Genomic DNA, 115,343 nt, shown 5'->3' with positions numbered 1-115,343 from the left:
GCAATGGTGGCGGTGCGGAGCCGAAATTTTGGATATTTCTTGATGAAATCAGTATACCCGCTAAGTAGATTGGCTATATTAGTACGTCGCGAAGACCTGTCCCCATGTCCTCCATACAAAAAAAGCAGGAATTTGCGTCAAACAGTTTGACTGTTTACATGCACTCCTGCTCCTTATTCATTCTTCAGTTTGTTCAGCCATATCACTTGGCTTTTCAAAGGTTAATGGACCCATTTTTTGAGAACGAATTTCGCGAACAACTAGCTCTGCTGTCTTATCGTAATCGACCAATCCCCCACCAGCTAAGCATCCTCTAAATTTTCCAATTACATCAAATACCTCCACTGTTTCGCTTGGAATCATTTCAAGGTTATAACGTTCCTTTAAACGTGCAGGATATTCTTTTTCCAAAAAACGGATACCGTATAGAGATATTTCATGTAGATTTAATAAGGTGTCTTTAATGGCTCCTGTCAATGCAAGTTTCATGCCGACTTCTTGATCCTCAAATTTTGGCCATAATATACCTGGTGTATCTAATAACTCAAGCTCTTTACCAACCTTAATCCATTGCTGTGCCTTTGTTACACCTGGTGTATTACCAGTTTTGGCAATGTTTTTCTTCGCTAATCGATTAATAAGCGTCGACTTACCGGCATTTGGAATACCGACTATCATGGCACGAATCGCTCTTGGTTTGATTCCTTTTGCTTTCATACGGTCAAATTTATCTTTCAGCAGCTCTTTTGATGCCGCGGTAATTTGCCCAAGACCTTGTCCTTCTTGAGAATTAATGGCAATGGCCTTTTTTCCTTGTGACTGATAATATGCGAGCCATTCCTTCGTTCTGACGGGGTCTGCCATATCAGCTTTATTTAATAAAATAACTCTTGGCTTGTGCTGAATAATCTCATCTATCATTGGATTTCGCGATGATAGAGGAATTCTTGCATCTACCAATTCATAAATAATATCAACTAGCTTTAGTTTTTCCGTTACTTCTCTTCTCGCTTTGGCCATATGGCCCGGGAACCACTGTATCGTCAATGGAGTTCACCTTCCTAACTATTCAACCAATCTAAATCTGTTAATTGGCCAATATACTAATTTTGTTTTGCCTACCATCTTATCAAATGATACATATCCAATATACCGGCTATCTTTACTTGCGCGTCTATTATCACCCATAACAAAGAGATGCCCCTTAGGTACTGTGTCACTATTGGTAATATCCATTAAGGTAAATGATTCTGTTAATGGACCGCCATCTGTCAGCTGTTTCTTATATTCATCTAAATACGGCTCAGGATAAGCTTTGCCATTAACATATAAGGTATCATCGTTATATTCTACTTTATCTCCCGGAAGACCGATTATCCGCTTTATGTAGTCTTTTCCTTCCGGAGCATGGAAAACAATAATATCAAAGCGATCTGGATCACTTATTTTGTAATTGAATTTATCGACAATCATTCGATCTTGTGTATCCAGAGTAGGGGCCATGGAATATCCATCTACAACAATCGGTGCAAATAGGAAATAACGAATGACTACCACAACAAGAACGGCAATCACAATCGCCTTTACCCATTCCAAAATCTCATTCTTTTTCTTTGCCACAATAATCCTCCTTGTAGTGAAGCTCTCTCACATTTTACTGGAATAAAGGGGATAAGGAACACGATTAGGTATCTTATATGAGGTCTTTCTCACTTCGGGTACAAAAAAGGAGCCTGATAAACAAGCTCCTAATTTAACCCGCATTAACGGTCGTTTCCCCCTCCCCAAGCTTAAAGAAGCAAGGTGAGGATAAACTGTCCGTAAAAGCCCAAATGGTTCAACTGACCATCAGTGGGTCTAATCCCCACCGACGACAGTCTTACCTTATATACATTTTCTGTTTAGTTCAATCCTGTTAACACGCAAAATCAATGAGATTATGCTGATTAGCGGCGCATCTCTTTAATACGTGCTTTTTTACCACGAAGCTCGCGTAGGTAGTAAAGTTTAGCACGACGGACTTTACCGAAACGAACTACTTCTAATTTAGCAACTTTTGGTGAGTGTAAAGGAAATGCACGCTCAACACCAACACCGTACGAAATTTTACGTACTGTGAAAGTTTCGCTGATTCCGCCACCGCGGCGCTTAATTACAACACCTTCAAATAATTGGATACGTTCGCGAGTTCCCTCAACGATTTTTACGTGTACACGTACAGTATCACCAGGGCGGAACGCTGGAAGATCCGTGCGAAGTTGTTCTTTAGTAATTTCTTGAATAAGTTGTTGCATGTTTATCTACTCCTCCCGGATGCTCTTGCCAACATTAGCGTTGCAGCGGAACATCGTTATAAGACTGAACATTATTGCTCAAGTCACGATGAATATCATATCATAATAAAGAAAAAATTACAAGAGTCGTCATTTTTCTTTTTGAATTTCTGCTAATAATTTTTTCTCTATATCATTTAATGAGTAATTTTCTAACAAATCAGGACGGCGATTCCACGTTCTTCGCAGTGTTTCCTTTGTTCGCCACTCATCAATTTTCTTGTGATTTCCGGAAATAAGCTCATCCGGTACTTTCATACCTCTAAAATCTGAGGGTCTTGTATAATGCGGATGCTCTAGCAAGCCCGTGGAAAAAGAATCATGGACTTGTGAATCTTCATTTCCAAGCACACCTGGCAATAGCCTAACAACACTGTCAATAACGACCATAGCTCCCAACTCACCGCCAGTTAGTACATAGTCGCCAATTGAAATTTCATCCGTTACGACATGTTCTCTAATTCGTTCGTCGTATCCTTCGTAATGCCCACAAATGAAAATGAGATGATCTTCTTTCGCCAATTCTTCTGCCTTCCTTTGATGATAGCGTTCTCCTTGTGGGCATAGAAGAATGACTTTTGGTTTGGTCTCAGAATGAGCGCTTAAAGCGTCAACCGCATCAAAGATTGGCTGCGGCTTCAAAACCATGCCAGCACCACCGCCATATGGATAATCGTCAACCGTCGAATGCTTATTGTCGGCATAATCACGAAAGTTTGTCACTTGAAAGGTTACGGCGTCTTTCTCACTAGCTTTTTTCAGTATCGAAGAACCAAAAACACCTTCGAACATTTCTGGAAACAAAGAAAGGACATCAATTTTCATCAATCAAGCAGTCCTTCCATAGGAGTAATGATGATCTTTTTATTAGCTATATCCACTTCTTTTACAATTTGTTTGATATAAGGGATTAAGACGTCCTTACCTTTTTTACCTTTCACAACCCAAACATCATTAGCGCCAGGCGTAAGAATTTCATGAATTTGGCCAATTTCTTCACCTGCATCAGTAAAAATTACAGACCCAATAATTTCATGAAAATAAAATTCATTTTCGTCTAGCTGACCAAGCTGTGTTTCTGGAACTTTTAATATCCCGTCTCTTAAAGACTCCGCCATGTTCACATTGTAATATCCTTCAAAGGTCAATAAATCAAAATTCTTATGTTTACGATGGCTTTCAATCGTAAGCACAATCGGTTTATCATTGCCTTTGAACAGATGTAAAACGTTTTTTAGCTTGTAACGCTCCTCTGCAAAGTCCGTTTTGGATATGACCCGGACTTCTCCTTTGATTCCATGTGTATTTACAATTTTCCCTACATTAAACCATTTTTCCATACTATCACCTCTAACGGATTTCAGAGACAACTCCATCCTTTATCACAATCGTTTTTGTGTGTATGATTTCATCCCAGTTGTCGCCTATTTCTACACTCACAATACCTTGGATTTCACGTTCTTTTAATTCGCTACCAATTGGTAATATTTCCAATTGTTCAATTTGAAATTCTATTAGCTTAATTTTATCTTGCCGTTGATTGACTTCTTTTTCGAAGTGGGTTCGAAGGCTCGCTGGTTGGAAATTTCTCGTCTTCTCTAACTTCTTCAATTCAAAGCGCAGTTGTTCCGATTCTTTTTGAAGTTGAAGACGTTTTGATTTGTACTTTTCAAGGAGTTGATTCTTGCTGGTCTCTGTTAATACTTGATTAACCATGACTGATTTTATAATATTCATTCCAGCGCCTCCTACATGTTTGTATTTCTTTCATGCTAAACTCTTATAGAGGTTGCTCAAAAAGGCCGGTAAAAAGAACTGTCGAATTGCATCAAAGCTCTGTCTCTTCGATCCTCACGTATTACTATATACGCTCCGGTTCTCGAGACTATAGTTCCTCGAACTTCTCGGCTCTTTTTATCCTCCTTTTTGACCAAGCACTTATAATGTGATATGTCTAAGTCTTTTTAGCACTTGCGTTTTTGTTCTATATGTAAGATTAAACAGCTTTTAATACACATGCTTTATTATACCCAATATGTAACGATGATTTCATTTATTTGGATTTACGGTGAGTATATTTCTAGAGAAGAACTATTTTTTTATTACAAAAAAAGGAGGGGTATTAACCCTCCCTTATTCGGAAATCTCCAAATAGATTTTCTTATGCTGTGAGGATCCTGCTGCATATACTACAGACCGAATCGCCTTAGCTACACGCCCTTGTTTTCCGATGATCTTCCCCATATCCTCCTTATGAACAGAGAGGGTATAAAGGATTCGGTCATCTTCTTCCCGAGACATTACTTGAATATCATCTGGGTAATCGACAAGAGCTGAAACAATTGTTTCAATTAAGTCTTTCATCTAGGAGAATTACTTACCTAGTTTTGCATTGTGGAATTTCTCCATAATGCCTTGGTTTGAGAATAAGTTACGTACTGTATCAGATGGTTTTGCACCGTCTTGTAACCATTTAAGAGCAAGCTCTTCGTTAATTTGAATTTGTGCAGGTTGAGTTACTGGATTGTATGTCCCAACAACTTCAATATAACGTCCATCACGTGGTGAACGAGCATCTGCAACTACGATACGATAGAAAGGAGTTTTTTTAGCTCCCATACGTTTTAAGCGAATTTTTACTGCCATTTTAAATAAGCACCTCCGAATAGTTTCACACAAGATAATATATTATCAAATGTCTAGCATGTTTGTAAAGGTTTTTTTCTTAACAGACGTGTGTAATCTGTTAAAAACTTTACATGAACGGGAGTTTAAATCCCTTTTTCTTGCCTTTAGGCATGTTTGTAAACTGTTTCATCATCTTCTTCATATCTTCAAACTGCTTAAGTAAGCGATTTACTTCTTGAATCGACCGTCCGCTTCCTTTGGCAATTCGTTTTTTCCGACCTGAATTGATGACTTCTGGATGTTCTTTTTCTTGAAGTGTCATCGAACGAATTATTGCTTCGACATGACCAATTTGTTTTTCATCAATCGAAAGATTATCCATCCCTTTGATTTTGTTTGCTCCAGGAAGCATTTTTAATAAATCGTCAAGTGGACCCATTTTTCTGACTTGGCCAAGTTGCTCAAGGAAATCATCGAACGTAAAAGATGCTGTTCTCATTTTTTTCTCAAGTTCTTTAGCTTTATCCTCATCGACGTTCATCTGTGCTTTCTCGATTAAAGTTAGTACATCTCCCATACCGAGAATCCTCGAAGCCATTCGTTCTGGATGGAATGCCTCTAGTGCATCCATTTTTTCACCCATCCCGACAAATTTAATCGGAGTGTTTGTAACCGAACGAATAGATAAAGCTGCTCCGCCTCGTGTATCACCATCTAACTTAGTCAATACGACACCAGTCAAACCGAGCTGTTCATTGAAGCTTTGGGCAACATTGACAGCATCCTGACCAGTCATCGCATCGACAACTAGAAAAATCTCATCTGGCTTCGTCAAATCTTTAATGTCTTTCAACTCATCCATTAAGTTTTCATCAATATGAAGTCGTCCAGCTGTATCAATCAGCACATAATCATGATGATCTTCCTTTGCCTTTTCAATCGACTGTTTTGCTATTTCGACAGGGCTGACCTGATCACCGAGGGAAAAAACAGGCATATTAATTTGTTTACCAAGCGTTTCCAATTGTTTGATTGCAGCTGGACGGTAAATATCAGCTGCAACGAGCATAGGTTGGCGGTTGTATTTCTTTCGTAAAAGATTGGCAAGCTTTCCAGTTGTTGTTGTTTTCCCCGCGCCTTGTAAACCAACCATCATAATGACAGTTGGCGGACGGGTAGACACGGCAATCTTACTTTGCTCGCCGCCCATCAGCTCAGTTAATTCTTCTTTAACGACTTTTATGACCTGCTGACCAGGAGTTAAGCTTTTGAGAACTTCCTGGCCTACCGCTCTCTCACTCACACGTTTGACAAAATCTTTGACAACCTTAAAGTTAACATCGGCTTCAAGAAGCGCTAATCTAACCTCGCGCATCATTTCCTTTACGTCCGCCTCGTTAACCTTTCCTTTGCCGCGAATCTTTTGCATGGTGCCTTGCAGTCGGTCGGCTAATCCTTCAAATGCCATACATACCGCCTCCTAATCTAATTTCTCAAGCTCGGAAATCACTGTTTTAAGGGTTTCATGAGATAGTGAGCCTTCATCCACCATCTTTTTCACCTTGGAAATCCATTCATTACGCTCTTGAAATTTTTGGAATAGCAATAACTTTGCTTCATATTCCTCTAGCATTGCTTCAGTTCGTTTTATATTGTCATAGACTGCCTGCCTGCTTACCTTATATTCTTCAGCAATCTCGCCTAGAGAGTAGTCATCCAGATAATAGAGGGACATATAGCTCTGTTGTTTTTCAGTTAACAATGTTTGGTAGAAATCATACAGATAATTAATCCGCATTGTCTTCTCGAGCATAAGTGTAACCCCCCGACTGTTAAGTGAATACCCTTTACAAGTTTAAAGTTTACCTGCTTATCGTTCAGATGTCAAGCTGAAACCTTTACAGATTCCTATTTAAAATCCTCACATGTTTTACACACTTTTATATCTAATCTGCCAGATTACCTAAGTAACGTTCTAGGCTTCTTGTTCGATTATATCAGCGAAAAGTCCATACACATATTTTTCAGCGTCGAATTCTTGTAAATCATCCAGCTTTTCTCCAAGGCCGACGAATTTAACGGGAATTTTCAGTTCATTGCGAATAGCTAGAACGATACCGCCTTTTGCAGTCCCGTCAAGCTTGGTTAATACAATTCCAGAAACATTTGTAGCTTCTTTAAATGTTTTCGCTTGAATTAATGCATTTTGTCCTGTCGTAGCATCTAAAGCAAGCAGCACTTCATGTGGCGCTCCTGGTATTTCTCTTTCAATTACGCGCTTTACCTTTTCTAATTCTTTCATCAGGTTTACCTTGTTTTGTAGTCGTCCTGCTGTATCACATATTAATATATCAGCTTTTCTAGCCTTTGCGGATTGAATAGCGTCATACATCACAGCTGCAGGATCAGATCCTTCGCCTTGCTTTATGACTTCAACACCTACACGCTCACCCCATACTTCCAGCTGTTCAATCGCCCCAGCACGGAATGTATCTCCTGCAGCAAGCAAGACAGATTTACCTTCAGTTTTAAATTTATGAGCAAGCTTGCCAATTGTTGTTGTTTTCCCTACACCATTCACACCAACAAATAAAATAACAGTAAGTGCATCCTTTTGCATATTTAATGCAGATGAGCTTTCATCATCGCTGTTATAGATTTCAACTAGCTTCTCAGAAATGACCGCTTGTACTTCCTTAGTATCCGAAATATTGCGGCGCTTCACTTCCATTTTGAGTTCGTCAATTAGTTCCATAACCGTTTCAAAACCTACATCTGCGCCAATGAGAATTTCTTCTAATTCTTCAAAAAACTCTTCATCCACTTTTCTATAACGAGCAACAAGATCATTTACTTTTCCAGCAAATGAATCTCTCGTTTTCGTTAAGCCTTCTTTAAATTTTTCTGAAACTGAGTCGGTTTGTGTTGTGAACTTCTCTTTAAGCTTTTTAAAAAAACTCATCTAATCACTTCCTCCATTTACATAAAATACTAAGACTTCACTAATTCTTTCATTACTTCCATTCGAACAGATACTAGCCTGGAAACTCCTGATTCCTGCATCGTAATTCCATATAGAACATCTGAACTTTCCATCGTCCCTTTTCGATGGGTGATCACAATAAATTGTGTCTCTTCACTAAACTTTTTTAAGAATTGGCTAAATCGGAGAACATTTGCCTCATCAAGGGCAGCTTCGACTTCATCAAGAATACAAAAAGGTACTGGACGAACTTTTAAAATTGAAAACAAAAGGGCAATTGCAGTCAATGCTCTTTCACCGCCAGAAAGTAATGCAAGGTTTTGCAGTTTTTTCCCAGTTGGTTGCGCGATAATCTCTACACCCGATTGTAGAAGATCATTAGGATCCGTCAACCTGAGCTCAGCCCTTCCACCGCCAAACAGCGCTTTAAATACTGCATCGAATTGACCTTGAATTGCATGAAAAGTTTCGGCAAATCGCCGCTTCATTTCATCATCCATTTCATCAATCACTTGAAAAAGAGTATTTTTAGCAGTATGTAGGTCATCCTTCTGCTCTAGGAGGAAATGATATCGCTCTGCAACCCTATCGTATTCCTCGATTGCTCCAAGATTGACCGTTCCAATCTCGTCCACAGCAAGCTTAATTAATTTAACCTTTTTTCTCGCTTCATCTGCTTCAATCGTTAATGGATACTGCTCCTTCGCTCCTTCGTAGGAAAGTGAATATTCTTCGCGTAAATGATTGAGTCGATTCTCAAGTTCAACGTCTAATCTGTTAAGTCGAACTTCTTCATCCTTTACTGCCTCTGCAAGTCCTTTATGAACTCGCTTCAGTTCCTTACTTTCACATTCATAATCTTCTAGTTGTGATTGTAAATCAACTCTTTCTTTACGTTTCTGTGCAATGAGATTGATTGTTTCATTTTTATCAAAAAGTTTATTTTGGGCGGCTGTTTCTAGTATTTCCTCACCGCTTGAACTATCTGTCATCTCATTCGATAAAAGAGACAAATCTTCTTTAAAATCAGCTACCTTACGTGTTTCTTCCATAAGAACATTTTTAATACGTGTATATTTTTCAGATTGATTTTGGAGCTGCTCACGCTTTGAAGCAAGCTGCACCTTTACCTCATTCGTTTCTTCAATCAGCGTTTCTTTTGACATTTGCTGAGACTGTTTTTGCTTACTTAATGATGCAATTTCTTCATCCAGTTTATTAATTTCAACCTGACATCGATTTAACAATTCATTTACTTCTTGAAGCCGAGCTGATTTCTGACTATCTTCATCTAAGATAGTTTGCTTGTCCAGGTCATATAAATGCAATCGTTCATTAATATTTCGTTCCTGCAATTCAATTTCACGGATTTCACTTTTGCATAACTGTTCTTTTAAACGGAGCGTTTCCCCAACTTTACGAATTTCTTCAATCTTTTCTTCTTTTACTGAAATATCTCGCTTAAGCTGTTTAACTTGCTGTTCAAGCAAAGCTGTCTTTTCTTCCATTGCCAAAAGTTTTCCATTTAATTCATCAAGCTCATTCTTTCTTGATAAAAGGGATGATTGCTTTTGCTTCACAGCTCCTCCCGTCATCGAACCACCTGGATTGACAATATCACCTTCCAGTGTGACGAAACGGTATTTATAAGAGGTAAGCTTCGCTAGCTCATTTGCACCTTTAAGTTCACTTGTAATGATGACGGTGCCGAGTAAGTTAGTAACAATATTCGAGTACCTATTATTGAATTGAATAAGACTTTCAGCCGTCCCAATAAATGAAGGGTGGTTGCTCAATAACTGAAGCTGTGAAGGAGAGAGCTCGCGCGATTTTATAACAGTTAAAGGCAGAAAGGTCGCTCTGCCGTATCCATTTCGCTTCAGATAGCTGATTGCTTGTCTTGCATGATTTTCTGTTTCCGTCACGATATACTGCATGGAAGCTCCAAGTGCCGTTTCTATAGCTTGCTGATATTCTTTAGGCACTTTAATTAACTCAGCAACTGCCCCTTCCACTCCTTGCAGCGTATCACTCTTCGCTTTTAATACTTCTTTGACACCTTGGAAAAATCCAGCATAATCATCCTGCATTTCTTCTAGCACATCTCTACGGGACTTGGATTGCTGAAGGAATTGGTAGGCCTGATATAAAAGCTTTTCTTGTTTTTGATAGGTTGCTTTAATAGCATCAAGCTTTTTTTGTTCTTCTCGAAAAGAAAAAACATGCTGTTCAATTTGCTTTGTCACTTCATTGAACCCTTCGAGACTGATTACTTTCTTCTTTTCAACCTCTACACGTTCACTGAGATATTTACCGTTTTCCTGGTCAAGACGAGCATTCCTTGTCTTCTGCTGATTAAGCTGTTGCTGTAGATGCTGTGTTTCATTTCTAGCAGCAGCTTGCTTATTTAGCCATTCGATGTAGTCGCTCTTCAAGGTTTCAATTGTTTCCTCGAGGTTTGCGCTAAACAGTCCAAAACTTTTTTGGTTCTCATTAAGATCTTTCTGAAGCCGTTTTACATCACTCTCTAAAATCGCTAATACCTTACCTTCACGATCCTTTTCATCTTTTAGAGAGAGAATTTTTTTCTCACCATCTACAATGGATTTCTCAAGTTGATGCTTGTTTTGCGAGGCATTTTTTTTACGTTCTTTTAAAACTTCTTTACGGCCTTCAATTTTTTCAAGCTCCTCACTTGCATGTAGCAATACAGCCTGAAGGTCATTAACTGACTCATCCAATGCATAAATATGATCACGAGTGTTTTTTACATCTGCTTCTTTTTTCTGAAGCGATATTGATAATTCCATTTCCTGATCACTGTGTCGCTTTAACTCTTGAGATAGCTTATTCCATTTTTCATGAAGCGTTTCAATTTCATGAACCGTTAAAGCGACTTCAATTTGTTTGAGATCTGCTTTTTTTTCTAAAAATTCTTTTGCTAGGGAAGATTGAATCTTTAATGGTTCGACCTGCCCTTCCAACTCAGAAAGAATATCCTGAACTCGAGTTAAATTTTCCTGTGTTTCAAATAGCTTATGTTCTGCCTTTTTCTTTCTGGATTTATACTTTAATACACCAGCAGCTTCTTCAAAGATAACTCTTCTTTCTTCCGCTTTACTGCTCAGTATCTCTTCCACTTTCCCTTGGCTAATGATAGAGAATGCTTCCTTACCGAGACCTGAATCCATAAATAAATCAATGATATCCTTGAGTCGACAAGATTGATTATTTATCAAAAAGTCACTGTCACCTGAACGATACACTCTTCTAGTAACACTGACTTCATGAAAGTCAATCGGAAGAGTATTGTTTTCGTTATCTAAGGTTAATGTTACTTCAGCGAAATTAAGCGCCTTTCTTGAGTCACTCCCAGAAAAAATAACATCCTCCATTTTCGCGCCTCTTAGTGATTTTGCTGACTGTTCACCCAATACCCAACGAACAGCGTCAATAATATTACTTTTTCCGCTACCATTTGGACCGACAATCGCAGTAACTCCGGGTACAAATTCTACGGAAACCCTTTCTGCAAAGGATTTAAATCCCACAACGTCCAATCGTTTGAGGAACATACTTTCTCCCCCTCTTTTCAACTCTACTTGTTGAATCATTCATGTTGTCTATTTCTTCATTTCTCTAAGAGTTGATAGTGCAATCTGGGCGGCACGTTGTTCAGCTTCTTTTTTTGACTTACCGCTACCAATCCCGAGCTCTTCATTGTTTAAGGACACTTTTGAAACAAACTCCCGGTTATGCGCAGGTCCTTTTTCATGCATAATTTGATACTCAAGTATTCCAACTCCATCTCGCTGTACGAGTTCCTGTAATTGGCTCTTATAATCCATCACATGAGAAAAAGCACCCTCATTAATTTTAGGAAACACTACTTTTTCCAAAAACTGAACGACTCTTTCCAGTCCTTGGTCCAAATAAAGAGCTCCGATAAATGCTTCGAACACATCGGCAAGTAATGCAGGGCGTTGTCTTCCACCTGTCATTTCTTCCCCTTTTCCAAGCAAAATCAATTTACCGAATGATATATCATTGGCAAACGAAACAAGAGAAGGCTCACAAACGATAGCAGCTCTTAATTTCGTAAGTTCACCTTCACTCATCATCGGATATTTATTGAATAAGTATTTAGATACTGTCAGTTCCAATACTGCGTCTCCTAAAAATTCAAGCCTTTCATTATCTTCATAGGGCTTCCGGCGATGCTCATTCACATAAGATGAATGGGTAAAAGCTTGCTTTAACAATTTTTCATCATTAAAAAGAAAGCCTGTGCTTTCCTGAAATTGTTTAAACATCATATCTTTCATTGCTGGTTTTCGTTTACTTCCATTGTTTCTCATCTAAAAAAACCCTCCACTAACAACTCAATAATCCTAGCTAAACTAAAAACCCAGGGAGCCCACATATCGATGACAAACATAAGACGCACAAGCTGATAGGAAGTGCTTCTCCCAATCGAAATGATTGACTTATGACCACGCAGCGATTCGCCCACGATTGGACACCAAATGAATTCAGTAGTGCAAATAAACTTGGCAAAGACAGCCAAGCTTATTCTGTATTATATCATAAGAAAAACGCATACGCCCATTCAATTGGGCATATCTCAACCAAAATTAAAGGATGTTTTTTCTTACTAGGGGGTTATTCAACAAGCCCAGCAAAATAGCAGACGAATTTCTACGCTGCTCTTCCTTTTTGATTCTTAACTTTCAAATGCATATACTTCATGAACTTCTTTGCCCTTCTTATCCCTTAAACACGCACTTTAAGCGAAAGCCCTATTCGTATCTGGATTCAGTTTTCTTTTGAGCATATAGAAAAAAGACCAGACTCCCCATTCATCATGAAGCTTCAAAATGAATGGTTTAATGGAATCTGGTCCTTGACTGACTACCTAAAGTAGTCTCTCCGAGATTAATTCATTACATCGTGCTCTTTATGTAATTCACAGCATCTCCTACTGTTGAAAGTTTTTCTGCATCATCGTCTGAAATCTCCATGCCGAATTCGTCTTCGAGTTCCATGACTAGTTCTACTACATCAAGGGAATCTGCACCAAGATCATCTTTGAATGAAGCTTCTAATTTAACTTCAGCTTCTTCAACATTTAATCGGTCTACTACGATTTTCGTTACGCGTTCTAATACGTCTGCCACTGCATTCACCTCCCCTCAAGCCATTATAGTATTTTTTTTCAAAAGCGCAAGAATTTTTATCAAAAAATTCGATAGCTTTTTATTATCTTAAAAATGAAAAGCGGTCTTTACATGACCATACCACCATCAACATGGAGTGTTTGTCCAGTCATATAAGCACTAGCTTCTGATGCTAGAAAAGTTACAACTCCAGCAACATCTTTTGGATCACCGAAGCGGGATAACGGAATTTGTGAAAGCATAGCACTTTGTATTTCATCTGTAAGCGTTTCAGTCATATCCGAAGTGATGAATCCAGGCGCTACAGCATTCACTGTAATTCCTCTTGAAGCAAGCTCTTTCGCTACCGTTTTCGTTAATCCAATCACGCCCGCTTTAGCAGCAACATAATTTGCCTGTCCGGCGTTTCCACTAACACCAACGATAGAAGCAATATTAATAATTCTACCACTGCGCTGTTTCATCATAGGACGTGTAACGGCTTTTGTGCAAAGGAATACGCCTTTCAAATTTGTGTTGATTACATCATCCCATTCAGATTCTTTCATCCGCATCAATAAATTATCTCGGGTAATTCCTGCATTATTCACCATAATATCAATGCGCGGGAATCTTTCAGTTACACTTTTGACCATTGCTGTTACTGAATCTGAATTTGCTACATCACATTGGATAGCGAAAGCATCTCGACCTAACGCTTGAATCTCTTCAACTACTTCATTCGCTTTCGCTTCACTTCCAGCATAGTTTACTGCAACATGCGCACCTTGGCGGGCAAGTTCAAGTGCTATTTCCTTGCCAATGCCACGTGAAGCACCCGTTACAAGTGCATATTTCCCTTCTAATAACATCTTATTCCCCCCTTAAAGCTTCAACTGTTTTATTCAAACTATCTGAATCAAAGACAGAGTAAATCGTAACAGAACGATCAATTTTCTTAATCAATCCGCTTAAGACTTTTCCAGGTCCTACTTCGATAAATGTATCCACACCTAAAGAAAGCAATGTTTTCACGCTATCTTCCCATAGAACTGGGGAGTACAGCTGCTCAATTAATCTTTCTTTAATTTCATTTGCAGTGGTTACTGGTTGTGCAGTTACATTAGAGATAACTGGAACTTTAGCATCACGAACATCAATTTCGTCTAAAACAGATTGAAGTTTAGAAGCAGCCGGCTCCATAAGAACAGAATGGAAAGGCCCACTTACATCAAGTGTAATAGCACGTTTAGCACCTAGTTCTTTCGCTTCTTTTCCTGCTTGTTCGACCCCTGTTGCACTTCCTGAAATAACGATTTGACCCGGACAATTAATATTCGCTAATTGAACAGGATCTCCATTTTTTGTCACAGATTCTGTAATGTCCGCTAATTTTTCACGGTCCATTCCTAAAATCGCAGCCATCGCTCCTTGACCGTTCGGAACCGCTTCTTCCATAAATTCTCCACGCTTACTGACAGTATGTACGGCATCTTTAAAGTCAATTGCCTGACTAGCAACTAAAGCAGAATATTCTCCTAAACTATGTCCCGCTGTGTAATCAGGGGATATCCCTTCAACCTTCAATGCTTCTAACAATGCATAACTCACGGTCAAAATAGCAGGTTGTGCATGATACGTTAATGTAAGCTTTTCTTGTGGACCATTGAAAATAAGATCTGATAATGAATAGTTAAGCGTTGTATCTGCAATATGAAAAGTTTGTTGTACTTTTTCATTTTGTTCAAACAAGTCTTTCCCCATTCCAACGTTTTGAGATCCTTGACCTGGAAAAACAAAAGCAATTTTCCCCATAGCTTTCTCTCCTTACATGCATTATTTTCATTCGATTGTAGTCTTAATTGTCGTTACCATATCATTTGAAATCATGATTCTTGTCTGGCGAACTGCATTATAAATGGCATTAGCATCAGATGAACCGTGTGCCTTAACAACAGGTGCCTTTAATCCAAATAGAGCTGCCCCACCGTATTCAGAGTAATCCATTTGATTTTTGATTACTCTTAGCTCTGGCTTCAGCACAGCTGCTGCCAATTTGCTTTTCATATTGCTCATTAAAGCACTCTTTAACATCTTGAATACACTCATGGCTGTTCCTTCAATGGATTTGAGTACCATGTTGCCAGTAAACCCATCAGTAATAACCACATCTGCAGGTCCTTCAAGCAAATCCCTAGCTTCAATATTCCCAACAAAGTTAATATTAGCTTCTTTCAAGAGTGCAAAAGCTTGTTTTGTTAATTCATTACCTTTACTCTCCTCAGTACCAATATTGAGTAGGCCAACACGGGGGTTCTGAATCCCCCTAGCTTTCGAAGCATAGATCGAACCCATAATAGCATATTGGACAAGATGTTCAGGCTTTGCATCTGCATTCGCACCCACATCAAGCAAGACAAATCCTCTACCATCGATTGTTGGTAATGTCGGCGAAAGTGCCGGACGTTCTATCCCTGGAATCCGACCAACAACGAAAAGTCCCGTTGCCATTAAAGCACCAGTATTTCCCGCCGAGATGCATGCATCCGCTATTCCATCTGCCACTTGCTGGGCCGCTAATACCATTGATGCCGTCTTTTTCCTTCGCACTGCACGTACAGGCTCATCCGTACTTAGTATTTTTTCTTCTGTATGTATGATTGTGATTCGTTCATTATTGGTCAAGTGAGCGTTGATTTGAGCTTCATCTCCGACAAGAATAATCTCGACATCTTGAAATGCTTCAACAGCCTTCATCGCTCCGAGAACTGTTTCTTTCGGTCCATGGTCTCCGCCCATTACGTCCATCGCTATCTTCATCGCGTTTCATCCTTTTCTAGCTGACATGATCGGAACATCTCGAACTCTCCCTTAAAAACCAGTTCATTCCCGACATAACTACTTACTTCAACGAGAGAACGATCTGCTAAATGATCAGTCTTCTGTACCTTCGCCTTAGCAATAACTCTTTCATTTTCCTTTACTGAGCGAGTAAACAAGATTGACGCTTTCGCTGTCAATGCCAACTCGTCATTAATGACGGCAACCGCTAAAGAGTTTGCCTGTGCAAATAAATGATGTCCCCTTGCTATCCCATTTCGTTTGAATACATGTTCTTTTTTTATATCTAAAATTGAAATGGCTTGTTGATCTAAATGTATATCAATCACTTCACCGATGACTTCTTCCAACGGCAAAGCCCGTATTTCATCAGTTAAGGTTTGCTCCGCTACATTTTTAATGCGTTCACGAAGCTCAGGTATTGATAATTCAAGTCGGTCTAAACGTATAGTTTGTACGCTAACCGAAAATTTATTAGCCAGCTCCTCATCAGTAACAAAAGGGTTTTCCTTTATCGTTTCGATTAACAACTGCTGGCGTTCCTTCTTATTTCTTCGCATTTTGAAGGTCACCATCCATAGTATTATGACTAGGTACTAATAGTAGTATATAGTTAAAAAAAGCAGATTGCAAGAACAAAAGTGCAAGCAGCTTAATCAACCTCAGGGCGAGTATTAGACGAACAAGGCCAATGGAGAATATTCTCTTCTCCCTATCAATTTTGGGGGCTTTTGACCAGAGAAATTGGCTGGTTACGCCTGATGCAGACAGACAAATTAAGTTATCCAAATAAAAAATTTCGTAGTACATTTAGTCCATAAAGAAAAGCCCAAGACTCCCCTATTCGGCTTGTCCGAAATGCAGGAGCGCCTTGGTTAGATGGAGATTTCAAGTCGATGGCAACTGGAGCTTAAAAGCAAAATTTGCTGATATACCATCACCTCACTTATTTTTTAGATAAACCGTCACCGGTCCTTAGCTACAAAAACAAGTTATTTAGACATAAATGTATAACCTGATCGTAATAGGTGCAAGGAAAGGCACCAACACTTTTAAAAAACCTATCAATCTAGCTTTTCTCCATTCAATACTCCTGTTTCTTCAAGACTTTGTCTAAGTTGTTCGTATTGGGGTTCATTCCAAAAACTTTCTGACGCAATTAATCGAGCCGCATCATCTCTTGCTACCTCAAGTGTACGATAATCATGAACCATATCAGCTACTTTAAAATCAGGTAATCCACTTTGTTTTTTTCCAAAAAAATCACCAGGTCCGCGCAACTCCAAATCTTTTTCAGATAGAACAAAGCCATCATTCGTTTCCGTCATGATCTTCATCCGCTCTTTACCGTTTTCTGATTTAGGATCTGCAAGAAGGATACAATACGACTGATCACTCCCCCTACCAACACGACCTCTCAGTTGATGCAATTGAGCAAGCCCAAACCGCTCAGCGTCGTAAATGACCATGACCGTTGCATTCGGAACATTCACGCCAACTTCAACCACGGTTGTGGATACAAGTATCTGGGTTTCATTTTCACTGAATTGCTTCATAATACTTTCTTTCTCGTCAGCAGGTAAACGTCCATGCATTAAGCCGACATGAAAACGCTCCGCATAATAATGTGTGAGCATCCCATGAACGTCCAGTACGTTTTGCAAATCGAGTTTTTCAGACTCTTCAATAAGTGGGCAAATGACATATGCTTGACGTCCCTGACGCAATTCTTTTTCAATAAAATGGAGTATTCGATCGAGCATATCATGTTTTGCCCAATACGTTTCAATTACTTTTCTGCCTGCTGGCATTTCGTCGATTGTAGATACGTCCATTTCTCCAAAAACCGTAATCGCCAATGTTCGTGGAATCGGCGTCGCAGTCATAAAGAGTACATCAGGACTTTCCCCTTTTTCCCGAAGAATCCTCCGTTGCTGTACACCGAAACGGTGCTGCTCGTCCGTAATGACTAACCCTAAGTTACAAAAATTCACTTCTTCTTGAATGAGTGCATGGGTACCAATTAAAATATCTATTTCTCCCTTTTCTAGCGCAGCAAGAAGCTCACGGCGCCTTTTCCCTTTGACCGAGCTTGTAAGAAGGTCAGTTGAAATTCCTATTGGTTCAAGCATAGCCTTTAAGGAATGGGCGTGCTGCTCCGCCAATATTTCTGTAGGCACCATTAGTGCACCTTGATATCCAGCCGTAACAGAAGAAAAAAGAGCAATTGCAGCCACAACTGTTTTCCCTGAACCTACATCTCCTTGAAGAAGACGATTCATTCGAAAAGGAGATGTCATATCAACTGAAATTTCATTTACGACGCGATTTTGAGCATCTGTTAACGGAAAGGGTAAAGATTCGATGAACAGTTTTACCTTTTCCACATCAAATATTTGCTGAATTCCGCGTGACTGTTCTCTTTGGATTTTACGCATTGCCTGCATTTTTAGCTGAAATAATAAAAATTCTTCGTATACAAATCGTCTTCTAGCTTGCTTGACAGTCTGTGCATTTTCAGGGAAATGCATTGAATGAAGTGCATTTGGACGAGGCATCAGCTTATAACGAGTTAGTAATGAATCCGGTAAGTTTTCTTCAAGCAACGCTCCATATTGTGCAAAAGCATTTGTAATATATCTTCGTAGTCCTTTGACAGATATACTTCCGCGCACCGAATAAACGGGTTCAAACTCATTCTCCACCTTATGAGAACCAAAATGGCATTCATTTCCGGTTATCATTTGGCGATGACGATCCCATTTACCGGTCACAGTAATCACATCATTTATGTTCATTTTGCTTTTTAAATAAGGCTGATTAAAAAAAATAACCGTGATTAAGTATCTGCCGGTTAATAATTTTAGCATCAGCCTCGACTTTTTCTTGCCGTAATAAGTAAGCGATGGCTGGCTGTGAAGTTTCCCTTCAACTGTAACCCGTTCATCATGCTCAGTCGTTTCTAAATCTTTTAATCGATAATCCTCGTATCTGAATGGTAAATATTCAAATAGGTCCAAAACAGTTGTAACGGCCAGCTCTTCTAGGGCCACTGCTGTTTCATTTCCAATTCCCTTAATGGCGGTCACAGGATCTAATAATGACAGATTCACTCTTGCGTAAGCGGCATACCAAAGATTTTAGCTGCTAAAGCTCGACCAGTTGGTGTATCCGCCAATCCTCCTTCACCCGTTTCTCTTAGTGCAGATGGCATCGATTGACCAATTTTGAACATTGCACTGATCACTTCATCACAAGGAATTCGGCTTGTAATTCCTGCTAAAGCCATATCAGCCGCTACCATAGCGTTTGCCGCTCCCATTGCATTCCGTTTTACACAAGGTACTTCCACGAGCCCCGCCACTGGATCGCAAACAAGTCCCAGCATATTTTTCAGTGTTATAGCCATTGCTTGTGCACATTGCTGTGGCGTGCCTCCTGCCATTTCCACAATTGCCGCTGCTGCCATTCCTGCCGCTGATCCTACTTCAGCCTGGCAACCGCCAGCAGCTCCCGAAATGGATGCGTTGTTAGCTACTACAAACCCAAAAGCGCCTGAAGTGAAAAGAAACGCAATCTTTTGTTCATGGGTAGGATTTAATTTTTTTTGCACTGCAAAAAGTGTTCCTGGAACAACCCCTGCGGAACCAGCTGTCGGTGTTGCACATATCGTTCCCATCGCAGCATTCACTTCATTCGTCGCAACCGCTTTACTTACGGCATCAAGCAACACTTCACCAGAAAGAAAATTTCCTTTTTTTATATATTCTTGCATAAGAACAGCATCGCCACCTGTTAACCCTGAGACAGATTTAACTCCTGCTAGGCCCCTTTCCACTGCTTTTTCCATGACATCAAGGTTATTTTCCATTTGTTTCAAGATTTGTTCGCGTGTTTTTCCGGTTATTTCAATTTCCTGTTCGATCATGATTGTAGAAATTTTCTTTTGTTGAGACTCTGCCATTTCTACTAATTCCGCAACATTTCGAAACATTTAGTATCCTCCTTAGAAAAGTTCAAAGTTTCGCTTATCAGCGACAAGCACAAGATGATCCGGCATGAATGTCCTTCTTTAACCTTCTTAACGGATTGGCTTGTGACCTCGATCCGAGGGCGGCTTGCGCTAGACATCTTAACTCCTTGATAAAACTTATATTTTCTTCATTCTTGCTCTGTATGTTCTAGTAATAGTTAATCAACCACTCTCGCAACTTGCGTAATATAAGGAAGCCCTTCAATTTCCGATAAAACAACGTCATCGATATTCTGATCTACTTCAATGACCATTAAAGCCATTTTTCCTTTTTCCTTACGCGATACTTCCATATGCCCGATATTCATTTCGTGTTTAGAAAGAATATTAGCCACGTTAGCAATCGCTCCAAAACGGTCATCATGCACGACTAGAATAGCAGGATGATGACCAGACAATCGCAACTTGAATCCATTTAGTTCAGTAATTTCAATCTTTCCTCCACCAATGGAAATACCGACTAATTCCAATTCACCTTGTGTATCGCCAATCACCAATTTTGCAGTGTTTGGATGATCTGGCACTGCCTCTTCTTCATGAAAAGAAATCTTCATTTTTTTTAAAACAGCTAAATCCAATGATTGTTTAATTCGTTCATCAAATGTATCAAAATCTAGTAGACCACCAACAAGTGCAACATCTGTTCCGTGCCCTTTATATGTTTTTGCAAATGAACCATACAAATAAATATCAGCCCACTTTGGTTCGCGTCCGAAGAGATTTCGGGCAACTCGTCCAATCCTTGCTGCACCAGCGGTATGTGAACTTGAAGGACCTATCATCACGGGACCGATAATGTCAAATACACTTTTATACTTCATCGATTACTCTCCTTAGGTTTCATATTCTTTAACATCCATACCTTTTATTATTTTATTAATAAATCAAGAACAAGTTCCAATAAAGTAAAACTTCAATCGGCGGGGGTTTACTGCCCGTTAATGCGGGATAAATCAGTATATATCTTTGATCACTTCCAGAAAATGAAAACGAATCATAAAAGCCAATTGCTTTTTATTATCAGTATTACGTTAAGTGATACTTCCATTCACTCTGTAAAAAGCTTCTGAGTATATAAGTATGACAATGTTTCTAAAGATTAAAAAGAACCGCAATACCGAGAAGGCATGCAGCTCTATTTTGACATTTAAAATCCCAATCAGCAAGAGAAAAGATTGGGATAAATCCTAGTAATTTCTTTTCTCAGTGGACTGTTGAAAGATGATTATTCAATCGAGAAGATGAACGAATAAAGTGGCTGATTTCCGCTATGAACCTCAATTTCCACATCAGTAAAGGTATCGTTACAAAATTTCACCAATTGGTCTACTTCTTCTTGAGTTACATCTTCTCCAAACAGGATCGTCAGAATTTCAGCATCTTCATCTATCATACTTGTCAAAAGTTCTTTAGCTGTTTGAAGCTTATTATTACTCTTGATTTGAATTTTACCTTCTGACAAACCCATGAAGTCCCCTTTTTCAATTTCCAACCCATCAATATTCGTATCACGGACTGCATACGTAATCTGGCCGGTTTTGACATGAGACAAAGCTTCTCCCATAGCTACAGCATTCTCATTAATGCCATTGGATGGATTGAACGCTAAGAGTGCTGACATCCCTTGAGGAACTGTTTTAGAAGGTACGACAACCACATGATCTCCAAGAAGGTCACAAGCTTGTTGTGCAGCCATAATAATGTTCTTATTATTCGGAAGGATGATGATTTTTTCTGCATTCGCGTCCTCGACAGCCTTAACAATATCTTGAGTGCTCGGATTCATCGTTTGTCCGCCCTCAATAACAACGGTCGCACCAATACTTTTAAATAATTCGCTAATACCTGAACCCATCGATATAGAAACAATGCCGTACTTTTCTTTAACTCTCGGCTTTGATGTTACATTTAAAGTAGCACTTGTTTCACCTACAATAGCTGTGTGCTGCTCGCGCATATTCTCGACTTTCAATTTAATTAAACTACCGTATTGCTGTCCATAATTCATGCAGTCTCCAGGAGACTCTGAATGAATATGTACCTTAACCACTTCATCATCCGAAATCACTAATAATGAATCACCAAATTGACTTAATTCATTCCGGAATATCTCTTCGACAAATGGTTTTTTTATAGTTTTAGCTTCTTCAAGCCTCACCATGAACTCTGTACAGTAACCGTACACGATATCCTCGGTATTGATGTGGCTTTGGACATTCATATGATGTTCAGCATTAACTAGTTCATCCATAGATGGAAGGTGGTCAAGTGCGTTAGGGAGATCTTCACCTTTCATTTCTGCTAAAAAACCTTCATACACAAGCACTAGGCCTTGTCCACCACTGTCTACTACCCCGACTTCTTTTAATACAGGTAACAAGTCTGGTGTACGATTCAAAGAAGCTTTTGCTTCCTTCACAATTTCCTCCATCACCACAATCAAGTCTTCATGTTTCGTTGCAGACATCATCGCTTGTTTTGCCGCGTCTTTCGCAACGGTGAGAATGGTTCCTTCTACAGGTTTCATCACTGCTTTATATGCTGTTTTAACACCAGCTTCAAATGCTTGTGCAAATTCCTGACTATTTATTTCGGAATTCGTTTCAATAGATTTTGAAAATCCTCTGAATAGCTGGGAAAGGATAACGCCTGAATTACCACGTGCTCCCATCAGCAACCCTTTCGAAAGCGCTACCCCTACTTTCCCTATATGGGCTTGTACATGATTTTGTACTTCCTTCGCACCAGAAGTCATCGATAAATTCATATTTGTCCCCGTATCTCCATCAGGAACAGGAAAAACATTCAACGCATCGACTATTTTAGCATTCGCAGCCAGATTATTGGCACCTTGAATGATCATTTCCGCAAAACGTTTTCCATCTAAGCTTGTTATTGACACAAAAACTTCCTCCTCGACTTAAGGGTTCGTTACGCGAACTCCCTGTACAAAAATATTAACCGAATCTGCAGCTAATCCGACCGTTTTGTCCAGGGTGTATTTTACCTTTGACTGTACATTGTGGGCAACTTCGGAAATTTTTGTTCCATAGCTTACAATGATAAACATATCAATGTGGACTTCGTCACTCTCTTGGCGTACAATCACACCTTTAGTGAAGTTCTCACGACGCAAGATCTCCGTTATGCCATCTTTCAATTGTTTCTTCGAAGCCATTCCTACAATGCCATAGCAATCCACCGCAGCGCCACCTGCCACTGTAGCAATTACATCGTTAGAAATATCAATTTGTCCAAATTTCGTTTTTAATTCAATAGACATATACGTTCCCCTCCCAAAATCTCATTAGCTATAAACATTTTACTATATTGGCAAATGTTTTAAAAGGAATTGTCATGCCGTGCTAGTATAAACCAATTATTTATCATGTATGTCAAGGTATTTTTCTTGAAAGTAATGAACAGAAGTATTGCATTCTCCAGTTAGGTATGATAAATTATTAAGGTATTTCATAAGACTAAAGATACTATGAAAACCTAAGCATTAGTAGTTAGGAGGGAATTTAATATGGCACGTCAATGTGTAATCACTGGTAGAAAAACTTCAACTGGTAATAAACGCTCACACGCAATGAATGCTAACAAACGTACATGGGGGGCTAACCTTCAAAAAGTACGTATTTTAGTTGACGGTAAACCTAAACGTGTATACGTTTCTGCAAGAGCCCTTAAATCTGGTAAAGTAGAACGCGTATAATGTTAACGGCACCCTTGCATAAGGGTGCCTTTTTAATTTATCGACGACGAGTATAAGGCAAATCCATTTAGAAGGTGCTCTTTTCCTTCTGAATGGATTTGCTTATATAACGTGTCTCTAGAAATCGCAACTAGCCTTTGGCACCTGAAGTCAGATACCAAAACGATATTTTCTCCCAAACGGAATTGTATCAACTAATTACAGATATAAAAAAACTTTGATTTTTTCTTAAAAAAAGAAACACCCAAAATCCGGGTGTTATCATATATATATCTTCAGCCTTTCTTGAACGCTCCAAGCATCACTCTTACCAAGCCGCCTATGACTTTTGGTAGCTTAATTGTATAAAATTTCATAATGCCCCTCCTCGTATACATCTGCTCTTACATTCAGAAACATCACTAATTGCCTGTTATCATTTCATTAGCGGATACCGGTAAAATAAAATAAGTCCGTTTATCCTGCCGAGCGTGATGATTAATCACTGCTTCTTATCACCATTAATATGCCATCAGTAAATGAAAAATTCCCACATTGCGAAATTAGTTCATTGCTTATGCATTGGGTTGAACCAAGAGGCAGGACATGATTGGTCAACGGATATTTAAAACCTTCCAATGTAATTCCTTTTATTTCTTTTGAAATAGGTAGAAAAGATACATACTTTTTATCATTCATAGCTTCTAGAGAATATGTACCAGGCGTTTTGAACGAAATCAGATTCTGCTTGTCCACGATAGAAATGTTCAGATTATTTTTTTGTTCAAGGAGTGGTTTTTTTAGCAGGAGTTGAAGATTTCCGATAAAATGATCCATTCTTCCCCCTGTTGCACCAAATACATAGATTTCTTCTGGATGTTTTGAAAGCGCCCAGTTGAAGGCAATTTCTAAATCAGTTTCATCTTTCTCCGTTGGATATATTTCCAGATGATTCAATGTTTCCTTGATGTCTGCAAGCTCAGCTTCTGTTACAGAATCAAAATCTCCGAACGCTGCGTCTGGGACAATATCGTGATGCATTAGCGTGTAGACACCTCGATCTACCCCCACCCATATGCTTGTTTTCTCTCTATATACGTTCAAATCCGGGAGTAAAGCTACCGGTCCACCCGCTACAATACTAATAATCATTAGCCATGCCTCCATTTCAGAAAATAAAAAAACCGAACCTTCTTTAAAATGGATTCGAAAAGGACTCCTCCTCTCCGAACCATCCGCAAAAGGAGTCGGCTCTTTATTATTACCCGCGAAGTTTTTTTATTGCTAAAGCTCGGTCGTTTTCATTATAAATAGCTGATCCTGCCACTAAAACGGTTGCACCATGCTCAATACATAATTTCGCCGTTTCTTCATTTACTCCACCGTCAATTTCAATTTCAAGTTCAGGATTCAAAGCATTGGCCATTTCCTTCACTTCGCTAATCTTAGGTAGGACTGCGTGTATGAATTTCTGTCCGCCAAAACCAGGATTCACCGTCATCAGAAGAACAAGATCGATGTCTTCAATAATGTGCTTTATCGATGAAACGGGTGTTGCTGGATTAAGCACGACACCTGCTTTCACACCAAAAGATTTGATTAATTGGATTGTTCGGTGAAGATGCGGACAGGCCTCAACGTGAACGGTAATATAATCCGCTCCTGCTTTTGCAAATGCTTCCACATATCGATCAGGAGCCTCAATCATTAAATGAACGTCTAATGGCAAATCAGTAATTGGACGGATGGCGTCAACAATTAGCGGACCTATGGTAATGTTCGGGACGAAATGGCCATCCATCACGTCAACGTGAATATAATCCGCTCCTCCTCTTTCGACATCCTTAATCTCTTCACCTAGCTTTGCAAAATTTGCTGAAAGAATCGATGGTGCAATTTTAACCATTTGTTAATACCTCGGCTTTCTATCTTTTATTTCCTCTAATATTTGAAGATAATGTTTATGGCGGTAGCTAGGGATTTCACCTTGAGCTACCCCTTCTTTTACTGCACATTTAGGTTCTTTGTCATGCAAGCACCCTCGGTACTTACATTTTTCACCAGCTTGATAGATTTCTGGAAAACAATAAGCCAGCCGCTCTACTTCAATATCCATAAATTCAAGTGAACTAAAGCCAGGTGTATCAGCAACGAGACCTGAACCTACATGAATAAGCTCAACATGGCGAGTAGTATGCTTTCCACGGCCTAAATGGCTGGATATATCATTTGTCTCTAACGATAACTCCGGATTGATTGTATTTAGTAAGGAAGACTTTCCAACTCCGGATTGACCAGCAAAAACACTTGTTTTTCCTGCTAAATGTGGCAGCAGTGCTTCAATCCCATCACTTGTAATACTTGAAGTTTTAATTACGGTATAGCCGATTTCTTGGTAATCTCTCATGTATTGATCCAAGCTTGCTTTTTTAGCTTCCACTACAAGATCAATTTTACTAATAATAATGATAGGTTCAATTTCATTATCCTCGATAGCGACTAGAAAACGGTCTAGCAAGGTCGTACTAAAATCTGGCTCCACTGCAGAAAAAACAAGAATCGCCTGATCTATATTAGCAATTGGAGGTCTAACTAGTTCATTCTTACGATCTTTAATTTCTATAACATATCCATCAGTAGGTTTCTCAGCTTGATACACGACTGAATCACCAACTAGCGGAGTGATTTTCCTTTTTCGAAAAACTCCTCGACCACGGCACTGAATGACTTCCTCACCATCCAACACATAGTAAAAACCGCTCAGTGCTTTAATGATCTTTCCTTCTGGCATAGACTCACTCCTTAAATGTTTTTTACTCTTTTGTATACTCCACTTTTTCATCCAAAATCACTTGACCGTCTCGAACGACTTTATATCCGGCTTTTTTATTATGCTGAACTGTGAATTCTAATGTTCGATAAGCCTCAGAAGTGATAAAGAATGGCGGTTCATACGTTTCTGTCATACTATGATTCATATCTTCAATAAAAATTTGAACTTCCTGCGGTTGTCCTTCTTCTTCTGGTTCATATGGAATTGTAATGTTTACATTCACTTGTTTGGGAGGAATTTCTTCCTTTCCTTTCGAAAGTACAACATTCACTGGGCTGCCTTTTTTTATTCTCGTGAAAGGGGCGGGTTCTTGAGAGATGACAAGACCTTCACCAATTGTATCACTATATTCTTCTCTTACTACGTTAATCGTAATTCCCGCATCCTTCGCGTAGTCATCCAGCCCTGTTTGATTAAATTCTTTAAGATTTTTTAAAGATAGATCATCTGGTCCTTTACTTACCGTCAATTCAAGCACAGTATCAGACGGTATTAGCTCCAATTCGGATGATGGACTTTGTGAAACAATCGTTCCTGGTTCACTTTCATCAAAAACTGGGGTGATGATTACATCCTTAAAAAGGTATCCAGCTATTAGAGATTGAACATCATCATAGATCCTGTTTGTATAGTCGGCAATAACAATCTTCTTTTTTCCACTACTAACAAACACTTTAATTTCTCTTCCTTCTTTTACAGTCTGTCCTTCTTGTGGATCGATACGAATAACGGATCCCTCCGGTACCACTTCGTCGTCTAACGGAATCGGATTTGTTACAATAAAGCCATGTTCTTCAAGCTTGGCAATAGCATCATCCGCTTTTTCGCCGCGAACATCAGGGATTGTGACATCTTTCGGTCCCATAAAATTTGGATAAGCATATATCGCTCCAGCAGTTAAAACTAGTAAAATAAAGAAAGTAGAAAATAAAATAAGCGGCCATTTTTTTCGTTTCTTTTTATTTTGTTTAACTTTTTTAGCTTTTTTGTTCCCTTTTTGCGGTTCATCTTGTTCTTCTTCTCGATAAACCACCGTAGTTTTCTCCGGCCCACGAATAATAGTTTCGTCAATCCCAGACATATTGTCATTCGTTATAATTGGAATCGCTTTTGTCGCGTCCATATCCTCAGGAATCACAAATGGTGTTTCATTCGTGCGTTCAGGATTCAATGCAGACCTAATATCATCTTCCATTTCATCTACTGTTTCATAGCGATAATAAGAGTCCTTGGCAGTTGCTTTAAGAATAATATTTTCGACACTTTGCGGGATAGAAGGATTCCAGCGTTTTGGAGAAGGCGTTTCTGATTGAAGATGTTTCAGAGCAATTGAAACAGCCGATTCCCCTGAAAACGGCAGTCTTCCTGTCAATAGTTCAAACATGACAATTCCAAGCGAATAAATATCTGATTTGTTATTTGCCATGCCCCCTCTTGCCTGCTCTGGAGACAGATAATGAACAGAGCCAAGTACAGCATTCGTTTGCGTAATATTGGTTGCACTTAATGCAAGAGCAATGCCGAAATCCGTAATCTTCACATTTCCATGATCATCAATGAGGATATTTTGTGGCTTAATATCTCGATGAATGATTCCGTTATGATGCGCTTGAGAGAGGGCAGACGTAATTTGCTTAAGAATGTCCAATGCTTTTTCAATCGGGACTGGATAAAACTTTTGTATGTATTGTTTAAGGGTCAGGCCCCTCACATATTCCATTACAATATAATAAATGTCATCTTCTTCACCTACGTCATAAATGCTAACGATGTTCGGGTGAGTCAGGCTTGTTGCAGATTGGGCCTCACGATTGAAACGCTTAATAAATTCTTCATCATTATTAAAATCCATGCGGAGAATCTTAAGCGCTACTTCGCGTTCAAGAATCATATCCTGAGCCAAATATACATTGGCCATCCCGCCACCGCCGACCATTTCCAATAACTTATAACGGCCGTTAATTCGTTTACCGATTAACATAAGGCTCACCTACTTTCACTATTATCAAAAAATCGAAGTAGGGCAAGGGTGATATTATCTTCTCCGCCAGATTCATTCGCCATTGTAATGAAAGAATTGGCTTTTTCGTTTAAATCAGCTGAATTCGTAATAATGCTTATCATTTCTTGCTCACTAACTTTATTCGATAAGCCATCAGAGCAAAGTAAAAGTATATCTTCTTCTTCAAATATTATCGTAAAAATGTCCATCTCAACATTGACTTCAGTTCCTAGAGCTCGAAGTAAGACATTTTTACGAGGATGATTCTCAGCATCTTCTTTTGAAATTTGACCGCTTCGTACGAGTTCATTTACTAAAGAATGATCTTCAGTCACTTGTTTAAAACCAGATTCATTGTACAAATAACAGCGGCTATCGCCAATGTTGGCAATCGTTGAAAATTTATTCGTACAAACAGCAGCTACAATTGTAGTACCCATACCTTGACATTCTAGATTTTCCTCAGAATAAATGAACAGTCGTTGATTGATTTCCTTTATTTCCTCCCGGAGCCATATTTCCGCTTCATTTGGCGTCAACATCGGACCCGATTCTTCTTCCCAACGTTTTTGCAAAAATTCAACGGTCATAAGACTTGCTACATCACCAGCACGGTGTCCGCCCATGCCATCGGCTACAATGGCAAGGCGCACTCCATGAGAATTAAGAAAGATTCCGCCATTATCTTCATTATGCTGGCGGACTTTCCCCTGATTTGTTAAAAAGATGTCATTCATCAGATTCTGTCACCTCGTCTCTTCTTTGCGCTCCTTAGCACGAAGCTGGCCGCAAGCTGCATCGATATCATGACCCTGTTCTCTACGAATCGTGACATTGACGCCTCGTTTCTTTAACGTTTTTTCAAATTCAAAAATCTGCTCGCGAGGTGTCCTAACATAGTTGCGTTCTGGCACATAGTTTACTGGAATCAAGTTTACATGGCACTTAATTCCTTTAATTAAATCTGCCAATTCTTCAGCATGCTCGACTTGGTCGTTTTCACCGCCGAATAAGCCATATTCGAAGCTAACCCGTCTGCCCGTTTTTTCGGTATAGTACTTTATCGCCTCAATAAGATCCGGTAATTTATAAGCACGGTTGATTGGCATTAATTTACTTCTTAGCTCAGAATTAGGGGCATGCAAGGATAACGCGAAGTTAATTTGCAATTCTTCATCAGCAAATTTATAAATTTTTGGAATAATCCCACTTGTTGAAACTGTAATATGGCGAGCTCCAATGTTCAATCCTCTTTCATGATTGATATTTTTCAGAAAACTCATCATTTCATCATAGTTATCAAAAGGTTCGCCAATTCCCATAATAACGACTGAACTTACTCGTTGATCCATTTCATCGAGTGCTTGTTGTACTTTTACGACTTGAGCAACAATTTCTCCTGCTTCTAAATTTCTTTTTAAGCCGCCAAGTGTAGAGGCACAGAACGTACAGCCGATACGACAACCAACTTGAGTTGTTACACAAACAGAATTCCCATATTCATGGCGCATAAGCACGGTTTCAATCGAGTAACCGTCATGCAATTCAAATAAGAACTTCATCGTATTTCCGTCAATGGAAGTTTGTTGAACAAGCGTCTTCAACGTTGTAATCGTAAAGCTAGCATCGAGTTTTCCACGTAGTTCTTTTGATAAATTAGACATATCTTCAAAGCTTGTTATGCGCTTTTTATACAACCATTCAAAAAGTTGCTCCGCACGGAAAGCTTTTTCCCCATTTTCTGTTAACCATTGTTTTAATTCGTTAAGCTCCAATGAATAAATAGATGGCTTTTCTGGTTTCGTTACTGTTTTTCTTCTTGTTGTTACCGTTTCTGCCATTACAGCACCTTCTTTCTAAAACTAGCAATGAAAAATCCATCACTGCCGAAATCCTGTGGAAATACTTGCAATTTATAATCGATGACGAGCGGCTGAACGCTTTCTGGCATTCTGGCTTTTAACGTCAAATCCCTCTCAAAGTCCGGGTGTTTTTCTAAAAAATGATTAGCTACTGCATCATTTTCTTCTTGATCTACTGTACATGTACTATAGATGAGGTTCCCACCCTTTTTAACAAGTGGTGCAGCTGCTTCTAAAAGTTGATTTTGGATACTTGAAAGCTTTATTATATCATCTTTTGTTTTCGTATACTTCACATCCGGTTTTCTGCGCATCACGCCTAAACCGGAACAAGGGGCATCTACCAAAACTTTGTCAAAACCTTCCTTATTATACAACTCTTGAATTTTTCTACTATCAGATACTTCAGTTTTAATATTTCTTAATCCTAAACGCTGGGCTTGATCTTTAATTAGTTTAACTTTGTGCTCATGAAGGTCGATCGCCACTACTTGTCCAGTAGTCAAGCCCTCTGCAATATGCGTCGTTTTCCCTCCAGGAGCCGCACAGCAATCGAGAACCATATCATTCAAACTAGCATCCAACGCATGAGCGACAAGCATCGAACTTTCATCTTGAATGGAGAGAAAGCCCATTTTATAGCTTTCTGAATGTGCAAGATTCCCTCTTAAGCAGTAGATTGCTTCATCAAGTATCGGGCTTATTTCTACGTGATAGCCCTCTTCAGTTAGTGCGCTAACCAATTCACTTCTAGAGATTTTCTTAACATTCACTCTAGCTGATTGAACAGGGGCAGTTAAATTCACTTCACACATGTCAGCCGTTTTTTCAAAGCCGAATTGTTCGATCCATCTACTCACAAGCCAGCTTGGATGACTCGTTTCTATCGCTAGACGTTCAGCCGTGTCTTCAATCTCCTCTAGCGACCTTAGACCTTTTCTTTGTACATTTCGTAGGACCCCATTCACCATGGAGGTAATGCCTTTATGCCCTCGTTTTTTTGCAATTTCAACCGCCTCATAAATAATCGCATGATCGGGTACCTTATCAAGATAAACCATTTGATAAACCGATAAGCGCAACAAGTTTATTATCCAGGAAAGTGTCTTTTTTTCATTTTTTATAAAAGGTTGCAAATAATAATCGAGCGTCATCTTTCTTTGAATGGTTCCATATGTGATTTCTGTTAGCAAACCACTATCAGCTGATGATAATTGATGTTTGTTAATCATCGAGTTTAACAGCAGGTTACTGTATGCTTGATTCTTTTCAACGGATTCTAGGACATCAAGCGCAATATCCCTTACACCCTTTTTCGTTTGTTTCATTTCATTCTCCTATCTTTAGGCCCGCTTTAATAAAAGAGCCCGCTCCACGTAAATAATCTTTTGCCAACATTTTTTTCTTTCCAGCAGGCTGAAGCTCAAGAATTAAAACAGCTGTCGTGTTCCCAGTGCCAACAACAAATCCTTCTTCAAGAACATCTATTACAACACCTGGCTGAGCTGGGGATGAGAGCTGGATTTTTTTTGTTGTCCACACTTTAAGTGTTTCACCATTTAATAAAGTATAAGCGACTGGCCACGGATTTAATCCGCGAACATGATTATATATGTCTTCACCGGTTTTGTCCCAGTCAATCTTTTCCTGTTCCCGTTTAATATTAGGAGCAAATGTTGCTTCTGCATCATTTTGCTTAACAGGAGTAATTTCTCGTTTGAAAAGCTTTGGTATTGTATCAGCTAGCAAATCCGATCCAATTTGGCTTAATTTTTCGTGTAGTGTTCCAACATTATCTTCTTCTTCAATCTTAACTTCTGCTTGTGTCAAAATATCTCCAGCATCTAGTTTCTCTGCCATGTACATAATAGTAATACCAGTTTTTTCTTTTCCTTGTAAAATAGAATAATGGATTGGTGCTCCGCCTCGCAGTTCTGGTAAAAGCGAAGCATGTACATTGATGCAGCCATATTCTGGAGCTTCTAACAACTTATTCGGAAGAATTTGTCCAAAAGCAGCTGTGATAACTAAATCCGGTTTTAACGCAAGGATTTCTTCTAATTCCGCTTCATTGCGAATTTTTTCAGGCTGATATACAGGAATTCCTTGTTTCACTGCTTCTACCTTCACAGGTGGTGGTGTCAATACTTTTTTTCTCCCCACCGGTCGGTCAGGCTGGGTAACAACAGCTATGACATCATAGCCCTCTCTAATTACGCGTTTTAGAACAGGAACGGAAAAATCGGGTGTTCCCATAAAAACAACTTTCTTCGTCATTATGCTTCCTCCTTTTCCAATTCCTCTTCTGTGAGATATCGACTTACTTTAGTTGTAAAAAGCACACCGTGTAAATGGTCGATTTCATGCAGGATTGCACGAGCAAGAAAGTCTTCGGCTTCTAATTCGTAAAAACCACCTTTACGATTTTGGGCTTTGATTTTCACTTTATATGGACGTTCAACTTCTCCATATACATCTGGAAAACTTAAACACCCTTCAGGACCCGCCTGTTTTCCATCAGTCTCTAAAACAACTGGATTAATCATTTCAATTGTTCCATGATGATCATCGATATCAACAACGGCAATTTGTTTCTTTAAACCAATTTGTGGAGCCGCTAGTCCCACCCCATCGGCTTCAATCATTGTGTCATACATATTTGTTAACAGCTTAGCCAACTTTTTATCAAAATCTGTTACTTTTTCACATTCTTGTTCTAAAATTTCATTTGGATACAAAACAATCGGTAAAATAGCCAAAATTTGTAATTCCTCCTATGGAAAAACACGGTTGATTTTTACATCATCATTTGAGGATTTAAATCAATCGATATTTGTAAATGTTGTTGTGCGAGTTCTTGCTGATAATGGTCATTAATTGTTTTAAAGCATTGATGTAGGTTTGGTTCCCGTTTGTATTTTATCAGACATTGATAGCGATATCTATTGTTAATCCGGCTGATTGGAGATGCTGATGGTCCGAGAATCATTGCGCCCCTGCTTAATCCATTTCTCATGAAACTTGAAATTTTTTCAGTAACTGAAACAGCGGTCATTAAGTCTTCATGGGAAACCGTAACGAGGGCTATATAATAATAAGGCGGATAGTGATTGCTTCTTCTTATCATCATCTCTCTTTGATAAAAGGTATTATAATCCTGCTGTCCGGATAACTCAATACTGTAATGTTCAGGCGAATACGTTTGAATGACAACTTCTCCTGTCAATTCATGGCGGCCTGCCCGTCCTGATACTTGAGTTAACAATTGAAAGGTCTTTTCTGAGGAACGAAAATCCGGTAGATGTAGCATCGTATCTGCTGACAAAACACCGACTAAGGTGATATTGGGAAAGTCCAGTCCTTTTGCAATCATTTGTGTACCTAGAAGGATATCTGCCTTGCCCTCCCCAAATGCTTGAAGCAGACGTTCATGCGACCCTTTCCTAGTCGTTGTATCGACATCCATTCGAATCACTCTAGCTTCAGGCAATATTTTCGTCAATTCCTCTTCAACTTTCTGGGTACCTGTACCAAAGAAACGGATATGTTCACTTCCACATTCAGGGCATTCGGCTAACATCGCTTCCTCATGCCCGCAATAATGACATTTTAACGAATGATTCGAACGATGATACGTAAGGGAAATTTCACAATTCGGGCAGTTCGATACATACCCACAACTTCTACACATCACGAATGAAGAATGTCCTCTTTTATTTAGCATTAAAACGGTTTGTTGTTGTTTTTCTAAGCGATCTTGAAGCTTCGTAAATAATAATTCAGAGAACATCGATCTGTTGCCGTTACGCAATTCTTCTCGCATATCAACAATTTCTACGGCCGGAAGTGCATGGTCATTCATTCGCTTGCTTAAGGTAAGGAGCTTGTACACGTTTTTCTGTGCTCTTGCAAATGATTCAAGTGTCGGAGTCGCGCTGCCAAGAATGACCGAACAGTTATGTGATTTTGCTCGTTGTATAGCTACATCTCTTGCATGATATCGAACGGTTTCTTCCTGTTTATAGCTGGATTCGTGCTCTTCATCGATAATAATAATTCCCAGATTTTCAAACGGAGCGAATACGGCAGAACGAGCACCAACCACGACTTTTACTTCTTTGCGGTGAATCTTTCGCCATTCATCGTATTTCTCTCCGATAGATAATCCACTGTGCATCACAGCAACTTGTTCACCAAATCGCTCTTTAAATCGTTTTACTGTTTGTGGAGTTAAGGAGATTTCTGGAACGAGCATGATTGCCTCGCCGCCTTTTTTTATCACATCATCAATCGCTTGCAAATAAATTTCTGTCTTACCACTACCTGTAACACCATATAGTAAAAATACGTCATGATGATCATTCTTAATCGATTCTTTAATCGGGGCAATCGCGATTGCTTGTTCATCGGTTAACTTGAAGAACGGTTTCTTTTCAAATGTTCGATTTTCATACGGATCACGATATACTTCTTCATTTGTTTCTAATAAAATTCCTTTATCGATGAGCGCCTTCACCGTACCATTTGATGCATGTGTGATGTCTAATAATTCCTTAAGCAATACCTTTTTTGGCATTTCAACGAAATAATCCAAAATATCATGCTGCTTCTTTGCAGTTGTGGGAAGTAAATTCTTTGCCTTTATTAAATCTTCCGTGTTCAATGCGGGTAATATCGTTCGCATCGTTTTTTTATTATTTCGGTTCTTCACATAATAAAGGACTTCTAGATGACCTTTTTGGACCTCTTTTTGAAAAAGTGGGGCTTTATCACCTTCAATGATCTCCTTCCAAGAAAGAGCATCTTTCGTCCCTATTATCTGTAAAATATCTGGATGAACCTGATTTCTTTTTCGTTCATTTACTTTAATAATTTTCTCATATTTTGCTTTCATAGCAGCCGGAAGCATGGCCTGAAGTGCAGAAATCTTATAGCATAGTGTCTCCTCAGTTAACCAACCCCCTAATGCTAACAGCTCATCATTTAAAACAGGATCGATATCCATTGGTTCTTTAATAGCTCGAAGTTTTTTCCACTCGCTTTTATCTTTCAAGCCCGTCACAAACCCTTGAACCATTCTTGGTCCAAACGGAACAATGACCCGCATACCAGGCTGGATAATATGAACCCATTTATCTGGAATCGTATAATCGAATTCACGGTCGGTTTGTTTTGCAGGGACGTCAACAATGACAGTCGCAATGTTCATGTATCATCATTCCTTTTTCAACATCTCCACAACTTCCAGCAAGACTGCTTTAGCGGTTTCAGCTTTACTCATCAAAGGAAGTTCAAAATTTGTACCGTCTTTTTTAAAAAGAGTGACAATGTTTGTATCATGGCCAAACCCTGCTCCCTCGGTTGTTACATTATTAGCAACAATCATATCAGCGTTCTTTTTGTGTAGTTTTCCTATCGCATACTCTTTTAAGTTGTCTGTTTCTGCTGCAAAACCGACCAGTATTTGTGTTGTTTTTTTCTTACCAAGCTCTAGCAAAATATCTTTCGTTCGTTCTAATTCAAGAACACTTTCTCCTGGTTGTTTCTTCATTTTTTTCGAATGAGCGAATTTAGGTGTATAGTCACTAACGGCGGCTGATTTTATGACCACGTCCGCCTCTTCATAAACTTTCATCACTTGTTCATACATTTCCGATGCAGTCTCAACCTGCACAATTTCCGCTTTTTCAGGAGGCACTAATGATACAGGTCCCGTGATCAATACAACCTTCGCACCTAAAGCAAGTGCTTGTTCAGCAAGGGCATAACCCATTTTTCCGGTAGATCGATTAGAAAGATATCGTACAGGGTCAATATGTTCCCTTGTAGGCCCTGCTGTTATGACAATCCTTTTCCCGCTCAAAGGTAATTCTTTTGTTTTATTTGAGAAAAAGACAGAAAGCTGTTCAACAATCGTTTCGGGTTCTTCTAGACGTCCCTTCCCTGTATAGCCACATGCTAAGTAACCCTCGGAAGGTTCAATAAATGAATAGTCAAAGCTTTTCAACGTTTCCATGTTTTTTTGAACGGCAGGATGGGCATACATATGCACATTCATCGCCGGGGCAATCCAGACAGGAGCAACGGTTGCTAGTAATGTCGTTGAAATCATATCATCAGCAATTCCGTTTGCCATCTTTCCAATTATATTAGCTGTTGCTGGTGCAATTACTATCACATCTGCCCAATCAGCCAAATCAATATGGGCAATAACTGCTGAGTCTTTTTCATCAAATATATCTATATATACATCATGCCTTGATAAAGCTTGGAACGTTAACGGAGTCACAAATTTCCCCGCTGATTCACTCATCATCACCTTCACCTGTGCACCAGCCTGAGTTAGTTTACTCGTTAATGCAGCAGCCTTGAAAACCGCAATACCACCAGTTACACAAAGAAGAATCTTTTTATTAGTAAGCATACACATTCCCCCAACACTTGTTCTTTTTACTTATTATGAAGGATAACGTTAAAAGTGCAAGCACCTTGATTAAAGATGAAGACCATAGCGGGTCACACCTTATGAATTCACTGTAGTGACTAAAAAAATCATACATAAGCCAAATATGATACAAAAGAAGTGTTCTTCTAGGTTATAAATTGAAACTTCCATCAGCGGAGGGAATCATCCCCCACTGATGGTTAACCGAGATAAATTTCTTGACTACTGACAGATTACTTGAATTGGTTAAAAATGCAAGAAAGGGCCGGACTCTCCTAACAATAGCTTTGTCTGCCATTGTTCTAAAGAGAGTCTGACCCTTGTCTGTCAAAAGTTACTGTCCAGCCAAAAGCTGTTCTGCTTACGTGCAATTAATCCTTACTTTTCTTCATACTGATTATCATACGTTAAATTACCTGAATAAATTTCTTCAAGAGCACGACCTACTGATTTATAAGATACAGGCTTTTCGATACGACAATCATTTTTAATTTGCATTTGTCTTGCACGTTTAGCTGCAACGGATACAAGCGAATATTTAGAATCAATTTTCAGCAATAACGAATCGATAGATGGATATAACATAATTTATTTAACCTCCAGCATTTTTTTATAAAGGATAGACACGCGTTCTCTTCTGCAATGCTCAGCAATGACAATCGCATTAATTCGCCGGCAAGCATGTTCCACATGATCATTTTCAACAACATAATCGTATAAGTCCATTAACTCAATTTCTGCTTTTGCAGCTAGCATTCGCTGACGAATTAGTTCTTCTGTTTCTGTCCCACGGTTAACAATACGGCTTTCCAACTCTGAAAGACTAGGTGGAGCAAGGAAAATAAATAATCCTTCAGGGAATTTTTCTCTTACTTGACGAGCTCCCTGCACTTCGATTTCCAGAAATACATCTTTACCAGAATTCAATGTTTCACGAACATAATCAACTGGCGTTCCATAATAATTACCAACGAACTCGGCATATTCCAATAGTTTGTCTTGTTCAATCAGAATTTCAAATTCTTCGCGACTCTTAAAAAAGTAATCAATCCCATCCACTTCCCCTTCCCGCGGGAGACGAGTGGTCATGGATATCGAATATTCAAATGCCGCATTAGGTTGTGAAAATATTTCTTTCCTTACTGTGCCCTTTCCAACTCCGGATGGACCAGATAAAACTATTAATAAACCCTTTTCTCTCATAGTGCTCCATTACCCCTCTTCTACACTTTCATCCCGGTCATGAAGACGGGCTGCAACCGTTTCAGGCTGGACGGCGGACAAAATGACATGATCACTGTCTGTAATGATAACCGCCCTCGTTCTTCTACCGTAAGTAGCATCTATTAGTGAACTGCGATCACGTGCATCTTGGATGATTCGTTTGATTGGCGCCGATTCTGGACTCACGATTGATACAATACGATTAGCCGAAACAATATTTCCAAAACCAATATTTATGAGCTTAATAGACATTTTCGTCCCCCATCCATATCTAGTGTCGCCTCAATCCAAAGAACGTAAACAGACTACTCGATATTTTGAACTTGTTCTTTCATTTTTTCAAGTAAACTTTTCATTTCGACTACATTCTTTGTTATGATTGAATCATTTGCCTTCGATCCTATCGTATTTACTTCACGATTCATTTCCTGCACAAGAAAGTCAAGTTTTCGTCCGATAGGTTCTGTGTGCTCAAGTGTATCTAAAAATTGAATTTTATGGCTTTCCAGTCTAGTTAATTCTTCATTAATATCCGCTTTATCAGCAAATATGGCGGCTTCAGTCAAGAGTCTGCTTTCTTCCACAAGCCCATTTGTAAAATCAGTTAGCTTTTGGACAAGACGTTCTCGATACTGATTGCCAACAGAAGGTGCATACTTCTTTAATTCATCTACTACAACTTGAAATTTCCCGAGTTGCCCTTGCAGATCATTATGCAGTTCTACCCCTTCCTGAAGCCTCATTTTCTTAAGTTGCTCAAGTGCCTCCATAAAAGCAACAAAGAGGACTTGCTCCATATCCTTATTTTCAGTAGGTTCCTCTTCGACAGACAATAGCTCTTCCAGTTGAAGTACATCATGAAGGCTTACAGATGTATCCAGTTGATACTTCTTTTTCACTTTGTCCATCAATGAAAAAAATTGATCGGACAGCTCCCAATCTAACTTAAGTTTTTTAGAAACAAGTCCTTCTCCCTCAACGGTAATAAATATCTCTGCACGACCTCTTCTTATGTATTCATTCGCTTTTTTCTTTAATTTGTCTTCAAAGACTAGAAGCTGGCGCGGAAGACGAATCACGAACTCACAAAAACGATGGTTGACGGTCTTCATTTCTACCGTAACCTTAATTGTATCATGTTCAGCTTTACCTCTTCCATAACCGGTCATACTAACTACCATAGCATCACTTCCTACTTAACAAAATGATAAATGAAAACAATCGAAGGGACCGCCATTAGCTGATGTTGAACAGTTCAATATATACGTCAAACAAGATTAGTCATACTTATACCTGCATATGTAAATTGGTATGGTCACTATATAATCTATCCAAATAAAAAGGTAATAGAGACACTCTCTACTACCTTAAAAATTATATCATAGTTTACCCCCATTTAACAGGCTGTAATACCATTCACTTCAATTTTTATGAACAGTTTAAAGATTAGTTTGTGAAGGATAGTAGCATAGAAACCCCGTAATTAATGAACACAGACTAGAAACGCTACGGTCTCATGTCTTCGTCTGTCTGACTCACACCGTGTAAGCCATAACTAACCATCAGAGGGAGCTGTCCTCTGATGGAAGATTCCCTTTACTTTGTTTTTCTTACTAAAAACGTTCCAGCAAGCAAAAAAGTTGGAATTGATGCCATGCCTATTACTAGTAACCAATCACGCATAGCAATCGGCACAGTATGAAAAATTGGTTGAAACGGTGGATAATAGATTGCAATGAGCATCAGCAGTAGCGATGAGATTACTGCACCAATCAAATATTTATTACCAAACGGATTTCTGGCAAGAATAGATTTTTCACTACGGCAATCAAATACATGAATTAACTGCGCCATAACTAATGTTGCAAAAGCAATCGTTTGTGCATACACGAGGTTGTCAGGATTGTTTTTATACACGACAATGAAAGCAATTAATGTCGCTAGCCCGATTAGAATCCCACGTGAAATAACTTTCCATCCTAACCCTCTTGCAAAAACACCTTCATTCGGATGACGCGGCTTCCGTTTCATTAAATCTCCTTCCGCTTTATCCAGTCCTAATGCCATAGCCGGCAACCCATCTGTTACAAGGTTTACCCAAAGAATTTGGATGGGAACGAGAGGTAGCGGCAATGCCATTAGCATCGCAAAAAACATAACCATAATTTCTCCAACGTTGGAAGCAAGTAAATACCTAATAAATTTACGGATATTTTCATAAATATTTCTACCTTCAGCAATTGCAGATTTAATAGAAGCAAAATTATCGTCAAGTAAAATCAGAGATGAAGCTTCTTTCGCCACATCTGTACCAGTAATCCCCATAGCAATCCCAATATCTGCTGTTTTAATAGCCGGTGCATCATTAACACCATCACCAGTCATTGCCACAATATGCCCTTTATTTTGAAATGCTTTGACGATCTTCAACTTATCTTCAGGAGATACACGAGCGAACACAGCCACATCTTCAACAACATCTTCTAGATCGCCCATTGACATTTCTGCCAATTGCTTCCCTTCAATCACCTTTTCTTTTCCTCGTAGAATTCCCAACTGACTAGCAATCGCTTTTGCCGTTTGGGCATGGTCACCTGTGATCATTACCGTTTTAATCCCTGCTTCTCTACTTTCTTTAACCGCAAGACCAACTTCAGCTCTCGGAGGATCAATCATGCCTTGTAAACCGATAAAGACTAAATTTCTTTCCGCTTCTGCTTCATCTAGCAATATGGTCCCTGGTGATAATGGTTTAAAGCCAATTGCAATGGTCCGCAATGCTTGTCGGGCAAGACCATTAATTGCCTCTTGTACATGATTGATATTTTCTTTCGAAAGGAATTGTGATTTCTGTGACCATAGAATCGAATCACAACGAGAGATCAATACGTCAGGAGCTCCTTTTACTACAACAAATTGCTTGCCATTCTCGTCTTTGACAACAACACTCATCATCTTTCTGGTCGAGTCGAATGGAAATTCCTTCACAATCGTAAAATTGTTCATGATCGATTCACGGGTTAATCCTGCCTTCATAGCACTTACAAGCAAAGCACCTTCTGTCGGATCCCCATCTACTACATACTTACTATCTTTTACTACCAAATCTGCGTGATTACATAGGAGCCCAAATGTAAGCAGCTGGTGCAGTGATTTGTCTGATTTTGGTGCTACTTTTTTTTCGCCATCATAGAATTCGCCATCAGGTTGATATCCAGTTCCTGACACATTCCATGTCTTACCTCCACTCCAAACATGAGTAACCGTCATTTTATTTTGGGTCATCGTTCCTGTTTTGTCGGAACAAATGACTGAAGCGCACCCTAAGGTTTCAACTGCAGGAAGCTTTCTAACAATCGCATTTTTTCGAATCATTCGCTGCACACCGAGCGACAATGCAACTGTAACAATTGCTGGTAGGCCTTCTGGTATCGCAGCTACTGCTAGGGAGACCCCTGACAAGAACATAGTGTAAAGATCGTTCCCCTGTAATATTCCTGTCGCCACAACCACAATAGTTAAAAAAAGTGCTGTGAAAATAAGTATTTTTCCTAATTGTTCAAGTCTGCGCTGCAACGGTGTAATTTGCGTTTCAGTAGATTGTAGCAAGTCGGCAATTTTCCCCATCGCCGTTTCCATACCAGTTGCAACGACTACACCTGTGCCACTTCCCCGAGTTACCATCGTTCCCATAAATGCAAGGTTTACTTCGTCTCCAATGCTTTCAACATCATATCTAATCGCTTCATTCAGCTTTGCAACCGGAACAGATTCTCCAGTAAGTGCGGATTCTTCAATTTCTAAAGATGCAGATTCTATGATTCTTAAGTCGGCTCCTATCCTGTCGCCACTCGTAAACTTTAAAATGTCACCCATGACAGCTTCTCGAGATGGTATCCTTTTCCATTCCCCATCTCTAAGTACTTGTACTTGTGGCGCAGCCATCTGTTTTAATGCTTCAAGCGATTTCTCTGCTTTCCGCTCCTGAAAAAATCCTAAAAAACCATTCACTAAAATGATGGCAATGATTGCGATAGCATCGATGTATTCTCCAAGAATTCCTGAGATTAAGGTAGCAGCAAGTAGAACGATAACCATAAAATCCTTAAACTGTGCAAAGAATAACAGGATAGCTGACTGCTTTTCCCCTTCTTGAAGTTCGTTATATCCCTTCAATTGCTGTCTTTTATTCACCTCTGCCTCTTTCAATCCAAGCCGGACGCTTGTTTCTAAGGCCGTCTCTATTTGTTGCGTATCCATTTCCCTGAACTTCATTAAATATCACACATCCTCCACATAGAATGAATCAAACCCTGCCCAGACAATGTAGATTGATTTCACTTTCCAGCTTCTTGCTGTAACCAACTTCAGCGTCTTATTAAGCTTTGAATAATTTCTCCTTAAACTTGTCTTAATCCATGTTTATTCAGACTCGTCCTAAAACATGCTATAATTACGAAAAGTAGGAAGGTATCCCTTAACGAAAGGGTCTGACCCTTTTAAGACAGGTAAAAAAATAAAAATAAAGGAAGTATATACATATGTCTTTTGACGGTTTATTTACAAAAGCAATGACAGAAGAAATATCTTCTCAATTGAATGGTGGAAGAATCAGTAAAATTCATCAACCTTATAAAAATGAACTCATCCTAATCATTCGTGCGGGCAGGAAAAACCATAAGCTCTTACTATCAGCACACCCAAGTCATGCAAGATTTCAAATCACAGAAGAAACCTATGAAAACCCAAAAGAGCCACCGATGTTTTGCATGTTGCTACGTAAATATTTAGAAGGCTATACGATCGAAAACATTTACCAAGAAGGGCTCGATCGGATGCTAATGATTGAAGTAAAAGGAAGAAATGAGCTCGGGGATCTGTCACAAAAATTATTAATTGTAGAAATCATGGGGCGTCATAGTAATATTATCTTGGTAGATAAAGAAACGAACATGATTCTAGATAGTATTAAACATGTTTCATATGCAGTAAATAGTCATCGAGCTATCTTGCCTGGACAAACCTATATTGCACCACCAGCTCAGGGAAAAATGAATCCCTTCACCGCAACTGAAGAAGATGTCTTAAAAGCAATTGATTTTAATGCAGGTAAGGTGGATAAACAAATAGTAGCCAGGTTCGCTGGTGTCTCACCTTTATTTGCGAAAGAAGTGATTCACACAGCTGGCCTAGTAAACCGAGCTACACTTCCCACCACCTTTTTATCGTTAATAAAGAAACTTGCGAACCGCGAATATTCACCTATTATTGTGAATTCTGATGAAAAAGAATCATTCTATATGATAGAACTACAACATATTCAAGGTGAAGGACGTTCTTTTGCAACCTTAAGCGAGATGCTAGATCGCTATTATTTTGGCAAAGCTGAAAGAGATCGTGTGAAACAACAAGGCAATGATCTAGAACGATTTATTGCGAATGAATTGGAAAAAAACAAAAAGAAAATCGGCAAGCTTGAAAGAACATTGCAAGAAAGCGAGCGTGGAGAAGAATATCAACTGTTCGGTGAACTGTTAACCGCGAATCTCTATCAAATGAAACGTGGCATGAAGCAAATTGAAGTCATAAATTATTACGAAGAAGATGGCAAGACGGTTACCATTAGTCTGAATCCACAAAAGACACCAGCAGAAAATGCACAGAAGTATTTCTCGAAATATCAGAAAGCGAAAAATGCTGTTGTATTTGTTCAAGAACAAATTGAGAAAGCGGAAGCCGAAGTTGCCTATTTCGATCGTTTACATCAGCAGCTACAATCCGCTTCACCAAAAGATATTGACGAGATTCGTGAAGAGCTACAAGAAGAAGGCTATATAAAAAAGAAACAAAAAAAAGGCATGAAAAAGCCCGCAAACGCAAAGCCACAGCTTGAGCAATATTATTCAACCGACGGCACACAAATTTTTGTAGGTAAAAATAATAAACAGAATGAGTACTTAACGAATAAATTTGCACGTCGTGATGAAATCTGGCTTCACACTAAAGACATTCCCGGCTCCCATGTCATCATCCGTAGCGAAGATCCAAGCAGTGAAACCATCAAAGAAGCTGCAGGATTGGCGGCTTACTTCAGCAAAGCGCAAACGTCCAGTTCAGTACCAGTTGATTTCACAAAGGTACGCTATGTAAAAAAACCGAACGGTTCAAAACCTGGTTTTGTTATATATGATAACCAGCAAACGGTTTATGTGACGCCTAGCCCAGATCAAGTCATTAATATGAAGGATGAGAAATGAGGATAAATTATTTACCCCCGCACACTTGCTGTATGCGGGGGCTTTTAAAATCAGTTATACGGTCATCCACGCTGTATCTGTAGGGTTTACTCTCCAATTGTTTAATTTCTCAATATCTTTTTCTAAAATATACCCTTTACGGCTTGCAACTTGGATTAAGCTAGAATAATCACTTAAAGAATAAGAACGAATAGTAGCTGCTTCAAGTTGTTTTCTTCCTTCCTCTAATCCATATGTAAAAATCGATACAACTCCTAATACATCGCAGCCCGCTTCACGAAGAGCCTGCACGGATTCAATCACACTTCCTCCAGTTGAAATAAGATCTTCAATGACAATAACTTTATCACCTGACCCTACTTTTCCTTCTACTTGATTGCCTTTACCATGGCCTTTTGGTTTAGAACGTACATAGCACATCGGCAGATTCATATTTTCACTTACCCAAGCAGCATGGGCAATCGCACCTGTAGCTGTCCCAGCAATAATTTCGGTTTCGGGAAAATGTTCTTCAATTAACGTTTGCAATCCATTCGCGATTTGTCTGCGAACATCAGGATAAGAAAGGGTTAATCTGTTATCACAATAAATAGGGGATTTAATACCAGAGGACCAAGTGAATGGGTCATTCGGTTGTAAGAATACGGCTTTAATTTCCAATAATTGTTCTGCAATTTGTTCATTTAACATGTTGTATACCCTCCCAGGCTTTCTTGATTGTTTGATAAGCGGATAGCGGATCATCTGCTCCGGTAATTGCCCTGCCGACGACTATGAAGTCTGAACCGAGCTCTCTCGCTTTTTCCGGAGTTGCGATTCTAATCTGGTCATGTGCATTTCCATCTGCCATACGAATACCTGGTGTTACAGTTAGGAAGTTTGATCCTAATGTAGTATGAATGTCACTCACTTCAAGTGGTGAACAAACCACTCCGTCTAAACCTGATTGTTTAGCAAGTCTGGCATAATGGAGCACTGATCGTTCCAATTCTCCTTCAATTAATTGTTCCTTATTCATCTGACTAGTGCTTGTACTCGTTAGCTGCGTAACCGCGATACAAGTTGGCCTTTTTTTTCCGGATACCGTCCCGGAATTTAGACCTTCCAATGCAGCCTCCATCATTCTTTGACCACCTGCAGCATGTACATTTGTCATGTCCACTTCAAGGCCGGCAAGTACTTTCATCGCACTTTTCACTGTATTAGGAATATCATGAAGCTTTAGATCAAGGAATACTTGATGATTATTTTCTTTTAAGTACTCTATAATCGCAGGGCCTGATTGATAATATAATTCCATCCCGACTTTTACAAATAATTTTTCTGTGTGGAATTTTGATAAAAAATCTTTCGTTTCCGAAATGCCTGGAAAATCAAGCGCGATGATTGGCAAATTGCTCATGCTTATTCCAACTCCTTCCCGTACATTCTGATATATGATTATATCCTAATTTTTTTAGAAGAACGGGTAACTCTTCAATAATTTTTGGGCAAACAAATGGATCGGTAAAGTTAGCAGTTCCTACAGCGACAGCACTTGCTCCTGCATAGAAAAATTCGATTACATCTTCTGCCGTCATGATTCCTCCCATACCAATGATTGGAATCGTTACTGCTTGACTCACTTCATAAATCATTCGGATGGCGACTGGTTTTATCGCTGGACCTGATAATCCACCTGTTTTATTTGCAAGGATCGGCTTACCAGTTTTCATATCAAGACGCATCCCCATTAATGTGTTAATCATTGTCAATCCATCGGCGCCACCAGCCTCAACAGCTTGAGCCATTTCCACGATGTTTGTAACATTAGGAGATAACTTTACGTATACCGGAACTTCTGAGACAGCTTTTACTGCTTCTGTTACTTTTCTGGCAACGTCAGGATCCGTACCGAACGTGATCCCACCTTCTTTGACATTTGGGCAGGAAATATTTAATTCAAGCGCCTTTACATTACTTGCCCTGCTAATTTCTCCTGCGACAGTAACATAATCTTCTACTTGAGATCCTGCGATATTGGCAATAATCGGTACATTAAACTGATTAAGCCATGGCAATTCATCCTTCAAAACGTGCTTTAAACCTGGGTTTTGCAGTCCGATTGCATTTAGCATCCCAGAAGACGTTTCAGCAACTCTTGGTGTCGGATTACCAAAACGTGGTTCGGGAGTTGTGGCCTTCACCATCATCGCACCAAGAATATTCAAATCATATAAATTCCCAAATTCCTTACCAAAGCCAAAACAGCCAGACGCAGGCATGATTGGGTTTTTCAAATCTAACCCTGGTAATTTGATATTAAGCATATTCATAGAACCACCTCCCCCGCCCGAAAGACCGGACCGTCACTACATACTTTTTTATAATGAAAACCTGTCGGATCCTCAGCTGTATGGCAAACACAAGCAAAGCAAGCACCGATTCCACAACCCATCCGTTCTTCAAGTGAAAGAAATACCTCTTTCGTTTCTTTATAGGCAGACTCCAATGCACGAAGCATTGGGGTCGGTCCACAGGCAAAGATTGTTGTATAGCTATCACTTAATTTATCAATAACATCTGTTACAAAACCTTTCGTTCCATGGCTGCCATCGACCGTTGTAATATATGTTTCACCCAGCGCTTGGAACTTTTCTTCATAAAAAACTGTCGCGGCGTTTTGAAAACCAAGGACATGGATGACATTCACACCTAACTTCGTTAACCGTTTTGATAGTTCGTACAAAGGAGGAACACCAATCCCTCCTCCGACCAACAGCGTTGTGCCTCCTGAAATCGCGGCCTCTGGTGTAAATCCGTTTCCGAGTGGTCCAAGAACATCAATTTCAGTATCATTCGTTTCTTGCGACAACAGAGAGGTTCCTTTCCCCTCTGCACGATACACCATTGTAAATGTATTATTCTCTTTGTCGATTGAAGAGATACTGATCGGTCTTCTTAATAGTGGTTCATACCCGTTTCCTGTCTTAATGTGTACAAATTGCCCTGGTTGATTCATTTCAGAAACAAGGCTTCCGGATAAAGTCAGCTCATAAATCGATGCTGCAATTTCTTGTTGGCTGACGATTTTCATTGCCTCATTTTTAATCATGTATAGATGACCTCCCGGCTCTTAGGTGCATGCTCCATTGGCTCTGCTGAAAAATTCATAGATTCAATGACTCTTAGAATTGCTTCAGCTGTATCTAGTGATGTAAGGCAAGGGACGTTATTCTCAACTGATTCACGGCGGATGCGGAAACCGTCACGCTCAGGTTGTTTCCCTTTCGTTAATGTATTCACAACAAGCTGTGCTTCACCCGTTCTAATAACATCCAGAACATCTTTATGCTCTGAGCCGATTTTATCAACGATCGACACGGGGATATTCTCATTTTTCAGCAAAGCTGCGGTACCGCTTGTTGCAATCAGGTTATATCCAATTGCATGGAAGCGTCTTGCAAGCTGTAACACTTCTTCTTTATCTTTGTCAGCCACTGTCAACAAGACTGATCCATGTTCCCTAACTTTCATACCAGATGCGACAAGCCCTTTATATAACGCTTTTTCCAATGTAACGTCCTTACCCATTACCTCACCTGTGGATTTCATTTCAGGCCCTAAAGTAATATCAACTCTTTTCAATTTCGCAAAAGAGAAAACAGGTACTTTTACATAGACGCCTTTCTTCTCAGGGACAAGTCCATTGCTAAACCCTAGTTCCTCTAATGTCTTACCAAGAATAACCTTCGTGGCAAGATTAGCCATTGGAATATTCGTAATTTTACTTAAAAACGGAACTGTACGGCTAGATCGAGGGTTTACTTCAATTACATATACCTCATCATTACTGATGACATATTGAATGTTAAGTAAGCCGATGATATTAAGTCCTTTTGCTAATTCTTCAGTATATTCTACAATTTTCTCCATTTGCAAAGTCGTAATATTTTGCGGAGGATAAACGGCAATAGAGTCGCCTGAATGAACGCCAGCACGCTCAATATGTTCCATAATTCCCGGAATAACAACTGTGTTCCCATCTGAAATGGCATCTACTTCAATTTCTTTTCCTGTTAAATAACGGTCAATTAGGACAGGGTGTTCTGGGTTAATTTTCACTGCATGTTTCATATAGTATAAAAGTTCTTCTTCTTTGTCGACAATTTCCATTGCTCTACCACCAAGAACATAGGAAGGTCTGACTAATGTAGGGTAGCCGATTTCTGTTGCAATTTTAACTGCTTCTTCAACCGAAAAGGCTGTTTTTCCTTTTGGCTGTGGAATGGCCATTTCTGATAATGCATGCTCGAACTTATCCCTGTTCTCAGCACGATCTAAATCTTCAAGTGATGTTCCAAGAATAGTCACTCCATGTTCTACTAATTGAGCAGCAAGATTGATCGCCGTTTGGCCACCAAATTGAACGATGACCCCAATCGGTTTTTCAAGGTCAATCACATGCATTACATCTTCAATCGTCAGCGGTTCAAAATACAATTTGTCAGAAATACTGAAATCAGTTGATACAGTTTCTGGATTATTATTGATGATAATAGCTTCATACCCTGCTTCTTTTATCGCCCAAACCGAATGAACTGTCGCGTAATCAAACTCTACGCCTTGACCAATGCGGATTGGGCCTGATCCAAGGACAACAACACTTTTCTTATCTGTCACTACTGATTCATTTTCATCCTCAAACGTTCCGTAAAAGTACGGTGTCTCTGACTCGAATTCTGCTGCACATGTATCGACCATTTTATATACCGGCATAATCCCTTTTTCTTTACGCCATTCATATACTGTTATTTCCTTTTCATGCCAAAGTGATGCGATTTTTTTATCTGAAAAGCCCATTTGCTTACCCGTCAATAATACTTCTTCATCAAATGGATTCTGCTTCAATTCTTTTTCAAAATCAACGATGTTTTTTAATTTTTGTAAAAAGAATAAATCGATTTCGCTCCAATCATGAATCGTTTGTATCGTCACACCTCTACGTAAGGCTTCACCGATATAAAACAATCGTTCATCACCAGCTTTTCGAATTCTCTTTTCGATTACAGCATCATCTGTATCTTCTTGTAGCTCTAAATGATGAAAACCTGCTTCTAATGATCGGACCGCTTTCAAGATTGACTCCTCAAACGTACGTCCGATTGCCATTACTTCGCCAGTTGCTTTCATTTGAGTTCCAAGGTTCCGATTGGCTGATTCGAATTTATCGAATGGCCAGCGAGGGATTTTCGTTACGACATAATCCAGAGCTGGTTCAAAGCTTGCATATGTTTTACCTGTTACTGGGTTCATCATTTCATCTAGCGTTAAACCGACGGCAATCTTTGCTGCTAGTTTAGCGATTGGATACCCTGTTGCTTTTGATGCAAGAGCAGAAGAACGGCTTACACGTGGATTCACTTCAATAACATAATATTGATAGCTGTCTGGGTCAAGTGCAAGCTGGACATTACAGCCTCCTTCGATCTTCAGCGCTCTAATTATTTTCAATGATGTGTTTCTAAGCATTTGATATTCACGGTCACTTAATGTTTGGCTGGGCGCAGCTACGATTGAATCGCCTGTATGGACACCTACCGGATCGAAATTCTCCATATTGCAAACAACAATGGCATTGTCATTCGCATCACGCATTACTTCATATTCAATTTCCTTGAAGCCGGCGATACTTTTTTCTAACAAGCATTGAGTAACCGGGCTGCTTTTTAGTCCGCCAGTTACAATTTCAAGCAGTTCATCTTCATCTGAACAAATCCCTCCGCCTGTTCCACCTAAAGTAAAGGCCGGGCGGACAATGACTGGGTATCCAACTTGTTCTACGAATTGTTTTGCTTCTTCTAGGTTATGAATAATTTCGCTGTCCGGTACAGGTTCGCCAAGTTCATTCATTAAGTTACGGAATAAATCTCGATCCTCTGCTTGTTGAATCGCAGATAGCTTTGTTCCAAGTATTTGGACGCCACATTCTTCAAGAATTCCAGCATTCGCAAGTTCTACCGCCATATTCAGTCCTGTCTGACCTCCCAATGTTGGCAATAAGGCATCTGGACGTTCTTTACGGATGATTTTACTTACGAATTCAAGTGTAATGGGCTCTATATACACTTTGTCAGCCATTTCACTGTCTGTCATAATGGTCGCTGGATTTGAATTGATTAAGATGACGCGGTATCCTTCTTCTTTTAAAGCCATACAAGCTTGAGTTCCTGCATAATCGAATTCTGCTGCTTGACCAATGATGATGGGACCTGAACCAATCACAAGGATGCTTTTTATATTCGTACGTTTTGGCATAATACTTCCCCTTTCACTGCGTGAGCTTCTATCATTTTGTAAAATTCATCAAATAAGTAATTTGCGTCTTCCGGACCTGGTGATGCTTCTGGATGATATTGCACAGTAAATGCAGGGTATGTTTTATGCTTTAACCCTTCAATCGTTTCATCATTTAATGCAAGATGAGTCACTTCAAGATCTGTACCTTGAACCGAGTCTACATTTACGGTATAGCCATGATTCTGAGATGTTAAGGCAACTTTTCCAGTTCGTAAGTCTTTCACAGGATGATTCGAACCTCTATGGCCGAATTTCATTTTTTCCGTTTCACAACCATTTGCTAAAGCAAACAACTGATGACCTAAACAAATTCCGAATAACGGAACCTTGCCTTGAATTTCTTTTATCATTTGAATCGCACATGTTACATCCACTGGATCTCCAGGACCGTTTGATAGCATGATGCCATCAGGATGGAGATTTAACACTTCTTCAGCCGTAGTATTATGTGGTACAACAATTACATCGAATCCACGGTCATTCAAATCTCTTAGAATTCCTTGTTTCATTCCATAATCGACAAGAACGACCCGGTATCCCCTGCCTGGATTGCGGTACGCTGTTTTCGTCGAGACTTGTTTAACTTGATTAACAGGCAAAACTGTAGCTTTCATTTGCTCGATTATATTTTCTGACTTATGGTTAAGGCCGCAAATGATCCCTTTTAGTGTTCCATGATTACGAATGATTCTTGTGAGCTTTCTCGTATCAATGCCACTTATCCCTGGAATTCCCTTTTGTTTTAAAAATTCATCCAAAGTTAATTCACTGCGCCAATTTGAAGGGAGTTCCGCAACTTCTTTAACGACCATTCCAGCAATTGCTGGATGAATCGATTCAAAATCATCTCGATTTATTCCGTAATTTCCGATCAGTGGATATGTTAAAGTTACAATTTGTCCACAGTATGAAGGGTCTGACAAAATTTCTTGATACCCCGTCATTCCTGTATTAAATACAACTTCACCGATTTTTTCAGTCGAACTACCAAATGCTTTTCCGATAAAAACCGTACCATCTTCTAAAATTAGTTGTCTTTTCATTGTGTAACACTTCCTTTTTCCCATGCTACTTTACCTGCTGCGATTGTCATAACCGGCCAACCTGTACATGTTTGACCATGAAATGGTGTATTTTTGCCTTTAGACACAAACTCATTTCGATCAATGATTTGCTCTATTTCTAAATCTAGTAAAACAATATCTGCTACAGCCCCTTCTTTGATCTCACCATAAGGAAGGGAGAATGCTTCAGCAGGTTTTTTTGTCATATAATCAAGTAACTGTCCTATAGTAAGGATGTCTGTTTTTACAAAGTTTGTATACAAAAGCGGGAATGCAGTCTCTAAACCAACAATTCCAAATGGAGCTAATTCCATGCCTTCTGCTTTTTCCTTTTCATGATGGGGAGCATGGTCAGTCGCAATAAAATCAATGGTACCGTCTAATAATCCTTCAATCAGAGCAGCCCGATCTTCTTTACCTCTTAACGGTGGATTCATTTTATAATTCGTATCCAATTCTGGAATATCTTCATCACATAGAAGAAGATGATGTGGGGACACCTCGGCAGTAACATGAATTCCTGCCCGTTTAGCATCTCTGACTACTCTTACTGATTCCTTCGTACTTATATGACACACGTGGTAATGACACCCCGCAGCTTCCGCAAGTAGAATGTCACGGGCGATATGAACGGATTCACATACAGATGGGATCCCCCTGAGGCCATGAGTTTCAGAAAAACTCCCTTCATGGACACAACCTTTATTGATTAATGTTTCTTCTTCACAATGAGCAACGATTGGCATACCAAGCAATGCCGCCCGCTTCATCGCTTCAAGCATCATCCCTGCACTCTGAATCCCTACGCCATCATCGGTAAAAGCAAATGCGCCTGTTTCTTTCAATGTAGCGAAATCCGTGAGTTCTTTTCCAGCTTCCCTTATCGTAATGGAGGTATATGGCAGTACCCGAACATGTGCAGTTTCGTCAATTATTGTTAGAATACTCTCAAGATGTTCCTTCGTATCAGGGACAGGTCGAGTATTGGGCATCGTAGCTAGCGTAGTGTAACCGCCCTTTGCAGCGGCAAGCGTTCCAGAAGCGATCGTTTCTTTATGTTCACCGCCTGGTTCACGTAAATGTACATGAAGATCGATAAGACCTGGAGCAACAAGCATTCCTGAAGCATCGATAATGTCGCAGTTTTCCTCTGATAAATTTGATCCAATTCTCGTGATGACATTACCTTCTATTTCAATATCTGCATTAAATAATTGGTGGTTTTTATCGAGCAATACTCCATTTTTGATTAGTTTCTTCATGAATATTTCCCCCTTTTTTTTCTGCTAGCACTGTTTTTAACACGGCCATTCTTACATAAACACCATTTTCCATTTGCTTAAAGATACGTGATCGCTCACATTCAACTAGTTCACTATCTATTTCTACACCTCGATTGATTGGTGCTGGATGCATGATGATCGCCCGCTTTTTCATCGTTTTTTCACGTTTTTTTGTTAGGCCATATTTTTCTAAATAACAATCAATCATTTTTTCACTATTTTGATGATGACGTTCATGTTGGATACGTAGAAGCATAACAACATCAGAACTGGCAATTGCTTCATCAATCGCTTCATAATTCCCTTGACTCATACTTTGATTGAACCATTCAGGTGGTCCGGAAAAAACGACAGTTGCACCTAATCTAGTGAGGGCATCTGCATTCGATCTCGCTACTCTGCTATGCAAGATGTCGCCAATAATGGCAATTTTCAGTCCCTTGAAACTATGAAACTCCTGCTTAATCGTCATTAAATCGAGAAGGGATTGAGTAGGATGGTGACCGCAGCCATCACCTGCATTAATCACTGGAATTTTCAATTTTCCAACAAGTTCATTAAAGTATTGATCCGTCTCATGTCTAATCACAAGAGCCTCTACACCAATTGACTCTAGTGTTTTTGCCGTATCATAAAGGGTTTCTCCTTTCAGAACACTAGAACTTCCTGCTTCAAAAGGGATCACTTCTAAACCAAGCTTTCTTTCAGCGACTTCAAAACTGCTTTTTGTTCTTGTACTTGCTTCAAAGAATAAGTTTGCAATCATTGTCTGTTTGGATGGTTTCCACACTTCTCCCTTTGCAAACTGCTCTGCTTCTACAAGCAATTGTTCAATTTCCATCGTAGTCAATTCACTTATTGTCAATAAATTTCTCATTATGATGCTCCCTCCCATTAACGATTAAGCATAACCTTATGAAGGTGGCGGTGCGGAGCTGATTTTGCGAAACCCCGCCCCTTTCCACAGAAAAATACCCTGCCATAGAAGGACAGGGTGAGGGTAGGCAAAGATTGAAGGTGATGATTCTATTCACCGCTCTTTCCTATTCACACCCTTAGTAGCCTCTCTGGACTTCTTTTAAAAGGTGATAAAATTCTATTTGGGTATGTTCTTATTGAAAGTCATTAACTTTCAAACATATCTCCCGATACTTTTTCTCTTCCAGGTAAGATAAGATTTAGTAAAATCCCGACGATTGCTGATAATGCCATTCCAGATAAAGAAACTTCATCCGATAATTTAAGGAATGCACCACCAATCCCTAAAACTAGTATGACAGAAGCAATCATTAAATTTCGTTTTTTATCAAAATCAATTTTATTATCGACCAGCATTCTCAACCCGCTTGAAGCAATGATTCCGAACAATAGGATGGAAATACCGCCCATTACTGCCGATGGAATCGAGCTAATGACTGCAGAAATTTTACCAACAAACCCGAAAATGATTGCCGTTACGGCTGCGCCACCGATAATGTATACACTGTATGCTTTTGTCATAGTTAGCACACCAATATTTTCACCGTATGAGGTGAGTGGAGGCCCACCAATGATCGAGCCAATTAAAATCCCTGCACCATCCCCTGCAATCGAACGATGTAAGCCAGGCTTTTCAAGAAAATTTCTGCCTACAACTTTACTTAATACCATTTGATGGCCAATATGTTCGGAAAGAGTCACAATCGCGACTGGAACCATAATGGCGATGACGCCCCAAGAAAATGTTGGTGTGTATGTTGCAAATGGCACCATGAATTCTGGTACCTGAAACCAATTTGCTTCTCTGATTGGTTCAAAATTAACGATACCAGCAAGAATGGAACAAATGTATCCCACGGTAATCCCGATTAAAATCGGGATTAATCCGAAGAAGCCTTTAAAATAAATGTTACCAATAATCGTTACGATTAAAGTAATCAGGGCAATGGTGATATTCGTAATACTATATATTTGCTGATCTGTATTTGGATTTATATACATGGCCATATTGACAGCCGTTGGAGCTAAGCTCAAACCAATAACCATAATAACAGGTCCAACGACAACCGGCGGTAGAATATTCATTAACCAATTTAACCCAGCCTTATATATAATCAAGGCAACAAGCCCGTATACCAAACCAGCAACGAAACATCCGATCATGGCACTGCCAGGCCCGCTCGAAGCTTTAGCGGCAAGAATAGGTGAAATAAAGGCGAATGATGAGCCTAGATAGGCCGGAATCTTTCCTTTTGTAATAAGTAGGTATGCTAACGTTCCTAATCCACTAGATATAAGTGCTACTGCTGGGCTAAGCCCTACTAAGAAGGGAACAAGTACTGTTGCACCGAACATGGCGAATAAGTGCTGTATACTTAATGTAAGCCAATGCCCTACTTTAGGTACATCTTCTACATCATACATGATGCCTTTTTTCTCTACTTGTTCCATTAAAATTTCCTCCAATTTACAATATAAAAAACCTCTTTGTCTTGTGCACAAAGAGGTTTGCTTAAGACCTGATAATACCTATAAAGGCATGACTCGTCTAAGCTTACTCCCCTTTGTCAGCCTCTCAGGACTACCTATTAAAAAGGGTTTTATTTATTTTTCTAATATACTTACTTGATCTTCATGATCAACTTCAATCAAGGAGACAGATATTTTCTCAGTTTGGGATGTTGGTACGTTTTTACCGACAAAATCCGCACGTATCGGTAATTCTCGATGACCTCTGTCTATTAAAACTGCAAGCTGGATTTGTGATGGTCTTCCCATATCAACCAGCGCATCCATCCCTGCCCGTACTGTTCTTCCTGTATACAATACGTCATCAACGAGGATCACGGTTTTTTGGTCAATTTCAACTGGAATATCGGATCCATTTACAATTGGGTTTCCATCTGCTGTCGTTTTGGATAGATCATCGCGGTACAGTGTGATATCTAGCTCTCCCACTTTTATTTCCTTGCCTTCGATTTCACTGATTCTTTCTGCTAGTCGGTTTGCAAGGTAAATTCCTCGTGTTCGAATTCCAATCAATACACAGTTTTCAATGCCTTTATTTTTCTCGATAATCTCGTGCGCAATCCTAGTCAGTGCACGGCGAATTGCTTGTTCATCTAACACAATGGCCTTCTCAGTCATGTATGTCTCCCCTTCTTACTATATGATGGGTTTACTATCATTAAAAAATCCCCATACCAAGAAGGCATGGGGATTTTTTAACATTGGCAACATAAGGTCAGCCAATTAATCCGTTTTCCTTCTCGGTCTCACTGGACCGCTTTAAAGGTTCATATTTAACTTATTTTTATTTTATCTCTATTTCCCAAAGCTGTCAATTACTTTTTGTTAAGTAATCCAACACTTCTTCAAACTCTTTCGGAAGCGGTGCTTCAAATTCTATATACTCCTTCGTCCTCGGATGTACAAAGCCAAGCAATCCTGCGTGTAGGGCTTGTCCATTTATATCCAACGTTTTCCTTGGACCATACTTCGGATCTCCAGCGAGCGGATACCCGATATATTTCATGTGAACACGAATTTGGTGAGTTCTCCCTGTCTCTAATTGACATTCAACATGAGTGAAATTCTTGAATCGTTCGATTACCCTGAAATGAGTGACAGCATTTTTTGAATTTTCATCAGTCACAGTCATACTTTGGCGATCTTTCTTGTCACGACCAATTGGTGCATCAATCGTTCCAAAATCATGGGGAATCACACCGTGTACAATTGCTTGATATTTTCTAGTTACGGATTTATCAACCAACTGTTGTACAAGACCTTCATGGGCCATATCATTTTTGGCAACCATTAATAAACCAGATGTATCTTTATCAATACGGTGAACGATTCCTGGACGCATGACTCCATTAATTCCTGATAAATCCGTACAGTGTGCCATTAAACCGTTAACTAGTGTGCCAGAATTATGACCTGGTGCCGGGTGAACGACCATCCCGCGAGGTTTGTTCACAACAAGTACATCACTGTCTTCATAGAAAATCTCTAAATTCATTTCTTCTGCGACAACATCCAATTCTTCAAGTTCAGGGATTGTAACGATGACTTCATCGCCTTCTTGGCATTTGTAATTCGTTTTCACAGCAACACCATTCACAAGAACATGGCCCTCTTTAATCCATTGCTGAACTTGATTTCGAGACCATTCTGCGTTCAAGGTTGCTAACGCCTTGTCAATTCGCGCTTTACTTTCTGTTGATTCAATGATGTATGTAAAATTAGTCATTCTTTCTCTCCTTTTTTTCTTGTTTCTCTGCTAAAAACATATAAATTACGAGTAAGACAACACCAATGCAGAGTGCTGAATCGGCCACATTGAATACCGGGAAGCTATAATTAAAAATGTACGTATGAACGAAGTCCACTACTTCTTTTCTGATAACTCGATCAATGAAATTACCAATCGCTCCACCTAGCATTAAGCCAAGCGCTAATCCAAGAAGTTTACTTTCTTTGCTTAATTTCTGAATGTAGTAAATGATGCCAATTATGACGACTACCGTAATCAGGTAAAAGAACCACATCTGACCTTGAAGAATCCCCCAGGCAGCACCACGATTTCGATGTGAAGTGATATATAGATAATTTTCAATAATTTCTATGCTTTCCCCGTATTCCATTTTTTTCACAACCAACCACTTCGTTAGCTGGTCAGCTGCAATAACCAACAGGGCAATTATATAATAGAACATATTCAATCCCCCAAACTAATCGCAATCTTTTCTTATGAATTGTAGCATAATCTTTATTCATTGCATAATGTAGATTTTTTTATCCAAATTTTAAAAAGTCTGTCCCCACATCATGATGTGGGGAACAGACCTGATGACACATCCTTATTGGATGGCTAATTTAGTTTGTATAATGTTCCGACATAACTGTAGCACAGCGAAGGCAAAGAGTTGGGTGTGCTTCAACTGTCCCTACTTCTTCTGAAACATTCCAGCAGCGTTCACATGTTTCACCTTCAGCTTTTTCAACTACGATTACGGCTTTCTCTAATTTGATTCCTTGGTCAGGAGCCTCTTCCACTGTTCCGCCTACTTCAAACTTAGAAACAATGAATAATTGCTCAAGTTTTTCTTCAATGCTATTCAACAAAGCCTTTTCTTTTTCATCTACATAAACCGTTACTTTTGCATTCAAAGATTTCCCAATCACTTTTTGATTTCTTGCTTCTTCTAACGCTTTGAGTACATCATCACGAAGGTCTAAGAAAGCATTCCACTTTTCTTCGATGGTGTTCGTGTTGGTCAATGAATATTCTTCAGGCATCAATGTTAGCTGAGCACTCTCCTCGGAAACACCAGGAATGAATGCCCAAACTTCATCCGCTGTATGAGAAAGGATTGGTGAAACAAGCTTCGTCAAACTTACTAATGCTTCGTATAAGAAAGTTTGAATGGCTCTGCGATCATGACTGTCAGGCGCCTCACAATATAAAATATCCTTTGCGTAATCCAAGTAGAATGCACTTAAATCAAGCGTACAGAAATTATTGATAAGATGATAAATGGATGCAAATTCATAATTTTCATAAGCTGATTTTGTTTGTTTGATTAATTTATTCAATTTAATCATCATAAACTGATCGACTTCACGAAGATTTTCATAGGCGACTCTATCCGATTCTGGATTAAAGCCTTCCAAATTCCCTAAAAGAAAACGGAATGTATTTCGAATTTTACGATATACATCTGCCACTTGTTTAAGAATAGGGTCAGATACACGTACATCCGATTGATAATCTACAGAAGCAACCCATAAACGAAGAATATCCGCTCCAAGTTGATTCATTACTTTGGCAGGGATTACGACATTTCCAATTGACTTACTCATTTTGCGACCTTCGCCATCAAGGGCAAAACCATGACTTAATACACCCTTATACGGCGCTTTCCCAGTTACTGCTACTGCAGTTGAAAGCGATGAGTTAAACCAACCACGATATTGGTCTGATCCTTCTAAATATAAGTCAGCAGGGCGTTGTAGGTCTTCACGCTCTTCCAAAACGGCCTGATGTGATGATCCTGAATCGAACCAAACATCCATAATATCTGTTTCTTTTGTAAAGAGACCATTCGGACTGCCTTCATGAGTAAATCCTTCCGGAAGCAAGTCCTTCGCTTCACGTTCGAACCAAACGTTCGATCCATTTTCGCGGAATAAATCAGATACATGATTAATCGTCTCATCTGTAATGATTTCCTGGCCATCTTCTGCATAAAACACAGGAATCGGAACTCCCCAAGCACGTTGACGAGAAATACACCAGTCTCCACGGTCACGGACCATATTATAAAGACGAGTTTCTCCCCAAGCTGGTACCCATTTTGTTTCTTCAATTGCAGTCAATAATTCACTTCGGAAATCTTTAATTGACGCAAACCATTGAGCTGTTGCACGGAAGATTGTCGGTTTTTTCGTTCGCCAGTCATGCGGGTATGAGTGGGTAATGAAGTTCAATTTTAATAACGCGCCGACTTCTTGTAGCTTCTCAGTAATTGGTTTATTCGCCTCATCATAGAAAAGACCCGCAAACTCGCCAGCTTCTTCAGTCATAACACCTTTTTCATCAACAGGACACAAAACATCAAGACCGTATTTTTGGCCAACAATAAAGTCATCTTCCCCATGTCCAGGAGCAGTGTGAACACAACCAGTACCAGCATCTGTCGTTACATGTTCTCCGAGCATGACAAGAGATTCGCGTTCATATAAAGGGTGCTTCGCTAAAATATGTTCTAGCTCATTCCCTTTTACCGTTTTAACAACAGTTGGATTTTCCCAAGCGATTGTCTCCGTAACTGCTTCAAGCAGCGCTTCTGCAACAACATATCTTGTTCCATCAACTTCTACGACGACATATGTCAAATCAGGGTGAACTGAAATACCTAAGTTTGCCGGAATTGTCCAAGGCGTCGTTGTCCAAATCACGATTTTCGTGCCTTTTTCAAGGATATCTTTACCGTCTACAACATCAAACGCAACATAAATTGATGCAGAACGTTTGTCTTGGTATTCAATCTCAGCTTCAGCAAGTGCAGATTCACTTGAAGGAGACCAATAGACTGGTTTTTTCCCTTTATAAATATACCCTTTCTTCGCCATATCGCCGAACACTTTAATTTGCTGGGCTTCATATTCAGGCTTAAGGGTAATATATGGATTTTCCCAATCACCACGAACACCCAAACGTTTAAATTGCTCGCGTTGACCGTTAATTTGTTGATAAGCATATTCTTCACAAAGCTTACGAAATTCCGCGACACTCATTTCTTTACGTTTTACGCCTTTTTTCGTTAGAGCTGTTTCGATTGGAAGACCATGTGTGTCCCAACCAGGTACGTAAGGTGCGTGAAAACCATTCATGGATTTAAAACGAACAATGAAGTCCTTCAAAATCTTGTTCATAGCATGCCCCATATGGATATCTCCATTTGCATAAGGAGGTCCGTCATGAAGGATGAAAAGCGGACGGCCCTTCGTTTTTTCCTGCACTTTTTGATAAATATTCATTTCTTCCCACGCTAATTGAATTTCAGGCTCTCTGTTCGGTAAATTTCCTCTCATCGGAAATTCTGTTTTTGGCATCAATAAAGTATCTTTGTATTCCATTATTCTTCCTCCATCCTATTAGAAAAGCTTAAAGCGCCTTTTATGGAACTTCTCCTACCGTCCGCCATGTCCTCTGGTGAACTTTGTAGTCAGCACATCCTGTATAATTCTGATACGAAATATATTCTCCAAATAAATAGGCTGGGCTTTGACTACCTAAACTGGAGGCTATACGAGGGCTAGGCTGTTTTGCTGAATGCAGATAGATTCACTACTCCATCTACACTAAAAATTCCATATCGTTTTTAAGCAACAAAAAAAGTCTTCTCATCCCTAATATAGGGACGAGAAGACTTTTTCCCGCGGTACCACCCTGGCTAGATAAAGTATTAGACACTCTTTATCCTCTCAAGCATTCGTAACGTGAATGTAACGCCTTGTTTACTACCATTAACGGGTTCGACTCGGAACTCCAGGGTGATATTCAATACGTTCACTTATACCGGACTTCCACCATCTCCAGTTCGCTTAAATAAGTGTATGAATGCATTTACTATCCCTATCATCGTTTCGTATCAATATTAAGTTGATTGTAAGAAATTATATGCGAAATAAGTGCAAAAAGTCAAGAAGCGATTATGAATCTTTGTCTGCAAATTCTGTTGCATCGACTTCATATTCCATTAGGTGGTCCCAGTCATCTGAACCTAGCAAATCTAACTGCGCTTCAACTAGCATCTTAAACCTTGTCCTAAATACTTTGGATTGTTTTTTCAAATCTTCAATTTCCAGAGCAAGTTTTCTTGCTTTGCTTAATGAATCATTAACAATCCGATCTGCATTCTTCTCAGCTTCTTTAATAATCAACTTTGCTTCTTTTTGGGCGTTACGTTTTACTTCTTCTGCAGCCTCTTGAGCAATGATGATCGATTTATTCAGGGTTCCCTCGATATTATTAAAGTGGCCAAGACGATCGTCTACTTCATTCAGCCTCTGTTCAAGCTCTTTTTTTTCCCGGAGAATCAGCTCATAATCCTTAATAATCTGATCAAGAAATTCATTTACTTCATCTTCATCATATCCACGGAAGCCTTTACTGAACTCCTTATTATGTATATCAATCGGGGTTAATGGCATGATGCACCTCCACGTATTCTCTATAAGTCTTAAATCATGACAACATTCACGTGTTTCCTACTAATTTCTTCGTTATTTTTTCCTACCGATACTAATTCGCCATTTCTCTTTTTTCGTTTTACCATCTATCGACAAAATCTTGGCTCTACCAAATCCTCTCACAGATAAAGTGTCACCTTCACGGCATTCCATTGAACCCTGTTCAGTACTTTTGAAATTGACCTTTATCTTGCCAGCTGCTAGTAAGGTCTGGGCTTTTTGTCTTGAAAGATTAGTAAAGGCTGCAAGTAGGACATCAAGTCTAAGTGATGATACGGTATAACTCTGCTCCTCCCAGTTCTCTTGCTTTACAATAATTTCTGTTAAAGAAAGTCTTTTAATGGAAACAGAGGCTTTACCCATCTTTTCTAAGTTTGCAGTAAGATAATCCTCAATTTCCGACGCTGCGATAAATTGAATATTCTGACCATCTACTAAAATGTCACCAAATTTTTCACGTTTCAAACCAAGCGACATGAGTGTCCCTAGGACATGCCTATGCTCCAATGAAATAAATTTCTTTGGATACGATATTTCGTATAAAGTCAATTGATAATCTGCTTCCTCTGGTAAATAATAATCGGGATAAATGAGGGCACGCTTACGTTCTACCGCTTCACTACCTCCAAAAAATTGCAGCAAAGCGGCAGCTTCATTTCCAACCAAAGCAAGTAAGATTTGTTGTTCACGCGGATTAAGAAAATCAGTTAATCTGGGAGAATAGTTCTGCTTTACTGCCTCTATCCAACCAAGTGCATGATCAATAAACTCTTTTTCTTCCGGTCTGAAATGCTGGTAAATATTCATGAAATCATTCTCCCTAAAAAAAATGCTTTAAATCCATGATAAAATCTGAGCGATGCCATAACCAGCAAATTGCAAAGCAAGAATCGCAACAATTGGTGAAAAGTCTATCATTCCTAAAGGAGGCACAAATTTTCTAAACGGTTCTAAATAAGGCTCAGTTATTCTAGCTAAAAATCGCCCAATTGATGTTTCCCTAGCATTTGGAAACCAAGACATTAAAATATAGGCAACTAGTGCATATGAATAAAATTTAATCAAAGTTAAAATAATCCCAACTAACATTGTCATTTCTCTTTACCACCTCGCTTCTTCGTACTCCTCGTCCAAAGCGAACCCGGCAATATTTCCGGAAACATCCACATTATCCGGAGTACATAAGAATATATCTGTACCAATTTTTTGTATGTCACCACTGATAGCATATACCGTCCCGCTTAGAAAATCGACAATACGTTTAGCTTGATCATGCTGTATTCGTTGCAGGTTTACGACAACTGCACGACGATTTTTTAAATGATCTGCTACGTCTTGTGCTTCTGCATATGCACGCGGTTCTAATAATACTACTTTAGAAGATTTTTGAACACTTTGCAAACTTACTACATTCTTATTTTCATTCTGGGAGGATTGTGAGCTTTTCGATGATTTCATTGGCTTCGTTTCTTTCACCTCTTCCTCGATCAATTCTTCTCTGTATTCATATTCATCATCTAATGCGAAATATGATTTAAATTTTGATACGAATGACATGAATCGTGTACCTCCTTAGGATTCCCCACCGACTAATGCAGTTCCTATGCGAATCATCGTTGCACCTTCTTCAATGGCAATAGTATAATCATTCGACATTCCCATTGATAATTCCATACATGGTGCATGTGTCATGTTGGCCGCTTGAACTTCTTTTTGTAGCTCCTTCAATTTTTTAAAGCAAGCCCGAAGTTTATTTTCATCTTCCGTAAGAGGAGCCATCGTCATTAAACCAGCGATTTGAATGTTTGAAAAGGAGTCTAGATTACGAATAAACGATAATGTCTCTAAAGGAGTTATTCCCTGTTTAGATTCCTCACCCGAAACATTTACCTGCACTAGACATTTTATAGGCTTAGTCGCCCGTTTCTCAATTTCTTCAGCCAATGAAATCCGATCAAGGGAATGAATATATTCCACTTTATCAATGATATTTTTGACCTTTCTAGTTTGCAGGCTACCAATATAATGCCAGATTGGCTTGTCCCCTAATACAGTATATTTATTTAAAAGCCCTTCATCTCGATTTTCACCGAGATGATAAAGCCCAGCTTCAAATGCTTCTGTAGCACGCTCCACTGAAACGTATTTTGTCACAGCTACTATCGTAATTTCATTACGGTTTCTGCCGCTTTTCTGACACGCAGCATTTATTTTTTCGTCAATGATCGTTTTATTATCTGCTACTCTCAATGTTCCTTTTATTCCTCCTTCCAGCCAATGAAACTCATAAGACGTCCCGTTTTTCCTTGATCACGCCGATGAGAAAAAAACGTCCCGTTTTCACAACTGGTACATAGTGTTGAAATTTCAATTTGTTCTCGAGGAACACCGGCCTTTACTAGAATTTCAGTATTGACCTGTTTCAGATTTAGCTTATATTGTCCTTCGCTAATTAAAGTATATGGCTTTTCGTCATAATCTTCCAGCAATTTTTGCACAAACTTGACAACTTTATCATCGACAACATAACAATCGCCACAAATGGATGGACCGATTGCTGCATGAATATCTGCTGATGGGATACCCACTTGATTCCATGACTCAATCATAGAAGATGCAATCCCTCCGACTGTTCCCCTCCAACCTGCATGAGCTATCCCCACCATTCTATGCTTTGGTGCAATAAAATAAACGGGCACGCAGTCCGCATAACAAAGAGTGAGGAGAATTTGTTTCTCTGTTGTAAAAAGTCCATCCGTTGCTTTGAGACTGGAAGGATAATCCTTCGCACCCTTCCCACAGTCAGACGGCAAAACTTTCACAACTTTTGTCTCGTGCGTCTGTTCGGCGCAAACCCAATCTTTTAAAGAGAAAGAAAGCTTTTCAGCTAACAGACGGCGATTTGCGACAACATCCTCCGTGTTATCGCCCACATGAAAGCCAATATTCAACGAAGCATAGGGTGCCTTGCTGACTCCACCATTTTTTGTAGTGAACCCTGCTGTTAGCCCTGGAAACTTATTCATCCAGCTTTCGAGACAATAAAACTCTTCTTCACGCAATAAAAATGGTTCTGTCATAATCCTTACCTCTTGTTTTTTATTTAGTGTATCACATTCCCCTTTATTTTCACTATGAAAAGCAGAATTACTTGCTAATCATCAAGGTTTTCTTTAAATGCAAATGAATGCTCAACTAGAATAACATCCTCACCGACTTTTTTTATCTTTTTCCATGGAATGATAATCTCCTCGTCTTTTCCAAAAATACCAAGCATTCGGCTACCATTCGATACAATTATCGCTTCAATGGAACCTGCTTGAGGATTAATAATAAGATCCACCATATTCCCTAATCTTTTCCCATCTCCAATATTGACAATATCTTTTATTTGAAATTCAGATATTCTGACCAATCTGATCAGCTCCTCTTCTTTATTCAAGATTACATATCAGTTTAATAAAGTGAGTTTCAATGTCTAATGTGGCGGTAATAATTTTGCATGAAGGAAAAGGGGACAAAGCTTCGTTGATTTAAACAGCAACACCAATTAAATAGCAAGTTAAACTAGAATTTGAGTAAACTTATATAAAATCGCGGTTCAGCTCCACCACTTTATTTGAGGTAGTTTCCCAGTTTTATCAAGCCTTTCTTCAAACTAAATCGTGGAGTTTTAATTCCATGTTATTTCTTAATTCTATGTATATGTTTAAAAAGAAGCCACATGTACTTGTTTCTAAAACTTTCTTATTACAGTTTTTAATACATAGCCTAATACATAAAAAAACTCCATATTCTTGACATACGCCAAGATATGGAGTCGGTTACTGTCCAAACAACAATTTTTATTGTTGGATATTCTTATTCATTTGTCGAATTGCTGCTTTCTCAAGTCTTGAAACTTGTGCTTGCGAGATGCCAATTTCATCAGCAACTTCCATTTGTGTTTTCCCTTGAAAAAATCGCTTTCGGAGGATCATCTTCTCACGATCATTCAGACGACGCATTCCTTCATTCAACGCAATTTCATCAATCCATTGACTGTCTTTATTTTTTTCATCACTTAATTGGTCTAATACGTAGATCGGATCACCACCATCATTATAAATTGGCTCGAATAATGATACTGGATCCTGAATTGCGTCAAGCGCAAAGACGATTTCTTCGTGGGATACATCTAATTCCTTGGCAATTTCTTCAGCCGTTGGTTCACGCAATGTTCGACTCATCAGTTTTTCTTTTACCTGCAAAGCTTTATAGGCGATATCTCTTAGCGAACGGGAAACCCTGATTGGATTATTATCCCGTAAATATCTTCTAATCTCTCCGATGATCATCGGAACAGCATATGTCGAAAATTTAACATTTTGACCTAAATCGAAATTATCAATCGATTTCATTAAACCAATGCAGCCTACCTGAAATAGATCATCCACAAATTCACCCCGGTTATTGAAGCGTTGAATTACGCTCAACACGAGCCTAAGATTCCCGTTTACCAGTTTTTCTCTCGCTGTTGTATCGCCACCTTGCATTTCTTTAAAGAGTATTCGCATTTCTTCATTTTTTAATACCGGTAGTTTTGATGTATCAACACCGCAAATCTCAACTTTGTTACGAGACAAAATTTTTCCCTCCTCACAGGAGCTGCCTTTCAAAAATAAGTATCTCCCGGAGTCGAAAAAATATGCACAGTGGAGGAACGTAAAAAACACCGACTAAGATCAAACCATTGCAAACAGCTACTTGCATTTAGAAATTTTTTTTACACCATTTTATTAAATTCCTTCCTAAGTCTTTTAATAATTCTTTTTTCTAGTCTAGAAATATATGATTGGGAAATCCCTAACATATCCGCTACATCCTTTTGCGTTTTCTCTTCTTGCCCAGCTAATCCAAACCGGAGTTCCATGATTTGTTTTTCTCGATCGGAAAGCTGTGTGAGTGCTTTTGTTAACAATTTCCGGTCTACATTAGCTTCTAGATCTTTCGTAATAATATCTTCCTCTGTTCCAAGTACATCAGAAAGTAGTAATTCATTACCATCCCAGTCGATATTAAGTGGCTCATCAAAGCTCACCTCAGAACGAATCTTGTTATTTCGCCGCAGATACATAAGGATTTCATTCTCGATACATCTGGATGCATATGTAGCTAATTTAATTTTTTTCTCTGGGTTAAATGTATTAACAGCTTTGATTAATCCTATTGTACCAATGCTGATTAAATCCTCGATATTAATGCCTGTATTCTCAAATTTTCTCGCAATATAAACAACAAGACGTAAGTTTCTCTCAATTAGTATGGCACGCGCTGTTTCGTCACCTTTTGGTAATTTATTAATTAAAACTTCCTCTTCTTCTTTGGAGAGCGGAGGCGGCAAGGCCTCACTCCCTCCAATGTAGAAAATTTCATCTGTTTTCAACCCAAGCTTGAACAATAGTTTATACCAATAATAAGTGAGACGCAGAATAGTTTTTTTCAACTGAATTCTCCCTTCTATTTTCTACAAATTTGAGTATGTTTTATATATCCCTTCTCATGAAACAGCTCGAACCGGAATTCCTGTTACCATTTTCGGATGGACAATACATTCAAATTTCCCATCCGCAGATAACTTTTGGAAGGTAAAAGAGACTAGTCCAGTTTTCACTCGAAAAATATCTTTATTTTGAATAATTTCAATCCAATCTGATTTAATTGCAGTCAACAACTGGTGGTCATTACCAACAACTTTACTCGGAATAATTCGTAATCGCTCCGTCCACGTATAATGAGTGCTACCCACGTCATTAAGTAGAATATCTGGATTTTCAAAAAGTGCTACCATATCTTTCGGGATCGTATTTTCTCGGCCATTTAGTGACAAAATCATGACTGGAGATTGCGAAATTGGATCATACAGATGATTTCCACTATCAATAAAACCTTCTACCGAACAAATGAAATCATCAATTTTCACCGTAACTTTAACCAGTTGTTGATGGTTAATTTTTGTCATTTCTATCGATTCTAAAGTCCTTCTTGAGAATTGCCATGCCAGTGGGAAGCCAATAATAACAAATATCCAACTGACTGGGTCTCCGAATTGATTAATCCCTTTATACATGGTGTTCTGTCCTGATAAAACGTTGTATTCAAATAAATAATGGAGACCGAGCAAAATACCGCCAGACAAGAAAGTAACGAAATATAACGTCGCCAAATTTTTCACGAAAACTTTGAACCTGCCAAAACCATAAACCGTTAAAATCATAAAGATAGAGAATAATAGCTTTACCAACACTCTATCAGCGAACACATGATATGAAGTAAAAGATAAGACAATGATAAGAGAACCAAGGAATCCCCCCGCAAGAACTCTCCAGAAAGGAACTCTCCGCTTTAACAAAACCGCAGTCCAATAAAGCAAAAGACAATCAAAAAACCAATTTAATAACCAAATAACATCCAAATAGAGCGTCAAATATTCACCACCCTTTTAGAATTGCGCATTGTTATAAAATCCATGCATCCCGTGTAAACTAGCGAATAGTACTTTTCTAACCACCAAGTTGCGCTAGAACGAGAATTTGTAAAAAAACTTACACATTCTTGCCAGAAAGGTGCAAACATCTTTATTGTAAAAATTCATAATCCTATTTTTCATCTTACAAATAGCTTGCACACCTTCTATTAGCAAAAAGTATATCGTACCTTGCATCAGAAAGTGTGTCATATTATGACTGGATATTTTAGGAGTTTTTCTGCTTTTTTGTAGAATAAATAAAATGAAGTTGTTTTGCTGATGATCTTTACTAGTTGAGGTTAGGAAGGAACACTTAGAATATTTTATCCTTCAAAGAAAAACGTTAACTGCTATAAAGGGGAGTGCGGCACAAATAAAGTGAAACTTCCATTAGTGGGGTTTCTTCATTCCCCACTGATGATTAGTTGAACCAATCGGGGATTTACAGGCTGTTTATCCCCCACCTACTTTTTCTTGATTCTCTCACAAAAATTGGGGCGAGGGTATTACAGCCTGTTAAACCGGGATAATGTGAAACTTCCAATTTCAAAAGGAATCGGTGAGTACGCAAAAAAGGATGTCCCATTACAAAAGGCTAGACCTTACACCTATGTACAGTTTAAATGAAGTGTATGTAACACATAAACTGAGTATAGAGTGTGAGGTTAGAGCCTTATGGGGCATCCTCTCTTACTACTGTGGAAATGAGACTTATTTTATGCCAATTTGTCGAATGAATCTTTTAATCTGTTAAATTTTATAACTCAACAAATTAACGACGCTTGTTCCGGTTACGTAGAAAAGTTGGGATATCCAATGCTTCTTCTGCTTGATTAGAATTACGAACAGGCTGTTGTTGTTGTTGCTGTTCGACATGTTCTTCCCTTTTCACTTCACGCTTAACTCCAGAAGTTGAAGTTGGTGATGAAGGTCGTGCTTGTCCAAATGAAGGTCTTGTCGATACAGATTTAATCTCTTCAGCATCATTAAACCCTGTAGCAATCACTGTTACAACAATTTCATCTTTAAAGTTTTCGTTAATAACAGAACCGAAAATCATATTTACCTCTTGATCAGAAGCACTTGCAACAATGTCAGCTGCCTCTTGAACTTCAAATAAACTTAAGTTCGTTCCCCCAGTAATGTTCATTAAGACCCCTTGAGCACCATCAATAGATGTTTCAAGAAGTGGACTTGAGATGGCTTTTTTTGCAGCTTCAGTCGCACGGTTTTCACCAGAAGAAATACCTATTCCCATGAGCGCAGAACCTTTATTAGACATAATCGTCTTTACATCTGCAAAGTCCAAGTTAATTAAACCAGGAACAGCGATCAAATCAGAGATCCCTTGGACACCTTGCCTAAGGACATTATCAGCTTCACGGAATGCTTCGAGCATTGGCGTACTTTTATCAACGATTTCAAGTAGTCGATCATTTGGGATGACAATTAACGTATCGACTGATTCCTTCATTGCACCAATACCGCCCTGAGCCTGTGTTGAACGTTTACGTCCTTCAAATGTGAACGGTCGCGTAACAACACCTACAGTCAGCGCTCCTAAGTCCTTTGCAATTTGAGCGATAACAGGAGCTGCTCCAGTGCCCGTTCCTCCACCCATTCCAGCCGTTACAAATACCATATCTGCGCCTTTTAACGCTTCTTCAATTTGTTCCTTGCTTTCTTCAGCCGCTTTTTTCCCCACTTCTGGATTTGCACCAGCACCTAATCCACGAGTAAGTTTACCTCCGATTTGCATTTTGATTTCTGCTTTTGATAGATTTAGAGCTTGAGCATCTGTGTTAACAGAAATAAACTCTACCCCTTGAACCCCGTGCTCAATCATACGGTTTACGGCGTTGTTACCGCCCCCGCCTACACCGATGACTTTTATAGTAGCTAATGTTTCTAGATTAGAATCAAACTCCAACATGATAATCCTCCTAATTTGACGATATTCCAATAATTTCCTTCTTATTCAAAAAAGTAACCAAGGATCTTTTTGAATTTAGATTCACCTTTTTCCGCCCGAGGCTTCTCCACTCGTTCTTTCGGTTGAGGCTGCTGCTTTTGGGGACTCTGTTCTCGATTTTCGTAAGCTGAACCTGCAGCTACAGGCGCTTTATTATTTTTTTGTATTCTTGCCTTTTTACAAGCATGTTTAATTAATCCAACAGCTGTCGTATATTGAGGTTCTCGAACACCTATATAATTCGGTTCAGCTGTCCTCACTCGGTTTTGGAAAGTATATTGAGCAAGTTCTAATACTCCTGGCATCTTTACAACGCCACCGGTCAATACAAATCCTCCTGCGAGATCATTCTCGCCTATTCTATTTAATTCGTTTTGAACAAGTTCAAATATTTCTGTCATCCTTGCCTCAATTATGTCAGACAACATCAACTGATTGCAAGGTTGTTGCTGATCACTACCGATTATAGGGATATTGAACACATCTTCTTCTGATGCATCATCATAAAAGGCATGCCCATGTTTAATTTTGATTTTCTCAGCATCATCTGTTGTCGTACGTAATACGATAGAAAGGTCTTTAGTAATCGTCTCTCCGCCAATTGGTATCACAGATGTGTGTTTCAAATGCCCTTGATCGAAAACTGCTAGTGTTGTTGAACCACCACCGATATCGAGAAGCGCAACACCGAGTTCTTTTTCATCTTTTGATAGCACAAGAGAGCCGGCCACGAGCGGTTGTAGCGCAATGTCTGTAATTTCCAAACCTGCTCTTTCTACACACCTTAATGAATTATGTAAAATCGTGCGCAAACCCGTGATTAATATCCCTCTCATCTCCAAACGAACACCAATCATACCTCTTGGATCGCTGATTTCATCAAGCTCGTCCACTTTATAATGGACAGGGATAATATCAATAATCTCCCTGTCAGAAGGAATCGTAATCAATTCGGCTGCCTCTCTAACCCTCACAACATCCTGAATGGTTATCTCCTTATTATCACTTGAAACTGCGACAACGCCATGGCAAGGTTGTAACATTACATGATTGCCGCTTATACCGACTATGACCTTATTGATTTCCATTCCAATCATTCGTTCTGCCTGTTCAACGGCCCGCTGAATAGATTGAACCGTTTCATCTATATCAACAATCGATCCTTTTTTTAATCCCTCTGATTTCACATTTCCTACACCGATTATGTTTAACGTATCATTAACCATTTCACCAATGATTACTTTAACACTGGATGTACCGATGTCGAGACTTACGTAAATTTCATTGCTGTTCATTCCATGGCACCTCCTTCAAGTTTTAACATCTTTCTAAAAAACAACAATAGGCAATACGAATGTTCTTTCTATCTTTCATAACCATATTGTAGTGATATAACTACCAAAGAATCGTTTTCTCTTTGGGTAGGGTCTATTTTTCAAAGCAGAGTCGTACACGTGTTAAACAAATTAGAATATCACATGTAATGTCATCTGTTTCATAAACGATACACTTCTTAACAATATTCGTCATGCATACCACATTCCCTTTAAAAACACACTAATTTTTTTCTGTTTTTTCTTTATAAAGGGACCATTTTGTTAAAATTACGCGTCGTATAACTGCTATATTTTGAAACAATCTTACACCAAATGCAAAAACTGCAGCTAAATATAAGTCTACACCAAGATGTACGCCTAGAAAAGCTAAACTTGCAGCCAAGATGATATTAAAGAAAAAGCCAGATACAAAAACTATTTCATCGTAGATATTTTGTAAATGTGCCCTAATGCCACCCACTAAAGTATCTAATGCTGCAAGAATCGCGATTGATAAATAATTCGCATATTCAGCAGAAATTTTGATATCTGTTAAAAGGCCTAAAGTGATGCCTACTAAAAGGCCAAAAATAGGAAGCCACATAGTTATTTGTCCTCCTATTCATCAACGGGTTCCATATATTGAATATTTAATGAGTTTTGATAAGGAGGTAGCGTTACTATGTCCAATGGGTTAGAAATAGTAACCTCATAATTATCCACATAAAAATTATCGATTGAAGGTGAAACCTGAATCCTTTCTTTAAGTTTCTTGGCGTCTTCAGCAAGTATCCTTACTTCAATCGAATCCCTTGATACACTTTTGCCATCAATCTTTGTTTGACCATTAATATCTCGAATAACAGATGTAGTAATAATTCTCTGCCCATTTATCGAAATCTCTTTTGCATCATATAGGAATAACTCATTTAGCATCCGTTTTAAAAGATCAGGTGAAACATTCAAAATGTTCTCACCTAATAGAATATTTCCCTCAATTGGTTTGATGGTTAAAATAATCCCTTTTCCACTTACCTCAGTCATTCCTGCTTCGCTTTTGAGCTCTTCCAACGTCTCACTTAGAATTTGCTCCTTACTCTGGCTTCTAGTTGTATCGTATTGGGCAAGCTTCTCTTCTAATTTACTTATTTCCTGAACCAATTCAGTTTGGACTTTCTGCTCCTTTAGTATACCGCTTCTAAGCTCGTAGGAATCACGTGTATCCCTTACCTGTTTGACGGATGGCTCTTTAAACGTTTTAAATTGGAAGGCTACCATAAATCCAACTACCACCGCAATTAAAGTAAAGGAGATTTTATTCCTTTTTTTCAAAAGTGTCACCAAGCTTTCTTTGGTACGGTGAATTTTCTTAGCTATTATATACCGGTTCCATTTCCACTTCATTTTGCTTCAATATCGTGAATATGATATTTTCATTCACTAATTGATCTTTGACTCCACCAGCTAAGTTAAGTGAAGCCTCCAATACGTTAGCATCCCCAATTGCAGTGATTACAAATGGTGCTGGATACTGCTGTCCGTCCACAGTAATTACAGGACCATTGCAAACAATATACGAATCATGATTCAATCTCTGCCCGTTAACAGCCACCGCCGCTGCACCTGATATGTACAATTCATTAATGACCTTAAAAACATGCTGTTCATGAACGAGGTAATCATTTATATTATCATCTACTTTTCCAGCCGTACCATCCGCAAGAGTCACGGTAAGTCCTGGTCCCTTTACTTTAATCTTCCCTAGAAACATCCGGTATTGCTTAGCTTCTTTTGCAAGCTTAAACGAGGATTCCTTTTCTTGTGAAAGGTCTTTTTCAATATCTGTTACTTGTGCCTGCTTTTTCCGTAATTCCTGACTGAGTTTCCTGTTTACTTTCTCTTGTTTGATTAGCTGTTCTCTAAGCTCGTATTCTCGATCCCACGTTTGATTAACGAGGTTTACTTCCCTCTGTTTTTGCTTTGTTAGATTATAGGAAAAAGCAACCATAAACCCAAGGACAAGACTCACAATGGAAAGAATGACTTTTCTCCCTTTAATGATTTTCATCTTGATCAACCCCATTAATCTCTTCCGTTAGATTAGGGGTATCATAAGCTTTAAAGAAAGAGCCCACCTCAAGATTAATGACCCCTTTTACATTTGGATCTAATTGAGCAACAATAGAAGGGTAATGGATCATCTTTTTGGATAAAGTTCTGCTAGTCGCACTCACTTCAAACCCGTCATTCATAAACATCGTTATATGATAGGCGTCCGTTTTGGTAGGTTCCTTACGAATTTCAGAAATTGAGTTACGAATCTCTTCAGGTAATACTTTCAATTCATCCAATAATTGGTTTAGTGTATCACCTTCAGTAAAATCAATAAGCACAGGGGCGAAAACTGGAATTTCTCCGCTTTCAAGTTCTGTCAGGATTTTGCCGTTTTCCATGATTGGATAAAATCGATTATTTTTTGAAAGATAGGCGATTCTTTCAAATTCAGTTACCGTGATCAACACTGAATTTGGAAATTGTGTTGAAATGGTAACCGATTCAATTTCCTTTTGACTTTCTATCATTTTTTTTATCATTTCACTTTTGTTAACTTTCCAGATGTTCGTGTCATTTGTTAATCCACTTAACGTAATAATTTGATCAGATGATAAATACTGATTCCCCATTACCTTAATTTCTTTAATATGGCTAAGTGGAGAAAGAAAATACAGCACACAAGCAATTAGAATAAAAAAGAATGATAGCAATAGAATCAACCTTCTATTCGCTTTTCTTTTTCTAAGCTTCTTTAATTTTGGGATACGATCTTCAATGGAAACAATTTTTCCTTTTTCCATCCCCCTCACCTCTTCCTGAAAACAAATGGACAATGCTTGTAATCCGCCCGCTTGCAAACGGCATGAACAAGATCTCATAATAATGCTAATGAGATTATTTCAGGATATCTTTATAGCACACGATTAAGCATGGTTCGTATTACAAAAGTTACTTTCTTCCAATTATTTCAACTTCTGTTTCAAGCTTAACTCCAAATATTTCGTATACAGTATTTTTTACATGTTGGATTAGAGCTAACACATCTTCTGCACTGCCCTCGCCTGTATTGACAATAAAATTCCCGTGCATTTCAGAAATTTTTGCTCCACCGATTACATGCCCTTTTAATCCAGCGTCCTGAACAAGCTGGCCAGCATATTGAGGCAGGGGATTTCGGAATATACTTCCTGCACACGGCTTATCATATGGCTGAGTTTCTTTTCTATAATTTTTATTGTTCTGCATTGCAGAAACAATTTCCTCCCGGTTTCCTGTCTTTAATTGAAAAACAGCAGCTAAAACAATGCCTGGCCGCTTTTTTTGAAGGGTTGACGTTCGATAGGAGAATTCCATTTCTTCTGCTGATAACCATTGTAGTGTTCCATCATCAAAAAGAATATATGCTTTTTTTAATACTTTAGAAATATCTGAGCCATGGGCACCAGCGTTCATATACACAGCACCACCTACTGAACCAGGTATTCCACTCGCAAATTCCAATCCAGAAAGCCCTTTTCTACTAATTTGGACAGACAGACTTACAAGCGAGAATCCTGCCCCTACTGTGATATCAGTACCTTCTATTTTTAAGGAATCTAATCCTTTACCTAATTTAATAACAGCACCTTTTATGCCCTGATCCGAGACAAGCAAATTTGATCCACGCCCAATTGCTCGCCACTCGATGTTATTTTCCTTTATGATTTCCATCGTTTTTTCTAGATTTTCAAGGGACGATGGCTCAATAAAAATATCTGCAGGACCGCCAACTTTCATTGTGGTATGGTTTGCAAGTGGCTCATTTTCACGTACCTTACCTACTTCCATTTGTTTTAATTTCTCTATTACTTCTTTCATCATAGTCCTCCTTCATATCAAGTTTTTTTCATTGTATGCTATATCGTTTGAACGGTTCGTTTTGAATTATCCGATCGCTTCTTTATAAAGTGAAACTTCAATCAGTGAGGGTTTTCTTCCCCCCCCACTGATTGTTAGTCACGTTCTAGAGTCACAGACCTAAGTACGCCGCGGCCTCATCTTCATCTATGTGACCCACCAACCATCCTGTTGGCCTCACTTTACCTCTGCGTAACTCTCGGTAAGTTTCACTGTATCTCACCAATCGGGCATTTACTTCAAAAAGCGAGGCGATTGCTATAAGGAACGTCTATTAAGATCGCTCACGTCCTGTGATAGTCCGACAAGCATAAGATGGAATGCGGCGTGGCGTAGTTTGCCACAGAATATTACAGCTTATGACCTCAGACTGGCTAGGGTCCGCAACTAGATTAGGTAGTTATCTCCCACTACGCTTCTTCAATTCCTCTAAGCCTTGAGGTCGGGGGACTGCCCGTTAATGCGGGATAAATTCTGATGAGACATCGTATATTATATGTATAGAAACGGTGGACATCAATTATCTTTTTTCACTAAATTTATCAGTAACTTTTTCTCAGATATAGAAAACAAAGCACTGTCAGCTTTTACCCTCTTATACTATAGTCTAAACACCCTTTCATTACCACAATAAACACTGGATTTTATTCAGAAACAACCTGGAAATATTTGAATTAAATAATGATTGTGCGAGCGCTATTTTCGAAATGATTCTAAAGACCCACGAAATAATTACAATCGCATCATAACTAGGACTTAATACACAAATCCAATAAGTTTATACGCTTTTAAACAGGAAATCAGAACCGTTTTTTTCGCGTAGTAGGAAGTGTTTGACCTAATGGTATTGCAGACAGATGATTGAATGTTGCACAACTATTTCTCAATATTTCTTTTCCTATATAATATAGAAAGCATAATACGTCATTATGATCCAAAATAGGAATTGCCCGTAGAAAGAGATTCCTCATTCTACGGGCAATTCCTATTTTGAAATATATTTAAATACGATAATACTACCGTCCATTCAAATGATCTATAGAAGGCATTGCATTGATTTTTAATACCTTGAATATCTGCTTATATTCAATAGCACCCCTATTGCTATTAACATCAGGGTTAAAGATGATCCGCCATAACTTAAAAATGGAAGTGTTATTCCAGTTACAGGCATTAGCCCTGTCACAACTCCAATATTAATCATCACCTGAATCGCTACCATTGCAATAATTCCGACTGCAACAAGGCTTCCATATAGATCTGGAGCTCCTAACGCAATCCGGACCCCTCTCCACAAAAGCAAAGCAAATAATAAAATCACTAATGTTCCACCTATAAACCCAAGTTCTTCTGAAATAATGGCAAAAATAAAATCGGTTTGCGGTTCAGGCAAGTAGAAAAACTTTTGTCGGCTTTGTCCAAGTCCAAGTCCAAACAATCCGCCAGGTCCGATTGCATAAAAGGATTGAATCATTTGAAAACCACTATTTTGTGGGTCTGCCCAAGGATCTAAAAAAGAGGTAATTCGCTTTATCCGATAAGGTGCTGAAGCAATGAGGGCCACGAAGCCAGCTACTCCAAGTAAACCAAGCCAAACAAAATGTACCACCCTTGCTCCCGAAACAAAGATCATAACAACACAAGTTCCCACCATGACTGTACCTGTCCCAAGATCAGGCTGTAACATAATTAGGCCAAAAGCTAAAAATACAATGCCCAACGAAGGCATTAATCCTTTCTTGAAAGAGGTAATGAACTTCTGCCGTTCTGATAAAAATTTCGCTAAAAATGCAATCATGGCTAATTTCATAAACTCTGATGGCTGAATAGAAAATGCACCAATACCAATCCAGCTTCGTGAACCATTTCGTTCTACACCTATACCAGGAACTAAAACAGCGAGCAGCAAGACAAAACAAACGATAATAATGAGTTTTGCCCATGTTCGCCATGTCCAATAATCAACATTCATGATGAAAAACATTGCGACGACCCCAACCCCAGCAAATAGAAGCTGTCGTTTTGCAAAGTAGAACGAGTCTCCGTCAAATTTGTAAGCAGCCCATATCGCACTAGCACTATACACCATGATTAAGCCAATCGCCAACAGACTTAAAGTAACAATAATTAAAATAAAATCCGGATTTGATTTTTTCAACGGCATTATCATACACCTCTAGTACGTATTAGAGCCTGTACGAGCCTTCTATTCTTATCATGCTAATTTAAAACAGCAGAATAAGCCAAAAAAAGTGATAAGTACGTTTCCCCCTTATTATTGGACTGTAATCTCCCAAATCAAGAACTATAGTAAAGAGATAATCCTCGTAAGAAAACTGCTCGTAAAAGCCAGTTTGGTAAGATACAGTAATCCTACCGAAGCTTAAGCAGAGGTTTAGTTCAATCAATCGGGTTCGTAGCGTTAGTCAAGATTCGCGACGCTAGAAAGAGATTAACCATCCGTTAGGCATAAACTATACTCCAGATAATAGAGGTTGTTCAAAAAATTCGGTAAAAAAGCTTGCAAATTGCATCAAAGCTCTGTCTCGCCGGTTCTCACGTATCACTCTATACGCGAAAGGTATGAGACAATCGCTCGCAGAACTTCTCGGCTCTTTTTATCCTCCTTTTTGAACACACACTAATAGGAGTTGTACGTTATCACTTTTTTAAAAGATGTCTTTCAATCAAGAGAAGCAGAAATTATTCTCCATTATGCAAGCTCAGTGTTCTAATAAGAAGCTCTTATTTCAGTTTATGCACAGCCTCCATAAACATGTCTCCTCTTACTTCGAAACTTTTGTACTGATCCCAGCTTGCACATGCAGGTGAAAGTAAGATGCAATCCCCTGCTTCAGAGATTTCATACGCTGCTGGTACGGCTTTCTCTACATTATCGACACGTTTTACAATAGATATTCCTGCTTCTCGTGCAACCCGTTCAATTTTCGCTGCTGCTTCACCGAATGTAATGACAGCTTTTACATGCTTTAAATATGGTTTTAATTCATCAAATTCATTGCCACGATCAAGGCCTCCAGCGAGTAAGACAACTGGATTGTCGAACGATGATAGTGCCATTGAAGCAGCTAAAATATTCGTTGCTTTAGAGTCATTGTAAAACATTCTTCCCTCAATCGTTGCTACATATTGGGTTCTATGTGTAACCCCTTGAAAGGTTGAAAGAACATGCTGGATTGCTTCGTTCTTGACATTTTTAAGTTTTACAGCTGCTACGGCCGCAAGTATATTTTCTAAATTATGCTTTCCAGGCAGACGAATATCCGAGACATTCACAACTCGCTCTTTGCGGAAGTATACAGCATTGTCTTCGATATACGCTCCATTTTCATGCTTGGTCGTAGTCGAAAATGGAACAAGCTCTGCCATAGAATTCTTTGCCATATTCATCGTTTCTTCTTGGTTCGCATTATAGATAAAATAATCACTGCCGATTTGATTTTTCATAACCGCCGCTTTCGCTTCAATGTACTCCTGTTTTGAATCATGGTAATCAAGGTGCGCATCATAAATATTTGTTACAACTGCGATTTCTGGCTTAAACATCTCAATCCCCATCAATTGGAAAGACGATAATTCAATCACAATCGTTTCATCGGATGTTGCATTTTCTGCCACTCCTGAAGCAACCGTTCCGATATTCCCAGCGATCAACGGCAACTTTCCATCTTCTTTGAGGATTTCAAAAATAAGCGTCGTAGTCGTTGTTTTTCCATTGGTTCCAGTTATCGCAACAAATGGCGCTTCACTTACTTGATAAGCCAATTCAACTTCTGTGATGACTGGAATACCTCTTTCAATTGCACCCTTAACAAGTGGATTTCGATAAGGTATCCCTGGATTTTTCACAATGAGTTCAAAGCCTTCATCAAGTAATTCAATCGGATGACTTCCACAAACAACTTTGATTCCTTGTTCCAGTAATCCTTGTGCTTCTGGATTCTCTGATAATGGCTTCATATCATTGACTGTAACAAAAGCACCTAATTTATGTAAAATGGATGCTGCGGTTACTCCACTTTTCGCTAATCCCAACACTAATATTTTTTTTCTTAAATAACTTGTTGTTTCCTTCATTTATAACCACACCTCTAAATAGATTCCTAAAATGGCAAATAATAAACCGACTGACCAAAATGTGACGACAACTCTCCACTCGGACCAGCCGACCAATTCATAATGGTGATGTAAAGGACTCATTTTAAAAATCCGTTTACCTGTCGTTTTAAAGGAGGCAACCTGTAAAATAACAGATAGTGTTTCAATGACGAATACCCCGCCTACAATGACCAAAAGTAGCTCTAGATTTGTTAATAGCGCAATGGTCGCAATAGCACCGCCTAATGCCAATGAACCGGTATCCCCCATAAATACTTTCGCAGGATGGGCATTGAATACGAGGAACCCAAGAACCGCTCCTACTACGGAAACAGAGAAAATCGCAACATCATATTGTGATTGGTTCCAAGCTAAAACAGCGAATGCACCAAACGCAATCGCAGATGTTCCTGAAACAAGCCCGTCCAAGCCATCTGTTAAATTAATAGCATTTGAAAAACCAACCAACCAGAAAATCACAATAATGAGATAGAACCAGCCTACATGTAACGCTAAGTCAGTTCCTGGAATAGAAATTTCAGGTACGAAAGCATCTGTCTTGCGATAGATTAGATAAAAAATGACGGATATAATAATTTGACCAACCAACTTCTGACGTGATGTCAAGCCAAGATTTCGTTTCATTACTACTTTTATGAAATCATCAAGAAAACCTAGAACGCCAAAACCAATCATAACAAACAACAATAAATAAATTTCTACAGATGGCTCAGAAAATTTAAATACCATTGTCAATGTTGTAATGGCTACAGCAAGCAAAATGACCAAACCGCCCATTGTCGGAGTTCCTGATTTCTTCTGATGTGATTTAGGTCCTTCTTCCCGAATGCTTTGTCCAAATTTGAGCCTACGTAAGAAGGGGATAAAAATCGGGGATAGGAGAACCGTAATTAAAAACCCTGTCAATATTGTATAAAAAATGACTTGTTCTAACATGAATCTATTCCCTCATTCCTAATGCAGCATTACAATTGATAAATTCCACTGCCGTTTTTTCATCCATTTCATGATATGTTCCAGATGTTTTATTCAGAATACTTATATTATTTTTTATAATAAACATTTTTCAAATATCCATCTCTTTCTGATTTTTTTATAGTGCGCATAATAAAAGCGCAAGCGCCTTAATCAACCTAAAGACTAACATAAGACAAGCAAACTGTATGGGGGGTTCTCCCCATTAGATTACTTGGCTTATGAGTAGAAGGATTTGGTTGCTTTAGCTAGACATCAAAACTAATTGAAAGAACATATACTTATACTCTTAAAAAATTCTATATTCCTAACTTAGAGCCTGCTTCATAGAAATAACCTCGAAATGGAAAATATTCTTTCTCTTTCAATGAGTTTTTCTCGAACATTGTGAACATCCTCTTATAGGTTTAAGGAAAGAAATACCACTCTTTTTTAAGTATACGCAAACTCTTCCTATTTACTTCCTATTTCGTAAAATTGCTTCTTTGGCAACCATTCTATCATCGAAGTCAAGCACTTGATCACCGATAATTTGATAGGTTTCATGCCCTTTTCCAGCAATTAAAATAACATCTCCACTTGTTGCCGCAGAGATTGCATATTCAATCGCTTCTTTACGGTCTTCGATGACCTGATAGTTCTTTTCGTGAACTCCCTCTTCCATATCTCGCAAAATTTGTGCTGGATTCTCGCTTCTAGGATTATCGGACGTGAAAATTGGGTCTGTCGCCCATTCTAATGCAATTTTTGCCATGATTGGGCGTTTCGTTTTATCACGATCCCCACCACAACCCACGATAACAAATATTTTCTTATGAGCAAATTCACGCACTGTTTTCAAGACATTTTCAAGACTGTCAGGCGTATGGGCATAATCGACGATCACCGTAAAATCCTGGCCTCCCTGGACAAGTTCAAAACGACCTGCCACTCCTTGAACAGATTCAAGTGATTGGATAATTGAATCAAGGTTTACCCCTGCACATAAAGAAGCCCCTATAGCAGCAAGTACATTATAGACACTGAATTTACCAATTAGCTGTAGGTTCACAGTTTGCTCTCGCCCGCCTGTTACTAATGTAAATTGAGTTCCACTAGAATGGATTGAAATATTCTTAGCCATAATATCTGCTTCTCGATCAATTCCATATGTAAGGATATGTGCAGCTGTTGCCTTGATGAAATCTTCTGTCGCCTCATCATCCGCATTCAACACCGCGTATTTCGGTCGATTATCTAGATAAGCATTGCCAAGCTGTGAGAAAAACAAGGATTTTGCAAACTTATATCGTTCCATCGTTCCATGAAAATCAAGATGATCTTGGGTAAGATTCGTAAATACTGCAATATCATAATCACAGCCATGAACCCTTCCAAGTTCCAATGCATGGGAGGATACTTCCATAATTGCCGTATCCACTTGAACTTGAGTCATCTGATGAAAAATTTGTTGTAGAGTAACACTATCTGGTGTCGTATTTTTTGTTTCAGCTTTTTTGTCGCCAATTTTCGTATACATCGTTCCGATTAAACCCGTTTCCACATGCTCATCTTGAAAGATTTTTTCAAGCAAATGACTCGTTGTTGTCTTGCCATTTGTTCCTGTTATACCAATCAGTTTAAGCTTTTGGGTGGGATGATTGTAAAAGGCATCCGCAACGACCGCCATAGCTCGTTTGGTATCACGAACGACAAAAACTGGAACTCCTACATTCATTGGTTTCTCAGCCAAAATAGCGGCTGCACCTAGGGCAACTGCTTTTTTTGCAAAGTCATGGCCATCCACTGTATAACCTTTCACACAAACAAATAAACTTCCCTTTTTTACTCGTCTTGTATCATGTTCAATGGAGGTTATTTCAGGATTTTCCCCTTCAAACACTGTCAAAGAATGTAAGGCTGAAAGTATCGCTTGAAGTCTCATTTTTCCATTCCTCTCTGCCTATTTAAAGGCATAATTATAAAGTAATGCAATCAATCTGTCGAGGTTAGGATTATTCCTTAAATACAACAGAAATGAATAATCCTTTCACTGCGTAAAAAAACCGCGGCTGAAATTAACCCAGCCGCTTGATTTGTTACTTTATTATTCTATACTTATTCTGAACTTTCGCCAAGATAAATTCTAATTGTTGACCCTTCTTTTACTTTCACACCCGCTTCTGGAGATTGTTTTACTACCATAGTCCCATCGCCGCTTATATCTAAGTTTACCTTGCCAATAAGTTGTGTTTGTAATTCTTTAGCTGTTAATCCTACTACGTCTGGTAATTCAACCATGACTGGATCGTCCCATTTCGTCTTCTTTTCAATTTGTGTATCACGAGGTTTCACATCCATTGTACGCAGTGCATCCTCCATAATATTTCCTACGATAGGGGCAGCTACTACTCCACCAAATTGAATCGTTCCTTTCGGATTATCGACTGCTACATAGACGACAATTTCAGGATGGTCCGCTGGTGCAAACCCGATGAATGAAACAATATAGTTATTTTCTAAATAACGTCCATTCTCCGCTTTTTGCGCAGTACCAGTCTTTCCACCAACCCGATATGAATCTACATATGCCCCAGTACCACTTCCTTTTGCTACAACAGTCTCAAGCGCCCCCCGAATTTTTGCCGAAGTTTCTTCCGAAATGACCTTCCTTTTTACTTGAGGCGATTTCCGCATGATTGTCTCACCTGTTTGTGAATCAACCATTTCTTTAGCGATGTAAGGTGTGTATAATGTACCGCCATTTACCGCTGCTGCTACAGCCGCTACTTGTTGAATCGGAGTGACTGAAACCCCTTGTCCAAATGCGGTAGTAGCCTGTTCAAGAGGCCCCACCTTATCTATGTCGAACAAGATTCCTGTTCCTTCACCTTGAAGATCGATTCCGGTCTTTGTCCCAAAACCAAAATCACTAATATATTGAAAAAGCTTATCTTTCCCAAGTCTCATTCCTAGCTCTACAAAACCTGGGTTACATGAATTTTGTACGACTTCCATAAACGTTTGCTCCCCGTGCCCACCTCTTTTCCAACAATGAAGCTTTGTTCCCGCCACTTCAATATATCCTGGATCATAAAACGAATCCTTCTCAAGATCTACCTTCCCTTCCTCCAATGCTGCAGCAAGAGTAATAATCTTGAACGTTGAACCAGGCTCATAAGAACTCCATACAGGGAGATTTCGGTTATAGACTTCACTTTTCACATTTTGGAAATTAGCAGGATCAAATGTCGGTCTGCTTGACATTGCTAGAATTTCCCCGTTGTTTGGGTTCATTGCAATGGCTATAATACCATCTGGATTATAAGTCGCTTCAGCTAGATCTAGCTCTCTTTCAATAATCGTTTGAATCCTGCTGTCTATTGTCAATTTCAGATTATCACCATTTACGGGTGCACTAAAATCATCCGCCATATTTTCCAACTTTTTTCCTTTTGCATCGGTGTATAATTTCACATACCCTTTTTCACCGCTTAATTCTTTATCATAGGAAAGCTCAATTCCCATTAATCCTTGATTATCAGCTCCAGTAAATCCGAGCACATGGGATAAGTATTCACCTAATGGATAATATCGCTTCGAATCTTCAGCAATGTATACCCCTTTTAAACCAAGAGCTTTAACTTCTTTTGCTTTTTCATGTGAGATTTTTCTTCCTTCGGGAATTCTTTCGCTCGAAGTATGTTTTGTAATTAGTTTATATGCTTTTTCTTTGTCCATGTCCAACACGGAAGCAAGCTGTTCTGCTGTCTCAGCCGGATTGACAACCTGCCTTGGAATGACATATACAGTCGGAGCCGAGATATTCGTTGCCAACGGGACACCATTTCGATCAAGTATTTGCCCTCGCATTGGTTCAAAAGTAATATTTCTGCTCCAAGAATCTTCAGCAAGTCCTGTTAATTTCTCTCCAAGATAAAATTGAACAATTCCTAATCGAATAACAATGATGGTAAAGACCGTAAGCCCAATAAGCAAGAAAATTGCCAACCGTTTTCTTACCGTTACATTTGAAACACGCACAAAAAGGCACCTCCATTTTCATCCTGCTTGTACAAGTTATATGTTGTTCGAGAAATAACTAGAACAAAATGAAGGCGATGGATTTAAGAATACGAGTTTTCATACAAAAACCGATTGACGTTAGAATACCAACAGTTACTATGAAGGATATACCATGTAGTACGGTACACTCACATAATCACAATGGTGGCGGTACGGAGCTGAAATTTCGGATGCTTTCTCGATCATATAAGTATACCGTTAAGTTAATTGACCTAATGAGTAAGTCGCGAAGACCCGTCTCATGCCCTTCTTCATACAAAAAAAAGAAAGGATGGGAAAATCCTCATCCTAACCCTTTAATCAACCACTTCGTCTTCTTTATCTTTAGGCTCCATTTCTTCTTGAACAATATCGCCAGGTTTTTTCAAGTTTACGAGGAAATAATCTGCTTCTTTCATAATGGTCCCTACTTTAAAATTTTGACTTTCGACATACCCGTTTCCTGCAGCATTTAATTTCAACTTCGCAATACTCGCCAGCTTCATGACGTCCCTTAAAGACCAACCAGTTAAATCTGGAGCAAGCATATCCCCTTCCGTTCGTATGATGATTTTTTCACCTTCTAATAAAACAGTTCCAGCTTTTGGCGCCTGATTAATAACCGTAGTACCTTTTCCAATCGTAACGACTTCGTATCCAGATTTCCCAAGATTTTCTACTGCGGATTTCACAGGTTGATTTGTATAATCGCTAATTTTCTCTGAGGTTTGATTTGGAATATGAGCTGGTTCAATATTTAAATATCGCAGGCTACTTTTCATAACTGGGTTAAAGATTTCGGCTACTGGGTCTGACCCTACTTCACCGGCCTTCAGTTTTGGTTTTTTTACCGCAACATACACAACCAGTTCCGGATCATCAAGCGGAGCCATTCCTAAGAAAGAAAAAATATAGTTTCCGCCACCTCTCGATATGCCGTCGCTTGTACTAAATTGAGCAGTCCCCGTTTTTCCAGCTACTTCATAGCCGTCAATTTTGTATTTCTTTCCTGTCCCGTGCTCTGCTGTAAGGACCGTTCCTAAATACTCGCGTACCTTTTTCGCAGTTTCTGCTGATATTGGCTGTCCTGCCATAGTTGGGGTGGTCTTTTGAATAGTTTTGTTCGTACTTGGGTCAGTCAGTTTTTTAATCACATAAGGTTTCATCATCTTTCCATTATTAGCTATAGCAGACGCCGCTTGAATTTGTTGAATGGCCGTTATCGAAGAAGCTTGTCCAACAGAAGTCATTGCTTTATCACGTTTATATTTGTACTGAATCGTACCAGTTTTTTCAAAAGGTAAATCAATTCCAGTAAGACGGTCTAAACCAAACTTTGTAAGATAATCTCGAAGTTTATCTTCCCCAAGATGATCCATCGCAAACGTAACCACTCCGACATTAGAGGAACGTTGAATTCCTTCAAGAAAGGTCATCTTTTCCCCGCTAGGCATTCCGCTATGGTCATTAATAGGTTTAGTTCCTTTAATTTTGTAACTTCCTGAAACAAAGGTGTCATTAGGGTTAAATGCCCCTTCCTCAACAGCTGCCGCTAAGGTAAATATCTTCATCGTTGAACCAGGTTCATAAGGCTCCTCGATCGCTAGGTTTCTCCACGTATCTGTCAGTCCTTCTTTCGTTTTTGGATGAAAGGTCGGCCTTTGACCCATCGCTAAAATTTCACCTGTTTTCGGGTTGGACACGATTGCAATGATTTGTTCTGGGTCATACTTTTCCTGTACTTTAGACATCGAATCCTCTAAAAAAGTCTGGATCTTTTTATCAATTGTTAAAGTAACATTTGTACCATTTACTGGCGCTATTACATTTTCTTTGCTATCAGGCAATGAGAATCCCCATTTATCACCATCAAACGTTAGCTTTCCATCTGTTTCCTTTAATTCTTTGTTTAAGAATTTTTCAATCCCCATCTTACCAATCATTTCATTTGTTTTTTCATCTTTTTCAACATAGCCAATTAAATGGGAGGCAAAGACTCCATTTGGATAAAATCGTTTATTTTCTCGGCTAAATGCAATTCCAGGGAGCTTCAATTTTTCAATGTTTGATTTAACCTCGTAGGAAATATCCTTGCCAGCATTTCCGAATTCCACTTGTTTCTTATCTTTGATAAGTAGAGTATATATATGCGCTTCATCCATATCAATTACTTTAGCTAATTCTTTGGCAGTTCGTTTCGGATCAGCCACATAATTAGGTTTCATCTTTTTGTCCAATACGGCAAATAAGGTGTATGAGGCTGTATCTTCTGCAATGACTTCACCATTTGTATCTAGAATGCTGCCTCTCTTCGCTTCAAGCACCCGTTGTTTCTCATATTTTTTTTCAATTTTTGCTGCTAGAACTTCTCCACCAGCCTGCCCTGTAGCTTCAATGTAGAAAAAACGGGCAATTAACGCAAAAAAGAGCAGCCCGAATACTACGAATAAAAACGCTGCTCCAAGCTTCATATTTTTTTGCTTCAATTGCATTATTCCTGCACAACCTTTACGTTATTTTCGTTGAGCATTAAACCTAAGTCGGCTGCTTTTTTCCAAATCCTTTCATAGGTGCTTAATTCACTGACTTGCTCTTTTAAATCTACATTCAACCGTGTCTGCTCTTCAATAGAATGATTTGTCATTTGAATTGATTTATTCGTTTTATAAATCTCTGCCTGATTGGAAATAACCCTCGTCCCTAGAAAAGCAATGAAAATAGCCAGAACACAGATTAATCCCATTTCACCAAAGGATATTTTCGCTTTACGGATAATGACGGTTTGTACAGATTTTTGTTGTTCCTGAATCTGTTGTTCTTGAATTTTTTTCGCAACTGAGCTCATTTTGATTCCCCCTTATCTTTTTTCTGCGATCCTCAGCTTGGCCGAACGCGAGCGATTGTTTACTTCCAATTCTTCTTGCGATGGTAGAATGGGTTTTCTTGTGATTAATTTTAGAATGGGTTGAAATTCTTCAGGTATGACAGGTAGACCGTGCGGCATTTCCGGTAAATCACTGTTCTGTTTAAATACAGATTTACAAATACGGTCCTCTAATGAATGGAACGTAATGACAGAAATTCTACCTTCTGGCTTAAGCAATTCTATAGCTTGTTCAAGAGAGTCTTCGAAAACACCTAGCTCATCATTCACAGCAATTCGAATCGCCTGAAATACACGTTTGGCCGGATGACCACCTTTACGTCTAGCAGGAGCTGGTATTCCTTCTTTAATTAATTCAACAAGCTCACCAGTCGTTTCAATTGGCTTAATTTCACGAGCTGCCTCTATTTTCCGAGCAATTTGCTTGGAGAACTTCTCTTCACCATATCGAAAGAAAATTTTCATTAACTCCTGGAATGACCAAGTATTTACTACGTCATAAGCGGATAATCTTGCACTTTGATCCATTCTCATATCTAGTTGTGCATCATGGTGGTAGCTGAATCCACGTTCAGGGGTATCAAGCTGCGGAGATGAAACACCCAAATCATATAAAATTCCGTCCACTTCATGGACACCTCTTTGTAAAAGTTCTTCTGCAATATGTTTAAAATTATTCTGAATTAATATCACTCTGTCGCCATATTCTTTCAATTTCTCATGAGCGTTCTTGATGGCTATTTCATCTTGATCAAAAGCGTAGAGTTTGCCTTTATCCGAAAGCTGAGATGCTAAATAGGCGCTATGTCCTGCTCCTCCAAGTGTACAATCGACATATATGCCATCTGGCTTAATATGTAATCCATCCACAGTCTCTTTAAGTAGTACGGTAGTGTGTTGAAACATGTAATACATCCTTCCAATCGATTAGTGATGTAGATTCTTCGTTTAAATATCGAAGCCTATCATATTCTCGGCTATTTCAGCGAAAGAATCTTCTGATGATGAAAAATAGTCTTCCCAAATGGTCTTGCTCCAAATCTCAATTCGATTGGAAACTCCGAGAATGACGCATTCTTTTTCTAATTTTCCATATGAAGTTAGTGGTGTGGGGATATTAATTCTTCCTTGTTTATCCAGTTCACATTCAGTCGCACCGGAAAAGAAAAATCGGGTAAAAGCCCGGGCATCTTTCTTTGTCAATGGCAAGCCCTTCAGCTTATCCTCTAATTGACGCCATTCGTCCATCGGGTAGCCAAACAAGCATTGATCGAGACCACGAGTCAAAACAAATGATTCGCCAAGATGTTCTCTAAACTTTGACGGAACGATAATACGCCCTTTCGGATCAATGCTGTGATGATATTCACCCATGAACATGCCCACTACCCCCACTTTCTTTTAACAATGTACCACATTCCTCCACTTTTCACCACTTAACTTATATAAATTCTGTACTTAGTAAGTTATTCCTCCTTAAATATCCAGTTTTTTTATAAGTTAAACTTCTTTTCAACGTTGTTTTCCTTGACGATCATCCAAAACCTGAATGGTGTTAAAACGTCACCAGTTACTATGAAGGTTAGATCAGTAAATACGCTACACTCGCCTCCTCACAATAGTGGCGGTGCGGTGCGGGAATTTTGGATGCTTTTCTCGGCCATCATATAGGTGGTATACCTGTTAAGTAGATTGGCTATATGAATAAATCGCGAAGGCCCGCACCCATGTCCTTCATTCAAAAAAAATAGAAGACGGGCGCCAAAAAATCGCCTGTCTTCTTTATCATGATTCGTTAAAGTGGATGTTCAAAAAGTCCGATAAACTCGAGGTATGATAATCCCTTTCGTCTTGCAAGTATGTACAGTTAATACCTGCGGTCATTTAGCTGCACTAGAAATAATAAAAAGCAGCAAAGTATAGAAGATGCACACGATTTTAGTTGAAACTCATTTGTGGGCTTTGATAAAATTCGACTGTCATTTTTTCCGAACTATTAAACAACCTCTTATAGATAAATAACTTTATGCTTGTTGTTAAATGTATATGGCTGCTGAACCAGTTCGTTTATAAAATCCGTACCATATTTATTTAAATAATAGAAAATATTCCACAATCTTTCCTGAGGAGCATCGAACGGAAATAATGAATTTTCAATCCGCTGATATTTATTCAGGACCACTTCATGTTTCTTACGTGAACTCTCATTCATTTTCCCATAAATAAAATCAAGCTGTTGCTCAATAAATTTCCGGTTTTTCTGTAACAATGGGTCTAACCCTTTATCAAGGCTTATGGCTCTTTCGGTAAACAATTCATGATTCTCGTTTAACTTTGCTTTCATTTCATGAAATAATACCTCGATCGTATCATCCTTGACAGATTGAAGGAATTGACTCTGTACTGATTTAGTCCCTTTTGTTAGCACGGTTTCTAAATTAAGCCCTACCTCGTTGAGATCAGTGGCAATCCCTCGCTCAATTATCGTTATATTTAGCCTCGGAATGATTGGGGGCATTTTCATAGAGAACAACTCAAAAGCTTGCTTCAATTCTGCCCAATAGGCAATTTCCCCAGGACCTGAGATAAATGCGAGCACTGGAAATAGCATTTCTTGCATAATTGGTCGCGTTACTACATTATTGCTTAATCGTTCAGGTGTTACTCTAGAACATTCATGAAGCTCTTGTTGAGTAAATGAAATTGCCTCATTTTTTCCAGAAAAAATACCATTATCTACTTCAAGTAAAATCCGATCCTTTTTCTCCGAATCATAGTAAAACAAATTTGCCGCATTTTCTTGAATTTCAATCATTCGACTATATCCACTTTGCTGCATAAAAGACTGCTGCGAGTGCACCGCTTTAGTAATAGCCTCTGCCTTATCAATGAACATCGCAAAAAACTCTGATTCAAGCTTTCTTAATTCAGGATCAGCAGCATCTATCATCAGAAGGCCAAAATCATGAAACCAGTTATGAATTAAACAAGCAAAAAAATCAACAAAGGTTGTAGAACGCTTAATGATTTCATTTGTATCGGCTAGTAATTTATTGGTAAAGTCTGTTTCCCCATATGTTTCGATAATTTCACTAACCCAAGACTGCGCTGTTTCAGTATCTAGTTCAAGATCCGTAATCATCGATTTAAAAGGATGATAGAATGGATACGTATTTTTCTCCCGAATTCCATTCTTCAACGTATAAACATGATTCACTTCTGCTAAATCGTGATCCTCACCAGCAATCCAAAAAACCGGAATAACCTTTTTACCCAATGCCTTTTCTTGTTCTTCAGCTAATTTAATAATTGAAATCACTTTGTGAATCGTATAAAGGGGCCCAGTCAACAGTCCTGCCTGCTGTCCTCCAATAACTACGACCGAATCTTCTTTTCGAAATGCTTCTATATTTTCTTTAACAGAAATCGACAATGAATACTTTTCCATATATTTCTCGATGGAATCAGCTAATTCATCACGAAAAAAATTTCGTGACATCAATTCTTGATATCGTTTATTATACTTTCCATCATCAGATAAACTGTAATGAAAAAATCCATCTACTTCTAATTGATCAGTAAGATAGTCTGAAGCAAATGCATTTAGTGACGGTAAAGCGAGATCTTTCAACTCCATTTATGTACTCCCTTTCTCTGCTTCTACAATTCTAAATTGAGTATATCATCAGATCTACAGAATACAAAAAAAGTTGCCCACGACCTCTAGTCTACTTCTAAGAACTCTAGCGTTCCTTTATATTGTCATTTAAAAGGTTAATAGAACCCTAGTGGATATTCCATAAAGTAAAAGGACAAAATAAACACAAAAGAAAAAGGCAAAATTAAGCCTCAAAAACCCTCTTAATACTTTTTGAAAAACAATTTCACCTTTTACCCGATAATGAACAACTACTACAATGCATGCTATCGCAATCATCGCCAAGAGCAGAACCCAAATAATATGGCGATCCCAGATAGCGATAATGAGATAGTGCACAGAAAGCATAAACAAAAGGGTACTGATATCCATCGCGACTTGAACAGACCGCCGATGATTTCCGGTTACTTGCTTCATAGCAATAAAAAAAAGGATATACCCAAGGATAGGCATTGTTATGAAAGTTGCGGCCACACTTGAGAAAATTGACACCATGTTACTCACTCTCCCGACTTTCCATCCCTTTAACTAAGGAATATATAAATGCGGTCATTTCATATGGTTTTCCCCTCTCTATTGCAATCTCCATTATATGACCAGTAATGGCATCAATTTCCGTTCTCCTTCCTGATTCGATATCTTTTAACATGGAAGAACGATTTTTCGAAGTCGCCAGACAAACTTGTTCAATATGGCAAAAAATATGTTCTCTATTTTCAAGTTCAAATATATTCGAGAGTTCTTCAAAATACTTTTTAAACAGGGAATAAAAATGTGGATTCTCAATCAGATCACCATTTTCAACCTTCAATATGGCAGTCAACGGGTTAATCATTGCGTTTACTAATAATTTTTTCAGGAGCATTTCTTGATAATCTTTTTCAGCTATAAAAGGAAACGTACCTACTTCCTCATGATACAATGGAAAATCGTCAAGATTACCTGAATAAACTGCAATTCGAGTCACTCCTATACCAGTGTGTTCAACCGTTGTATTGCCTTGTTTTAATGCCCCATGCTCCACTACCCCGACGTAAATTTCTTTTGAAACCGCCTCTTTCATCATTTTGATGTGAGTGAATCCATTTTGTAAAAAAACAAGTGGCATTTCTCTGTCCTGAATAATAGGGAAAACATCTTCCATCTGATATTGTTTAACAGCTATAAACAATAAGTTATGATAAGTAATGCCCTCGGAAATTGGCACCACCTTTACCCTTTTAATCATAGTGAACCCATCTCTTTTAAGAGTTAACCCTAGCTCCATAAGTACATCAGCCTGTTTTTTCGTTCTTGTATATAATGTAGTCTCATATGTATCACTTAAATAAGCAGCAAATAGGAGGCCGATTGATCCGCCGCCGATTATTCCTATGTTCATAGCTCCCTACCTTTCATTTTTTATGAAGGAAAATGAGACGGTGCATCATTAACTTAAACAGCGCTACCGTTTAAATTGAAAGACAAACTAGATTTTGTATTAAAGAGGATGTTCAAAAAGTCCGGTAAAAAAGCTTGCGAATTGCATCAAAGCATATTAATGACCTTCTGCTAAAATCGCGCACGTCCATGACGAGCAACATAGAAGTCAGCACATCCTGTGCAAGCCCGGCCCTCAACGTTACTACATACGCGAAAGGTTTGAGACGATCGCTCGCAGAACTTCTCGGCTCTTTTTATCCTCCTTGTTGAACACGAACGTAAAAATCTAAATTGCAGCTACGCTCCGCCACATCACTTTTTTAAAGTTGGTTTCCCTATTTTTAATAAGTCTTCCTTCATATTTTATGGTTGCATCTTAACACCAGATTATTTCTTTATTCATTTATGTTACCAAACTTAACATCCACTTGGAATGAAATCCTCTTTATCTAGAAACTTTTTTTCTAAAATGATGGAACATTCATGTGGATTATCAATCATTTTTTTTATTTATATACGACTCGCTGTCTCTATATCCTTTTCACACCTAAAAAAATGTACATAATTCAAATAATTTATTATATTATGTTAATTAGGTATCTTTCTAGGGAATTGTTTCGCTAACTATTATATAATACATGTAAAGCGGTTTCTTTTTCAGAATTCTATTGATAGCTCAGCTAATAACTCGCTATTCACAGATTCCTAATACTCACACAAACTGCGGTAAAAAGGGGGAGCTTTTTTATGGATTATAAAGTGGAACGATTATTGGTAAATTATAAAACGCTGGAAGAATTTAAAAAATTCAAAGAATACGGTATTCAAGAGCTATCTATGATGGATGACTTAGAAACAAATATTATCGAAAATGATAGTGAGTCGCCTTTTTATGGAATCTACTTTGGCGACAAGCTTGTTGCTAGGATGAGCCTTTACGAAAGAAAAGCAAAGTTCGATCAATATTTCGATCCGAAACAAGACTTTTTAGAATTATGGAAGCTTGAAGTATTACCGAATTACAGACAAAAACATTACGGATCGATTCTCGTTGAATTCGCGAAAAGCTTCGGAAAGCCAATTAAAACAAATCCAAGGGTTAAATCAGAGAAATTTTGGGATAAAATGGGGTTCCGTTCAGTTTCATATGATATGGATCGAGATTTGGGGGAGAATCCATTATTATGGACACCCGAAACTATTATAAGCCAATAAAAACATTATAAATAGCACAAGCAGGTATCAAGTACCGCTTGTGCTATTTATAATGTTCGGAATTAAATTTCTCCAACGATTTTAATATAGAGTCAACCGTCACAAAATTTTTCTCCCAAAGAGCAAACGTCCCCTCTTTTCTTCAGCTATTTTTCCACCCTTTCTAGATTTCCGTTCTTATCCATCTGGAATTTCACCTTTTTTTCTTTTTTATCTTCTTCTAACACAATTAATTTTCTTGCTCGTTCCATAATTTGAAGCAACGCATTATAGTCATCTTCAACTGAACTTAGCTTTACAAACAGCTTTTTATAATCATTTTTCAATTTTTCGTTCTCTCGTAGCAGTTTATCATACTCATGTGTAATCAATTGTCTGTCGCGACTATCATTTAACGTTTGTTCCGCCACGAGCGTAAGATACTGGACAACATCTTGCATAGTAAATGTTGAGTTAGTTGGTTGTAATTGTGGGATGTCAACAGAGGTTTCTGTCACTGTAGAGACAGCTTCTACCTTTGCTACTAATGGTAGTTTTTTGTTTTCTTTTCTTTGCATTTTTGCCAGTTCAATACCGGATTTATACTGTTTTCTTACATGTGAGTTCCAGCGAAAACCACAAGCAGCAGCAGTTCGTGATAAACTCTTTCCCACCTCTTCAAAGGAGTTGAGCTGGGTACTTCCTTCACGAATATGACGTAAAACCACCTCAGCTAGTAGAACATCTTCATCTTGAGTCCATGCATCCTGCCTTGCCATTGACATTGAAATCCCCCCAACTTATTTTTTATCCACTATGCATAACTGTGTACTCTCATACTTTTTTGGGTAAGAAATCTGTTTCTTAAAAGAACAGTTTGCACATGGCTTATTTCTATACAATTTCTTTACTCAATGATGATGGAATGCGACTCGCAAGGGATGTACCCTCATTAATTACAAGTCAACCTCACTGTACTATATTCATATGCACTTGCTAGAAAAGATAGAAGAAGGGAAAAAATATCATACCTAATTTTTTGAGGATTCTTCTATAAATTTCGCTACTGCTCTGTGATGTACTTTTATTTTTCAAATTTCGGCACATCATTTCACAAAATCAATCTTCTAAAGCAGTTATTAGGGCTGCATCTAATTTATCCATAACTTCATAAATAATAGCATTTCTCTTTTTGAGGTCGGTTTATGATAAGCGTTAAAATTCCAAGTCCATCGCACTCTTCCAATAAAACACAGCTAGTCATGTATTTAAACCTCACTTTCATTGAATAAAATAGTATTCTTGAAATTGACCGTCAATTCCTTCTTGTAATAACGTTAGTTCCTCATTCCTGTGAATAGTTAAACAACTCGAACTGTTTTCATAAAAATAAAAAAACACAAAGATTATAATAATCTTTGTGTTTTTTTATTTTAAGAAATTATTTGCTCACAACTTCTTTTCCATTGTAAGTTCCACATTCTTTACAGATACGGTGTGATAGTTTCATTTCACCGCAGCTTGGGCATTCTGTCATACCAGGTACTACTAATTTGAAGTGTGTACGACGTTTTCTTTTTACAGTTTTAGACGTTCTTCTAGCAGGTACAGCCATTATTCCCACCTCCTTATAAAAAGTCAAGAAGCAATGAAGAATGAATCATTCCATTCCTCTCGTTTCCCCATTACGATTCTTTATTGTTGTCAAAATAGTTTGCAAGCTTTGCTAGTCTAGGGTCTACTTTCTGCTTCTGTTCTTCCTCATTCAAAACAGACCAGTGTTCCCCAGTTTGAGGAGCAGCGCCTTCAACATTGACATCCTCACAAAAAACCTGCATCGGAATTTCAAGCAATAAATTTTCTTTAATTACTGGTATAAGATCCACAACATCACCAATAATAGCAGTCGCTTCATCCATTGCATATTCAGCAAGCTCCGCTTTAAGTATAAAGGTTTCTGTTGTATCAATATCAATCGGATATTTCACATCTACCAGTGTTCGAGAACAAGGAAGAATTAATGTTCCAGATAAATGCAGATGAAAGGTAATGTCTGATGAGTGAATATCAACTCTTCCAGTTACCTTTATTGGCGATACACCGCGAATTTGTGAATCTCTTTCCTTAATATCGGAAATATCCACAAATTCATCTATCCGTAATTCTTTATCTCGAAATTTTTGAAGTTGGCCAATCGTCCATTTCAAATCAATCACCTCAAGGCAACAAAGGTAATTATAGCTGTCTATCTACCATTTGTCAATATTTTTTCTTTACACCATGAAATGCGGAATCGCCTTGTTTAGCTTCCGAAGAAAATAGGGATTGAACTAAGATGGCGCCCTTTGCCTTCTTAGGACAATCATCTTTTTCACAGGAAGCTAGGCGATGCAGCTAGACACCACGAAATGCGGATGGCGCCCGATTATCAGTGATAAGCATAAGGCGAGCAAACTGCATGGAGAGTGGGTTTCTCCCCCATCAGTTTGATTAACTAACGACTCGAATCGATGGCGTCTACAGCTAAGCAACCAAATGTATTAATCTTTGCTCATCATTCTAGTTTTCACAGGTTTCACGAATCTCACTCCTACTATAATATCCAATTTTCACAGCAATGCAAACATTACTTTGCTAAACTGTGATTTTTCGCGATTTGGAGCCCTTTCATTTTCATGATAAAGTAAGAACAGAACTATATACGGTTATTCTTAAGGAGGTAGTTAAGTGAAAGCAGTAGGTATCGTAGTTGAATATAATCCATTTCATAATGGGCACGTATATCATGCAGTCGAGAGCAAACAAGCGGCAAATGCCGACGTAGTCATTGCTATCATGAGCGGTTCATTCCTCCAACGTGGTGAACCTGCCTTAGTGAATAAATGGGCCCGGGCAAAAATGGCTCTTGCTGGAGGAGTAGATCTTGTCTTTGAACTGCCCTATCCATTCGCTACACAGCAGGCGGGAATTTTCGCTCAAGGTGCTATCAGTATTCTTGAAACACTTGACTGTGATGCATTTTGTTTCGGGAGCGAAGATGGCCGTCTAGAACCTTTTATGCTCACCTATCAATTTTTAAGGGGAAACAAAGATGATTTTGATGAAAAAGTTCGTCACCATCTAAAGGCTGGATGCAGTTATCCTAAGGCCGCATCGTTAGCATTTAATGAGCTACAAGGACATGAAGATGTACTCGATTTAACTCAGCCAAATAATATTCTTGGTCTAGAATACGTAAAAGCAGCCTTATCGAAGCAATTTAAAATTAAACCATTGACCATTCACCGAATTGCAGCAGGCTATCATGAAACTGAGCTTTCTAACAGCCCAATCGCCAGTGCAACAGGTATTCGTAAAGCGATAGCGGATAAAACAAATTTGAAGGACATCATTACATACGTACCTAAATCGACAAAAGAGGTATTACAACAATATTTAACAGTTTACCATTCTTTTCATGATTGGGAAAAATACTGGCCGTTGCTAAAATATCAAATTCTTTCAGCATCGGTGGCAGAACTTGCCGATATCTATGAGATTGAAGAAGGTATCGAGTTCAGAATGAAGGAAATGGCAGCAATCGCTTCATCCTTTCATGAATTTATGACGCTTTTAAAAACAAAACGCTATACATGGACAAGGATTCAAAGGATGTGTGTTCACCTATTAACCAGAACGAAAAAAGATGATATGCAAGCATTCCAAGAAGCACCATCCTATTTAAGGTTACTCGGGATGAATCCAAATGGACGGGAATATTTACGTAAAATCAAAAAAAATCTCCCTTTACCGCTCATATCCAGGCTATCTGCATTTAACGACCCTTCCATCCAACTTGATATACGTGCTTCTCAAGTTTACGCTCTTGGACTAAGTCAACCCTACCAGCACTTATTAATGCAGCGTGAATATGGATCACCTGTTATTGTCAATGAATAGACTTACTTATAGATCGTATAAAATTACGGTCACACACGCTTTAGCATAGTCTAAAAAAGATGGCTCAATGGATCTTCCCCTCATTCATCTCTGAAAGAGGAAGCCCACTGAGTCATCATTTGTTTTTATTAGGTAGTCTTTCTAAATAGCTTCGTGCATCATCAAAAGTATCTACAGGTACAATCTTCATATCTGTTTTAATATCCTTTGCAGCTATTAAGGCTTCACGGTAATTCGAATCTTGTATGCCTCGTTCATTTGGTGCAAAGAAAATCTCCGCCCCGCTTTTATCTGCGGCAACAATCTTTTGCTGAATCCCACCAATTGGGCCTACCGTTCCATCTTCAGACATTGTACCAGTCCCTGCGATTCGGTACCCCTTCGTAAGGTCACCTTTGGTCAGCTGATTATAAATTTCAAGTGTAAACATCAGTCCCGCGGAAGGTCCGCCTATTTGCTCACTATCAATTTTAACAATAGGATCTGTGACCGGACTCTTATCATCTTCAAGCGAAATCCCGATTCCTACTTTGTTCGGTTGTTCATCAAATGCTTTCAGCTTCATCTTAGCAGTTCTTTCTTTATCATTGCGAATATAAACAATGGTAACTTCGTCGCCTTCTTTTTTTTCAGCAACATAATCAATGAACTCTTTGGAAGATTGAAACTTCAAGTTATCTACTTTAATAATCTGATCACCAGGATTTAATTCTTTTGAAGCAGGCATTCCTTTAATCACACCAAGCACATAAACCCCATGATAATCAAAAGTTATCGATTTTCCTGCTTTTTCATATGCGACTTGAATCGCATGATTCTTTGATCCGTCCATCATATGCAGCTGCCTAAGATTATATTCTTCGTCGCTTTCATGATCCCTACGAATGTCCTTTTCAGCAAATAACTCCTGATAATCACTGAACTTTGCCATCGCATAAGAGTATATATTTGCTTTCCCCATTCTTATTGTAGTTAGCATAAAGCTTCCTTCAGCCTTATCACCACCCTCTACAGAAACAATTGGTTCAAGTTCCTGCGCCATTCCCGGTTTTGTTACATAGTAAGGCAAATAATAAAAGGTTGAACCGACAATCAGGACTAACGCTATGAGGAAAGAGCGAATATAAATTTTACGACTCATTATTGTAAGACTCCTTCCAAGTATCAATGCACTGTTTAATTTTATCGATATTTAATCTTGCTTCTTCTTCTCCAATAGTAATTATTTCATTTATATTTGTAAATGATTTTGAATTATAATTTTCCACATGAGGCCGGATCATCACATCAGATGAAAGTTTTCTACTTTCCGTTAGCTCCATTTGTAAAATATCGAGACTTTGCATAATCACATCATAAATAGAGGTAATCTCTATTTCCTTTTTCACATTAGAAACATCAACAGCAATCACAAGATCAGCCCCCATGCTTCTTACGACCGAGACCGGCACTCGATCAATAACACCGCCATCCACTAATAACCGATCACCAATTTTTTCAGGGACAAAAATTCCTGGAATAGAAATACTGGCTCTAACAGCTTCGGCTATTGGACCACTTTGAAAAACAACTTTTTCTCCCTTTTTGATATCAGTGGCAACAATCGCAAGCGGAATATCCAATTCCTCAATCCTTTTGTTATATGTAAATACTCGAATGAGCTCTTTCACCTTCTTCCCCGCGACAAACCCCATCTTTGGAACAGTAAAATCCAAATAATACTTTCTTTTAAATGCTTTAGATAACCGATATAACCGTTCTACATCTGATCCTGCCGCGTAAAAAGATCCAACTAACGCCCCCATACTGCTGCCAGCAATCATATCAATCGATATGCCTGCCTCCTTTAAAACCTTTATAACTCCTAAATGAGCAAATCCTCGAGCTCCACCTGAACCAAGAGCCAGCCCGATTTTCGGTTCTCTCAAAGCAAACTTCCCCCTTTCTTTGAACAATCTAGTTATTTCATACTTCTTATCAAAGTTATGGTCTTAATTGCAGGCTTATGTGCATATTGTGTATCTAGGTGGACAAGATTACTCTCTTGCAACGAATAAGTTTACATATTATACCTAATTTATCATTTCTCTAAATGAGTGCATAGCATATTCCCTTTTAAGGAGGCTCGGATTTTGTTTAAAACAAAAATCAAAACAATCGTATTAGCTGCCTCAGCAATCATTATGGCTATAGGTTTAATTACCTTTCCTGAAGATGCTTTTGAAGCGTCTATTAGAGGATTGAATATGTGGTGGGAAATCGTTTTTCCATCCTTGCTGCCATTTTTCATTATCTCAGAATTACTCATTGGATTTGGGGTGGTTAAATTTATCGGTGTTATTCTCGAACCAATAATGCGGCCCCTTTTTAAGGTTCCAGGGGTTGGGGGATTTGTTTTAGCAATGGGTATGGCATCCGGATTTCCGTCTGGTGCCAAGTATACAGCAAGAATGCGTCAAGAAAAGCAACTCTCAAGAATCGAAGCGGAACGGCTTGTGTCTTTTACTAATTACTCAAGTCCATTGTTTATGTTTGGGGCAGTATCCGTCGGTTTTTTTCATAACTCTAGTCTTGGTATTATGCTTGCGCTTTCTCATTATTTAGGGAATATTTGCGTTGGGCTTATGATGAGATTTTACGGAAAAGATGAAGAGAAGTTGAACTCCTATCATAAAAAGACGCCTTCCATTAAGACTGCACTTCAGCAAATGCATCGGACGCGGATGAACGAAAAGCGACCACTTGGTAAATTACTCGGTGACGCTGTACTTTCTTCCATCCACACTTTATTAATGATTGGCGGATTTATTATTTTATTCTCTGTAATAAATAAATTACTATTTCACATGAATATCACTACCTTTCTTGCACAAGGAGTTATCATCGTATTACATACACTTCATTTTCCAGAAGAATTGAGCATAGCATTCATTTCTGGTCTTTCCGAGATAACCCTTGGTTCTCAAATGACGAGCGGTATCGAACAGGCAACTCTCATGCAGAAGGCCATTGTTACAAGCTTTATTCTTGGCTTTAGTGGGTTTAGCATCCAAGCTCAAGTAGCGAGTATCCTAGCTGAAACCGATATTCGTTTTTCACCGTTTTTCTTCGCTCGAATTGTTCACGGTTTTTTGGCTGCTGCTTTTACCTTTATTCTTTGGAAACCCATCTACGAAAAAATCGGCTTAAATGGACAGCCTTCAAACTCCAATCCCGTTTTTATGATGAATGACAATGGCATTCATCTTTATGAAAAAATGATGGATTATGGTCCGTTAATTACAATTGCATTTTTGACACTCTATCTCTTCATCGGATTTAAGAGGAACCTTGTACATTGAAGTGCGTGTTCAAAAAGGAGGATGAACAAGAGCTGTCTAACTCTTACACATGTAATAGATAAGTTTTCTAATCTTTTACACAATAAGGTTCGACGCTTTTTGTTCATCCACATTTTTATTGATTAGCAAATTTTTCACGCAGTGATTGTGCAACCACTGCTGGTACTAACTCTGTAATATTCCCACCATATTTTGCTACTTCTTTCACAATACTAGAACTTAAAAAGGAATATTGATTATTGGTCATAATGAAGAAAGTTTCAATTTGCTCATCTAAGACACGGTTCATGGAGGTAATCTGCATTTCGTATTCAAAGTCAGATACAGCTCTTAACCCCCTGATAATTGCACTTGCATGAACGCTTTTGGCATAATCTACTGTTAAACCCTGAAAGTAATCAACTTTAACATTTGGAATATGCTTCGTAACTTCACGAATTAATCCAAGACGCTCATCGACTGTAAACAGCGATTTTTTCGAGCTGTTATTTAAAACGACTACATTTACTTCATCAAACACTCTTGCAGCTCTTTGGATAATATCAAGATGTCCGAGTGTAATTGGATCGAAGCTACCTGGACAAATAGAAATTTTCCCCATCTACAATTCCTCCTGCCCACCACGGGTATTTCCCCATCTAAATATTGATACAGAAATGATTCCGTAGTTTTCATGTTTCCATTTAACTAAATCATTCACATTTTCAGGAAGCACAACATCATTGCCATGCTCACAGACAATGACACCCGATTCTTCAAGAATCTTTGCATCATGAATCATTTCAAGCAATTTCACTAACTTTTGCTGCTTATAAGGAGGATCAAGCAATATCAGCGAAAAAGATAGACTACGTTTTATAATGGCCTTCAAGGCACGCTCAGCATCATTTTTATATACCTCTGAGCAATCTGTAAATCCGCATGCTTCAAGGTTAGTTTTCACTGTTTGAAATGATTGGTAATCGCGATCTACCAAAATGGCCTTTTCCATACCCCTGCTTAACGCTTCAATCGCAAGTCCACCGCTTCCAGCAAACAAATCAAGTACCTGCCCGCCATCAAAATACGGTCCGATCATATTAAAAATAGATTCTTTTACTTTATCTGTTGTAGGACGTGTCCCTGTCCCTGATACAGCTTTTAATGGTCTTCCTTTACATGTTCCAGAAACAACCCTCATATATTCCACCACATTTTTCAACTAATTTCATTTCTCATTTATCCTATCATATTCAAAAATGTAAGCCAACACTTTACATAAAGAGCTCCAAGTCTATTTTGCTCATATACCCAAATAAAGTACTACTTTTATCTTTGCTAAATATTAACGGTTAGAACAATGTAACAAGTTAGGTGAAAAATTTTTTAATGGTTTGAATAAGAAGGATATATTTGGTGATAATAAGAGTAACAACATCACTTTCGTAGGTGTTGTTGCCAACCGCGGAGAAGTCTTACATTTCCCCATAAGACCTTCCTCCGGTTTCTCCTCTCCCTTTTCCTTCTTCCTTTTATAAAGGAAATAGAAGGACCCTGCAGAGTATGCTCTGCAGGTTTTTTTATATTTTGTACATATAATTTCAAATAGTAATTGGATATTAGCAAAATCCTCAAGTCTGTTTTTCAAGAAAAAGTTTGTCTACATCTCGGTACCTTTGAAGAGAATTCATCGAGAACTTATTCCCTTTCTCTTGAACCAGCTTTTTATTAATTCTTGCAGCTGCTCTTTTGTTCATGATTGTTTTAGTTACTTTTTACATACGCTTTTTAAAATGATAAAGTAAAGAAGATGAAAAAACGAAGGAGCGATTGAATTGATACAACGATTTATCGAGCTTGGAAATGGTTATTCAGATATATATGAATTGCTGGAAATCGGAAAATCAAACAAACATAGAGTTGTCCATCTGCTTGCTCTACATACCCATTTAGACGATAAACCCATTACTTCACTTGTAATCGTTTTAAAGCCAACACATCCTGGTGACTTTCAACCACTATATGTCTGCAGGGAAGGCATTCCAAATCCAAATCATAAAGCGAATAAACGATACGAACTTTTTTTTGATCTTGCTACTGAGTTAAATAAAACAATCATTGAATTACAGGTTAAAGATTCCAACCAATTCGCTGATATCGGGCTTTATTATCAACATCTTATCGGGATTCTGCGCATGAACAGATACTTACCAGCTTTACAATAATAAATAATGCTTATTCTACGGTAAGCGAAAGCGTCTTGGGAGGCTTGTAAAGTAAATAGGAATTGAGCCGCGAAGGGGGACTTTGTCTAATTTTTGGCAAATATCTTTTCTACAATAAGTTAAGCTGATTATGTTTGGCACCAAACCTCATAAAAAAACAAGTACTTTATTCATTAAAAAAAGAGCTGCTCAAATTTTATTATGAGCTGGCTCTTTTTTAGATTCCCATTTTATAATCATATTCTTTCGCTTTGTCAGGCTTAGAATTCTCAAATTCCATTTTCAAAAACGGCTTATAGGACACTTCAACTTTTTTTACAAACGAATAGCTATTCAATTTTTGAGACAATGTTTCAATATCGTCCATATTTGTGTATATGACCACGTATTTCATTTTTTTAGAGACAAAATGAATATTGCCAAACTTCCGAAGCATTTTAGCTTGTTTCAATGTATGTAAATATACAATAAGAGCTTGTCGTGTTCCAAACATCTTTATTATTGCTCCTTTTTTATTGACAAAATTCCATCAATAGTAGTTTTATCGTAAATTAATTGATTAATGTGACTAATTTAAAGGTTTTACAATGAATCAACCATTCAGCCCTGATACGTTTCTCCAAATTACGAAAAATTCAAACTAGGTTTAATTAAGTGTAGCATAGCGGTTCCTTTTTTTTCAACTATCTTTCAATAGCGCCATGGAGTTTAATGAAATATGATTTGATAAGATTGCCACAACTAATTTCGTTTAATTTTAAATTCAATAAAAAAGGTCTGGGGGCATCCAGACCTTTTTCTTTTATCCCGGTTTAACAGGCTGTAAATCCCTGATTGGTGAGATATAGTAAAACTTGCCGATACGTAAGCAGAAGAGGTTTAGTTGAACCAATCGGGTTCATAGTGTCGCTTTATCGAAGCGCTAGCTTGCGATTTAGCGACACTCGAACGGGACTAGCCATCAGTGGGGATTGAAAATAAAACACTGATGGAAGTTTCACTTTATGCCGAGCATCCACAGCTACCACCCGTACCACAACTGCCACCGCAACTTGAACCTGATTCGAAAAACGGACTTCCTGCAGGTACTTTAATAAATGGAGACACAGCATGTCCTATCCTATGACTGATTTCATCCAATACAGCCTGTAATTCTGTTTCTGCTCTTTTGAAGGCAGCAATAGATGGATGGATGTCCATTTCCCGCTTGACCTGACGAATTTCTAAGTTCACCCGCTTATAGTCTGGATGATACTTCCCAAAGCGTTGTACTTCTTCAAACAGGTCTTTTAATGATGTAAACTTCTTTATCTTATCTTGGGCCCCTTGATCATGGCGCAAATTATATAAAAGCTCAAAATACTCTTGGCCAATTTTCGATTCAATAACCATTTCAGCCAAGGCTTCTGCTTTTTGTAAAATACTGACTCTTTCCATAGTAGCAAGCATTAGATTCGCTCACCTCCACAACTATTTTACCATGTATACTATCTAGAAGCGACCTTCTTTTCTTAGTTTTTTCAATATAATTCCATTGTTCAATTTCATTTCACTCAGATTGTTGAACTTATATGTACCTTAAATTGTTTAATAAGATCAACCTTCTTTCCGTTATTATGAATGACAAGCCTTATCTGATGGGGTCCAACTGGTACATCTTTTACAATAAAGGCAGCTGTATTTACTGCTTTTACTTTCTTATCGTCCATGTATACATAAACAGTCGTCTGATGCTTTTGATTTTGATTAGAAAAAGAATAATCCTTTATATAGCACTCCACGAATACCGAATTTCCCTTAACGAAATAATTTACATTGAAAGGATCGCTGATTTCGTTCTTCGTTGCAGCATTTGCCACATTTTCCGGCTCTGGAATCTTATTGCTACAAGCTGTAATCAAACTTCCAACGAGTAAAATAACTACAAAATATCGCATGAAATAGTCCTCCCTTTGCTTTTAGCTTCTGCAACAGAGAGAGATTTATCCCCTTTTTTACATATAACTTAAGATGAGGGTGTTTTCATTGCTTGAAACATATTCATCATCATCGAAGCAAATTGCACCCCATCAGAAAACTTCGACACTCGGTCCGGAATCGATTTCTTAAAGAAAAAGACTGCATCTGTATTTAATTTCTCAAGTAACTGTGGATTTCTCATTAATTTACGATGCCAATATGGCTGCATCCTTAACAATTTCAGTAAATCTTCATTTTCTTTAATTACCTCATAAATGTCTTGGCGCATCAAGATTCCTCCCTATCTATCAGTCTTTTTTAAACACAAATGGATTTTGACGTGTTTCTATTTTTTTCGGCTCTTCTTTTACAGACTTATCTCCTTGAAAGGAAGTGAGAATGCCTTGGATGGCCCCCAAAGCTTGATTGGCATTTGAAATATATTGTTGAATTTGTGCAACATCCATGTTTTTAAATGTATTTACAAGTGTACTAACCATATCCCCTGTATCCGTTGATTTTGTTTCTTCCACTTTTTGATCTTTTTTCTCTTCTATATATGGTATCCATTTCTCGTGAGAACCACCTAATAAATACCACTCTTCAAACAGCTGCTGCCAAGAATATTTTCCCACCTTTACTTGATTGGTCAATCCAGGATGAGTTCGTACGAATTCCTTAAATTTATCAACTGATGGGCGTTTTCTCTTAACCATTCTTCCTCACCTCACAATAAAGCATTAGCCTATTTTCAGATTATGCTGAACGAAAAAATATGTACCTATTTATACAAAACAATTTAGGGTTCATATAATATGGAGAACAGATACAATATGATCTAAGAGACTCAAAAAAAGCGAGGAATAAAGTTTTTAAAAAAACTTTATTCCTCGCTTAATCATTATTTTCTGATAAAATTTTGAGTGTAATATTTTTGATAAACTCCGACTCCTAAATGAGTAAATTCTTTATTTAGCATGGTATCTCGGTGACCTTTACTATTCAACCATCCTTCCATTGCTTCAATAGCATCTACATATTTGGCTGCTATATTCTCACCTGCGATTGTATACATGACCTTTCCTGTCTTCAATCGCTCTGCAAGCTCCCCTGCAGTTGGTGATGTATGCGAAAAATATTCAGCTTGATACATATCAGAACTATGAAGAAAAGCTACCTCTGAGGTAGGTTCATCCCAGCTTAACGGATCCAAACCAAATCGGCCTCGAATAATATTAGTGAAATCAAAAATTTGTCGTTCACTTCCATTTTCTACCTTTAACCAGTCTTCCTCGGAAAATTCAGATTCGCTCACTAGTTCGCCTCTATATGTTATCTCATACGGTCTTTGCTTGATCAATGTTTCAGCATTTAAATATCGCACACTTGACACGGTCCCTGTAAATTTATCTAAATAGAGCTGTATATAAATATCGCCTATCATAATTAACGGCCTTATATTCATATCTTCTTCTGACAACTCAAAACGATAGGAACCTGAATCCGTATCTATATCAACAGATGTCTCAAAAAACAAACTTGAATATATTTCGTCAATCGGTTGTCCAATATAAAACGGTGAAACATCTGTTAAATCACCTAATCCATAAGCTGATATTACTTTCCCTTTGTCCATTGCCAACTGAAAATAAGTATCTTGCTTTTTATTATAAATCCACCAATCATACCCATAAGCTGATAAATCTATTCTATCTGGTTCACCAAAAATTTTTAAGACTTCATCTTGATTCTTCCCTATCGTTAACGCCAATCCGCTTGTAGGCTTGATTAAGCCATTTTCAAGTGCAGGGGCTTTACTTTTTTCAAGATTCGTCTGCCCCCCTGGATTGGCCTCTTTTGATCCATCAAGAACTTCATCCTGCCCAGTATTCCGATCAATATTAAAATAAATTCCTAAAATAAAAAATACAATAACGAAAAAAATAATTCTAGCGAACGTCTTCAGAAGACACTCCCCTCTCTTTATCTTGATCTTTTTAAGTAAAGTAAAAGCGCCTTGAACTACGAATGAACCACCAAGTTCCCAAATGCCTTCCTAACACGGTATCTTTTAGAGCCTCCAACAAACAAATGGATGCCTAATTTAAGATATTACGTATTATGTATTCCTTTTCTGATGATTAGTTGAACATAGTCTATATTTTAAAAGGCGTATCTGCAGGTATTCTTGCATGATCCTACATCCCATAAATGGATTTCATAACCTATATAGCACTTCAAAATAATTAGTACTCGTTTACTAATAGCTATAATTTGAGAACAAATAACATGATACTAATTTACTTCTTCATGTCTAACCCTAATTATACCATGATTATTACACTTATTATAGAAATTGGACTGCTGATATCATTAGAATAAATGTTAAATAAACGTTAATATTTATGGAGTTTCTGTGAATGATACCAATAAACGGAAAGATAGCGATTGCAACTTGTATAAATTCATACTATTATAAAATATGAGGGAAATTGGTCTATACAAACCTTTAAGGTGTATAACATGTACCATTATTTTATTTCTCCTGATTGATTTTATTTACTACATATTAAATTGTATGAATAGGGGGTTTTTTTGTGAGATTCGAACAATTTGGATTTGAAAACATGACTGGAGATTTAAACCGCCTTGATAGTCTAATGTCTGACTATGGCTTAGTTAGAGCCGAGCAATGGGATTACGAACGTGTCAGTTACGATCGTAAATTCGAACTGAAGGATGGAGTTTTTTATCTTCGTGTACAAGGGTATGCGGTTGAAGGTGATGTAGGGGCCCATAAAGCAGTTATTAAGTTACTAGTTCCACTATTAGGCAAGCATTACTATCCTCACGGTCTAGAATATGGTGAAGATGAACATTTCCCATCGACACTAGTTAAACAATGTGAGAGCGTATTAGCAGAGATAAAAAAAGAACTAGACGAATTCAACGGGTTGTAAGAAATATCAAAAGAAGAGGATGCCCCAAATGAGCCTTGGCCCCACGACTACAATATACACTTAACTTAAACTGTATATTGTAGTCGTGGGGCCTGAACCATAGTTTTTGGGACATTCTCTTGTTTAGAATTTATTAAATCTTTTCGATCTAAGTGCCAAGAATAGCTTTAATAAGCGATGTAGTGTCTCCACCTGGGTAAAAAACATATAATAGAAGATACACTGCTAGTCCCGTTATTCCAGTAAAGAACCAAATAACACTTGTAAATGGACCTATCTTACGATGAATAGCAAATTTCTTTTTAAAAGCTAAATTAAACATCGTGATACCAAGTATTGCTCCTAACGTCGCAAGGGTAATATGAATAACCAGAAAAACGGTATAATAGATTTTAATATCATCTGGGCCACCAAAGGACGTATTCCCCAAGAAAACAGTTCTTGATGCATAAATGGTAAAGAAAATGATAGCAAATATACCCGCAGCTATCATGGTATACTCGTGAGCTTTAAAATTACGTTTCTTAATTAAATACCAACCGATTGCCACGGTTATTGAACTTAATACAATAAAAAACGTACTAATCGTCGGAAGAATTGGTAAAGACATAATCTGCTTTAACGCCCTCTCTATTTATATTCATCTTATTCATTTTATAAGACATCATTCTAAAATTCAACAAGTTCGTATATTCTTAACAGAATGCTCACTTTTAAAGATTAAATGAATGCAACTTGCTTTATTTTTTCCTTAAATTATGATCTTCAGCGTCCCTCACAAGCTAATGTACGATACAAAAAGATAGCAAAAGGCAGACCCCGCAACAACTAAATACAGTACAAGATTAGTGTAAGAACACTACATACTGATTTAGAGTACGAGGTCAGACCCTTATGAGACACCCTCAATAAATTCTTCTAATTTATTGTTAAAATTTATATGTAAAGTTCTATTTAACAGTTTGTATTTGGGACGGTACAGGGTCTATTTCATCATTTGATCCGTTTTCCTTACGGTACCATGCGAAGAAAATATAGCCTAGTGTAACGCCAAGTACAATTTCTTGAATAATCTTCATAAGAACGCCACCGAGCTGTTGATCATCCATGATTGGAAGTCCATTAAACATTTCAGGGCCACTTAAAGTTAAGCCAGACAGTGCAGAAGCTGGAACACATAATTCCATTGCCACTAACCAAGCAGATGCATCTGAATAAGTTGAATACAACGGATCAGTTGCAAAAATAATTAGTGCACAAGCAGGCGTCATTAAGATTCCACTTCCAAATACATAGGCAATTTTCTTAACACCAGAAAGACTAGCCCGTTCAGGCAATTGATTGACTAGTGGAAACCACATAAATATTGCTGAAATAAACAGCAGTGTTGTATAGCCTGCATGTAACAACATATCGGTTTTCACAAAGTCGAAAACTAAAGGTATATGATAAAAAGAAAATAAAGCGTTAAAAGTAATTAATGCAAAAAGTGGTTTCGTAAAGACATTAAACATTCCTTTTATTAATGGTATATGGAGGATCGAACGCCAAAGCCATTCAGGGATTCCCATTATTAGCAAAGGCGGTACAACTAAATACAAAAAAGCCATTTGAGTCATATGTGCACTGAACATGATATGTCCCAGTAAATCCAAAGGAGATCCCTTAATAACGTACAATAGCACAATCGCTGTAATGAAAAGTGCTTGCTGCTTTATTCCTACAGGTTCATTATGAATAAACTTATGGCGAAATTTAGATACGAGTAAAACATAACCGACAAGGACCAGAATCAAAGAAACTAAGAAATATGGACTCCATAATGCACGAAAACCAAAAATATCGATAGACATATTAACACCTCTATTTCACACTTATTACCCCTATTATACCTCTTTTTCTATAACAGAGACCAGTAATTCCATTTAGATTGGCTTCTTTCAACGATCCGTTCATTTATATCCCAGTCCTCATATGAACCAAAACACTGTTATTAAATAATAGATAGGAAAAGAAAGAGCCGGCCCTAAAGCACCGACTCAACTGTAACATTATAATCCAAATTGATTAGTTAGTTTTTTTGAACCAAGCAGTTTGAAGTGCCTGCTCTTTCTCCAAGATTAAAGCCAAACGATTGTAAGAAAGACAAGGACAGTGATTAACCCTACTGTCAATCCAGAATAAATAAATAACGCAATCGTTTCATGCCCCTTATGCTTCATATGCATAAAATAATAAAGCTGAAAAATGACCTGAATTACAGCAAGAAGAAGAATGACTGGAATTATAAACCATCGAGAAATTGTTTCCATCGCCACCATTGCAAAGGCGATAAGCGTAAAGAAAATCATCATTGAAAATGTAATGACTTGATGCTTCATTTCTTCTGCATTTTGTTTGCGTCGATATTCTAAATTTAAATTCGGGTTCGCTGAATTAGATTGTTGATTTGCCATCAGTTATCCCACCATTCCCATTAAATAAACGACTGTAAAGATGAAAACCCAAACTACGTCAATAAAGTGCCAGTATAAACTTGCAACAAAGAATTTAGGTGCATTATATAAGCTTAAACCACGTTTTGCATTTCGCAACATAAGTGATAAAAACCACATTAGACCAAACGTAACATGCGCGCCATGAAATCCTACAAGCGTATAGAAAGCTGAACCATATGCGCTACTAGTAAATGTATGACCTAAATGAACATAATGTTTAAATTCATAAACTTCTAATGCTAGGAAACTAAAGCCAAGCAAAACCGTAATAAGAAGCCAAGCCTGCATTTTCTGGAAACTGTTATTTTTCATGTGATACATTGCATAAACACTTGTTAATGAACTTGTTAATAAGATCATTGTCATTGCAAATGTTAGCGGGATTTCATATAAATCCTTAGCAAGTAGCATTCCTGAATCTGGTACCTTATCTTTTAAAGCAAGATAGGTTGCAAAAAGCGAAGCGAAAAGAACAGTCTCTCCACCAAGGAACAACCAAAATCCTAGATATTTATTTTTTCCTTCTAGCGTTGCTGTTTCAGGAGCCGCAGGCCATGTAGCATCTGTAAATTTTTCTTCTACGTGCATTATGCCTTTACCTCCTTATCTTTATCGTCCATCAAGTCTTCTTTATGAATGTGGAACCCATGGTCATCTTTTATCGAACGAATCAGCATTGAACCGAATGTAATCAATAAACCAATAATAATAACTGGTACTGTCCAAGTCTTATCTGCATCCATATTGTACAATGCTCCAAATGATGCAACGAACAAACCTATAGTAATACATATAGGTATTATCGATCCATTTGGCATGTGAATGTCACCGAGCGGTTCAGCAGGTGTCATTTCCTTTTTACCTTCCATTTTTTCAATCCAATAAGCATCTAAGCCGCGAGCAAGTGGCAACTGCTTAAAGTTGTAAAATGGCGGAGGTGAAGGTATAGACCACTCCAACGTACGTCCATCTTCCCATGGATCGTTGCCAACTCTTACGTTTTTCACAGAAGTAATAATAATATTGATTAACAAAATTATGACACCCACTGCCATAAATATTGCTCCTGCTGTACTTACTAAGTTAGATGTCTCCCAACCTTGCCCTGGAAGATACGTAAATACACGGCGTGGCATTCCCCATAAACCTAGGAAATGTTGGATAAAGAAAGTTAAATGGAAGCCAATTAAGAAAAACCAGAAAGTAAACTTTCCTAAAGTTTCATTTAACATCGTTCCAAATATTTTTGGCCAATAGTACGTAATACCAGCTAGAATACCAAGGACAACTCCACCAACGATAACATAGTGGAAGTGAGCTACAACGAAGTAACTATCATGATATTGATAATCTGCAGGTGCAGCAGCAAGCATGATTCCAGTTACTCCCCCCATCGTAAACGACGGGATAAATGATACAGCATATAGCATCGGAACCGTAAATCTGACACTTCCGCCCCACATGGTAAAAATCCAGTTAAAGATCTTGATACCTGTTGGTACAGCAATTGCCATCGTCGCAACTGCAAAAATCGCATTCGCTATCGGACCCAAGCCAACTGTAAACATATGGTGAGCCCATACCATGAATCCTAAGAAACCAATTAAAACAGTTGCAAATACCATGGATGAATATCCGAATAGTCTTTTCCTTGAGAATGTTGCTAAAATTTCAGAGAAAATACCAAACGCAGGTAAAATTAAGATATACACCTCAGGATGTCCGAAAATCCAGAATAAATGCTCCCAGATAATTGTATTACCGCCTGCAGCAGCATCAAAGAAATTCGCGCCAAACATTCTATCAAAAAGCATTAAAGTTAATCCTACCGTTAACGGAGGAAATGCAAAAAGTATTAGTGCAGAAACAACAAATGTTGTCCAAGTAAACATAGGCATTCTCATATAGGTCATACCCGGGGTTCGCATATTAATAATCGTAACAAGAAAGTTAATTCCTGCAATAAGCGTACCAAATCCTGATATTTGAAGGCCTAATACATAGAAGTCTACTCCATGTCCTTGTGAATGAATGGATAATGATGCATATGATGTCCATCCCGCATCAGGTGCGCCGCCCATGAACCATGAAAGGTTCAGGACAACTCCACCGAAGAAAAATAGCCAAAAACCTAAAGAGTTTAGAAATGGAAACGCAACATCACGCGCTCCAATTTGAAGCGGCATAACAGCATTCATTATTCCCAACAGTATAGGCATCGCTGCCAAAAAAATCATGGTAGTACCATGCATCGTTATCATTTCGTTGAAAGTTCCGGCACTCATAAAGTTATTATCGGGAACTGCAAGCTGGATTCTTATAAACATTGCTTCCAAGCCGCCGAGAATAAAGAATAGTCCGCCGGATATTAAATAAAGAATGGCGATTTTTTTATGGTCGACAGTTGTCATAAAATCCCATAATGTCGCGCCAAATCCTTGTTTCTTAGCGTACGTACTCACGATTTAACCTCCATTTCAATCAATATGTTTACTACCTTCAACTTTAAGATTAAGTAAATATTCAGCAAGTGCATCAATCTGCTCATCTGTCAATTTTCCATACTTACCAGCCATTGTGTTACCTGGTTTGTAATCATCTGGATTTTTAATCCACTTCTTCAAATTTTCTTCAGTATGATCCAGAAAACCAGCAATACGTTCACGTTCTCCAAAGTTTGAAAGGTTAGGCCCCATTCCAGCACCATTGCCACTTGTTGAAACAGCATGGCATCCAATACAGCTTTTATTAAAGATTTCTTGCCCTTGTTTTGCTAATTCACCTTCAGCAACTTTTGGTTCTTTGGCAACGGTCTGCATACTCGTTACCCAAGAGTTAAAATCATCTTTAGACTTCGTTACGACTTTAAAATCCATTAAAGCATGGGAAGGTCCGCAAAGCTCTGCACATTTCCCGTAAAATAAATTTTGCGCTTCATTAGACTTCTTACTATCGAATACTAGATACATTTGGTTAACACCATCTACGTTCGTATCCATTTTTCCACCGGCTGCAGGTACCCAAAATGAATGCTTAACATCTGAAGCTTTAAGGTTAAAGTAAACCTTTTCATCTGTAGGTACAACTAAATCCTGGCTTGTGAAAATCCCATAATCGGGATATTCAAATTCCCACCAGTACAGGTTTGCCCGGACGTTAATAACTACAGCGTCCTTTGTTTTACCGTCCTTATCCTTCACTTCCATAGCGGACGTGTCAGCCAACTCGAATGTGTAAGTTACGACCGGAATCGCCATAATGATTAATAGCAGGATTGGGATCGTTGTCCAAATCACTTCAAGTTTGTGGCTTCCTTCAACTTGTTTCGGAATACTGTCGTCACCATCTTTACGACGGAACCGAACGATAGCGATAACAAAAAGAATGACAACCACGATGATAACCACTACCATGATCAGCGTACTTAATACCATCAAGTCAAACTGTTTTTGCGCTACTTCTCCAGCTGGTTTAAGCGCGGATAGTTTTGCTTCACCACAGCCTGCTAGAATTAGCGTCATTATCGCGAATAAAGAAATCAGACGCCATTTTCGAAGCCTTGTTTTCATGCTTAAGAAACCCCTCTTTCGTAAAAAATTTCTCACAATTATTAAATGTGCAAGTTTTGAATTTCTTTCTATCTTAAATTTCTAATTAAAGAAAGAATTCCCTTTTGGAGGAATAAAAAAAATAAAAGTGATACGTTATGATAACAATTCTGTTTGTTCAAACATTTGATTATGTATTATAGGAATGCCTCATAAGGGTATTGCCCCTTTGAGACATTCTTAGAAATACTTTTAGTTGACTACTTTAATAAGTGTAAGTATGACCATTGCTACAAACAAAATAGTCATGTAATTTAACGAATAGACAAACATTAGCTTGGCCCATTTTAAATCGTCTTTCATTTTATATCCATAAATACCCAATGCGAACCATCCAACACTTAAGATTGTTGCTAATACGACATAAGTTGTTCCAAGAGCTGTCATGAAAAATGGTACCGGAATCAACCATGCTACCCAAAGGACCATCGATCTTTTTGTAGCTTTAAATCCTTTAACAACTGGAAGCATTGGGACACCAGCGGCGCGGTATTCTTCCACTCTTTTCATTGCGAGTGCATAAAAATGTGGCGGCTGCCATAAAAACATAATTAAAAATAGCATCCAGGGTATAATTCCCAATCCTGGATCAACTGCTGCCCACCCAATTAATGGTGGCATTGCCCCGGAAATACTACCAACTATTGTATTTGATACAAATCTTCTTTTGGTAATCATTGTATACAAAACGACATAAGTAAATACTCCAATACCACCCAAGATTGCAGTCGTCATATTAGTCATTGCTAGCATAAAGATCCCAAGGCCAATCAATATAAAGCTAAGTATCAAAACTTTTGAAGCACTTGCCTTGCCGGTAACAGTAGGCCGATTTTTCGTTCTTTCCATCAAATGATCAATATCCCGATCATAATAATTATTAAAACTGCATGAGCCAGCCATTATTAAAGCTGAGCCAGCCAATGCAAAGAACACCTTATCCAAATTCGTTAAGAATGGCATGCCAGTAAAATGCAGTGCAAGCCATATACCAGTAAAGGTTGTTATCAAATTGGAATTTACGATTCCTATTTTTATTAAAGCAAGG

General features: G+C 38.4%; 109 protein-coding genes and 1 other annotated feature (1 of these 110 running past the window's edge). Of the genes, 7 read left to right on the top strand and 102 right to left on the bottom strand.

Features of this window, described 5'->3' with window-relative positions:
- Positions 1-177: 177 nt before the first annotated feature.
- The 23 genes from ylqF to AC625_RS07525 all read right to left on the bottom strand — a co-directional run bounded on the left by ylqF (position 178) and on the right by AC625_RS07525 (position 23,257).
- Positions 178-1,047: a ribosome biogenesis GTPase YlqF gene (ylqF, locus tag AC625_RS07640; protein WP_049680760.1), complete on the bottom strand. Its 870-nt coding sequence runs from the start codon at positions 1,045-1,047 to the stop codon at positions 178-180.
- A gap of 18 nt (positions 1,048-1,065) precedes the next feature.
- Positions 1,066-1,620: a signal peptidase I gene (lepB, locus tag AC625_RS07635; RefSeq protein ID WP_049680759.1), complete on the bottom strand. Its 555-nt coding sequence runs from the start codon at positions 1,618-1,620 to the stop codon at positions 1,066-1,068.
- A gap of 326 nt (positions 1,621-1,946) precedes the next feature.
- Positions 1,947-2,294 carry a 50S ribosomal protein L19 gene (gene rplS, locus AC625_RS07630; protein WP_049680758.1) on the bottom strand — a complete coding sequence of 116 codons (348 nt, stop codon included), beginning with the start codon at positions 2,292-2,294 and terminating at the stop codon, positions 1,947-1,949.
- Positions 2,295-2,423: 129 nt separating this feature from the next.
- Positions 2,424-3,158, bottom strand: coding sequence for a tRNA (guanosine(37)-N1)-methyltransferase TrmD (trmD, locus tag AC625_RS07625; RefSeq protein ID WP_049683626.1), 735 nt, complete (start codon positions 3,156-3,158; stop codon positions 2,424-2,426).
- Positions 3,158-3,673: a ribosome maturation factor RimM gene (gene rimM, locus AC625_RS07620; RefSeq protein ID WP_049680757.1), complete on the bottom strand. Its 516-nt coding sequence runs from the start codon at positions 3,671-3,673 to the stop codon at positions 3,158-3,160. Before rimM ends, trmD begins: the two co-directional genes overlap by 1 nt.
- Positions 3,674-3,683: 10 nt before the next feature.
- Entirely contained in the window at positions 3,684-4,070 is a 387-nt protein-coding gene (locus AC625_RS07615; RefSeq protein WP_049680756.1) for a YlqD family protein, read from the bottom strand.
- A gap of 396 nt (positions 4,071-4,466) precedes the next feature.
- Complete coding sequence (locus tag AC625_RS07610) at positions 4,467-4,697, bottom strand: KH domain-containing protein (protein ID WP_049680755.1); 231 nt, start codon at positions 4,695-4,697, stop codon at positions 4,467-4,469.
- A 9-nt stretch (positions 4,698-4,706) separates the two neighbouring features.
- Entirely contained in the window at positions 4,707-4,979 is a 273-nt protein-coding gene (gene rpsP, locus AC625_RS07605; protein WP_049680754.1) for a 30S ribosomal protein S16, read from the bottom strand.
- A 109-nt stretch (positions 4,980-5,088) separates the two neighbouring features.
- Positions 5,089-6,429 (bottom strand): signal recognition particle protein, encoded by a 1,341-nt coding sequence (gene ffh / locus AC625_RS07600; RefSeq protein ID WP_049680753.1) that lies wholly within the window; start codon positions 6,427-6,429, stop codon positions 5,089-5,091.
- A 12-nt stretch (positions 6,430-6,441) separates the two neighbouring features.
- A complete protein-coding gene (locus AC625_RS07595) occupies positions 6,442-6,774 on the bottom strand; it encodes a putative DNA-binding protein (RefSeq protein WP_049680752.1) in 333 nt (110 codons plus the stop codon).
- A 162-nt stretch (positions 6,775-6,936) separates the two neighbouring features.
- The gene (gene ftsY, locus AC625_RS07590) at positions 6,937-7,923 is read right to left on the bottom strand and encodes a signal recognition particle-docking protein FtsY (RefSeq protein WP_049680751.1); all 987 of its coding nucleotides are present in this window, start codon (positions 7,921-7,923) and stop codon (positions 6,937-6,939) included.
- Between the two features lie 29 nt (positions 7,924-7,952).
- Entirely contained in the window at positions 7,953-11,519 is a 3,567-nt protein-coding gene (gene smc, locus AC625_RS07585) for a chromosome segregation protein SMC (RefSeq protein WP_049680750.1), read from the bottom strand.
- A 48-nt stretch (positions 11,520-11,567) separates the two neighbouring features.
- The gene (gene rnc / locus AC625_RS07580; RefSeq protein WP_049680749.1) at positions 11,568-12,302 is read right to left on the bottom strand and encodes a ribonuclease III; all 735 of its coding nucleotides are present in this window, start codon (positions 12,300-12,302) and stop codon (positions 11,568-11,570) included.
- A gap of 585 nt (positions 12,303-12,887) precedes the next feature.
- Entirely contained in the window at positions 12,888-13,121 is a 234-nt protein-coding gene (locus tag AC625_RS07575) for an acyl carrier protein (RefSeq protein ID WP_049680748.1), read from the bottom strand.
- Positions 13,122-13,228: 107 nt separating this feature from the next.
- Positions 13,229-13,972 carry a 3-oxoacyl-[acyl-carrier-protein] reductase gene (gene fabG, locus AC625_RS07570; RefSeq protein ID WP_049680747.1) on the bottom strand — a complete coding sequence of 248 codons (744 nt, stop codon included), beginning with the start codon at positions 13,970-13,972 and terminating at the stop codon, positions 13,229-13,231.
- A 1-nt stretch (position 13,973) separates the two neighbouring features.
- Entirely contained in the window at positions 13,974-14,915 is a 942-nt protein-coding gene (gene fabD / locus AC625_RS07565) for an ACP S-malonyltransferase (RefSeq protein ID WP_049680746.1), read from the bottom strand.
- Between the two features lie 27 nt (positions 14,916-14,942).
- Positions 14,943-15,920, bottom strand: coding sequence for a phosphate acyltransferase PlsX (gene plsX / locus AC625_RS07560; RefSeq protein ID WP_049680745.1), 978 nt, complete (start codon positions 15,918-15,920; stop codon positions 14,943-14,945).
- The gene (gene fapR / locus AC625_RS07555; protein ID WP_049680744.1) at positions 15,917-16,501 is read right to left on the bottom strand and encodes a transcription factor FapR; all 585 of its coding nucleotides are present in this window, start codon (positions 16,499-16,501) and stop codon (positions 15,917-15,919) included. Before fapR ends, plsX begins: the two co-directional genes overlap by 4 nt.
- A gap of 504 nt (positions 16,502-17,005) precedes the next feature.
- Positions 17,006-19,054 carry an ATP-dependent DNA helicase RecG gene (recG, locus tag AC625_RS07545; RefSeq protein WP_049680742.1) on the bottom strand — a complete coding sequence of 683 codons (2,049 nt, stop codon included), beginning with the start codon at positions 19,052-19,054 and terminating at the stop codon, positions 17,006-17,008.
- Positions 19,051-19,935, bottom strand: a complete 885-nt coding sequence (gene sdaAA, locus AC625_RS07540) for an L-serine ammonia-lyase, iron-sulfur-dependent, subunit alpha (RefSeq protein ID WP_049680741.1) — start codon at positions 19,933-19,935, stop codon at positions 19,051-19,053. The genes recG and sdaAA overlap by 4 nt, the downstream gene beginning before the upstream one ends.
- Before the next feature lie 197 nt (positions 19,936-20,132).
- Positions 20,133-20,795: an L-serine ammonia-lyase, iron-sulfur-dependent subunit beta gene (gene sdaAB, locus AC625_RS07535; protein ID WP_049680740.1), complete on the bottom strand. Its 663-nt coding sequence runs from the start codon at positions 20,793-20,795 to the stop codon at positions 20,133-20,135.
- A 404-nt stretch (positions 20,796-21,199) separates the two neighbouring features.
- The gene (locus AC625_RS07530) at positions 21,200-22,876 is read right to left on the bottom strand and encodes a DAK2 domain-containing protein (protein WP_049680739.1); all 1,677 of its coding nucleotides are present in this window, start codon (positions 22,874-22,876) and stop codon (positions 21,200-21,202) included.
- 18 nt (positions 22,877-22,894) lie between these two features.
- Positions 22,895-23,257: an Asp23/Gls24 family envelope stress response protein gene (locus AC625_RS07525; protein ID WP_049680738.1), complete on the bottom strand. Its 363-nt coding sequence runs from the start codon at positions 23,255-23,257 to the stop codon at positions 22,895-22,897.
- A gap of 246 nt (positions 23,258-23,503) precedes the next feature.
- Here AC625_RS07525 and rpmB point away from each other — a divergent pair, with 246 nt between their 5' ends.
- Positions 23,504-23,692 carry a 50S ribosomal protein L28 gene (gene rpmB / locus AC625_RS07520; protein ID WP_049680737.1) on the top strand — a complete coding sequence of 63 codons (189 nt, stop codon included), beginning with the start codon at positions 23,504-23,506 and terminating at the stop codon, positions 23,690-23,692.
- 275 nt (positions 23,693-23,967) lie between these two features.
- On the opposite strand, the gene spoVM is transcribed toward rpmB, so the two are convergent.
- The 17 genes from spoVM to AC625_RS07435 form a co-directional block, all read right to left on the bottom strand.
- The gene (spoVM, locus tag AC625_RS07515) at positions 23,968-24,048 is read right to left on the bottom strand and encodes a stage V sporulation protein SpoVM (RefSeq protein WP_049680736.1); all 81 of its coding nucleotides are present in this window, start codon (positions 24,046-24,048) and stop codon (positions 23,968-23,970) included.
- 121 nt (positions 24,049-24,169) lie between these two features.
- Entirely contained in the window at positions 24,170-24,823 is a 654-nt protein-coding gene (locus tag AC625_RS07510) for a thiamine diphosphokinase (RefSeq protein ID WP_049680735.1), read from the bottom strand.
- Positions 24,824-24,932: 109 nt separating this feature from the next.
- Positions 24,933-25,577: a ribulose-phosphate 3-epimerase gene (gene rpe, locus AC625_RS07505; RefSeq protein WP_049680734.1), complete on the bottom strand. Its 645-nt coding sequence runs from the start codon at positions 25,575-25,577 to the stop codon at positions 24,933-24,935.
- Positions 25,578-25,580: 3 nt separating this feature from the next.
- Complete coding sequence (gene rsgA, locus AC625_RS07500) at positions 25,581-26,462, bottom strand: ribosome small subunit-dependent GTPase A (protein ID WP_049680733.1); 882 nt, start codon at positions 26,460-26,462, stop codon at positions 25,581-25,583.
- Between the two features lie 22 nt (positions 26,463-26,484).
- Positions 26,485-28,485 (bottom strand): Stk1 family PASTA domain-containing Ser/Thr kinase, encoded by a 2,001-nt coding sequence (gene pknB / locus AC625_RS07495; protein ID WP_049680732.1) that lies wholly within the window; start codon positions 28,483-28,485, stop codon positions 26,485-26,487.
- Positions 28,486-28,490: 5 nt separating this feature from the next.
- Positions 28,491-29,243 (bottom strand): Stp1/IreP family PP2C-type Ser/Thr phosphatase, encoded by a 753-nt coding sequence (locus AC625_RS07490; protein ID WP_049680731.1) that lies wholly within the window; start codon positions 29,241-29,243, stop codon positions 28,491-28,493.
- A gap of 9 nt (positions 29,244-29,252) precedes the next feature.
- On the bottom strand, positions 29,253-30,347 hold the full coding sequence (gene rlmN, locus AC625_RS07485) for a dual-specificity RNA methyltransferase RlmN (protein WP_049680730.1): 1,095 nt from the start codon (positions 30,345-30,347) through the stop codon (positions 29,253-29,255).
- On the bottom strand, positions 30,347-31,696 hold the full coding sequence (gene rsmB / locus AC625_RS07480; RefSeq protein WP_049680729.1) for a 16S rRNA (cytosine(967)-C(5))-methyltransferase RsmB: 1,350 nt from the start codon (positions 31,694-31,696) through the stop codon (positions 30,347-30,349). The genes rlmN and rsmB overlap by 1 nt, the downstream gene beginning before the upstream one ends.
- 1 nt (position 31,697) lies before the next feature.
- On the bottom strand, positions 31,698-32,645 hold the full coding sequence (gene fmt / locus AC625_RS07475) for a methionyl-tRNA formyltransferase (RefSeq protein WP_049680728.1): 948 nt from the start codon (positions 32,643-32,645) through the stop codon (positions 31,698-31,700).
- Positions 32,645-33,127 (bottom strand): peptide deformylase, encoded by a 483-nt coding sequence (gene def / locus AC625_RS07470; protein ID WP_049680727.1) that lies wholly within the window; start codon positions 33,125-33,127, stop codon positions 32,645-32,647. Before def ends, fmt begins: the two co-directional genes overlap by 1 nt.
- Before the next feature lie 38 nt (positions 33,128-33,165).
- Complete coding sequence (gene priA / locus AC625_RS07465) at positions 33,166-35,577, bottom strand: primosomal protein N' (protein ID WP_049680726.1); 2,412 nt, start codon at positions 35,575-35,577, stop codon at positions 33,166-33,168.
- Positions 35,578-35,583: 6 nt separating this feature from the next.
- Complete coding sequence (gene coaBC / locus AC625_RS07460) at positions 35,584-36,792, bottom strand: bifunctional phosphopantothenoylcysteine decarboxylase/phosphopantothenate--cysteine ligase CoaBC (RefSeq protein WP_049680725.1); 1,209 nt, start codon at positions 36,790-36,792, stop codon at positions 35,584-35,586.
- Positions 36,793-37,191: 399 nt separating this feature from the next.
- A complete protein-coding gene (gene rpoZ, locus AC625_RS07455; RefSeq protein ID WP_049680724.1) occupies positions 37,192-37,398 on the bottom strand; it encodes a DNA-directed RNA polymerase subunit omega in 207 nt (68 codons plus the stop codon).
- A 3-nt stretch (positions 37,399-37,401) separates the two neighbouring features.
- Positions 37,402-38,016: a guanylate kinase gene (gene gmk, locus AC625_RS07450; RefSeq protein ID WP_049680723.1), complete on the bottom strand. Its 615-nt coding sequence runs from the start codon at positions 38,014-38,016 to the stop codon at positions 37,402-37,404.
- A gap of 9 nt (positions 38,017-38,025) precedes the next feature.
- Positions 38,026-38,289, bottom strand: a complete 264-nt coding sequence (gene remA / locus AC625_RS07445) for an extracellular matrix/biofilm regulator RemA (protein ID WP_049680722.1) — start codon at positions 38,287-38,289, stop codon at positions 38,026-38,028.
- A gap of 53 nt (positions 38,290-38,342) precedes the next feature.
- Complete coding sequence (locus tag AC625_RS07440) at positions 38,343-39,218, bottom strand: YicC/YloC family endoribonuclease (protein WP_049680721.1); 876 nt, start codon at positions 39,216-39,218, stop codon at positions 38,343-38,345.
- 415 nt (positions 39,219-39,633) lie between these two features.
- Positions 39,634-42,312 carry a calcium-translocating P-type ATPase, SERCA-type gene (locus tag AC625_RS07435; protein WP_049680720.1) on the bottom strand — a complete coding sequence of 893 codons (2,679 nt, stop codon included), beginning with the start codon at positions 42,310-42,312 and terminating at the stop codon, positions 39,634-39,636.
- Between the two features lie 266 nt (positions 42,313-42,578).
- Between AC625_RS07435 and AC625_RS07430 the strand changes: the two genes are divergently transcribed.
- On the top strand, positions 42,579-44,294 hold the full coding sequence (locus AC625_RS07430; protein WP_049680719.1) for an Rqc2 family fibronectin-binding protein: 1,716 nt from the start codon (positions 42,579-42,581) through the stop codon (positions 44,292-44,294).
- Between the two features lie 54 nt (positions 44,295-44,348).
- Here AC625_RS07430 and pyrE read toward each other — a convergent pair whose 3' ends face one another.
- The 42 genes from pyrE to AC625_RS07220 form a co-directional block, all read right to left on the bottom strand.
- Positions 44,349-44,984, bottom strand: coding sequence for an orotate phosphoribosyltransferase (gene pyrE / locus AC625_RS07425; RefSeq protein ID WP_049680718.1), 636 nt, complete (start codon positions 44,982-44,984; stop codon positions 44,349-44,351).
- Entirely contained in the window at positions 44,974-45,696 is a 723-nt protein-coding gene (pyrF, locus tag AC625_RS07420) for an orotidine-5'-phosphate decarboxylase (protein ID WP_049680717.1), read from the bottom strand. Before pyrF ends, pyrE begins: the two co-directional genes overlap by 11 nt.
- Positions 45,668-46,603, bottom strand: coding sequence for a dihydroorotate dehydrogenase (locus AC625_RS07415; RefSeq protein WP_281177266.1), 936 nt, complete (start codon positions 46,601-46,603; stop codon positions 45,668-45,670). The genes pyrF and AC625_RS07415 overlap by 29 nt, the downstream gene beginning before the upstream one ends.
- A 2-nt stretch (positions 46,604-46,605) precedes the next feature.
- Complete coding sequence (locus AC625_RS07410; RefSeq protein WP_049680715.1) at positions 46,606-47,388, bottom strand: dihydroorotate dehydrogenase electron transfer subunit; 783 nt, start codon at positions 47,386-47,388, stop codon at positions 46,606-46,608.
- Positions 47,385-50,591 (bottom strand): carbamoyl-phosphate synthase large subunit, encoded by a 3,207-nt coding sequence (carB, locus tag AC625_RS07405; protein ID WP_049680714.1) that lies wholly within the window; start codon positions 50,589-50,591, stop codon positions 47,385-47,387. The genes AC625_RS07410 and carB overlap by 4 nt, the downstream gene beginning before the upstream one ends.
- Positions 50,570-51,676 (bottom strand): carbamoyl phosphate synthase small subunit, encoded by a 1,107-nt coding sequence (locus AC625_RS07400; RefSeq protein WP_049680713.1) that lies wholly within the window; start codon positions 51,674-51,676, stop codon positions 50,570-50,572. Before AC625_RS07400 ends, carB begins: the two co-directional genes overlap by 22 nt.
- The gene (locus AC625_RS07395) at positions 51,673-52,959 is read right to left on the bottom strand and encodes a dihydroorotase (protein WP_049680712.1); all 1,287 of its coding nucleotides are present in this window, start codon (positions 52,957-52,959) and stop codon (positions 51,673-51,675) included. The genes AC625_RS07400 and AC625_RS07395 overlap by 4 nt, the downstream gene beginning before the upstream one ends.
- On the bottom strand, positions 52,922-53,857 hold the full coding sequence (locus AC625_RS07390; RefSeq protein WP_049680711.1) for an aspartate carbamoyltransferase catalytic subunit: 936 nt from the start codon (positions 53,855-53,857) through the stop codon (positions 52,922-52,924). Before AC625_RS07390 ends, AC625_RS07395 begins: the two co-directional genes overlap by 38 nt.
- A 248-nt stretch (positions 53,858-54,105) precedes the next feature.
- Complete coding sequence (locus AC625_RS07385; RefSeq protein ID WP_049680710.1) at positions 54,106-55,410, bottom strand: uracil-xanthine permease family protein; 1,305 nt, start codon at positions 55,408-55,410, stop codon at positions 54,106-54,108.
- Between the two features lie 153 nt (positions 55,411-55,563).
- Positions 55,564-56,106, bottom strand: coding sequence for a bifunctional pyr operon transcriptional regulator/uracil phosphoribosyltransferase PyrR (gene pyrR / locus AC625_RS07380; RefSeq protein WP_049680709.1), 543 nt, complete (start codon positions 56,104-56,106; stop codon positions 55,564-55,566).
- Between the two features lie 193 nt (positions 56,107-56,299).
- Positions 56,300-57,214, bottom strand: coding sequence for an RluA family pseudouridine synthase (locus AC625_RS07375; protein WP_049680708.1), 915 nt, complete (start codon positions 57,212-57,214; stop codon positions 56,300-56,302).
- Positions 57,207-57,680, bottom strand: coding sequence for a signal peptidase II (gene lspA / locus AC625_RS07370; protein WP_049680707.1), 474 nt, complete (start codon positions 57,678-57,680; stop codon positions 57,207-57,209). Before lspA ends, AC625_RS07375 begins: the two co-directional genes overlap by 8 nt.
- Positions 57,681-57,840: 160 nt before the next feature.
- Positions 57,841-60,606 (bottom strand): isoleucine--tRNA ligase, encoded by a 2,766-nt coding sequence (gene ileS, locus AC625_RS07365; RefSeq protein WP_049680706.1) that lies wholly within the window; start codon positions 60,604-60,606, stop codon positions 57,841-57,843.
- A 277-nt stretch (positions 60,607-60,883) separates the two neighbouring features.
- Positions 60,884-61,121 (bottom strand) — a binding site (T-box leader).
- Positions 61,122-61,182: 61 nt separating this feature from the next.
- Positions 61,183-61,683 (bottom strand): DivIVA domain-containing protein, encoded by a 501-nt coding sequence (locus AC625_RS07360; protein ID WP_049680705.1) that lies wholly within the window; start codon positions 61,681-61,683, stop codon positions 61,183-61,185.
- A 72-nt stretch (positions 61,684-61,755) separates the two neighbouring features.
- Positions 61,756-62,529 carry a YlmH family RNA-binding protein gene (locus tag AC625_RS07355; RefSeq protein ID WP_049680704.1) on the bottom strand — a complete coding sequence of 258 codons (774 nt, stop codon included), beginning with the start codon at positions 62,527-62,529 and terminating at the stop codon, positions 61,756-61,758.
- 27 nt (positions 62,530-62,556) lie between these two features.
- Positions 62,557-62,817 (bottom strand): YggT family protein, encoded by a 261-nt coding sequence (locus tag AC625_RS07350; protein ID WP_049680703.1) that lies wholly within the window; start codon positions 62,815-62,817, stop codon positions 62,557-62,559.
- 6 nt (positions 62,818-62,823) lie between these two features.
- Positions 62,824-63,279 carry a cell division protein SepF gene (locus tag AC625_RS07345; RefSeq protein WP_049680702.1) on the bottom strand — a complete coding sequence of 152 codons (456 nt, stop codon included), beginning with the start codon at positions 63,277-63,279 and terminating at the stop codon, positions 62,824-62,826.
- Between the two features lie 15 nt (positions 63,280-63,294).
- Complete coding sequence (locus tag AC625_RS07340) at positions 63,295-63,972, bottom strand: YggS family pyridoxal phosphate-dependent enzyme (protein ID WP_049680701.1); 678 nt, start codon at positions 63,970-63,972, stop codon at positions 63,295-63,297.
- Positions 63,973-63,980: 8 nt separating this feature from the next.
- On the bottom strand, positions 63,981-64,802 hold the full coding sequence (gene pgeF, locus AC625_RS07335) for a peptidoglycan editing factor PgeF (RefSeq protein WP_049680700.1): 822 nt from the start codon (positions 64,800-64,802) through the stop codon (positions 63,981-63,983).
- A gap of 74 nt (positions 64,803-64,876) precedes the next feature.
- On the bottom strand, positions 64,877-65,137 hold the full coding sequence (locus AC625_RS07330) for a YlmC/YmxH family sporulation protein (protein ID WP_049680699.1): 261 nt from the start codon (positions 65,135-65,137) through the stop codon (positions 64,877-64,879).
- Between the two features lie 430 nt (positions 65,138-65,567).
- Positions 65,568-66,347 carry an RNA polymerase sporulation sigma factor SigG gene (gene sigG, locus AC625_RS07325; RefSeq protein ID WP_049680698.1) on the bottom strand — a complete coding sequence of 260 codons (780 nt, stop codon included), beginning with the start codon at positions 66,345-66,347 and terminating at the stop codon, positions 65,568-65,570.
- A gap of 140 nt (positions 66,348-66,487) precedes the next feature.
- Entirely contained in the window at positions 66,488-67,207 is a 720-nt protein-coding gene (gene sigE, locus AC625_RS07320) for an RNA polymerase sporulation sigma factor SigE (RefSeq protein ID WP_049680697.1), read from the bottom strand.
- Positions 67,208-67,261: 54 nt separating this feature from the next.
- The gene (gene spoIIGA, locus AC625_RS07315) at positions 67,262-68,188 is read right to left on the bottom strand and encodes a sigma-E processing peptidase SpoIIGA (protein WP_049680696.1); all 927 of its coding nucleotides are present in this window, start codon (positions 68,186-68,188) and stop codon (positions 67,262-67,264) included.
- An 814-nt stretch (positions 68,189-69,002) separates the two neighbouring features.
- Positions 69,003-70,163 carry a cell division protein FtsZ gene (gene ftsZ / locus AC625_RS07310; RefSeq protein ID WP_049680695.1) on the bottom strand — a complete coding sequence of 387 codons (1,161 nt, stop codon included), beginning with the start codon at positions 70,161-70,163 and terminating at the stop codon, positions 69,003-69,005.
- Between the two features lie 41 nt (positions 70,164-70,204).
- Complete coding sequence (gene ftsA, locus AC625_RS07305; RefSeq protein WP_049680694.1) at positions 70,205-71,497, bottom strand: cell division protein FtsA; 1,293 nt, start codon at positions 71,495-71,497, stop codon at positions 70,205-70,207.
- A 262-nt stretch (positions 71,498-71,759) separates the two neighbouring features.
- Entirely contained in the window at positions 71,760-72,122 is a 363-nt protein-coding gene (locus AC625_RS07300) for a small basic family protein (RefSeq protein WP_049680693.1), read from the bottom strand.
- Positions 72,123-72,136: 14 nt separating this feature from the next.
- Positions 72,137-72,859 (bottom strand): DUF881 domain-containing protein, encoded by a 723-nt coding sequence (locus tag AC625_RS07295; RefSeq protein ID WP_342671010.1) that lies wholly within the window; start codon positions 72,857-72,859, stop codon positions 72,137-72,139.
- A gap of 28 nt (positions 72,860-72,887) precedes the next feature.
- On the bottom strand, positions 72,888-73,586 hold the full coding sequence (locus AC625_RS07290; RefSeq protein WP_245644946.1) for a DUF881 domain-containing protein: 699 nt from the start codon (positions 73,584-73,586) through the stop codon (positions 72,888-72,890).
- Positions 73,573-74,373 carry a cell division protein FtsQ/DivIB gene (locus tag AC625_RS07285; protein ID WP_049680690.1) on the bottom strand — a complete coding sequence of 267 codons (801 nt, stop codon included), beginning with the start codon at positions 74,371-74,373 and terminating at the stop codon, positions 73,573-73,575. The genes AC625_RS07290 and AC625_RS07285 overlap by 14 nt, the downstream gene beginning before the upstream one ends.
- A 148-nt stretch (positions 74,374-74,521) precedes the next feature.
- Positions 74,522-75,430: a UDP-N-acetylmuramate dehydrogenase gene (gene murB, locus AC625_RS07280; protein WP_049680689.1), complete on the bottom strand. Its 909-nt coding sequence runs from the start codon at positions 75,428-75,430 to the stop codon at positions 74,522-74,524.
- Between the two features lie 1,099 nt (positions 75,431-76,529).
- The gene (gene spoVE, locus AC625_RS07275; RefSeq protein WP_049680688.1) at positions 76,530-77,633 is read right to left on the bottom strand and encodes a stage V sporulation protein E; all 1,104 of its coding nucleotides are present in this window, start codon (positions 77,631-77,633) and stop codon (positions 76,530-76,532) included.
- 581 nt (positions 77,634-78,214) lie between these two features.
- Positions 78,215-79,567, bottom strand: coding sequence for a UDP-N-acetylmuramoyl-L-alanine--D-glutamate ligase (murD, locus tag AC625_RS07270; RefSeq protein WP_049680687.1), 1,353 nt, complete (start codon positions 79,565-79,567; stop codon positions 78,215-78,217).
- Positions 79,568-80,545, bottom strand: a complete 978-nt coding sequence (mraY, locus tag AC625_RS07265) for a phospho-N-acetylmuramoyl-pentapeptide-transferase (RefSeq protein WP_049680686.1) — start codon at positions 80,543-80,545, stop codon at positions 79,568-79,570.
- A 496-nt stretch (positions 80,546-81,041) separates the two neighbouring features.
- Positions 81,042-82,508 (bottom strand): UDP-N-acetylmuramoyl-L-alanyl-D-glutamate--2,6-diaminopimelate ligase, encoded by a 1,467-nt coding sequence (locus AC625_RS07260; RefSeq protein ID WP_049680685.1) that lies wholly within the window; start codon positions 82,506-82,508, stop codon positions 81,042-81,044.
- A gap of 173 nt (positions 82,509-82,681) precedes the next feature.
- Positions 82,682-84,607: a stage V sporulation protein D gene (locus tag AC625_RS07255; protein WP_049680684.1), complete on the bottom strand. Its 1,926-nt coding sequence runs from the start codon at positions 84,605-84,607 to the stop codon at positions 82,682-82,684.
- A gap of 338 nt (positions 84,608-84,945) precedes the next feature.
- On the bottom strand, positions 84,946-87,120 hold the full coding sequence (locus AC625_RS07250) for a penicillin-binding protein (protein ID WP_049680683.1): 2,175 nt from the start codon (positions 87,118-87,120) through the stop codon (positions 84,946-84,948).
- A complete protein-coding gene (gene ftsL / locus AC625_RS07245) occupies positions 87,120-87,473 on the bottom strand; it encodes a cell division protein FtsL (RefSeq protein ID WP_049680682.1) in 354 nt (117 codons plus the stop codon). The genes AC625_RS07250 and ftsL overlap by 1 nt, the downstream gene beginning before the upstream one ends.
- A 12-nt stretch (positions 87,474-87,485) precedes the next feature.
- Positions 87,486-88,418: a 16S rRNA (cytosine(1402)-N(4))-methyltransferase RsmH gene (rsmH, locus tag AC625_RS07240; protein ID WP_049680681.1), complete on the bottom strand. Its 933-nt coding sequence runs from the start codon at positions 88,416-88,418 to the stop codon at positions 87,486-87,488.
- 42 nt (positions 88,419-88,460) lie between these two features.
- The gene (gene mraZ / locus AC625_RS07235) at positions 88,461-88,892 is read right to left on the bottom strand and encodes a division/cell wall cluster transcriptional repressor MraZ (RefSeq protein WP_049680680.1); all 432 of its coding nucleotides are present in this window, start codon (positions 88,890-88,892) and stop codon (positions 88,461-88,463) included.
- A gap of 628 nt (positions 88,893-89,520) precedes the next feature.
- Positions 89,521-91,149 (bottom strand): bacillithiol biosynthesis cysteine-adding enzyme BshC, encoded by a 1,629-nt coding sequence (gene bshC / locus AC625_RS07230; protein ID WP_049680679.1) that lies wholly within the window; start codon positions 91,147-91,149, stop codon positions 89,521-89,523.
- A gap of 129 nt (positions 91,150-91,278) precedes the next feature.
- Entirely contained in the window at positions 91,279-91,665 is a 387-nt protein-coding gene (locus AC625_RS07225; RefSeq protein WP_049680678.1) for a DUF3397 domain-containing protein, read from the bottom strand.
- 1 nt (position 91,666) lies between these two features.
- Entirely contained in the window at positions 91,667-92,551 is an 885-nt protein-coding gene (locus tag AC625_RS07220) for a 2-dehydropantoate 2-reductase (RefSeq protein ID WP_049680677.1), read from the bottom strand.
- Positions 92,552-93,339: 788 nt separating this feature from the next.
- Between AC625_RS07220 and AC625_RS07215 the strand changes: the two genes are divergently transcribed.
- Entirely contained in the window at positions 93,340-93,807 is a 468-nt protein-coding gene (locus AC625_RS07215; protein ID WP_049680676.1) for an N-acetyltransferase, read from the top strand.
- A 146-nt stretch (positions 93,808-93,953) separates the two neighbouring features.
- On the opposite strand, the gene AC625_RS07210 is transcribed toward AC625_RS07215, so the two are convergent.
- The 3 genes from AC625_RS07210 to AC625_RS07200 form a co-directional block, all read right to left on the bottom strand.
- Positions 93,954-94,571: an RsfA family transcriptional regulator gene (locus AC625_RS07210; protein ID WP_049680675.1), complete on the bottom strand. Its 618-nt coding sequence runs from the start codon at positions 94,569-94,571 to the stop codon at positions 93,954-93,956.
- A gap of 656 nt (positions 94,572-95,227) precedes the next feature.
- On the bottom strand, positions 95,228-95,401 hold the full coding sequence (gene rpmF, locus AC625_RS07205) for a 50S ribosomal protein L32 (protein ID WP_028392959.1): 174 nt from the start codon (positions 95,399-95,401) through the stop codon (positions 95,228-95,230).
- 70 nt (positions 95,402-95,471) lie between these two features.
- The gene (locus AC625_RS07200) at positions 95,472-95,993 is read right to left on the bottom strand and encodes a YceD family protein (protein ID WP_049680674.1); all 522 of its coding nucleotides are present in this window, start codon (positions 95,991-95,993) and stop codon (positions 95,472-95,474) included.
- A gap of 520 nt (positions 95,994-96,513) precedes the next feature.
- Here AC625_RS07200 and AC625_RS07195 point away from each other — a divergent pair.
- Positions 96,514-97,725 carry a nucleotidyltransferase gene (locus AC625_RS07195; protein WP_049680673.1) on the top strand — a complete coding sequence of 404 codons (1,212 nt, stop codon included), beginning with the start codon at positions 96,514-96,516 and terminating at the stop codon, positions 97,723-97,725.
- A gap of 115 nt (positions 97,726-97,840) precedes the next feature.
- On the opposite strand, the gene AC625_RS07190 is transcribed toward AC625_RS07195, so the two are convergent.
- Both AC625_RS07190 and AC625_RS07185 read right to left on the bottom strand, forming a co-directional pair.
- Positions 97,841-98,866: a SepM family pheromone-processing serine protease gene (locus AC625_RS07190; protein ID WP_049680672.1), complete on the bottom strand. Its 1,026-nt coding sequence runs from the start codon at positions 98,864-98,866 to the stop codon at positions 97,841-97,843.
- Positions 98,856-99,653 carry a patatin-like phospholipase family protein gene (locus AC625_RS07185; RefSeq protein WP_049680671.1) on the bottom strand — a complete coding sequence of 266 codons (798 nt, stop codon included), beginning with the start codon at positions 99,651-99,653 and terminating at the stop codon, positions 98,856-98,858. Before AC625_RS07185 ends, AC625_RS07190 begins: the two co-directional genes overlap by 11 nt.
- A gap of 204 nt (positions 99,654-99,857) precedes the next feature.
- Between AC625_RS07185 and ylbJ the strand changes: the two genes are divergently transcribed.
- A complete protein-coding gene (gene ylbJ, locus AC625_RS07180; protein WP_049680670.1) occupies positions 99,858-101,066 on the top strand; it encodes a sporulation integral membrane protein YlbJ in 1,209 nt (402 codons plus the stop codon).
- A 115-nt stretch (positions 101,067-101,181) separates the two neighbouring features.
- Here the strand turns inward: ylbJ and coaD are convergent, their stop codons facing one another.
- Both coaD and rsmD read right to left on the bottom strand, forming a co-directional pair.
- Entirely contained in the window at positions 101,182-101,667 is a 486-nt protein-coding gene (gene coaD, locus AC625_RS07175) for a pantetheine-phosphate adenylyltransferase (protein WP_049680669.1), read from the bottom strand.
- Positions 101,668-102,246 carry a 16S rRNA (guanine(966)-N(2))-methyltransferase RsmD gene (gene rsmD, locus AC625_RS07170; protein WP_049680668.1) on the bottom strand — a complete coding sequence of 193 codons (579 nt, stop codon included), beginning with the start codon at positions 102,244-102,246 and terminating at the stop codon, positions 101,668-101,670.
- A gap of 634 nt (positions 102,247-102,880) precedes the next feature.
- On the opposite strand from rsmD, the gene AC625_RS07165 reads away from it, so the two are divergent.
- Positions 102,881-103,270, top strand: coding sequence for a DUF7147 family protein (locus AC625_RS07165; protein ID WP_049680667.1), 390 nt, complete (start codon positions 102,881-102,883; stop codon positions 103,268-103,270).
- A gap of 217 nt (positions 103,271-103,487) precedes the next feature.
- Here AC625_RS07165 and AC625_RS07160 read toward each other — a convergent pair whose 3' ends face one another.
- The 6 genes from AC625_RS07160 to AC625_RS07135 all read right to left on the bottom strand — a co-directional run bounded on the left by AC625_RS07160 (position 103,488) and on the right by AC625_RS07135 (position 107,000).
- A complete protein-coding gene (locus AC625_RS07160) occupies positions 103,488-103,763 on the bottom strand; it encodes a YlbG family protein (RefSeq protein WP_049680666.1) in 276 nt (91 codons plus the stop codon).
- Positions 103,764-104,272: 509 nt separating this feature from the next.
- A complete protein-coding gene (locus AC625_RS07155; protein ID WP_049680665.1) occupies positions 104,273-104,719 on the bottom strand; it encodes a YlbF/YmcA family competence regulator in 447 nt (148 codons plus the stop codon).
- Positions 104,720-104,823: 104 nt separating this feature from the next.
- On the bottom strand, positions 104,824-105,207 hold the full coding sequence (locus AC625_RS07150) for a hypothetical protein (RefSeq protein ID WP_049680664.1): 384 nt from the start codon (positions 105,205-105,207) through the stop codon (positions 104,824-104,826).
- A 68-nt stretch (positions 105,208-105,275) separates the two neighbouring features.
- Positions 105,276-105,521, bottom strand: coding sequence for a YlbE-like family protein (locus tag AC625_RS07145; protein ID WP_425415436.1), 246 nt, complete (start codon positions 105,519-105,521; stop codon positions 105,276-105,278).
- A gap of 16 nt (positions 105,522-105,537) precedes the next feature.
- Positions 105,538-105,945: a spore coat protein YlbD gene (gene ylbD / locus AC625_RS07140; RefSeq protein WP_049680662.1), complete on the bottom strand. Its 408-nt coding sequence runs from the start codon at positions 105,943-105,945 to the stop codon at positions 105,538-105,540.
- Positions 105,946-106,130: 185 nt separating this feature from the next.
- Complete coding sequence (locus tag AC625_RS07135) at positions 106,131-107,000, bottom strand: CAP domain-containing protein (protein WP_245644945.1); 870 nt, start codon at positions 106,998-107,000, stop codon at positions 106,131-106,133.
- An 826-nt stretch (positions 107,001-107,826) separates the two neighbouring features.
- Here AC625_RS07135 and AC625_RS07130 point away from each other — a divergent pair.
- Positions 107,827-108,189, top strand: coding sequence for a YugN family protein (locus AC625_RS07130; RefSeq protein ID WP_049680660.1), 363 nt, complete (start codon positions 107,827-107,829; stop codon positions 108,187-108,189).
- A 148-nt stretch (positions 108,190-108,337) separates the two neighbouring features.
- On the opposite strand, the gene AC625_RS07125 is transcribed toward AC625_RS07130, so the two are convergent.
- The 7 genes from AC625_RS07125 to cyoE form a co-directional block, all read right to left on the bottom strand.
- Positions 108,338-108,799, bottom strand: coding sequence for a DUF420 domain-containing protein (locus tag AC625_RS07125; protein WP_049680659.1), 462 nt, complete (start codon positions 108,797-108,799; stop codon positions 108,338-108,340).
- A gap of 340 nt (positions 108,800-109,139) precedes the next feature.
- A complete protein-coding gene (ctaG, locus tag AC625_RS07120; RefSeq protein WP_049680658.1) occupies positions 109,140-110,042 on the bottom strand; it encodes a cytochrome c oxidase assembly factor CtaG in 903 nt (300 codons plus the stop codon).
- A gap of 267 nt (positions 110,043-110,309) precedes the next feature.
- Positions 110,310-110,645: a cytochrome c oxidase subunit IVB gene (ctaF, locus tag AC625_RS07115; RefSeq protein ID WP_049680657.1), complete on the bottom strand. Its 336-nt coding sequence runs from the start codon at positions 110,643-110,645 to the stop codon at positions 110,310-110,312.
- A 3-nt stretch (positions 110,646-110,648) separates the two neighbouring features.
- Positions 110,649-111,275 (bottom strand): cytochrome (ubi)quinol oxidase subunit III, encoded by a 627-nt coding sequence (locus AC625_RS07110; protein WP_049680656.1) that lies wholly within the window; start codon positions 111,273-111,275, stop codon positions 110,649-110,651.
- Complete coding sequence (gene ctaD, locus AC625_RS07105; RefSeq protein WP_049680655.1) at positions 111,275-113,149, bottom strand: cytochrome c oxidase subunit I; 1,875 nt, start codon at positions 113,147-113,149, stop codon at positions 111,275-111,277. Before ctaD ends, AC625_RS07110 begins: the two co-directional genes overlap by 1 nt.
- Before the next feature lie 15 nt (positions 113,150-113,164).
- Positions 113,165-114,256 (bottom strand): cytochrome c oxidase subunit II, encoded by a 1,092-nt coding sequence (gene coxB / locus AC625_RS07100; RefSeq protein WP_049680654.1) that lies wholly within the window; start codon positions 114,254-114,256, stop codon positions 113,165-113,167.
- Positions 114,257-114,487: 231 nt separating this feature from the next.
- On the bottom strand, positions 114,488-115,343 hold the 3' portion of the coding sequence (cyoE, locus tag AC625_RS07095; protein WP_049680653.1) for a heme o synthase. The gene runs 89 nt beyond the window's last position; only the last 856 of its 945 coding nucleotides appear in the window; its start codon lies beyond the right edge, outside the window; the stop codon is at positions 114,488-114,490.

The sequence above is a fragment of the Peribacillus loiseleuriae genome (genome assembly GCF_001183985.1).
Classification (GTDB): domain Bacteria; phylum Bacillota; class Bacilli; order Bacillales; family DSM-1321; genus Peribacillus; species Peribacillus loiseleuriae.
Note: the sequence above shows the minus strand (reverse complement) of the source record. Positions and strands in the feature narration are given on the sequence as shown.

Excerpts from the sequence above, each read along its gene's own strand:
- AC625_RS07525 (WP_049680738.1), bottom strand. The coding sequence starts at position 23,257 with ATGTCTATTGAATTAAAAACGAAATTTGGACAAATTGATATTTCTAAC.
- AC625_RS07615 (WP_049680756.1), bottom strand. The coding sequence starts at position 4,070 with ATGAATATTATAAAATCAGTCATGGTTAATCAAGTATTAACAGAGACC.
- ftsA (WP_049680694.1), bottom strand. The coding sequence starts at position 71,497 with ATGAACAGCAATGAAATTTACGTAAGTCTCGACATCGGTACATCCAGT.
- rlmN (WP_049680730.1), bottom strand. The coding sequence starts at position 30,347 with ATGGCAGAAACGGTAACAACAAGAAGAAAAACAGTAACGAAACCAGAA.
- mraY (WP_049680686.1), bottom strand. The coding sequence starts at position 80,545 with ATGTTAGAACAAGTCATTTTTTATACAATATTGACAGGGTTTTTAATT.
- rsgA (WP_049680733.1), bottom strand. The coding sequence starts at position 26,462 with ATGCCAGAAGGAAAGATCATTAAAGCACTGAGCGGTTTTTACTATGTG.
- AC625_RS07390 (WP_049680711.1), bottom strand. The coding sequence starts at position 53,857 with ATGAGAAATTTATTGACAATAAGTGAATTGACTACGATGGAAATTGAA.
- AC625_RS07210 (WP_049680675.1), bottom strand. The coding sequence starts at position 94,571 with ATGTCAATGGCAAGGCAGGATGCATGGACTCAAGATGAAGATGTTCTA.
- bshC (WP_049680679.1), bottom strand. The coding sequence starts at position 91,149 with ATGGAGTTGAAAGATCTCGCTTTACCGTCACTAAATGCATTTGCTTCA.
- fapR (WP_049680744.1), bottom strand. The coding sequence starts at position 16,501 with ATGCGAAGAAATAAGAAGGAACGCCAGCAGTTGTTAATCGAAACGATA.
- ftsL (WP_049680682.1), bottom strand. The coding sequence starts at position 87,473 with ATGAGCTCAGTTGCGAAAAAAATTCAAGAACAACAGATTCAGGAACAA.
- fabG (WP_049680747.1), bottom strand. The coding sequence starts at position 13,972 with ATGTTATTAGAAGGGAAATATGCACTTGTAACGGGTGCTTCACGTGGC.
- rpmB (WP_049680737.1), top strand. The coding sequence starts at position 23,504 with ATGGCACGTCAATGTGTAATCACTGGTAGAAAAACTTCAACTGGTAAT.
- priA (WP_049680726.1), bottom strand. The coding sequence starts at position 35,577 with ATGAACATTGCGACTGTCATTGTTGACGTCCCTGCAAAACAAACCGAC.
- gmk (WP_049680723.1), bottom strand. The coding sequence starts at position 38,016 with ATGAGAGAAAAGGGTTTATTAATAGTTTTATCTGGTCCATCCGGAGTT.
- rplS (WP_049680758.1), bottom strand. The coding sequence starts at position 2,294 with ATGCAACAACTTATTCAAGAAATTACTAAAGAACAACTTCGCACGGAT.
- coxB (WP_049680654.1), bottom strand. The coding sequence starts at position 114,256 with ATGAAAACAAGGCTTCGAAAATGGCGTCTGATTTCTTTATTCGCGATA.
- AC625_RS07360 (WP_049680705.1), bottom strand. The coding sequence starts at position 61,683 with ATGCCATTAACCCCGATTGATATACATAATAAGGAGTTCAGTAAAGGC.
- AC625_RS07285 (WP_049680690.1), bottom strand. The coding sequence starts at position 74,373 with ATGGAAAAAGGAAAAATTGTTTCCATTGAAGATCGTATCCCAAAATTA.
- AC625_RS07155 (WP_049680665.1), bottom strand. The coding sequence starts at position 104,719 with ATGCTTGCTACTATGGAAAGAGTCAGTATTTTACAAAAAGCAGAAGCC.
- smc (WP_049680750.1), bottom strand. The coding sequence starts at position 11,519 with ATGTTCCTCAAACGATTGGACGTTGTGGGATTTAAATCCTTTGCAGAA.
- plsX (WP_049680745.1), bottom strand. The coding sequence starts at position 15,920 with ATGAAGATAGCGATGGACGTAATGGGCGGAGACCATGGACCGAAAGAA.
- AC625_RS07225 (WP_049680678.1), bottom strand. The coding sequence starts at position 91,665 with ATGGTGTCAATTTTCTCAAGTGTGGCCGCAACTTTCATAACAATGCCT.
- trmD (WP_049683626.1), bottom strand. The coding sequence starts at position 3,158 with ATGAAAATTGATGTCCTTTCTTTGTTTCCAGAAATGTTCGAAGGTGTT.
- AC625_RS07250 (WP_049680683.1), bottom strand. The coding sequence starts at position 87,120 with ATGCAATTGAAGCAAAAAAATATGAAGCTTGGAGCAGCGTTTTTATTC.
- ileS (WP_049680706.1), bottom strand. The coding sequence starts at position 60,606 with ATGGAATACAAAGATACTTTATTGATGCCAAAAACAGAATTTCCGATG.
- rpsP (WP_049680754.1), bottom strand. The coding sequence starts at position 4,979 with ATGGCAGTAAAAATTCGCTTAAAACGTATGGGAGCTAAAAAAACTCCT.
- AC625_RS07610 (WP_049680755.1), bottom strand. The coding sequence starts at position 4,697 with ATGAAAGACTTAATTGAAACAATTGTTTCAGCTCTTGTCGATTACCCA.
- AC625_RS07415 (WP_281177266.1), bottom strand. The coding sequence starts at position 46,603 with ATGCTTAATATCAAATTACCAGGGTTAGATTTGAAAAACCCAATCATG.
- pyrF (WP_049680717.1), bottom strand. The coding sequence starts at position 45,696 with ATGAGCAATTTGCCAATCATCGCGCTTGATTTTCCAGGCATTTCGGAA.
- ftsZ (WP_049680695.1), bottom strand. The coding sequence starts at position 70,163 with ATGTTGGAGTTTGATTCTAATCTAGAAACATTAGCTACTATAAAAGTC.
- ylbD (WP_049680662.1), bottom strand. The coding sequence starts at position 105,945 with ATGGTTAAGAGAAAACGCCCATCAGTTGATAAATTTAAGGAATTCGTA.
- AC625_RS07160 (WP_049680666.1), bottom strand. The coding sequence starts at position 103,763 with ATGTTTGGAACACGACAAGCTCTTATTGTATATTTACATACATTGAAA.
- AC625_RS07410 (WP_049680715.1), bottom strand. The coding sequence starts at position 47,388 with ATGATTAAAAATGAGGCAATGAAAATCGTCAGCCAACAAGAAATTGCA.
- AC625_RS07260 (WP_049680685.1), bottom strand. The coding sequence starts at position 82,508 with ATGAGACTTCAAGCGATACTTTCAGCCTTACATTCTTTGACAGTGTTT.
- rsmD (WP_049680668.1), bottom strand. The coding sequence starts at position 102,246 with ATGAGGGTTGTTTCTGGAACATGTAAAGGAAGACCATTAAAAGCTGTA.
- sdaAA (WP_049680741.1), bottom strand. The coding sequence starts at position 19,935 with ATGTTTCGAAATGTTGCGGAATTAGTAGAAATGGCAGAGTCTCAACAA.
- AC625_RS07350 (WP_049680703.1), bottom strand. The coding sequence starts at position 62,817 with ATGACAATGTTAGTTGGGATTATTTTAACTTTGATTAAATTTTATTCA.
- fmt (WP_049680728.1), bottom strand. The coding sequence starts at position 32,645 with ATGACGAAGAAAGTTGTTTTTATGGGAACACCCGATTTTTCCGTTCCT.
- spoVE (WP_049680688.1), bottom strand. The coding sequence starts at position 77,633 with ATGCCGTTGAAAAAATCAAATCCGGATTTTATTTTAATTATTGTTACT.
- ctaF (WP_049680657.1), bottom strand. The coding sequence starts at position 110,645 with ATGGCAAATCAACAATCTAATTCAGCGAACCCGAATTTAAATTTAGAA.
- rpoZ (WP_049680724.1), bottom strand. The coding sequence starts at position 37,398 with ATGTTATATCCATCTATCGATTCGTTATTGCTGAAAATTGATTCTAAA.
- AC625_RS07190 (WP_049680672.1), bottom strand. The coding sequence starts at position 98,866 with ATGAGTCGTAAAATTTATATTCGCTCTTTCCTCATAGCGTTAGTCCTG.
- AC625_RS07400 (WP_049680713.1), bottom strand. The coding sequence starts at position 51,676 with ATGAAAAGACAACTAATTTTAGAAGATGGTACGGTTTTTATCGGAAAA.
- sdaAB (WP_049680740.1), bottom strand. The coding sequence starts at position 20,795 with ATGAAGTATAAAAGTGTATTTGACATTATCGGTCCCGTGATGATAGGT.
- AC625_RS07395 (WP_049680712.1), bottom strand. The coding sequence starts at position 52,959 with ATGAAGAAACTAATCAAAAATGGAGTATTGCTCGATAAAAACCACCAA.
- coaBC (WP_049680725.1), bottom strand. The coding sequence starts at position 36,792 with ATGCTTACTAATAAAAAGATTCTTCTTTGTGTAACTGGTGGTATTGCG.
- AC625_RS07510 (WP_049680735.1), bottom strand. The coding sequence starts at position 24,823 with ATGATTATTAGTATTGTAGCGGGTGGACCGGTAGCTTTACTCCCGGAT.
- pyrE (WP_049680718.1), bottom strand. The coding sequence starts at position 44,984 with ATGTTAAATGAACAAATTGCAGAACAATTATTGGAAATTAAAGCCGTA.
- ffh (WP_049680753.1), bottom strand. The coding sequence starts at position 6,429 with ATGGCATTTGAAGGATTAGCCGACCGACTGCAAGGCACCATGCAAAAG.
- ctaG (WP_049680658.1), bottom strand. The coding sequence starts at position 110,042 with ATGTCTATCGATATTTTTGGTTTTCGTGCATTATGGAGTCCATATTTC.
- pgeF (WP_049680700.1), bottom strand. The coding sequence starts at position 64,802 with ATGACAGAACCATTTTTATTGCGTGAAGAAGAGTTTTATTGTCTCGAA.
- rsmH (WP_049680681.1), bottom strand. The coding sequence starts at position 88,418 with ATGTTTCAACACACTACCGTACTACTTAAAGAGACTGTGGATGGATTA.
- AC625_RS07110 (WP_049680656.1), bottom strand. The coding sequence starts at position 111,275 with ATGCACGTAGAAGAAAAATTTACAGATGCTACATGGCCTGCGGCTCCT.
- AC625_RS07440 (WP_049680721.1), bottom strand. The coding sequence starts at position 39,218 with ATGGTAGTTAGTATGACCGGTTATGGAAGAGGTAAAGCTGAACATGAT.
- rpmF (WP_028392959.1), bottom strand. The coding sequence starts at position 95,401 with ATGGCTGTACCTGCTAGAAGAACGTCTAAAACTGTAAAAAGAAAACGT.
- AC625_RS07435 (WP_049680720.1), bottom strand. The coding sequence starts at position 42,312 with ATGAAGTTCAGGGAAATGGATACGCAACAAATAGAGACGGCCTTAGAA.
- pyrR (WP_049680709.1), bottom strand. The coding sequence starts at position 56,106 with ATGACTGAGAAGGCCATTGTGTTAGATGAACAAGCAATTCGCCGTGCA.
- murD (WP_049680687.1), bottom strand. The coding sequence starts at position 79,567 with ATGAAGGAAACAACAAGTTATTTAAGAAAAAAAATATTAGTGTTGGGA.
- murB (WP_049680689.1), bottom strand. The coding sequence starts at position 75,430 with ATGAAAGAAGTAATAGAGAAATTAAAACAAATGGAAGTAGGTAAGGTA.
- coaD (WP_049680669.1), bottom strand. The coding sequence starts at position 101,667 with ATGGGGAAAATTTCTATTTGTCCAGGTAGCTTCGATCCAATTACACTC.
- AC625_RS07385 (WP_049680710.1), bottom strand. The coding sequence starts at position 55,410 with ATGGAACAAGTAGAGAAAAAAGGCATCATGTATGATGTAGAAGATGTA.
- AC625_RS07300 (WP_049680693.1), bottom strand. The coding sequence starts at position 72,122 with ATGTGGCTTCCTATTTTTGGCCTTTTAGTAGGCATCACTTTAGGCCTT.
- pknB (WP_049680732.1), bottom strand. The coding sequence starts at position 28,485 with ATGTTAATCGGTAAACGAATTAACGGCCGTTATAAGTTATTGGAAATG.
- AC625_RS07595 (WP_049680752.1), bottom strand. The coding sequence starts at position 6,774 with ATGCTCGAGAAGACAATGCGGATTAATTATCTGTATGATTTCTACCAA.
- lspA (WP_049680707.1), bottom strand. The coding sequence starts at position 57,680 with ATGTTCTATTATATAATTGCCCTGTTGGTTATTGCAGCTGACCAGCTA.
- AC625_RS07215 (WP_049680676.1), top strand. The coding sequence starts at position 93,340 with ATGGATTATAAAGTGGAACGATTATTGGTAAATTATAAAACGCTGGAA.
- AC625_RS07375 (WP_049680708.1), bottom strand. The coding sequence starts at position 57,214 with ATGACTAATTTTACATACATCATTGAATCAACAGAAAGTAAAGCGCGA.
- rsmB (WP_049680729.1), bottom strand. The coding sequence starts at position 31,696 with ATGAAACAAACGAAAAAGGGTGTAAGGGATATTGCGCTTGATGTCCTA.
- AC625_RS07290 (WP_245644946.1), bottom strand. The coding sequence starts at position 73,586 with ATGAAAATCATTAAAGGGAGAAAAGTCATTCTTTCCATTGTGAGTCTT.
- AC625_RS07430 (WP_049680719.1), top strand. The coding sequence starts at position 42,579 with ATGTCTTTTGACGGTTTATTTACAAAAGCAATGACAGAAGAAATATCT.
- spoVM (WP_049680736.1), bottom strand. The coding sequence starts at position 24,048 with ATGAAATTTTATACAATTAAGCTACCAAAAGTCATAGGCGGCTTGGTA.
- ftsY (WP_049680751.1), bottom strand. The coding sequence starts at position 7,923 with ATGAGTTTTTTTAAAAAGCTTAAAGAGAAGTTCACAACACAAACCGAC.
- fabD (WP_049680746.1), bottom strand. The coding sequence starts at position 14,915 with ATGGGGAAAATTGCTTTTGTTTTTCCAGGTCAAGGATCTCAAAACGTT.
- AC625_RS07345 (WP_049680702.1), bottom strand. The coding sequence starts at position 63,279 with ATGTCATTCGTATCAAAATTTAAATCATATTTCGCATTAGATGATGAA.
- remA (WP_049680722.1), bottom strand. The coding sequence starts at position 38,289 with ATGTCTATTAAGCTCATAAATATTGGTTTTGGAAATATTGTTTCGGCT.
- AC625_RS07220 (WP_049680677.1), bottom strand. The coding sequence starts at position 92,551 with ATGAACATAGGAATAATCGGCGGCGGATCAATCGGCCTCCTATTTGCT.
- carB (WP_049680714.1), bottom strand. The coding sequence starts at position 50,591 with ATGCCAAAACGTACGAATATAAAAAGCATCCTTGTGATTGGTTCAGGT.
- rpe (WP_049680734.1), bottom strand. The coding sequence starts at position 25,577 with ATGGTTAAAATTGCACCATCGATTCTTTCAGCAAATTTTGCAAAGCTA.
- AC625_RS07125 (WP_049680659.1), bottom strand. The coding sequence starts at position 108,799 with ATGTCTTTACCAATTCTTCCGACGATTAGTACGTTTTTTATTGTATTA.
- AC625_RS07355 (WP_049680704.1), bottom strand. The coding sequence starts at position 62,529 with ATGAATATTTACCAGCATTTCAGACCGGAAGAAAAAGAGTTTATTGAT.
- rimM (WP_049680757.1), bottom strand. The coding sequence starts at position 3,673 with ATGGAAAAATGGTTTAATGTAGGGAAAATTGTAAATACACATGGAATC.
- rnc (WP_049680749.1), bottom strand. The coding sequence starts at position 12,302 with ATGAGAAACAATGGAAGTAAACGAAAACCAGCAATGAAAGATATGATG.
- AC625_RS07150 (WP_049680664.1), bottom strand. The coding sequence starts at position 105,207 with ATGCGATATTTTGTAGTTATTTTACTCGTTGGAAGTTTGATTACAGCT.
- AC625_RS07490 (WP_049680731.1), bottom strand. The coding sequence starts at position 29,243 with ATGAATGACATCTTTTTAACAAATCAGGGGAAAGTCCGCCAGCATAAT.
- mraZ (WP_049680680.1), bottom strand. The coding sequence starts at position 88,892 with ATGTTCATGGGTGAATATCATCACAGCATTGATCCGAAAGGGCGTATT.